The organism is Kytococcus sp. Marseille-QA3725 (assembly GCF_054950055.1).
Genome location: NZ_JBUCLA010000001.1, coordinates 1,192,541 through 1,305,736 on the forward strand (window position 1 = coordinate 1,192,541; position 113,196 = coordinate 1,305,736).

At 71.3% G+C, this 113,196-nt stretch carries 99 protein-coding genes, 1 tRNA gene and 6 pseudogenes (1 of these 106 running past the window's edge); 37 read left to right on the forward strand and 69 right to left on the reverse strand.

Features of this window, described 5'->3' with window-relative positions; all coding sequences use genetic code 11:
* The 3 genes in view from ACY8FT_RS05470 to ACY8FT_RS05480 are tightly spaced (each overlapping or abutting the next) and all read right to left on the reverse strand, a layout consistent with a single transcriptional unit that may run on beyond the window.
* A protein-coding gene (locus tag ACY8FT_RS05470; RefSeq protein WP_462417900.1) for a condensation domain-containing protein crosses the window boundary here: on the reverse strand, positions 1 to 1,046 show its 5' portion. 490 nt of this gene lie to the left of the window's left edge; 1,046 of the gene's 1,536 nt are visible here — the first part of the coding sequence; the start codon lies at positions 1,044 to 1,046; its stop codon lies beyond the left edge, outside the window.
* Positions 1,043 to 1,717, reverse strand: a complete 675-nt coding sequence (locus ACY8FT_RS05475; protein WP_462417901.1) for an alpha/beta fold hydrolase — start codon at positions 1,715 to 1,717, stop codon at positions 1,043 to 1,045. Before ACY8FT_RS05475 ends, ACY8FT_RS05470 begins: the two co-directional genes overlap by 4 nt.
* A complete protein-coding gene (locus ACY8FT_RS05480; RefSeq protein WP_462417902.1) occupies positions 1,714 to 2,742 on the reverse strand; it encodes a TauD/TfdA family dioxygenase in 1,029 nt (342 codons plus the stop codon). The genes ACY8FT_RS05475 and ACY8FT_RS05480 overlap by 4 nt, the downstream gene beginning before the upstream one ends.
* A gap of 193 nt (positions 2,743 to 2,935) precedes the next feature.
* On the opposite strand from ACY8FT_RS05480, the gene ACY8FT_RS05485 reads away from it, so the two are divergent.
* The 6 genes and pseudogenes from ACY8FT_RS05485 (at position 2,936) to ACY8FT_RS05510 (ending at position 8,933) form a co-directional block, all read left to right on the forward strand.
* Positions 2,936 to 4,315 carry a CoA transferase gene (locus tag ACY8FT_RS05485; RefSeq protein ID WP_462417903.1) on the forward strand — a complete coding sequence of 460 codons (1,380 nt, stop codon included), beginning with the start codon at positions 2,936 to 2,938 and terminating at the stop codon, positions 4,313 to 4,315.
* Between the two features lie 267 nt (positions 4,316 to 4,582).
* A complete protein-coding gene (locus tag ACY8FT_RS05490; RefSeq protein WP_462417904.1) occupies positions 4,583 to 5,584 on the forward strand; it encodes an IS481 family transposase in 1,002 nt (333 codons plus the stop codon).
* Positions 5,585 to 5,661: 77 nt separating this feature from the next.
* Positions 5,662 to 6,060, forward strand: coding sequence for an ArsR/SmtB family transcription factor (locus ACY8FT_RS05495; protein ID WP_462417905.1), 399 nt, complete (start codon positions 5,662 to 5,664; stop codon positions 6,058 to 6,060).
* Entirely contained in the window at positions 6,057 to 7,055 is a 999-nt protein-coding gene (locus ACY8FT_RS05500) for a permease (protein ID WP_462417906.1), read from the forward strand. The genes ACY8FT_RS05495 and ACY8FT_RS05500 overlap by 4 nt, the downstream gene beginning before the upstream one ends.
* A gap of 163 nt (positions 7,056 to 7,218) precedes the next feature.
* Positions 7,219 to 8,199: pseudogene (locus ACY8FT_RS05505) on the forward strand (IS481 family transposase); the annotation flags it as partial.
* Between the two features lie 251 nt (positions 8,200 to 8,450).
* Entirely contained in the window at positions 8,451 to 8,933 is a 483-nt protein-coding gene (locus ACY8FT_RS05510; protein ID WP_462417907.1) for a DUF488 domain-containing protein, read from the forward strand.
* On the opposite strand, the gene ACY8FT_RS05515 is transcribed toward ACY8FT_RS05510, so the two are convergent.
* Positions 8,921 to 9,733 carry a hypothetical protein gene (locus tag ACY8FT_RS05515; protein WP_462417908.1) on the reverse strand — a complete coding sequence of 271 codons (813 nt, stop codon included), beginning with the start codon at positions 9,731 to 9,733 and terminating at the stop codon, positions 8,921 to 8,923. The two genes, ACY8FT_RS05510 and ACY8FT_RS05515, sit on opposite strands and share 13 nt — an antisense overlap.
* 515 nt (positions 9,734 to 10,248) lie before the next feature.
* On the reverse strand, positions 10,249 to 10,527 hold the full coding sequence (locus ACY8FT_RS05520; RefSeq protein WP_462417909.1) for a hypothetical protein: 279 nt from the start codon (positions 10,525 to 10,527) through the stop codon (positions 10,249 to 10,251).
* A gap of 204 nt (positions 10,528 to 10,731) precedes the next feature.
* Between ACY8FT_RS05520 and ACY8FT_RS05525 the strand changes: the two genes are divergently transcribed.
* A complete protein-coding gene (locus tag ACY8FT_RS05525; RefSeq protein WP_462417910.1) occupies positions 10,732 to 12,009 on the forward strand; it encodes an ATP-binding protein in 1,278 nt (425 codons plus the stop codon).
* A 232-nt stretch (positions 12,010 to 12,241) separates the two neighbouring features.
* Here ACY8FT_RS05525 and ACY8FT_RS05530 read toward each other — a convergent pair whose 3' ends face one another.
* Entirely contained in the window at positions 12,242 to 12,793 is a 552-nt protein-coding gene (locus tag ACY8FT_RS05530; protein WP_462417911.1) for a hypothetical protein, read from the reverse strand.
* Between the two features lie 337 nt (positions 12,794 to 13,130).
* Here ACY8FT_RS05530 and ACY8FT_RS05535 point away from each other — a divergent pair, with 337 nt between their 5' ends.
* The 4 genes and pseudogenes from ACY8FT_RS05535 (at position 13,131) to ACY8FT_RS05550 (ending at position 17,239) form a co-directional block, all read left to right on the forward strand.
* Positions 13,131 to 13,928 (forward strand): 3-hydroxybutyrate dehydrogenase, encoded by a 798-nt coding sequence (locus tag ACY8FT_RS05535; protein WP_462417912.1) that lies wholly within the window; start codon positions 13,131 to 13,133, stop codon positions 13,926 to 13,928.
* A gap of 79 nt (positions 13,929 to 14,007) precedes the next feature.
* Positions 14,008 to 14,787, forward strand: a complete 780-nt coding sequence (gene yaaA / locus ACY8FT_RS05540; RefSeq protein ID WP_462417913.1) for a peroxide stress protein YaaA — start codon at positions 14,008 to 14,010, stop codon at positions 14,785 to 14,787.
* A gap of 256 nt (positions 14,788 to 15,043) precedes the next feature.
* On the forward strand, positions 15,044 to 15,622 hold the full coding sequence (locus ACY8FT_RS05545; RefSeq protein ID WP_462417914.1) for a TMEM165/GDT1 family protein: 579 nt from the start codon (positions 15,044 to 15,046) through the stop codon (positions 15,620 to 15,622).
* A 353-nt stretch (positions 15,623 to 15,975) separates the two neighbouring features.
* Positions 15,976 to 17,239, forward strand: a pseudogene (locus ACY8FT_RS05550) (IS3 family transposase).
* A gap of 79 nt (positions 17,240 to 17,318) precedes the next feature.
* On the opposite strand, the gene ACY8FT_RS05555 reads toward ACY8FT_RS05550, so the two are convergent.
* Positions 17,319 to 18,797 (reverse strand): aldehyde dehydrogenase family protein, encoded by a 1,479-nt coding sequence (locus ACY8FT_RS05555; RefSeq protein ID WP_462417915.1) that lies wholly within the window; start codon positions 18,795 to 18,797, stop codon positions 17,319 to 17,321.
* Between the two features lie 84 nt (positions 18,798 to 18,881).
* Positions 18,882 to 20,291 (reverse strand): GntP family permease, encoded by a 1,410-nt coding sequence (locus tag ACY8FT_RS05560; RefSeq protein ID WP_462417916.1) that lies wholly within the window; start codon positions 20,289 to 20,291, stop codon positions 18,882 to 18,884.
* A 112-nt stretch (positions 20,292 to 20,403) separates the two neighbouring features.
* Here ACY8FT_RS05560 and ACY8FT_RS05565 point away from each other — a divergent pair, with 112 nt between their 5' ends.
* Positions 20,404 to 21,579, forward strand: a complete 1,176-nt coding sequence (locus ACY8FT_RS05565) for a CaiB/BaiF CoA transferase family protein (protein ID WP_462417917.1) — start codon at positions 20,404 to 20,406, stop codon at positions 21,577 to 21,579.
* Positions 21,580 to 21,639: 60 nt separating this feature from the next.
* Here the strand turns inward: ACY8FT_RS05565 and ACY8FT_RS05570 are convergent, their stop codons facing one another.
* Entirely contained in the window at positions 21,640 to 21,840 is a 201-nt protein-coding gene (locus ACY8FT_RS05570) for a hypothetical protein (RefSeq protein WP_462417918.1), read from the reverse strand.
* 148 nt (positions 21,841 to 21,988) lie between these two features.
* On the opposite strand from ACY8FT_RS05570, the gene tdh reads away from it, so the two are divergent.
* Together tdh and ACY8FT_RS05580 are read left to right on the forward strand one after the other, a co-directional pair.
* Entirely contained in the window at positions 21,989 to 23,035 is a 1,047-nt protein-coding gene (gene tdh, locus ACY8FT_RS05575; protein ID WP_462417919.1) for an L-threonine 3-dehydrogenase, read from the forward strand.
* A gap of 6 nt (positions 23,036 to 23,041) precedes the next feature.
* Complete coding sequence (locus ACY8FT_RS05580) at positions 23,042 to 23,971, forward strand: exodeoxyribonuclease III (RefSeq protein WP_462417920.1); 930 nt, start codon at positions 23,042 to 23,044, stop codon at positions 23,969 to 23,971.
* Between the two features lie 155 nt (positions 23,972 to 24,126).
* Here ACY8FT_RS05580 and ACY8FT_RS05585 read toward each other — a convergent pair whose 3' ends face one another.
* Positions 24,127 to 25,563 (reverse strand): glyceraldehyde-3-phosphate dehydrogenase, encoded by a 1,437-nt coding sequence (locus ACY8FT_RS05585; protein ID WP_462417921.1) that lies wholly within the window; start codon positions 25,561 to 25,563, stop codon positions 24,127 to 24,129.
* 123 nt (positions 25,564 to 25,686) lie between these two features.
* Between ACY8FT_RS05585 and ACY8FT_RS05590 the strand changes: the two genes are divergently transcribed.
* The 5 genes from ACY8FT_RS05590 (at position 25,687) to ACY8FT_RS05610 (ending at position 30,877) form a co-directional block, all read left to right on the forward strand.
* Positions 25,687 to 26,007 carry a putative quinol monooxygenase gene (locus ACY8FT_RS05590; RefSeq protein WP_462417922.1) on the forward strand — a complete coding sequence of 107 codons (321 nt, stop codon included), beginning with the start codon at positions 25,687 to 25,689 and terminating at the stop codon, positions 26,005 to 26,007.
* Between the two features lie 196 nt (positions 26,008 to 26,203).
* Complete coding sequence (argF, locus tag ACY8FT_RS05595) at positions 26,204 to 27,133, forward strand: ornithine carbamoyltransferase (protein WP_462417923.1); 930 nt, start codon at positions 26,204 to 26,206, stop codon at positions 27,131 to 27,133.
* A 65-nt stretch (positions 27,134 to 27,198) separates the two neighbouring features.
* Complete coding sequence (gene argG / locus ACY8FT_RS05600) at positions 27,199 to 28,632, forward strand: argininosuccinate synthase (RefSeq protein WP_462417924.1); 1,434 nt, start codon at positions 27,199 to 27,201, stop codon at positions 28,630 to 28,632.
* A 140-nt stretch (positions 28,633 to 28,772) separates the two neighbouring features.
* A complete protein-coding gene (locus ACY8FT_RS05605; protein ID WP_462417925.1) occupies positions 28,773 to 29,969 on the forward strand; it encodes a glycine C-acetyltransferase in 1,197 nt (398 codons plus the stop codon).
* A gap of 38 nt (positions 29,970 to 30,007) precedes the next feature.
* Positions 30,008 to 30,877 (forward strand): PP2C family serine/threonine-protein phosphatase, encoded by an 870-nt coding sequence (locus tag ACY8FT_RS05610; RefSeq protein ID WP_462417926.1) that lies wholly within the window; start codon positions 30,008 to 30,010, stop codon positions 30,875 to 30,877.
* A 140-nt stretch (positions 30,878 to 31,017) separates the two neighbouring features.
* On the opposite strand, the gene ACY8FT_RS05615 is transcribed toward ACY8FT_RS05610, so the two are convergent.
* Positions 31,018 to 31,299 (reverse strand): DUF3618 domain-containing protein, encoded by a 282-nt coding sequence (locus ACY8FT_RS05615; RefSeq protein WP_462417927.1) that lies wholly within the window; start codon positions 31,297 to 31,299, stop codon positions 31,018 to 31,020.
* A 66-nt stretch (positions 31,300 to 31,365) separates the two neighbouring features.
* Between ACY8FT_RS05615 and ACY8FT_RS05620 the strand changes: the two genes are divergently transcribed.
* From ACY8FT_RS05620 to ACY8FT_RS05630, 3 genes are all read left to right on the forward strand, one after another.
* Positions 31,366 to 31,851 carry a peroxiredoxin gene (locus tag ACY8FT_RS05620; protein ID WP_462417928.1) on the forward strand — a complete coding sequence of 162 codons (486 nt, stop codon included), beginning with the start codon at positions 31,366 to 31,368 and terminating at the stop codon, positions 31,849 to 31,851.
* Between the two features lie 120 nt (positions 31,852 to 31,971).
* Positions 31,972 to 32,051, forward strand: a tRNA-Leu gene (locus ACY8FT_RS05625).
* A gap of 97 nt (positions 32,052 to 32,148) precedes the next feature.
* Positions 32,149 to 33,669, forward strand: coding sequence for an alanine/glycine:cation symporter family protein (locus ACY8FT_RS05630; RefSeq protein ID WP_462417929.1), 1,521 nt, complete (start codon positions 32,149 to 32,151; stop codon positions 33,667 to 33,669).
* Positions 33,670 to 33,815: 146 nt separating this feature from the next.
* On the opposite strand, the gene ACY8FT_RS05635 is transcribed toward ACY8FT_RS05630, so the two are convergent.
* The 7 genes from ACY8FT_RS05635 to ACY8FT_RS05665 form a co-directional block, all read right to left on the reverse strand.
* Positions 33,816 to 34,982, reverse strand: a complete 1,167-nt coding sequence (locus ACY8FT_RS05635; protein WP_462417930.1) for an aminotransferase class I/II-fold pyridoxal phosphate-dependent enzyme — start codon at positions 34,980 to 34,982, stop codon at positions 33,816 to 33,818.
* Positions 34,983 to 35,392: 410 nt separating this feature from the next.
* On the reverse strand, positions 35,393 to 36,070 hold the full coding sequence (locus ACY8FT_RS05640) for a non-canonical purine NTP pyrophosphatase (RefSeq protein ID WP_462417931.1): 678 nt from the start codon (positions 36,068 to 36,070) through the stop codon (positions 35,393 to 35,395).
* Complete coding sequence (rph, locus tag ACY8FT_RS05645; protein ID WP_462417932.1) at positions 36,070 to 36,903, reverse strand: ribonuclease PH; 834 nt, start codon at positions 36,901 to 36,903, stop codon at positions 36,070 to 36,072. The genes ACY8FT_RS05640 and rph overlap by 1 nt, the downstream gene beginning before the upstream one ends.
* A gap of 99 nt (positions 36,904 to 37,002) precedes the next feature.
* Entirely contained in the window at positions 37,003 to 38,022 is a 1,020-nt protein-coding gene (locus tag ACY8FT_RS05650; protein ID WP_462417933.1) for a YeiH family protein, read from the reverse strand.
* A complete protein-coding gene (locus ACY8FT_RS05655; RefSeq protein ID WP_462417934.1) occupies positions 38,022 to 38,819 on the reverse strand; it encodes an MBL fold metallo-hydrolase in 798 nt (265 codons plus the stop codon). Before ACY8FT_RS05655 ends, ACY8FT_RS05650 begins: the two co-directional genes overlap by 1 nt.
* The gene (gene murI, locus ACY8FT_RS05660) at positions 38,816 to 39,676 is read right to left on the reverse strand and encodes a glutamate racemase (protein ID WP_462417935.1); all 861 of its coding nucleotides are present in this window, start codon (positions 39,674 to 39,676) and stop codon (positions 38,816 to 38,818) included. The genes ACY8FT_RS05655 and murI overlap by 4 nt, the downstream gene beginning before the upstream one ends.
* A 106-nt stretch (positions 39,677 to 39,782) precedes the next feature.
* Positions 39,783 to 40,562 carry a fumarylacetoacetate hydrolase family protein gene (locus ACY8FT_RS05665; protein ID WP_462417936.1) on the reverse strand — a complete coding sequence of 260 codons (780 nt, stop codon included), beginning with the start codon at positions 40,560 to 40,562 and terminating at the stop codon, positions 39,783 to 39,785.
* A gap of 218 nt (positions 40,563 to 40,780) precedes the next feature.
* On the opposite strand from ACY8FT_RS05665, the gene ACY8FT_RS05670 reads away from it, so the two are divergent.
* The gene (locus ACY8FT_RS05670; protein WP_462417937.1) at positions 40,781 to 41,848 is read left to right on the forward strand and encodes a 3-methyladenine DNA glycosylase; all 1,068 of its coding nucleotides are present in this window, start codon (positions 40,781 to 40,783) and stop codon (positions 41,846 to 41,848) included.
* A 93-nt stretch (positions 41,849 to 41,941) separates the two neighbouring features.
* Here the strand turns inward: ACY8FT_RS05670 and ACY8FT_RS05675 are convergent, their stop codons facing one another.
* The 14 genes and pseudogenes from ACY8FT_RS05675 to mnmA all read right to left on the reverse strand — a co-directional run bounded on the left by ACY8FT_RS05675 (position 41,942) and on the right by mnmA (position 56,774).
* Positions 41,942 to 43,063, reverse strand: a complete 1,122-nt coding sequence (locus tag ACY8FT_RS05675) for a branched-chain amino acid aminotransferase (RefSeq protein WP_462417938.1) — start codon at positions 43,061 to 43,063, stop codon at positions 41,942 to 41,944.
* A 93-nt stretch (positions 43,064 to 43,156) separates the two neighbouring features.
* Positions 43,157 to 44,140 (reverse strand): ketol-acid reductoisomerase, encoded by a 984-nt coding sequence (locus ACY8FT_RS05680; protein ID WP_462417939.1) that lies wholly within the window; start codon positions 44,138 to 44,140, stop codon positions 43,157 to 43,159.
* On the reverse strand, positions 44,137 to 45,180 hold the full coding sequence (locus ACY8FT_RS05685) for a 2-hydroxyacid dehydrogenase (protein ID WP_462417940.1): 1,044 nt from the start codon (positions 45,178 to 45,180) through the stop codon (positions 44,137 to 44,139). The genes ACY8FT_RS05680 and ACY8FT_RS05685 overlap by 4 nt, the downstream gene beginning before the upstream one ends.
* A gap of 18 nt (positions 45,181 to 45,198) precedes the next feature.
* Complete coding sequence (locus ACY8FT_RS05690) at positions 45,199 to 45,672, reverse strand: SixA phosphatase family protein (protein ID WP_462417941.1); 474 nt, start codon at positions 45,670 to 45,672, stop codon at positions 45,199 to 45,201.
* Positions 45,672 to 46,682, reverse strand: a complete 1,011-nt coding sequence (locus ACY8FT_RS05695; protein WP_462417942.1) for a class F sortase — start codon at positions 46,680 to 46,682, stop codon at positions 45,672 to 45,674. Before ACY8FT_RS05695 ends, ACY8FT_RS05690 begins: the two co-directional genes overlap by 1 nt.
* A 59-nt stretch (positions 46,683 to 46,741) precedes the next feature.
* On the reverse strand, positions 46,742 to 48,304 hold the full coding sequence (gatB, locus tag ACY8FT_RS05700) for an Asp-tRNA(Asn)/Glu-tRNA(Gln) amidotransferase subunit GatB (RefSeq protein WP_462417943.1): 1,563 nt from the start codon (positions 48,302 to 48,304) through the stop codon (positions 46,742 to 46,744).
* Between the two features lie 2 nt (positions 48,305 to 48,306).
* Positions 48,307 to 49,965 carry an Asp-tRNA(Asn)/Glu-tRNA(Gln) amidotransferase subunit GatA gene (gene gatA / locus ACY8FT_RS05705; RefSeq protein ID WP_462417944.1) on the reverse strand — a complete coding sequence of 553 codons (1,659 nt, stop codon included), beginning with the start codon at positions 49,963 to 49,965 and terminating at the stop codon, positions 48,307 to 48,309.
* 8 nt (positions 49,966 to 49,973) lie between these two features.
* Positions 49,974 to 50,270, reverse strand: coding sequence for an Asp-tRNA(Asn)/Glu-tRNA(Gln) amidotransferase subunit GatC (gene gatC / locus ACY8FT_RS05710; RefSeq protein WP_462417945.1), 297 nt, complete (start codon positions 50,268 to 50,270; stop codon positions 49,974 to 49,976).
* Between the two features lie 59 nt (positions 50,271 to 50,329).
* Positions 50,330 to 50,911, reverse strand: a complete 582-nt coding sequence (locus ACY8FT_RS05715) for a P-loop NTPase family protein (protein ID WP_462417946.1) — start codon at positions 50,909 to 50,911, stop codon at positions 50,330 to 50,332.
* A gap of 89 nt (positions 50,912 to 51,000) precedes the next feature.
* On the reverse strand, positions 51,001 to 51,387 hold the full coding sequence (locus tag ACY8FT_RS05720) for a DUF488 domain-containing protein (protein WP_462417947.1): 387 nt from the start codon (positions 51,385 to 51,387) through the stop codon (positions 51,001 to 51,003).
* Positions 51,388 to 51,558: 171 nt separating this feature from the next.
* The gene (locus tag ACY8FT_RS05725; RefSeq protein ID WP_462417948.1) at positions 51,559 to 51,780 is read right to left on the reverse strand and encodes a glutaredoxin domain-containing protein; all 222 of its coding nucleotides are present in this window, start codon (positions 51,778 to 51,780) and stop codon (positions 51,559 to 51,561) included.
* 201 nt (positions 51,781 to 51,981) lie between these two features.
* Complete coding sequence (gene ligA / locus ACY8FT_RS05730) at positions 51,982 to 54,315, reverse strand: NAD-dependent DNA ligase LigA (RefSeq protein ID WP_462417949.1); 2,334 nt, start codon at positions 54,313 to 54,315, stop codon at positions 51,982 to 51,984.
* Between the two features lie 137 nt (positions 54,316 to 54,452).
* A pseudogene (locus ACY8FT_RS05735) lies at positions 54,453 to 55,586 on the reverse strand (aldehyde dehydrogenase family protein); the annotation flags it as partial.
* A gap of 9 nt (positions 55,587 to 55,595) precedes the next feature.
* Entirely contained in the window at positions 55,596 to 56,774 is a 1,179-nt protein-coding gene (gene mnmA / locus ACY8FT_RS05740; RefSeq protein ID WP_462418405.1) for a tRNA 2-thiouridine(34) synthase MnmA, read from the reverse strand.
* Between the two features lie 166 nt (positions 56,775 to 56,940).
* Here mnmA and ACY8FT_RS05745 point away from each other — a divergent pair, with 166 nt between their 5' ends.
* The gene (locus ACY8FT_RS05745) at positions 56,941 to 57,912 is read left to right on the forward strand and encodes an IS481 family transposase (RefSeq protein WP_462417950.1); all 972 of its coding nucleotides are present in this window, start codon (positions 56,941 to 56,943) and stop codon (positions 57,910 to 57,912) included.
* 13 nt (positions 57,913 to 57,925) lie between these two features.
* Here ACY8FT_RS05745 and ACY8FT_RS05750 read toward each other — a convergent pair whose 3' ends face one another.
* The 17 genes from ACY8FT_RS05750 to ACY8FT_RS05830 form a co-directional block, all read right to left on the reverse strand.
* Entirely contained in the window at positions 57,926 to 59,278 is a 1,353-nt protein-coding gene (locus ACY8FT_RS05750) for an HNH endonuclease signature motif containing protein (protein WP_462417951.1), read from the reverse strand.
* A gap of 306 nt (positions 59,279 to 59,584) precedes the next feature.
* The gene (locus ACY8FT_RS05755) at positions 59,585 to 60,838 is read right to left on the reverse strand and encodes a cysteine desulfurase family protein (RefSeq protein WP_462417952.1); all 1,254 of its coding nucleotides are present in this window, start codon (positions 60,836 to 60,838) and stop codon (positions 59,585 to 59,587) included.
* An 8-nt stretch (positions 60,839 to 60,846) separates the two neighbouring features.
* Entirely contained in the window at positions 60,847 to 61,617 is a 771-nt protein-coding gene (locus ACY8FT_RS05760) for a 1-(5-phosphoribosyl)-5-[(5-phosphoribosylamino)methylideneamino]imidazole-4-carboxamide isomerase (protein ID WP_462417953.1), read from the reverse strand.
* An 83-nt stretch (positions 61,618 to 61,700) separates the two neighbouring features.
* The gene (gene hisIE / locus ACY8FT_RS05765; protein ID WP_462417954.1) at positions 61,701 to 62,324 is read right to left on the reverse strand and encodes a bifunctional phosphoribosyl-AMP cyclohydrolase/phosphoribosyl-ATP diphosphatase HisIE; all 624 of its coding nucleotides are present in this window, start codon (positions 62,322 to 62,324) and stop codon (positions 61,701 to 61,703) included.
* Positions 62,321 to 63,127 carry an imidazole glycerol phosphate synthase subunit HisF gene (gene hisF / locus ACY8FT_RS05770; protein WP_462417955.1) on the reverse strand — a complete coding sequence of 269 codons (807 nt, stop codon included), beginning with the start codon at positions 63,125 to 63,127 and terminating at the stop codon, positions 62,321 to 62,323. The genes hisIE and hisF overlap by 4 nt, the downstream gene beginning before the upstream one ends.
* On the reverse strand, positions 63,124 to 63,963 hold the full coding sequence (locus ACY8FT_RS05775) for a 1-(5-phosphoribosyl)-5-[(5-phosphoribosylamino)methylideneamino]imidazole-4-carboxamide isomerase (protein WP_462417956.1): 840 nt from the start codon (positions 63,961 to 63,963) through the stop codon (positions 63,124 to 63,126). Before ACY8FT_RS05775 ends, hisF begins: the two co-directional genes overlap by 4 nt.
* Positions 63,960 to 64,688 carry an imidazole glycerol phosphate synthase subunit HisH gene (gene hisH / locus ACY8FT_RS05780; RefSeq protein ID WP_462417957.1) on the reverse strand — a complete coding sequence of 243 codons (729 nt, stop codon included), beginning with the start codon at positions 64,686 to 64,688 and terminating at the stop codon, positions 63,960 to 63,962. The genes ACY8FT_RS05775 and hisH overlap by 4 nt, the downstream gene beginning before the upstream one ends.
* On the reverse strand, positions 64,685 to 65,764 hold the full coding sequence (hisB, locus tag ACY8FT_RS05785) for a bifunctional histidinol-phosphatase/imidazoleglycerol-phosphate dehydratase HisB (protein ID WP_462417958.1): 1,080 nt from the start codon (positions 65,762 to 65,764) through the stop codon (positions 64,685 to 64,687). Before hisB ends, hisH begins: the two co-directional genes overlap by 4 nt.
* A complete protein-coding gene (locus tag ACY8FT_RS05790; protein ID WP_462417959.1) occupies positions 65,761 to 67,026 on the reverse strand; it encodes an aminotransferase class I/II-fold pyridoxal phosphate-dependent enzyme in 1,266 nt (421 codons plus the stop codon). The genes hisB and ACY8FT_RS05790 overlap by 4 nt, the downstream gene beginning before the upstream one ends.
* Positions 67,023 to 68,387, reverse strand: a complete 1,365-nt coding sequence (hisD, locus tag ACY8FT_RS05795; protein WP_462417960.1) for a histidinol dehydrogenase — start codon at positions 68,385 to 68,387, stop codon at positions 67,023 to 67,025. The genes ACY8FT_RS05790 and hisD overlap by 4 nt, the downstream gene beginning before the upstream one ends.
* Positions 68,387 to 69,304 carry an ATP phosphoribosyltransferase gene (gene hisG, locus ACY8FT_RS05800; RefSeq protein ID WP_462417961.1) on the reverse strand — a complete coding sequence of 306 codons (918 nt, stop codon included), beginning with the start codon at positions 69,302 to 69,304 and terminating at the stop codon, positions 68,387 to 68,389. Before hisG ends, hisD begins: the two co-directional genes overlap by 1 nt.
* Before the next feature lie 90 nt (positions 69,305 to 69,394).
* A complete protein-coding gene (locus ACY8FT_RS05805; protein WP_462417962.1) occupies positions 69,395 to 69,715 on the reverse strand; it encodes a YerC/YecD family TrpR-related protein in 321 nt (106 codons plus the stop codon).
* Positions 69,716 to 69,975: 260 nt separating this feature from the next.
* Complete coding sequence (gene hisS, locus ACY8FT_RS05810) at positions 69,976 to 71,391, reverse strand: histidine--tRNA ligase (RefSeq protein ID WP_462417963.1); 1,416 nt, start codon at positions 71,389 to 71,391, stop codon at positions 69,976 to 69,978.
* A gap of 473 nt (positions 71,392 to 71,864) precedes the next feature.
* Entirely contained in the window at positions 71,865 to 72,818 is a 954-nt protein-coding gene (locus ACY8FT_RS05815) for an electron transfer flavoprotein subunit alpha/FixB family protein (protein WP_462417964.1), read from the reverse strand.
* A 32-nt stretch (positions 72,819 to 72,850) separates the two neighbouring features.
* Positions 72,851 to 73,639, reverse strand: a complete 789-nt coding sequence (locus ACY8FT_RS05820) for an electron transfer flavoprotein subunit beta/FixA family protein (RefSeq protein WP_462417965.1) — start codon at positions 73,637 to 73,639, stop codon at positions 72,851 to 72,853.
* A 155-nt stretch (positions 73,640 to 73,794) separates the two neighbouring features.
* Positions 73,795 to 74,586, reverse strand: a complete 792-nt coding sequence (locus tag ACY8FT_RS05825) for an enoyl-CoA hydratase/isomerase family protein (protein ID WP_462417966.1) — start codon at positions 74,584 to 74,586, stop codon at positions 73,795 to 73,797.
* The gene (locus tag ACY8FT_RS05830) at positions 74,586 to 75,254 is read right to left on the reverse strand and encodes a hypothetical protein (RefSeq protein WP_462417967.1); all 669 of its coding nucleotides are present in this window, start codon (positions 75,252 to 75,254) and stop codon (positions 74,586 to 74,588) included. Before ACY8FT_RS05830 ends, ACY8FT_RS05825 begins: the two co-directional genes overlap by 1 nt.
* An 83-nt stretch (positions 75,255 to 75,337) precedes the next feature.
* On the opposite strand from ACY8FT_RS05830, the gene glgX reads away from it, so the two are divergent.
* Complete coding sequence (gene glgX / locus ACY8FT_RS05835) at positions 75,338 to 77,653, forward strand: glycogen debranching protein GlgX (protein WP_462417968.1); 2,316 nt, start codon at positions 75,338 to 75,340, stop codon at positions 77,651 to 77,653.
* On the opposite strand, the gene ACY8FT_RS05840 is transcribed toward glgX, so the two are convergent.
* Positions 77,628 to 78,014 carry a hypothetical protein gene (locus ACY8FT_RS05840; RefSeq protein WP_462418406.1) on the reverse strand — a complete coding sequence of 129 codons (387 nt, stop codon included), beginning with the start codon at positions 78,012 to 78,014 and terminating at the stop codon, positions 77,628 to 77,630. The genes glgX and ACY8FT_RS05840 overlap by 26 nt on opposite strands.
* Before the next feature lie 285 nt (positions 78,015 to 78,299).
* Positions 78,300 to 78,680, reverse strand: coding sequence for a hypothetical protein (locus tag ACY8FT_RS05845; RefSeq protein ID WP_462417969.1), 381 nt, complete (start codon positions 78,678 to 78,680; stop codon positions 78,300 to 78,302).
* A gap of 82 nt (positions 78,681 to 78,762) precedes the next feature.
* Between ACY8FT_RS05845 and ACY8FT_RS05850 the strand changes: the two genes are divergently transcribed.
* Genes ACY8FT_RS05850 through glgB form a run of 3 tightly spaced genes read left to right on the forward strand, consistent with a single transcriptional unit; the run spans position 78,763 to position 86,989 of the window.
* The gene (locus ACY8FT_RS05850) at positions 78,763 to 80,910 is read left to right on the forward strand and encodes a maltotransferase domain-containing protein (protein ID WP_462417970.1); all 2,148 of its coding nucleotides are present in this window, start codon (positions 78,763 to 78,765) and stop codon (positions 80,908 to 80,910) included.
* Positions 80,907 to 82,700, forward strand: a complete 1,794-nt coding sequence (treS, locus tag ACY8FT_RS05855; RefSeq protein WP_462417971.1) for a maltose alpha-D-glucosyltransferase — start codon at positions 80,907 to 80,909, stop codon at positions 82,698 to 82,700. The genes ACY8FT_RS05850 and treS overlap by 4 nt, the downstream gene beginning before the upstream one ends.
* A complete protein-coding gene (gene glgB / locus ACY8FT_RS05860; protein WP_462417972.1) occupies positions 82,697 to 86,989 on the forward strand; it encodes a 1,4-alpha-glucan branching protein GlgB in 4,293 nt (1,430 codons plus the stop codon). The genes treS and glgB overlap by 4 nt, the downstream gene beginning before the upstream one ends.
* Here glgB and ACY8FT_RS05865 read toward each other — a convergent pair.
* The 5 genes and pseudogenes from ACY8FT_RS05865 to ACY8FT_RS05885 all read right to left on the reverse strand — a co-directional run bounded on the left by ACY8FT_RS05865 (position 86,967) and on the right by ACY8FT_RS05885 (position 90,808).
* Positions 86,967 to 87,257, reverse strand: coding sequence for an HNH endonuclease signature motif containing protein (locus ACY8FT_RS05865; protein WP_462417973.1), 291 nt, complete (start codon positions 87,255 to 87,257; stop codon positions 86,967 to 86,969). The two genes, glgB and ACY8FT_RS05865, sit on opposite strands and share 23 nt — an antisense overlap.
* Positions 87,258 to 87,309: 52 nt before the next feature.
* A pseudogene (locus ACY8FT_RS05870) lies at positions 87,310 to 88,005 on the reverse strand (DUF222 domain-containing protein); the annotation flags it as partial.
* A gap of 199 nt (positions 88,006 to 88,204) precedes the next feature.
* The gene (locus ACY8FT_RS05875) at positions 88,205 to 89,224 is read right to left on the reverse strand and encodes a co-chaperone YbbN (protein WP_462417974.1); all 1,020 of its coding nucleotides are present in this window, start codon (positions 89,222 to 89,224) and stop codon (positions 88,205 to 88,207) included.
* Between the two features lie 58 nt (positions 89,225 to 89,282).
* Entirely contained in the window at positions 89,283 to 89,600 is a 318-nt protein-coding gene (locus tag ACY8FT_RS05880; RefSeq protein ID WP_462417975.1) for a thiamine-binding protein, read from the reverse strand.
* Positions 89,601 to 89,605: 5 nt separating this feature from the next.
* A complete protein-coding gene (locus ACY8FT_RS05885) occupies positions 89,606 to 90,808 on the reverse strand; it encodes an acetyl-CoA C-acetyltransferase (protein ID WP_462417976.1) in 1,203 nt (400 codons plus the stop codon).
* Between the two features lie 129 nt (positions 90,809 to 90,937).
* Here ACY8FT_RS05885 and mce point away from each other — a divergent pair, with 129 nt between their 5' ends.
* Together mce and ACY8FT_RS05895 are read left to right on the forward strand one after the other, a co-directional pair.
* Positions 90,938 to 91,378, forward strand: coding sequence for a methylmalonyl-CoA epimerase (mce, locus tag ACY8FT_RS05890; RefSeq protein ID WP_462417977.1), 441 nt, complete (start codon positions 90,938 to 90,940; stop codon positions 91,376 to 91,378).
* A 28-nt stretch (positions 91,379 to 91,406) separates the two neighbouring features.
* Positions 91,407 to 92,489 carry an AI-2E family transporter gene (locus tag ACY8FT_RS05895; RefSeq protein ID WP_462417978.1) on the forward strand — a complete coding sequence of 361 codons (1,083 nt, stop codon included), beginning with the start codon at positions 91,407 to 91,409 and terminating at the stop codon, positions 92,487 to 92,489.
* 56 nt (positions 92,490 to 92,545) lie between these two features.
* On the opposite strand, the gene ACY8FT_RS05900 is transcribed toward ACY8FT_RS05895, so the two are convergent.
* From ACY8FT_RS05900 to bioA, 5 genes are all read right to left on the reverse strand, one after another.
* Positions 92,546 to 94,216, reverse strand: a complete 1,671-nt coding sequence (locus ACY8FT_RS05900) for a ribonuclease J (RefSeq protein WP_462417979.1) — start codon at positions 94,214 to 94,216, stop codon at positions 92,546 to 92,548.
* 181 nt (positions 94,217 to 94,397) lie between these two features.
* Positions 94,398 to 95,507 carry a cytochrome P450 family protein gene (locus tag ACY8FT_RS05905; protein WP_462417980.1) on the reverse strand — a complete coding sequence of 370 codons (1,110 nt, stop codon included), beginning with the start codon at positions 95,505 to 95,507 and terminating at the stop codon, positions 94,398 to 94,400.
* A gap of 11 nt (positions 95,508 to 95,518) precedes the next feature.
* On the reverse strand, positions 95,519 to 96,244 hold the full coding sequence (gene bioD / locus ACY8FT_RS05910) for a dethiobiotin synthase (RefSeq protein ID WP_462417981.1): 726 nt from the start codon (positions 96,242 to 96,244) through the stop codon (positions 95,519 to 95,521).
* Complete coding sequence (locus ACY8FT_RS05915; RefSeq protein ID WP_462417982.1) at positions 96,241 to 97,452, reverse strand: 8-amino-7-oxononanoate synthase; 1,212 nt, start codon at positions 97,450 to 97,452, stop codon at positions 96,241 to 96,243. Before ACY8FT_RS05915 ends, bioD begins: the two co-directional genes overlap by 4 nt.
* Positions 97,449 to 98,831, reverse strand: coding sequence for an adenosylmethionine--8-amino-7-oxononanoate transaminase (bioA, locus tag ACY8FT_RS05920; RefSeq protein ID WP_462417983.1), 1,383 nt, complete (start codon positions 98,829 to 98,831; stop codon positions 97,449 to 97,451). The genes ACY8FT_RS05915 and bioA overlap by 4 nt, the downstream gene beginning before the upstream one ends.
* Before the next feature lie 114 nt (positions 98,832 to 98,945).
* Here bioA and ACY8FT_RS05925 point away from each other — a divergent pair, with 114 nt between their 5' ends.
* Both ACY8FT_RS05925 and ACY8FT_RS05930 read left to right on the forward strand, forming a co-directional pair.
* Positions 98,946 to 99,740 carry a thymidylate synthase gene (locus ACY8FT_RS05925; RefSeq protein ID WP_462417984.1) on the forward strand — a complete coding sequence of 265 codons (795 nt, stop codon included), beginning with the start codon at positions 98,946 to 98,948 and terminating at the stop codon, positions 99,738 to 99,740.
* Positions 99,741 to 99,782: 42 nt separating this feature from the next.
* Positions 99,783 to 100,808, forward strand: coding sequence for a dihydrofolate reductase (locus ACY8FT_RS05930; protein ID WP_462417985.1), 1,026 nt, complete (start codon positions 99,783 to 99,785; stop codon positions 100,806 to 100,808).
* A gap of 19 nt (positions 100,809 to 100,827) precedes the next feature.
* Here the strand turns inward: ACY8FT_RS05930 and ACY8FT_RS05935 are convergent, their stop codons facing one another.
* Positions 100,828 to 101,202: a PhzF family phenazine biosynthesis protein gene (locus ACY8FT_RS05935; protein WP_462417986.1), complete on the reverse strand. Its 375-nt coding sequence runs from the start codon at positions 101,200 to 101,202 to the stop codon at positions 100,828 to 100,830.
* Positions 101,203 to 101,252: 50 nt separating this feature from the next.
* Positions 101,253 to 101,498: pseudogene (locus ACY8FT_RS05940) on the reverse strand (PhzF family phenazine biosynthesis protein); the annotation flags it as partial.
* Positions 101,499 to 101,602: 104 nt separating this feature from the next.
* Here ACY8FT_RS05940 and ACY8FT_RS05945 point away from each other — a divergent pair.
* Together ACY8FT_RS05945 and ACY8FT_RS05950 are read left to right on the forward strand one after the other, a co-directional pair.
* Positions 101,603 to 103,036 (forward strand): selenium-binding protein SBP56-related protein, encoded by a 1,434-nt coding sequence (locus ACY8FT_RS05945; RefSeq protein ID WP_462417987.1) that lies wholly within the window; start codon positions 101,603 to 101,605, stop codon positions 103,034 to 103,036.
* The gene (locus ACY8FT_RS05950) at positions 103,036 to 103,752 is read left to right on the forward strand and encodes a hypothetical protein (RefSeq protein WP_462417988.1); all 717 of its coding nucleotides are present in this window, start codon (positions 103,036 to 103,038) and stop codon (positions 103,750 to 103,752) included. Before ACY8FT_RS05945 ends, ACY8FT_RS05950 begins: the two co-directional genes overlap by 1 nt.
* A 43-nt stretch (positions 103,753 to 103,795) precedes the next feature.
* Here ACY8FT_RS05950 and paaE read toward each other — a convergent pair whose 3' ends face one another.
* From paaE to paaA, 5 genes are all read right to left on the reverse strand, one after another.
* Complete coding sequence (gene paaE, locus ACY8FT_RS05955) at positions 103,796 to 104,911, reverse strand: 1,2-phenylacetyl-CoA epoxidase subunit PaaE (RefSeq protein ID WP_462417989.1); 1,116 nt, start codon at positions 104,909 to 104,911, stop codon at positions 103,796 to 103,798.
* Between the two features lie 85 nt (positions 104,912 to 104,996).
* A complete protein-coding gene (gene paaD, locus ACY8FT_RS05960) occupies positions 104,997 to 105,539 on the reverse strand; it encodes a 1,2-phenylacetyl-CoA epoxidase subunit PaaD (protein ID WP_462417990.1) in 543 nt (180 codons plus the stop codon).
* Positions 105,533 to 106,477 (reverse strand): 1,2-phenylacetyl-CoA epoxidase subunit PaaC, encoded by a 945-nt coding sequence (gene paaC, locus ACY8FT_RS05965; RefSeq protein ID WP_462417991.1) that lies wholly within the window; start codon positions 106,475 to 106,477, stop codon positions 105,533 to 105,535. Before paaC ends, paaD begins: the two co-directional genes overlap by 7 nt.
* On the reverse strand, positions 106,474 to 106,761 hold the full coding sequence (gene paaB / locus ACY8FT_RS05970; protein ID WP_462417992.1) for a 1,2-phenylacetyl-CoA epoxidase subunit PaaB: 288 nt from the start codon (positions 106,759 to 106,761) through the stop codon (positions 106,474 to 106,476). The genes paaC and paaB overlap by 4 nt, the downstream gene beginning before the upstream one ends.
* Positions 106,758 to 107,816: a 1,2-phenylacetyl-CoA epoxidase subunit PaaA gene (gene paaA / locus ACY8FT_RS05975; RefSeq protein ID WP_462417993.1), complete on the reverse strand. Its 1,059-nt coding sequence runs from the start codon at positions 107,814 to 107,816 to the stop codon at positions 106,758 to 106,760. Before paaA ends, paaB begins: the two co-directional genes overlap by 4 nt.
* A 63-nt stretch (positions 107,817 to 107,879) precedes the next feature.
* Between paaA and ACY8FT_RS05980 the strand changes: the two genes are divergently transcribed.
* The 3 genes from ACY8FT_RS05980 to ACY8FT_RS05990 all read left to right on the forward strand — a co-directional run bounded on the left by ACY8FT_RS05980 (position 107,880) and on the right by ACY8FT_RS05990 (position 111,710).
* On the forward strand, positions 107,880 to 109,088 hold the full coding sequence (locus tag ACY8FT_RS05980; protein WP_462417994.1) for a heparan-alpha-glucosaminide N-acetyltransferase domain-containing protein: 1,209 nt from the start codon (positions 107,880 to 107,882) through the stop codon (positions 109,086 to 109,088).
* Between the two features lie 148 nt (positions 109,089 to 109,236).
* Positions 109,237 to 111,489 carry a carbon starvation CstA family protein gene (locus ACY8FT_RS05985; protein ID WP_462417995.1) on the forward strand — a complete coding sequence of 751 codons (2,253 nt, stop codon included), beginning with the start codon at positions 109,237 to 109,239 and terminating at the stop codon, positions 111,487 to 111,489.
* Positions 111,490 to 111,491: 2 nt separating this feature from the next.
* A complete protein-coding gene (locus tag ACY8FT_RS05990; RefSeq protein ID WP_462417996.1) occupies positions 111,492 to 111,710 on the forward strand; it encodes a YbdD/YjiX family protein in 219 nt (72 codons plus the stop codon).
* 88 nt (positions 111,711 to 111,798) lie between these two features.
* Here the strand turns inward: ACY8FT_RS05990 and ACY8FT_RS05995 are convergent.
* Positions 111,799 to 113,062 (reverse strand): annotated as a pseudogene (locus tag ACY8FT_RS05995) (IS3 family transposase).
* Positions 113,063 to 113,196 lie beyond the last annotated feature (134 nt).

Consider the following 113,196-nt stretch of genomic DNA (forward strand, 5'->3'; position numbering starts at 1 on the left):
ATTCGCACCTCGTCACTGCCGCTGGTGACCGAGACCGCGCGGGCCAGCGCGGTCGTGGCCACAACGAACGGGGTGCGGCCAAGCCGGTCAAGCGCCTTCGCGGCTTCCGTTGGCAACTCATGCTGGATTGTGCGCGGGTGAGACAGGGTGGGGTTATTGAGGCGGCCGGGGATCTCCACGGGATAGTCTTCGTACCGTGCTGGCAGTCGTGGGCGCCAGTGCTCCGCAGCTCGCTGCAGTGCCTTCGGCAGGTTGGCGCGTTCTTGGGCTGCATACTCAAGCCAAGAACTGGCGGGGACCATTTCCGGCTTCTCTCCTCTTCGGCGAGATCCGTAACAGACCGCAAGGTCTTCCAGGATGACTCCGAGGGACCATCCGTCCGCTGTCCGGTGGTCGAAGGCGAGGCACAAGGTACTGAGCTGAGGGTCATGCCGGATCACGAGGGTCCGCCAACGTTTGTTCCCGTCGGCGGGGAAGGGTGTGCGGGCGAAGTTGTCGAGGTGAGCCCGCCACGGGGCGTCTGGTTCATCGTCAGTAAGCGGGAGCGTCTCCACTTCGAGTGAAGGAGAACAGTTCGTCCGCTCCATGATGTATTCGTCGTCCTCGTGGACAAATCGGACTCCGAGAGCATCGTGATGGTGTTGGACGTCGGCCAAGGCGGTCTTTAGCGCGGCGAGGTCCAACTCTCCGGTGAGCCGAAAGGCCACCTGGAATTGCAAGGCGGGGGCATCTGGGTCGAGGCGCTCCGAGCTAAGTGCCCACTGTTGAGCGTGCGTTGCCGGGACGTAGTCGAGCGCAGCGGCGGTTAACCAGTCCGTCTCCGGCGCGCCGGTGGGTTCGGTCAGAAACTGAGCTACGTCGCCCAGTTGCTCGCAGTCGAAGAAATCAGTGGGGTCAATCCGGATGCCGTGCTCCTGCTCGAACCTCGCGAGGATTCGGATGGCGTCCAAGCTCGAACCACCGATGTCAAGGAACGTGTCGTTTGCGGAGGGTATGGGGACCCCAACCACATCCGCGACGGTGCTGAGAAAGTCATCCAGGATCACTGTTCCTCCGTGAAGGGGGTTGTTCGAGCCAAGAAGTCCGCGATGATCTCGAGGGCGCGTGACTGTGGTCTAACGAGTGCCCTGTGATTCCCGGGAGCCACCACGACCTCCAAACCAGGCTCCTCCAGAGCCAGCCACGCCTCGCTCTCCGCCTGTTGAACGACGTGAGAGTTCCGACCCATGACCAACAGAGTGGGGATTCCGAGTCGGGCTGTCGCAATCAGTTGATGCGTGTAGTCGTAATGCCACAGGAGGTCGCTGGCCTCAGACCACGGCTCCGGCTCGCTCCTGTCTGGCTGTGCGCCGAATGCCTGATCCAGCACTACTAATGCCTTGACGCGGCGCGGACCTAGAATCAGGGCGTAGGCAGCACCGATCGAGCCGCCATAGGAGTAACCAACCACCGCATGCGCGGCCAAGTCCTGGTTCGTTGCCTGCACGTCACCCGCGAGATGTGCCGGTGACCAGCCGCGGTCGTCGGGGACAAGGCCGCTGCCGCGAAGCTTTGGGAGGCGCGCTGAGCCTCCTGGCGGAGTCACTGCGCGTGCCAGATCGGCCACATCACCGGGGGCGTCTCCGAAGCCGTGCAGAACCATGACGGTCGGCTGAACTCCCTCGGGTCCCAACGTCAGCTGCTCTCCGGATTCGGCCCCCACCGTAGAGGCCCTCATCCCTGACCTCGACGCACCGTGACGGGCGTTCCGATCAACTCGCGACGACCCTTAGGCCACACTCCTCCACGCACGACACCGGCGGCGGTGGCGCCGTACACAGGGGCGAAGTCAGCGGGCAGCTCGGGGCTTCGCTGCGTGCTGAGCCACAGGCGTAGGAGGAGCCTGTCCCCTCCGTGGAACGCAGACCGGCCATGCATGACCGCGTGGTTTTCGATCAGTTGCACCTGTCCGGGCTTCAGGTCCATCTCGTACACGACTTCGGGTCTCTTAAGAATCTGGTCGACCGCGTCCATTGCCCTGATCTGTTCCCCCGTCAGGCATGGCGCGTCGACGTGGCGCTGCGAAGACTCCACAAATCGGCGAATGTAGCGGGCCACGACCTTGCCGTGGAGCATGCTGAAGATCGGTAGCGTGGTCCACGGCGACTCTCCTGGCCCTTCTTCCCCGCGGCGGTCGTACGGATAAGGGCGCTCCAGAACCTTCAGGAGGTCGGGTTCTTCCACGGCTAGCACTGAACGGACCCGTGCGGCGGAAGCGATCCGACTTATTCCCCCTTGGGCGGCGTTGCGGACACACAGCAGAGCGATGACATCTGTGCGGTCGGAATGGAAGGCCAGTGCGGCCGAGGTCTTGTGACCGCGATGTGTCGGATTGGAGTGATCGGCGCCAAGGTCCTCCACCCGACCAATCATGGCGCCGTCGAAACTCTGTGGAACTGGCTGCCCGAGAGATCGAGCGAGGCGGCCCAGCCAGGCCTTCGCCCCCTCCTCATCGTCGACCGGAGCCCCGTGCAGGAGAGCCACGCCTGGGCCGTCGTAGATCATCGCGAGGATCTGCTCGGCGAAGTCCGCCATCGTGTGGTCGAACCCGTCGGTCTCGCGCGTGGCGTCGCGTGAAGTAGTCCCCGCATCGGGCGGCAGGCACCGCAAGGCGTCCGGAACCGTCCGGTTCCAAGCCTCGAGTCGAGACCCCAAATCAGTGGCACACCAAGCCAAATCGAGACTGTTCACACTCTCACCCAAGGCCTCTTGTCGGGTTTACCGCCATGAGGGTACCACATGCGTTGAGGCCCCGTGACTAGAAAGCGAGGCTCTTGCAGGAAGGCCGCTCGTCCAGTCGGTAAACTGGGAAACTACGCTCCGATGAGCGGATTTTCATCGATCTGTGCGGCCCCTCCCGAGATGAGGGCCTCGTCAGCTGGGGCATAATGAGCACATGATTCGAGTTGAGGGCGAAGAGCACCAGACACCACCTCTGGAGTTGTGGCGGTCCATCGCGAGCCTCTTGCCCTCACCTCCGCTCAACGTGCCCCGCACAGGGCCTCGGTGGTGGTGGGGTGGTCCGCTCGACGTCGAGGGGCTTGCTCTTGGCTCGGTCGAGGCCTTCGCCAAGGCTCTGGGTGCTCTCGACCCTTCGGCAGACTCGGCCAAGTTCGCGCTCGACGCGAGTGTGGTGGCCGCGTCCTTCGGGTCCTTCAGTCACCTCCGTATCGACGGCACTCCCTGCGTCGGGTTCGCGTCGTTGTCTGGCTTTCACCGCACCGCGGACGGCTGGGTTCGGTTGCACGCGAACTACCCCCATCATGAGCAGGCGCTCCTGGATGCCCTTGGCGTCCGCACGGCGGAGGGGGTACGCCAAGAACTAACACGTCGGACAAGCGCCGACATCGAAGCGGCGGTATACGCCCAGGGCGGACTGGCAGCAGAGGTGCGCAAACCGGATGAGTGGCTGGCTTCTCCCTCGGCAGCCGCCCTGAACGACACTGCGTGGATCGAGTGGGAAACAAGCGAAGGGGTGCCGATCCGACCGCACGTAGGAGGGGAGGGGCGCCGCCCGCTCGAGGGAGTCCGGGTGCTCGATCTAACACGGGTGATTGCCGGTCCGTCCGCGAGCCGACTGCTCGGTGCCCTTGGCGCTGATGTGCTGCGACTCGACCCACCGGACATCCCCGAGTTGTGGGACCACCACGTGGATACCGGATTCGATAAGCGCAGCGCGGTCGCCGACCTCAGGGACCGCACGACCCGTGAGCGGGCGCATTCGCTGTTGAATGAGGCCGATGCCGTCATGCTCGGCTACCGTTGGGAGGGACTGCAGCGCTTGGGGTTTGACGCCGTGTCGCTGCGCGAGAGGCATCCGCACCTCGCAGTCGTATCGCTCGACGCGTGGGGAACGAAGGGCCCGTATGCGGGCCAGCGCGGCTTCGACAGCATCGTGCAAGCAGCGACCGGGATTGCCCACCTCTATGGTCAGGGAGAGGGCGACGAGTGGAAGCCGGGGTCACTGCCGGTACAGGCACTCGACCATGCCACCGGCCTCGGCATGGGCGCGGCCCTGCTGGCTCTAATTCGAGTCCGCGCCCAGGGCCGGTCGGGTCACGCACACCTCTCTCTGGCCAGGACGGCCTTGGAGCTTCTGAAGGCTGCCCCACCCTCCGGACCGCCCGCCCCCCTCGAGAAGGTCGACCTGAGGCGATCAGTGAGCTCGTACGGGTCCCTCGAATTTGTCCCACCCCCGTTGACGATCGACGGCACACAGCTGGAGTTCACTTCAATGCCGCAGCGATACGGGACTTCAATGATGACTTGGCGCTAAGTCGTACGTCCTGGAAGCCCAGTTGTCGCCGAGTCAGTGGATACCAAGCCTTGAAGACCTCCTCTTTCGCGCAAAAAAGCACACGATCCACGGCGATATCGGGCCGGGCAACGGCGGTGTCGACGAGCAACTCACGTTCGATGTGGGGCATCACTAGGTGTTGTGGGTCATGACGTTGTTGACGCTGGGGTGGGCATGAGGGAACGGGCCCCTGCCGTCACGATGGGTGGTGTCTAAGCAACCGCCGCGATGTCAGGAGACCCGTCCGTGACCCACCGTAACGCCCCACTGACCCCTGAGGGACGCCGCCGAGCCGTGCAGCAGGTCCTGGGCGGTGACCGCCCGGTCTCCCACGTCGCCGCCGAGTTCCGGATCTCCCGGGCGACCCTGTCCAAGTGGGTCAACCGCTACCGGCGCGAGGGCCCCAGCGGACTGCAGGACGTCTCCAGCGCCCCAGCGAACCGGCCCACGCGCCTGCCCGCATGGGTGATCGAGCTCATCGAGTCCTGGCGGCGTGAGCACAAGTGGACCGCCCGGCGCATCACCCACGAGCTCCTACACACCCACGGGTACCGGTGCGCGGTGCGGACGGTCACCCGGTGGCTGGACCGCCTGGGCCTGAACCGGCTGCGCGACATCACCCCCGCCGGGGACACCCTGCGCGCACCGGGCAGGATCACCGCCCGGTACCCCGGCCACATGGTCCACATGGACGTCAAGAAGATCGGCCGGCTGCGCGATGGCGGCGGGTGGTGGGCCCACGGCCGCGGCTCGGCCCAGGACCGGGCCAGGCACCCGACCCGGGTGGGATACACCTACCTGCACTCCATGGGCGATGGGTTCTCCCGCCTGGCCTACGCCGAGGTCCTGGACGACCAGACCGCCGCGACCACGATCGGGTTCTTCCACCGCGCCCGCGTGTTCTTCGCCAGCCACGGCATCACCCGGATCACCCGGCTGGTCACCGACAACGGGCCGAACTACACCGCGAGGTCCTTCACCCGCACCACGCGCGCGTTCATCGCCCGCCACCAGCGGATCCGCCCCTACACGCCCCGTCACAACGGGAAGGTCGAGCGGTACCAGCGGCTCCTGGCCGATGAGTGTCTCTACGCCCGCCCGTACGCCAGCGAGAGCGACCGGTCCCGCGCGATCACCATCTGGGTGAACCACTACAACTACCATCGGCCACATACCGCCTGTCATGACCAACCCCCGGCCACCCGCACCCCGAAGCGTGTCAACAACGTCATGACCAACTACATCTAGGTGTACTGACCGGGGACGTTGATCGATAGACAAGTGTCCACTTGTCACACAGAGAAGCGCTTGTCTGTCGTGTGGGTATGACAGTTTCACTGGATGTTGCCCTGCTGCGCACGGACCTGTCGGTGCGGGACCACGCGCGGATGCTTGCTCCGTTGCTGAAGCCTTTGTCAGACGAGAACAGACTGATGATCGTGCTGACGCTTGCGGCGGGGGCGTGCTCGAACAAGCAGTTGCAGGAGGCCACCGGGTTGAGCCAGGCGCTGGTGAGTCACCATGTGGCAGCCTTGCGGGAAGCGCAGCTGATCAGTGTGCGGGCCGAGGGCCGGTCCAACATCTACGAGCTGTGTTGTGAGCAGTTGGCGGCGCCGGTGCAGTGGCTCGCTCACTTGGCGACTCTCACTCCAGAGGGACAGAAGGCGTGCTGCACTGCCCCAGCAGGGGAGGGTCAGGCATCGACTGAGGGTGCTGCGCGGTGATTCATGCGGTACAGACCTTCGGGTTGATCCTGGTCGAGTTGCTCGTCCTGTTCTCGCTGATTTCGGTTCTCGTTGCGCTGGTGAACCGGCGGTTCGGGCCGGATCGGATCCAGAGCTGGATGGCCGATGGGCGCCTTCCCGGCCCGGTCAAAGGGCTACTGCTGGGGGCGATCACGCCGTTCTGTTCCTGTTCGACGCTGCCGGTGCTGGCTGGGATGTTGAAGTCGGGGGTGGCGTTCCGGACGTCGATGACCTTCCTGATCTCGTCACCGCTGCTGGATCCCATCATCGTGGCCGGGGTGGTGCTGCTGTTCGGCTGGCGTATCGCGTTGGTCTACACGGTGGTCACCGCCGCTTGGTCACTGCTCGCCCCCCTCGTATGGGAACGACTCGGTATGGCCAGCCAGCTCAAGCGAGTCAAGGTCGTCGGCGACGACAGCACCCCCCACCCCTGGGCAGGCCTGCGCAACGAGATCCGGCCCGCACTCGGCGAGGCCTGGTCGGATCTACGACCGCTGCTCGTCCCGATGGTGCTGGGCGTCTCGGTCGGTGCCTGTATCTACGGTTTCGTACCTCAGGACCAACTCGCCGCGGTCGCTGGCGACGACAAGCCATGGGCCGTGCCGTTGGCCGCCGTCCTTGGCGTTCCGCTCTACGTGCGTATCGGGACGATGCTGCCCATCGGCTTGGCCCTCAGCTCGACCGGCATGGGGCTAGGTGCAGTGTTCGCGCTGATGATCGGCGGCGCCGGAGCCTCGATCCCCGAGATCTCGATGCTCACCGCCTTGTTCAAGCCCCGACTGGTCGTCACCTTCGTGGTCACTGTCATCGGCACGGCCATCGCCGCTGGCTACCTCATCCCACTGATCGCCTCACCCAACCACCACATTCCCAACCACACGAGGAGAACAAACAACCATGGGACTCAAGGACCTCTTCACCGCACGCAAGCAGGAAAGCAGTTGCTGCGGAGCCCAGATCGTGCCCGACGATGACAACCAGCCCCAGAGCGAGCAGGGAACGCCCACCGAGACGGCTGTTTCTTCAGCGCCGAACAGCGAGGACACGGACGGCAACTGACAAACCGAATCGATGGGGCTGCACCACAGGGTGTGGCCCCATCACCGTCTCCACCCGCTCGTCACCAGGAAGACCACCATGCCCCACGCCAACGCCGCCCTCACACCGCGTCACCGCTTGAAGGTCGCCCAACTCGTCGTCGACGACAGATGGCCGATCAGCGAGGTTGCCGCCCGCTTCCAGGTCTCTTGGCCCACCGTGAAGCGCTGGGCGGACCGCTACCGAGCGGGCGAGTCCATGCAGGACCGCTCTTCTCGACCGCACCACTCACCGAACAAGACCAGCCCGAAGGTCACTCGCCGCTGTATCCAGCTGCGGCTACGACTCCGAGAAGGACCCGTGCAGTTGGCATGTCGGCTGGGGATCGCGCCGTCGACGGTCCACCGGATCCTGACCGACGCCCACCTGAACCGGCTGTCGCATGTGGACCGCGCCACGGGGGAACCGGTGCGCCGTTACGAGCACGACCATCCCGGCGCGATGCTCCACGTCGACGTCAAGAAGCTCGGCAACATCCCCGACGGCGGAGGCTGGCGCTACGTCGGACGCCGCCAGGGCGAGAAGAACCGGGCAGCTACACCAGGCAAGCTCAGGAGCAAGTACTCCGACCCGTTGATGGGCAAGGCCTACGTCCACACCGTCATCGACGACCACTCCCGCGTCGCCTACGCCGAGATCCACGACGACGAAACAGCCCACACCGCCACCGCGGTCCTGGTGAGGGCCGTCGAGTGGTTCAACGCCCGCGGGGTGACCGTCGAGCGGGTTCTGTCGGACAACGGCGGGGCATATCGCTCACACCTGTGGCGCGACACCTGCGCCGAGCTCGGTATCAGGCACAAACGGACCAGGCCGTATCGCCCTCAGACCAACGGCAAGATCGAGCGCTTCCACCGCACCCTGGCCGACGGCTGGGCATACGCCCGCTGCTACACCTCCGAGACGGAGCGGCGCGGCGAACTCGACGGATGGCTGCACTACTACAACCATCACCGGCCCCACACGGCCTGCGGGAACCAGCCGCCCTTCTCACGATTGACCAACGTCTCCGGTCAGTACCACCTGCCACCCGTGAATGAAGAAGTACCGATGCAGTCCCACGCCACTACTTCAGCCCACGAGCCGACGGCTGCCGCGCCCCCACGCCAGACTCTCCTCCGCCCCCCGCACGCACCATGGCCAGCGTCTGCAGGGCGGGCCACAACGCCCACGCACCGTTCCATCCGACGACCCCAGTTCAACCTGGCGGGCCGCGACCTCGTCGGCGAGGCGCCCGGAGTGGCGTGGGGCTTGGCTGTCATACTTCGGCCATGCCTCTAGTGATCGAACGACAGCGGCACGCTGCCCTCCAGGACCGGGTGTCCACCGGTCGGAGGGAGACGGGCGTGGTGTCGGTGGGGTACGAGGGCGTCACAGCCCAGGAACTCATCAACGCGCTGGTGGCTGAGGGCGTCTCGTGGGTGGTTGACGTGCGGCTCAACCCGATCAGCCGGAAGCCGGGACTGTCGAAGACGAAGCTGGGTCTGGGTCTACAGGACGTGGGGATCGGGTACACCCACCTGCGCTCCCTGGGGAACCCGAAGTGGAACCGCGAGCCATTCTGGTCGGATGATCCTGAGCCCGGCCGTCAAGAGTTTCGGCAGATCATGCAGGGTGAGGACCAGCAACGGGACCTGCACTGGTTGTCCTCAATTGCCTCGGAGCATCTGGTGGCGTTGCTGTGCTTCGAGGCTGATCTGTGCCGATGCCACAGGGCCGTGGTGATGGAGGAGCTCCTGGCTCAGGCTGGGTAGTAGTTGCCGAGCACGTGGAAGACGTGCCGGCGCTTGGCCTGGTTGCCCACGTAGAACGCCAACTCACGCTTGGCGGTCATCTCGTCGTACCAGCGCGTCTGGATCGCGGCCCGCGCCTCGCTGTCCGTCAGGTGGCCCAGGTGTCGTTGGTGGGCTGTGAACTCCCAGTCGATGAGTGACTGCTTGTGGCCTTTGCAGGTGGTCTCGTGGCATTGCCAGTGGTAGTGGCCTTGGTAGCGGGGGGCCTCGAGTGGGGTCATGTCGCGCCCGCCGAAGAGGTCGAGCTGAGTCCTGTACTGCTCGATCTTGCGTTCCTCGTCGTCGCTCCATCCGGGGTGGTCGGTGACGACTAGTTTCCCGACGTCGCGGGGCCGGATGAGCGCTAGGGATGGCGCGTGGGGGTCCTTGTCCCGGTTCCGCCGGAAGATGCTGCACATGGAGTCCTCGACCATGGGGTCAAGCAGCGGGCGGCGGCGGGACCAGGGCGGGAGGTGGTCTACCGACCGGGTGGGCGACTTGGGGTTCCAGGACTCCAGTCGGGTGTCCGACCGCGCTGGCTGAGCCTCGAGCTCAACGACGTCGTACTTGCGGAACTGCTCGGTGCTTGGCAACTCGCGGAAGTTGATCGGGTAGAGACGCACCCAAGAGGTGGACCCCGGCTTGATCTCCAGGCCGGCCACGCACACGGTTTCTCCGGCCTTCTCCGATGGGTTGGGTGCAGCCTTCACCGTGATGCACAGCCGCATCGTCCGTTGGTGCCGGTCGGTGGTATCCGGGCCCAGGCCGGCGAACAGGCTCACGGGGTCACTCCTTCGTCGTCTTGGTGCTAGGCGAGGCGCTCGGTCTGAAACATGCCCCGCCTGGTGCGGGCGGCCAGCTGGTCGGGGTTGTCGAGCCCAGCCTGGTTGGCTGCTACGAGTGCTTGGCGGTGATTCACTCCTTTGGCGTCCCCCGTCACTTGGGAATTGCAGGAGCCTGACGCGGGCTGGGTCTGCGGGGTCCAGGAACTATCCGTAACCGCGCTGAGCCAGCTGATCGTGTGCGGGCCGAGCGCATGAACCAAGGTGCCTCCTCAGGTCGTGTTTCCCGTCCCCCGCGGATCCCCCTGGGCGGCGCCACACACCGGCTGAGGTCCGGGCAACAAGGAAATGCTCACAGGGCGACGTTATGCCACAAGCCCACCTACCACTGGGAGGCGGCCCGGAGCGTCACCCCCAGGCGCGCAGAGACACTCCCTGCTCCGAGTCAGGGCCTCACTACGGCACGGACCCCATGGGGCCGGCGCGCAGGTTCTCGACGTGCTGGGCGTCGTCGCTCATGCGATGGGCTCGGTGGTGGCCATGAGCACCTCGTCGTAGATGCTGCGGTCGATGAGTCCTTCATGCTTGGCGTAGAGGACTTCCTGGAAGCTGCCGGGGACGCTGGGCTCGACTTCGTTCCAGGGGTCGATCTCCGGCTCCGGGGTGTAGTGCCAGCGGGTGAGCTGGTCGACGAGGGAGTCCCGGGTGATGTAGCCGGCGGCGTAGCGCTGGCAGAGTTCGTAGGGGCTGGCCGCGTCGAAGCCCTCCCGGGGCGCGGTGGTGTTCTCGATCATGCCCACCATCATGCGCCCCCACCGACAACCACACCCCGCTCCCAGCACCGTGAAGTTCCATGCCGGCCGCACGGGGGGTGAAGTGGCCGGCGCCCTCCCGAACTCCTGACCGAGCTCTCTGCCCGGGGGGCGCGTTGCCCAACTGACCAACGAGGCGCACTGATAACTTTATCAGTCAGGGCCCGTCGGGATAAAGTTACCCTCATGCGCACGGCAACGAACTGCCCCTTCAGCCCCGGCTCCGATACTGTCCCGCAGATCTGGGCCGGCCGCACGACCGAGCTCTCCGACTGGCACGATCACCTCCGGCCAAGGCGACTCGCCGGCGTAACCGAACGCTCGCGAACCGTGCTGGGGGAAGCCGGTCTCGGAAAGTCCGTACTCGTCCGCCGCATCGCCCAGGAGGCGGAGCAAGAGGGCGCCTGGGTCACCAGGCAGTTGCGCATCCCCCGGGGCGCCGACCCCATCAAGCTACTGGCGACAGCCCTGCTGGAACTTGCCGACAAAGCACACTTGGCGACTAGTCGAGAAAGGCGCATCAAAGACCTTTTGGGTCGGGTGGATCAGATTGCCGTTGCCGGTTGGTCCCTCACGCTGAGGGACTCCCCAGGGCTAGACCCACACGTAGCACTCACCCAGCTGCTTATCGAAGTCGGCCGCGCAGCGCGAGAGCGCAAGGACACGATGGTCCTAATTCACCTAGATGAAATCCAGAACGTCACTGACGACGACGTTCTCTCCCAACTCCTAATCGCGCTCGGCGATGCCCTTAGTCACACAGAACGAATTACAGTCCCCGGCGGTGGAATGCTAGATGTGTTTCTGCCAATTGCCGTCTATCTTACAGGCCTTCCTGACTTCGAGGACAAGGCCGCAGCACGCACCGGTGCCACCTTCGCCCGCCGCTTCGGCACCACGATCCTCACTCCCATCAGCGATGACGACCTGCGCTTGGCCTTGTCTGAATTCATCGAGGATGGATGGCTGGTAACGGACGCTCAGGGAAACCCTGGTCGAGTTCATATGACAGCTGCCGCCCGCGAGGCACTTATTGCCTGTTGCTGCGGTGAGCCTTTCTTGTTTCAACTCGCCGGATCCCGAGCCTGGAGTGCCGGCACTGGGGCAACTATCACCCTTGACGACATCGAGCGCGGCTGGGAGACAGCGAAATCTGAGGCAATTTCCCACGTCGAACGCATCCTTGACCGCCTTCCGGCACGGGAGCGGGAGTTCGTCGATGCCATGGCCGCACTCCCGGCAGGCGAGCGGCAACTGACGGTAATTGCTAATGCTATGGGTCTATCAAAGGGGTCGGCGGCTGGCCCCACCTCCCAGCGACTCGACCGAGTGCGCGGCATCATTCAGCGAGGCAAGCCCTACTCGTTCCGGCATCGCGCCGTGGAGGCCTATCTGACCAGCGACTGGCCGGATGTCGACCTCGATCCGCAAACGGGCAAGGACCGGACCAGGGTATCCCGATAGCCACCCCACGCGGCGCACCATAGGGCGGGCGCACGCCTCCATTGGACCACCATGTCGGAGCGATCCTGACTGCCGGGCGCAGAGCAGTGGTGCTTCACGCCAACCCCTTGAGTCGCCCCACCATCATGGGGACCCCCACCGACAACGACGCCCCGCCCCCAGCCTCATGGGAAACCCAGACCGGTCGCATGGGAAGCGAGTGACCGACGCCCCGAATCCCGGTCAGAGACCCCTACTCCTGAGCGGGTTCTGCAATTTCGACACATGGCCTGTCCGGGATCGCCACGTGCAGCCGCTCGCCACCGGGCAGCGCGGCGTCGACGAAGGGCGAGCTGAGGTCCAGCCGGCGACCGCTGCTCTTGAGCATGCGCTCCACGAGGTCCTGCACCTGCTGGTCGGTGAGCAGCACGGGCGTGAGCTCGGACCGCCCGCCCCGGGCAACGAAGACGTGGGACGGGCTGTTCACCCAGATCTCCTCGACCTCCGGGTCGTCCAGGTACTGCTGCAGCTCCCCGAGACCGCTCACGGCATCGGTGATCCGGCGCCGGACTCCGTCGACGTCGGTGAGGAGGGCGGCCCGCCCCGTGCCCGCGGCCTGCTCGTGGGCCTCGAGCACCTCGTCGATGACACCGCGCACCGCCTCGGCATCGGTGTCCGGATCGAGCTCACGACGCCGGACGATGTCCCGCACGCGGTCCTCGAGGAGCCGCTCGGTGGCCCGGTCGTCACGCAGGAGCGAGCGGACAGCTCCCCCGACCACGGACGTGCTCTCACGACCTGCCACGGACACGGCGACTCCCCCGAACGGACGACTGCGACACCGGCAAGGTAGGGGCCCGCTCGGATGGCGCGGGTCCGGCCGTCCACAGGCCCGACCCCGGGTGCTGGACAAGTCCTGACGCGATGGTCATCACCCGTTCACCCATCGGTGGACGATTCGTGCTGGGCCCCACGAGGACTGGCCACGAAATGCGAGGTGCCGGTCCCTGGTGCGCGGGTTCCGTCCGAACCGCTTGACCAAGTGCAGGCCAGACGTTCAGCCCCCGGCCCCCTGATGCACCCCGGCCGGCCAGCACCCCGTCATCTGCCGGACGCCCGGGCCTCGTGCCTAGACTCCCGGGATGACGGCGACCGCTCCCACGCCCCGCTCCGCCACGTCCGTCGACCTCTCCGGCAAGCGCGCTCTGGTCACCGGTGGCGCCGGTGGACTGGGCTCCGGCATCGGCACGGCCCTGGCCGGCGCCGGCGCGCACGTGGTGCTCGCCGACGTCGACGGCGACGGGCTCGGCCCTGTGGTCGGCGAGATCGAGGCCGCCGGCGGCTCCGCCGAGGCCTGGGAGCTGGACCTCTCGGACTCCGCCGCCCTGGCCGAGCTGACCCTGGACGCCGACGTGCTGGTGAACAACGCCGGCATCCAGCACGTGCAGCCGGTCCACGAGTTCGACGTGGCGAAGTGGGAACTCATCCAGAAGCTCATGCTCACCGCGCCGTTCCTGCTGATCCGGGCTGCCCTGCCGCACATGTACGAGGCCGGCTGGGGGCGGATCATCAACATCTCCAGCGCCCACGGCATCCGGGCCAGTGAGTACAAGAGCGCCTACGTCTCGGCCAAGCACGGTCTGGAGGGCCTGTCCAAGGTGACCGCCCTGGAGGGCGCGCCGCACGGGGTGACGAGCAACTGCATCAACCCCGGCTACGTGTGGACCCCGCTGGTGGAACAGCAGATCAAGGACCAGGCAGCCAGCCACGGCATGAGTGAGGACGAGGTGGCCGAGAGGGTGCTGCTCAAGAAGCAGGCCCTCAAGGAGTTCGCGTCCGTGGAGGCCATCGCCGATGCGGCCCTGTTCCTCTGCGGGCCGAACTCGTCGTCGATGACGGGGGCGAACCTCGTCATCGACGGCGGCTGGACCGCCCAGTGAGGTCCTGACCCGTCGACGGCCACCCCGACCGACCGGACCCCGGGGACCACGGCGGCCCGGCTGGGATACGGTCCGGGGCGTGCTGGCCCTGCTCTCCCCCGCGAAGTCCCTCGACCTCGACTCCCCGCTGCCCACGCGGAAGCACACCCAGCCGCGACTGCTTGAGCACGCCGAGCAGCTGGTGGAGGTGATGCGCACGAAGTCGCCGGAGGACCTCTCGGCACTGATGGGCATCTCCGCCGAGCTGGGGCAGCTGAACGCCGAGCGCTACGCGGACTTCCACACCCCGTTCACCCGCGAAAACGCCCGCCCGGCCGTGTTCACCTTCGCCGGGGACGTCTACCAGGGGCTGGACGCCGGCTCCCGCTTCGACACCCGCGACCTGACCGAGGCGCAGAAGACCGTGCGCATCCTCTCGGGGCTGTACGGGGTGCTGCGCCCGCTGGACCTGATGCAGCCCTACCGCCTGGAGATGGGCACCCGGCTGGAGACCGACCGCGGCAAGAGCCTGGTGGCCTGGTGGGGCGACGCCATCACCGACCAGGTGGTTGCCGACCTCGCCGGCTCCCCCGGCCCGGAGGTGATCGTCGACCTGGCTTCGCAGGAGTACTCGCAGGCGGTGGACTTCCGGCGGCTCGGCGTGCGGGTGGTGACCCCGCGCTTCGAGGACCGCTCCCCCCAGGGCGAGTGGAAGGTGATCTCCTTCCACGCCAAGCGGGCGCGCGGCGAGATGGCCGGGTGGATGGTGCAGCAGCGGGTCCGCAGCGTGAAGGCGCTGACGCGCTTCGACGGCGCCGGGTACGCGTACGCCCCCGACGTGTCGGCCCCCGACGAGCCGGTCTTCCGTCGCGAGGCCTGAGGCCGCTGGGGCTGCACGTGGCGGGCCACCGGGCTTGCTACCCTTGCCCCACCGAAAGGGAGTAGTCCCCAACACCTGCGTCGACAGACTGGCCAGCACGATCGGCCCGGCGCAGGCGGCCACCACCGGTGGCGGACGAGACTTTCGACCGAGATGCACACCCTTCCCCTGCTGTGGGACCCACGACGTGTGCCCGGTCGAAGGCGTCCACGGACTCTGAGTCCCCGCCCGAGACCGGGCGGAAAGAGACCCCCTGATGGAAGCCTTCCTGCTGAGCACCGCGGTGATCTTCGTCGCCGAGCTCGGTGACAAGAGCCAGCTCATGGCCATGACCTTCGCGGCGCGCTACAAGGCCCGTGACGTGCTCATCGGCATCACCGTGGCCACCGCGATCGTCCACCTGGCCAGCGTGGCCATCGGGTACTGGATCGGCGACGCCTTCGCGAACTACCAGCACTGGATCGCGATCGCCGCCGGTATCGCCTTCCTCGGCTTCGCCCTGTGGACCCTGCGCGGTGACGAGCTGACCGAGGAGGAGGCCGACAAGGCCCGCCACGCCACCGGCGCCGCGATCATGGCCGTCGGTGTCGCCTTCTTCCTGGCCGAGCTCGGCGACAAGACGATGCTCGCCACCATCACCCTGGCCACGCGCGAGGGCTGGCTGGGCACCTGGATCGGCAGCACGCTCGGCATGGTCGCGGCCGACGCACTGGCCATCGTCGTCGGTGCCGTCCTGGGCAAGAAGCTGCCCGAGAAGGTCATCACCTACAGCGCGGCCGCGCTGTTCGCGCTCTTCGGCCTAATCCTCATCACCGAGGGCCTCGGCTGGTTCTGAGCCCCGGGGGGCTTGCCGGGCGTCCCCCCCTTCTCGGTCCGCCGCTCGCGCGGATGAGGCGGCCCGCCCCGCAGATGTGCGTCCGCGTTCCAGATGTCCGACCCCAGCGGCACGGTTCTGGAACGTAGACGCACATCTGCGGCTTCCGCCGAACCCTGGGGCGCACGGGCGCGGCTCTGGGGCATGCACGGCACGGCCCGGGCCACTCGACGACGGAGCCCCCGTCGACCGGCTTGAACTGCTCCCCGGGAGTTGGACTGAGAAATCAGTTCCGACTCCCGGGGAGTTCGTGATGGAGGCCAAGAGTTCGTTGTCATCGCAGGAGCGGTTGACGGCCGTAGAGTTCTTCGAGTCTGGTTGGGGCTCTCGCGCCGTGGCCACGCGGCTGGGCAAGAGCCGCTGGGCGGTGCGAAGTCTCTACCGACGCTGGAAACTGTCAGGCCGAGGAGCGTTGGTGGAGCCACCGAAGAAGTCCTACCCGTTCGAGGTCAAGCTTGAGGCCGCCCAGCGCTACCTGGCCGGTGAATCCAAGGTGGCACTGGCCGGCGAGTTCGGGGTGCCCTCACCGCCCCTGATCGCGACCTGGGCCAGAGTCCTGAAAGCCGAGGGGCCTGACGGGCTGCGCCCCAGACCCAGGGGCCGCCCGGCCAGGCCTTCGGAGCCGGTCTCGGAGCTCGAGGCGTTGCGCCGGGAGAACCAGCGCTTGCGGGCGCAGAACGCCTACCTGGGAAAATTGCAGGCCTTGATGGAGCAGCAACGTCGGCCAAGGTGAAGGCCGTCGTTTCCCTCAAGGCGCAGCACCGTCTGGGTGACCTGCTGGCCGCGGCCGGTCTGGCGCGCTCGACGTTCTTCTACCACCAGGCACGCCTCTTGGAGCCGGACCCGCAGGCCGAGCTGAAGACCGCGATCACCGAGGTGTTCACGGCCAGTCGCAAGCGTTTCGGGCACCGCCGGGTCTGGGCGCAACTACGCGCCGACGGGTGGGTCGTTTCCCGCAAGACGGTGTGGAAGCTGATGCGCGAGCTCGATCTGCGCTGCCCGATCCGCAGGCGCCGGTTCCGGTCCTACCGGGGTACCACCAGTCGCACCGCGCCCAACGTGCTGGACCGTGACTTCACCGTCACCGGGCCGAACCAGAAGTGGGTCACCGACGTCACCGAGTTCCACATCGGCCCGGACAAGGTGTTCCTCTCAGCGGTGATGGACCTGTTCGACCGACAGGTCATCGGCGCCACCATCGGTCCTTCCCCGACCCTGACGCTGACGAACTCCTCCCTGCAGCAGGCCCTGACCACCTTGGAACCGGGCCAGCACCCGATCGTGCACTCCGACCAGGGATTCCAGTACCAGCACGCCACCTGGCAGGAATTACTCGCACGGGTCGGTGCGACCGCGTCGATGTCCCGCAAGGGCAACTGCCTGGACAACGCCGTCATCGAGAGCTTCTTCGGTCACCTCAAGGACGAGTTGTACTGCGACACGTCCTTCACCACACCCACCCAGCTCACGACGGCCCTGCGGGACTACCTGGCCTGGTTCAACCACGACCGCCCCCACAGCAGCAACGAGGGCCTGGCCCCGGTGCAGTACCGGAACCAGACCCTCGCTGCCGCGTGAGACCCCGTACGCTCAAACCAGTCCAACTTCAGGGGGACAGTTCAGGTCCGCCGGGGGCTCCGTGCCAGCCGAGGCCGCGTCAGCCGAGCTTCACGTTGATCTGCTTGATCTGGGTGAAGCCCTCGAGCATGCCCTCCAGCGAGGCCTCGCGGCCCACGCCGGACTCCTTCATGCCGCCGTAGGACTGCCCGGGGATCTGCCCGCCGCCCTGGTTGACCTGCACCCAGCCGGAGTCGATGCGCTGGGCGGTGCCCAGGGCGTCGTCGAGGTTCTTGCTGAACACGTATGCCGCCAGGCCGTAGTGGGAGTCGTTGGCCATCTCCACGACCTCGTCCACGTCCTTCCACGTGAGGATGCTCAGCAGCGGACCGAAGACCTCCTCACGCGCCACGTGCCAGGACGGGTCCACCTGGCTGATGATGATCGGCGCGTGGAAGAAGCCCGGCTCGCCGACCTGCAGGTCCTCACGGCCGTCGTACTCGACCTTCACGCCGTCCTCGGCCAGCGCCTCGTCGATGAAGCCCTGCACCCGGTCGTACTGCTTGGCGTTGATGATGCAGCCGATGTCGCTGCCCTCGTCGCGCGGGTCGCCGACCTTCATGCCCTTGGTGCGTTCCACCATCTTGGCGATGAACTCCTCGGCGATGTCCTCGTGCAGGAACACGCGGGAGCCGGTGGTGCACGACTGGGACTGGCGCGCGAAGCGGGTGGCCAGCATGACCTGGTCGACGACCTCGTCGGTGCAGGAGTCCGGGAAGACGATGCACGGCGACTTCCCGCCGAGCTCCAGCGACAGGTGCGCCATGCGGCCCGCGGCCTTGCCACCGACCATCTTGCCCACCGGCGAGGACCCGGTGAAGGACACCTTGTCCACACCCGGGTGGGTCACCAGCGCCTCACCGATCTCCGCGCCGTACCCGGTGACGACGTTCAGCACGCCGTCCGGGAGGTGCTCCGCGCAGATCTCGGCCATCCGCAGGATGGTCAGCGGGGCGTCCTCGGCGGCCTTGAGCACGATGGTGTTGCCGGCGGCCAGCGCGGCCGGGGTCTTGAACGCCGCGATGAGCAGCGGGGAGTTCCACGGCAGGATGCCGGCCACCACGCCCAGCGGCACGCGCTGGGTGTACTGCAGGCTGCCGTCGCCACCGGGCAGCGTGACGCCCTTGACCTCACCGGCGACACCGGCGAAGTAGCGGAACAGCGCCACCAGCGTGCCGGCCTCGGGGCGGGCCTGCGTGCGGATCGCGTTGCCCGTGTCCAGGGCAGTCAGCTGCGCGAGCTCCTCGCTGGCCGCCTCGAGGGCGTCGGCGCACTTCATGAGCGCCTTCTGCCGTTCGGCGAAGGGCAGCGCGGCCCACGCAGGGAAGGCGGCCCGGGCGGCCTCGATGGCACGGTCGGCGTCCTCCTGGCCGGCTCGCGGGGTGGTCGCGATGGTCACGTTCCGGTCGATGGGGGTGATCACGTCGACGGTCTCGCCGCCGGCGGCGTCGACCCACTCCCCACCGATGAGCATCTTGTACGGGGTGGCCTCGATCGTGGAGAGGTCCTGCAGGGTCATCCGTCGCCTCCTGGTCCACGGTGCGGGCAGCCTGCCCGTACCGCTCGGATTGGTTGTGATCTGCGTCGCAGCCTAGTCCGTGGCTCAGAACGAGCCGACGGCGCTTCCCAGTGCCAGCACGACCGCCAGCGCCACCAGCGGGATGACCACGCAGGTCATGCCGATGTGCTTGTACGCCTGGCGGTGCGTCAGCCCCGTCACGGCCAGGATGGTGATGACGGCGCCGTTGTGGGGCAGGGCGTCGAAACCACCGGCGGCCAGGGTGGCCACGCGGTGCATGAACTCCGGGTCGATGCCGGCCTCGAGCGCCCGCTTCATGTACTCCTCGCCGAATGCCTCCATGGCGATGGCCAGGCCGCCGGAGGCCGAGCCCGTGATGCCGGCGACGATGTTGGTGGAGACCGCCATCGAGACCGCCGGGTTGGGCGACACCCCGAACACCGCGTCACGGATCACCGCGAAGGCCGGCAGGGCCGCGATCACGGCGCCGTAGCCCACCTCGGATGCGGTGTTCATGATCGGCAGGAAGGCGCTGGACGCACCGGCGTTCAGCAGCTTCTGCCGCTCCTGCAGGCGGCCCCAGTTCAGGGCCAGCACGAGGAGGCAGGCCACGATGAGGGACAGGATGATCGCCCAGTTGCCGCCCACCTCGTCGATGGACGTCCCGCCGAAGCGCTCCTCGGCCAGGTAGCCGAAGTCCATGGCCGGGAAGACCACGCGCACGAGCACCAGGTTGAGGGCGATGACCACGACGATCGGCAGGATCGCGACCCAGAAGGGGGTCTCGCGGGGGACGACGACCTCGTCGTCCTCCCCCAGGCCACGCAGCGTGGAGCCCTGCATCAGCGGACCGTTGTCGTAGCCCTCGCCACGTGCCCGGGACTGGCGCACGCACCAGTTCAGGTAGGCCACGCCGCCGGCGAAGATGATGACGGCGGCGATCATGCCGAGGCCCGGCGCTGCGAAGGCGTCGGTCTTGAAGTACGGCGCCGGGACGGCGTTCTGGATCTGCGGGGTGCCCGGCAGCGCGCCCGTGGCGAACGAGAAGGACCCCATGGCGATGGCCGCCGGTGCGAAGCGCTTGGGGATGCCGGCCTCGGTGAAGAGCTCCCGCGCGATCGGCCAGATGGCGAAGACGACCACGAAGGCCGTCACGCCGCCGTAGGCGAGGATGCCGCAGGCCGCCACCACGGCGAGGATCGCGTGGCGCTCCCCCACCTTGTCGACGATCCAGCGGGCGATCGAGTAGGCCGAGCCCGAGTCGTTCATGAGCTTGCCGAACAGCGCACCCAGCAGGAACAGCGGGAAGTACTTGATGACGAAGCCGCCCATCGCGGGCATGAAGACCTCGGTGTAGGTGCCGAGCAGCGGCACCCCGGCGAAGATGGCGGCCACCAGGGCGGTGAGCGGTGCGAGCAGCACCAGGCTCCAGCCCCGGAAGGCGAGGTAGATGAGCAGCGCCAGGGACAGCACCACTCCGATCAGACCGAGCACGGTGGCACCTCCGGGGATCGGGTGTGGGAGGGGCGGCCCGGTTGCGGGATCGCGGGCCGTAGTGTGAGACGCGACACCCTAGACCCCTTTCGACACGCAGGAGGAACCACCCATGAGCGGCGCGCTGCAGGGCATCACCGTCATCGACCTGACCCGGGCGCTGGCCGGACCCCACGCCGGCCAGATGCTCGGCGACCAGGGCGCGCGCGTCATCAAGGTGGAGACCCCCGGCACCGGCGACGACACCCGTTCCTGGGGACCGCCGTTCGTCGGGGGTGAGGAGCACGTCAGCACCTACTACCTCTCGTGCAATCGCAACAAGGAGTCGATCGCCCTGAACCTCAAGGACGAGGCCGACAAGGCCGTCCTGGAGGCGATGGTGCGCAAGGCCGACGTGCTCATGGAGAACTTCCGCACCGGCGTGATGGACCGCCTCGGCTTCTCGATGGAGCGCCTGCTGGAGCTGAACCCGCGGCTGGTGGTGCTGAGCATCAGCGGTTTCGGCCACGACGGCCCCGAGGGTGGTCGACCCGGCTACGACCAGATCGCCCAGGGCGAGGCCGGCCTCATGAGCCTGACCGGCTCCGGCCCCGAGGACCCGCAGCGCGTGGGTACCCCGATCGGTGACCTGCTGGCCGGCATCCACGGTGCCTACGGCGTGATGATGGCCCTGTTCGAGCGGGAGCAGACCGGCCGCGGCCAGGTGGTGCGCACCTCCCTGTTGGCCAGCCTCGTGGGCGTGCACGCCTTCCAGGGCACTCGCTGGACCGTCGGCGGCGAGGTGCCCGCCGCGCAGGGCAACCACCACCCGAGCATCACCCCCTACGGTCTGTTCCGCTGCGCCGACGGCGCCGTGCAGATCTCCTGCGGCAACGAGAACCTCTGGAAGAAGCTCTGCGCCGAGTTCGGCCTGGACCCCGAGGCTGAGGGCATGGCGACCAACGCCGAGCGCAACGCGAACCGCCCGGCCGTCATCCAGGCCGTGGAGGCTGCCTTCGCCGAGTACACCGGTGAGGAGCTGCTGAAGCGTCTGGGCGCGGCCGGCGTGCCCAGCGGCAAGGTCCGCACGCTCGACGAGGTGTACGAGTGGGAGCAGACGAAGTCGCAGGGTCTGATCGCCAACGTGGAGCACCCTGTGCTCGGCACCATCGACCTGCCGGGACCCCCGCTGCGCTTCTTCGACGTGGCCGAGGGTGCACAGGTGGAGACCACGCGCACCACGCACACCGCTCCCCCGGCGCTGGACGCCGACGCCGAGGCGATCCGCGCCTGGGCGCTGGAGGACTGAGCGCGACCCTCTGGATGCTGACAGAACGGCCCCTTCCCGTGGTGGGAAGGGGCCGTTCTGTCAGTTCTGGCCGGCAGCGACCCGCTGAGCGGCCTGGCTGCCGGTGAGCACGCCGGCGGCGCCGAAGCAGCACAGCGTCACGATGAGCAGTCCCTGCGACAACGCGTAGGGCACCTCGAGGACGCCGATGACCGAGACGAGCAGCGCCAGGACCACCACCACGCTCAGGACGATGGTCAGGACGCGGAACGTGAAGCGCATGAGCCCCCTCGCGGTCGTTTGGTGTGGCGCGATCCCAGCGACCTGCCGGCCTCGGCCACCGGCCCATCAGCACGTGGGGGCGTCCCGAACCAGCCGTCGCCCGTGATGGGATGGAGGACGCCCGCCCCGACCCCACCAGGAGGCCCCCATGCGCGCACTGGCCAAGACGAAGCCCGGCCCCGGGCTGGAGCTCATCGACGCCCCGGAACCCACCACCGGCCCCGGCGAGGTGAAGATCCGCGTGGAGCGCGCCGGCCTGTGCGGCACGGACCTGCACCTGGAGGGCTGGGACGAGTGGGCCGAGGGCGCCATGAACCTGCCGCAGGTGATCGGGCACGAGTTCTACGGCGAGGTCGTCGAGCTGGGTGACGGGGTGGAGTCCCGCGGTGACCTGAAGGTCGGCGACAAGGTCTCCGGTGAGGGCCACATCGTGTGCGGCGTGTGCCGCAACTGCCGCGCCGGTGCCCGCCACCTGTGCCGCAACACCGTCGGCGTGGGCGTGAACCGCGACGGCGCGTTCGCCGACTACGTGGTCATCCCCGCCGAGAACGCGTGGGTGCAGCCCGACTGGGTGGACGCCGACCTGGGCGCCCTGTTCGACCCGCTGGGCAACGCGGTGCACACCACGCTGAAGTTCCCGCTGGCCGCCGAGGACGTGCTCGTCACCGGCTCGGGCCCCATCGGCGTGATGGCGGTGGCCGTGGCCCAGGCCGTGGGTGCCCGCTACGTGGTGGCCACCGACATCAGCGACGAGCGTCTGGAGATCGCGAAGGCCGCCGGCGCCGACCGCGTCGTGAACGTCTCCGACCACCGGATCCGGGAGGTGTTCGACGAGCTCGGCATGAAGGAGGGCTTCGACGTCTGCCTGGAGATGTCCGGCTTCGGCTCGGCCGTGCAGGAGGCCATCGGCTCCATGAACCACGGCGGCCGCATCGCCATGCTGGGCCTGCCCGGCAAGGGCTACGAGGTGGACTGGGGCAAGGTCATCACCCACATGCTCACCCTGCAGGGCATCTACGGACGCGAGATGTTCGAGACCTGGTACAAGATGACCCAGCTGCTGCAGGACAACGAGCAGCTGGTGACCGCGGTGCGCAGCGTGGTGACGCACAAGTTCGCCGCCGAGGACTGGCAGGAGGCCTTCGAGACCGCACGCTCCGGCAAGTGCGGCAAGGTCCTGCTGGACTGGAGCTGATCGACGGTGACGACGCGCATCGCGAGCTTCAACGTCAACGGCATCCGGGCCTGCCAGAAGCGCGGTTTCGAGGGCTGGCTCTCCCGGCGGCAGCCCGACGTGGTGGCCCTGCAGGAGGTCCGCTGCCCGGTGAACCTGCTGCCCGAGGGTGTGTTCGGCGACCACCACCTGACCTACGACCCGGGTGACCGGGCAGGGCGCAACGGCGTCGCGCTGCTGACCCGGGAGGCCCCGGTGGCTGTCCGCACCTTCGGAGCCCCGGTGCTGCGCCGCGCCCCCGGCGAGGACCACGTGGAGCTCACCGAGCCCGACGACTCCCCCACGCTACCGCGGGAGCTCAAGGAGTTCGCCGGTGAGGGGCGCTACGTCGAGGTGGACCTGGCCGACGCACCGCTGACGGTCGCCTCGCTCTACCTGCCCAAGGGCGGGCTGCCGGCCGACCTGCAGGAGAAGATGGCCGGTCGCATGCGCGAGGAGCCCGACGGCGGTGCGAAGTTCGAGCGCAAGATGCGCTTCCTGGCCGGCTTCGCCAAGCAGATCGACCGGTCCCGGAAGGCCGCGAAGGCCGCGGGGCGCGAGTTCCTGGTGATGGGCGACTTCAACGTGGCCCATTCCGAGCAGGACATCAAGAACTGGCGCGGCAACAAGAACTCCGAGGGCTTCCTGCCCCCGGAGCGCGAGTGGTTCAGCTCGATCCTGTCGCCGCGGACGCTCGTGGACGTGGTGCGTTCCCAGCACCCGGACACCGACGGCCCATACGCCTGGTGGTCGTGGATGGGTCAGGCCTTCGAGCGGGACACCGGGTGGCGCATCGACTACCACCTGGCCACGCCCGGCCTGGCCCGCGCCGCGGTGAGTTCCAGCGTGGACAAGGAGCCCAGCCGCGCCGAGCGGCTGTCCGACCACGCCCCCGTGGTGGTCGAGTACGACCTCTGAGCGGGTCCGTCTGCCCCGGCACGGTCACGTCTGGGGCGCGCCCACCGGGGACAACGGAGGGGGCCGGTCACCGTGACGGTGACCGGCCCCCTCTCGTCTCGTGGTGCGCGCCGCGCCCGGACGGCGCAACGGGGTTCGGGCGCTCGCGGCAGGCGTCAGGCCTTCGGGAACTCCGGGGCCGCGACGCCGGTCATGCGCTCGACCATGCGCACCACCTGGCAGGAGTAGCCGTACTCGTTGTCGTACCAGACGTAGACGACGACGCGCTCGTCGCCACCGGCGATGGTGGCGCGGCCGTCCACGGTGCCGGCGTGGGTGTCGCCGACCAGGTCGGTGGACACGATCTCCGGGTGGTCCACGTAGCCGATCGCGTCGGCCAGCGGGCCGGAGGTGGAGGCCTTCTCCAGCAGCGCGTTCAGGGTGTCGCGGTCCACCGCCTTGCCGAGGGTCAGGTTCAGCACGGCCATGGACACGTCCGGGGTGGGGACGCGGATGGCGTTGCCCGAGAGCTTGCCGTGCAGCTCCGGCAGGGCCTTGGAGACGGCCTTGGCGGCGCCGGTCTCGGTGAGGACCATGTTCATGGCGGCGGCACGACCACGGCGGTCGGCCTTGTGGTAGTTGTCCATGAGGTTCTGGTCGTTGGTGTAGGCGTGGATGGTCTCCACGTGACCGCCGACGATGCCGTACTCGTCCTGCAGCACCTTGAGCACCGGGGTGATGGCGTTGGTGGTGCAGGAGGCGGCAGAGACGATCTCGGCGTCGCCGATCATCTCGTCGTTCACACCGGTGACGACGTTGACCATGTCGCCCTTGCCCGGGGCGGTCAGGACGACGCGCTTGACGCCCTTGGCCTGCAGGTGCTGCGACAGGCCCTCGGCGTCGCGCCACACACCGGTGTTGTCGATGACGACCGCATCGGTGATGCCGTGGGCGGTGTAGTCGACCTCGGACGGCGAGGAGGCGTAGATCATCTTCACGGCGGTGCCGTTGAGGTGCAGCACCTCATTGGCCTCGTCGAGCTCGACGGTGCCGTCGAACTGCCCGTGCACGGAGTCGCTGGCGAAGATGTCGGCGCGCTTGACCAGGTCGTTGGCGGCCTTGCCCTTGCGGACGACGACGGCGCGCAGCTGCAAGCCGGTGCCGTGGTCCTGGGCCACCAGGATGCGGGCCAGCAGTCGGCCGATGCGGCCGAAGCCGTAGAGCACCACGTCCTGGGTCTTCTTCTCGGCGCCCGCCTGACCGGCGACCTCGGCGAGCTGCTCGCGCAGGAAGCCCTCCAGGTCACTGGAGCCGGAGTCCTTGTAGGCCTTCTGCAGACCGGCGACGTCCAGGGCGGCGGCACCGGGCTCCAGGGCCTCGACGACCTGCAGCATCGCCAGGGTCTCGGTGACCTCCAGCGCCTGGCCGGAGCGGCCGGCCTCGGCGTGCGCGACCAAGATGTCGTTGGCGCTCTGGCGGGCGATCGGACGACCGTTCACCCGGGCCTCGACGCCGTTCGTGCGGGCGAGGCGCCCGGCAACGGGGACCAGGTCCTCCGCCGCGGCCTCACGGGTGGCCCAGTTCTCCTGGTGCTCGGCTGCGCTGTTCGTCACGTCGTGTCCCGTCCTTCGTGGTGCGAGGTGTGGTCCGGCCCTCGGCGCGTCCCGGGGCCGGTGTGATCCTACCGACACCTCGACGTTCCGATCCGTGGCCCGACGCGGCGGGACAATGGGTTCATGATCCTGATCAACGTGAAGATGCCCATCAAGCCCGAACACGCCGACGACTGGCCCGAGATCAGCCGCCCGTTCACCGAGGCGACGCGCGCCGAGGAGGGGAACCTCTGGTTCGAGTGGTCCCGCAGCGTGGAGGACCCGAACACCTACGTGCTCATCGAGGCGTTCACCGACGAGGGCGCCGAGCCGCACGTGAAGTCCGAGCACTTCAAGCGGATGCAGGAGGAGTTCCCGCAGTACCTCACCGCCACCCCGCAGATCGTCTCCGAGCAGGTGGACGCCGAGGGCTGGGGCCCGATGGGTGAGCTCCAGGTCGACTGACCGAGCCACCTCCGCCCTCCCTTCCCCCCATTTGGCCCCCTGATGCGCTCCTTTCGTGGCGACACGCCGCGAGATCACGCGACCTGCGTGCATCAGGGGGCCAAATCGGCATGAGGGGGTGAGCCCGGGATGAGGGGGCCGAGGGGCCAGTGGCCCGACGTGAATGTTCTTGTTGAAGTATGTATGCTCATTCGGCATGACCCGCCACTTCCTCCGCGACGACGACCTGACCCCGGCCGAGCAGGCCGAGGTGCTGGCCCTCGCCGCCCGTCTCAAGGCAGACCCGTACGGCCCCAAGCCGCTGGCAGGACCGGTCACCGTGGCCACGATCTACGACCGACCCACGCTGCGCACCCAGCTGTCCTTCGCGGCCGGCGTCGCGGAGCTGGGTGGGCACGAGTTCGCCATCGACGCCGGACTGGCCGCGGCTGGCACCCGTGAGTCGATCCCGGACGTCGCCCGGGTGATCGGCCGCCAGGCCGGTGCCCTCGCCTGGCGCACCCCCAGCCAGGCCGACGTCGAGGAGATGGCACGCTATGCCGGCGTCCCGGTCATCAACGCCCTGACCGACGACTTCCACCCCTGCCAGCTGCTCGCCGACCTGCAGACGATCGCCGAGCACCTGGGCGAGCTGCCCGGCCGGACCGTCGCCTTCCTGGGTGACGCCGCGTGCAACATGGGCAACTCGTGGGTGCTCGCCGGGGCGACGGCCGGCATCCACGTGCGCCTCAGCGGCCCGGACGGCTACCAGCCCGATGCCGAGGTGGTGGCACGCGGACGCGCCATCGCCGAGGAGACCGGCGGCTCGGTGACCCTCGTCGACGACCCGGTCGAGTGCGTGACCGACATCGACGTCGTCATCACCGACACCTGGGTGTCCATGGGCAAGGAGGAGGAGAAGGAGCAGCGCATCGCGACCTTCGGGCCGTGGGCGCTCACCCCCGAGCTCCTCGCCCACGCCGCGGACCACGCCATCGTCATGCACTGCCTGCCCGCCTACCGCGGGGTGGAGATCGCCACCGAGGTGATCGACGGCCCGCAGAGCGTCGTGTGGGACGAGGCCGAGAACCGTCGCCACGTGCAGAAGGCGATCCTCACGTGGCTGTGGGAGCGTCGAGCGGACTGAGCCCCGCCTCCGCACACCCCACAGCACCCGAGACCCACTGACCCGACAGCACCAGGAGTTCACCCATGAGCAAGGTCCTGACCAACCTCCCCACCGGCGAGCGCGTCGGCATCGCCTTCTCCGGCGGCCTCGACACCTCCGTGGCCGTCGCGTGGATGCGCGAGAAGGGCGCCGTGCCGTGCACCTACACCGCGGACCTCGGCCAGTACGACGAGGACGACATCGAGGGCGTCCCCGGCCGGGCGATGCAGTACGGCGCCGAGCTGGCCCGCCACGTGGACTGCCGCGCGGCCCTGGTGGAGGAGGGCTTCGCCGCCATCGCCTGCGGTGCCTTCCACATCCGCTCCGGCGGCCGCACCTACTTCAACACCACCCCCATCGGCCGGGCGGTGACCGGCACCCTGCTGGTGCGTGCCATGCAGGAGGACGGGGTGGACATCTGGGGCGATGGCTCCACCTTCAAGGGCAACGACATCGAGCGGTTCTACCGCTACGGGCTCATGACCAACCCGAACCTGCGGATCTACAAGCCGTGGCTGGACCCGGACTTCGTCTCCGAGCTGGGCGGCCGCGCCGAGATGAGCCAGTGGCTCACCGAGCGCGACCTGCCCTACCGCGACTCCCAGGAGAAGGCCTACTCCACCGACGCGAACATCTGGGGCGCCACCCACGAGGCGAAGACCCTGGAGCACCTGGACGTGTCGCTGGAGACGGTCGAGCCGATCATGGGCGTGAAGTTCTGGGACCCCGAGGTCGCGATCGAGACCGAGGACGTGACCGTGCGCTTCGAGGGCGGTCGCCCGGTGGCGATCGACGGTCAGCGGCTGGACCCGGTGGACCTGGTGCTCAAGGCCAACGAGATCGGTGGCCGCCACGGGCTGGGCATGAGCGACCAGATCGAGAACCGCATCATCGAGGCGAAGTCGCGAGGCATCTACGAGGCGCCGGGCATGGCGCTGCTGTGGCTGGCCTACGAGCGGCTGCTCAACGCGGTGCACAACGAGGACACGATCGCGCAGTACCACGCCGACGGCCGCCGGCTGGGCCGGCTGATGTACGAGGGCCGGTGGCTCGACCCGCAGGCGCTCATGATGCGCGAGGCCCTGCAGCGCTGGGTGGCCTCGCTGGTGACCGGTGAGGTGACGGTGCGGCTGCGCCGCGGTGAGGACTACACGATCCTCGACACCCGTGGCGAGAACTTCTCCTACCACCCGGACAAGCTCTCCATGGAGCGCACCGAGAACGCCGCCTTCGGCCCGCTGGACCGCATCGGCCAGCTGACCATGCGCAACCTGGACATCGCCGACTCGCGCTCGATGCTGGAGATGTACGCCACGCAGCCCCACGACGAGGGTCACGTGGTGGTGCAGCAGGGCAACCTGCTGGGCACCCTGGAGGCCGGCGGCGGGCAGCGCATCGCGAGCAATCCGGCGCTGAAGAACCTCGACGAGGAGGACGACGCCCTCGACGCGGCGGCGATGGAGTACGGCGCCGACTGACGCCGACCTCCGGTCGGGAGAGCACGAGGGGGCGGGCACCCGTGGGGGTGTCCGCCCCCTCGTGCTGGGGCCGGCCGGCGGCGGGCCGATCCGCTCCACCGCTGACCGAGCGGGCATCCGCGCCTGACACACTGGCGCCCATGTACGCGTTCAAGGACCAGCTGACCTCCGAGCTCACCGAGATCAAGGACGCCGGCCTGTGGAAGGACGAGCGCGAGCTCACCTCCCCGCAGTCCGCGCACGTGACCACCAAGAAGGCCGAGGCGCTGAACTTCTGCGCGAACAACTACCTCGGCCTGGCCGACGACGAGGAGGTCGAGGCGGCGGCCCGCGAGGCGCTGGACGAGTGGGGCTTCGGCATGGCCTCCGTGCGCTTCATCTGCGGCACCCAGACGCTGCACACCGAGCTCGAGCAGCGGATCGCCCGCTTCGTCGGCTGCGACGAGGCCATCCTTTACGCCTCCTGCTTCGACGCCAACGGCGGTCTCTTCGAGGTGCTGTTCGGCAAGGAGGACGCGATCGTCTCCGACGCGCTGAACCACGCGAGCATCATCGACGGCGTGCGGCTGTCCAAGGCGATGCGCTACCGCTACGCCAACCGCGACATGGACGACCTGCGCACCCAGCTGCAGGCCGCGAAGGACGCCGGGGCGCGCCGCACCGTCATCGTGACCGACGGCGTCTTCTCGATGGACGGCTACTACGCCCCGCTGCCGGAGATCTGCGACATGGCCGAGGAGTTCGGCGCCATGGTGGTGGTCGACGACTCCCACGCCACCGGCTTCACCGGCGCCAAGGGCCGCGGCACCCCGGAGAAGTTCGACGTGCTGGACCGCGTGGACATCGTCACCGGCACCTTCGGCAAGGCCCTGGGCGGTGCCTCCGGTGGCTTCGTCGCCGGCCCGGCCGAGGTCGTGGCCCTGCTCAAGCAGCGTTCGCGCCCGTACCTGTTCAGCAACGCCGTCGCGCCGAGCACCGCGGCCGGCTCGCTGAAGGCCCTGGAGCTGGTGGAGTCCTCCGACGAGCTGCGCGCCCAGCTGGAGCGCAACGCGAAGCTCTTCCGCGAGCTCATGTCCGAGGCGGGCTTCGACCTGCTCGAGGGCAGCCACCCGATCATCCCGGTGATGTTCCCCGGCGAGGACGGCGCCCGCCAGGCCGGCCGCATCGCCGAGGAGATGCTGGAGCGCGGCGTCTACGTCATCCCGTTCAGCTACCCGGTCGTCCCCAGGGGTGAGGCCCGCATCCGCGTGCAGCTGTCCGCGGCCCACTCCGAGGAGGACGTCCGCGCCTGCGTCAAGGCCTTCGTGGACTCCCGCGAGGCCGTCGGCGCCGCCTGACCTGCTCGACGACGCACACCACGAGGACGAGGACGACGATGGGTATCGACCCCCGCATGCTGGCCACCGCCTCCCCGGAGGTGGGCCCCGGCACCGGCGCCCCGCTGGAGCCCGGCGAGATGATCCGCTGGGCGGCGCACACGGAGATCACCTGCCAGGACGCCGCTGGGTACCGGCCGTACTACTACGCCGGTGAGCGGGCGGGCGCGGCCGCGCTGTCCGACGGCGCCGGCGTCGGCCCCGAGCTGCGTCCGGGCTGCGAGCACGAGGTGGACTGGTTCAGCGAGCAGCTGGTCACGGCCGTGCTCGACCGACTGGTGCCCCGCGACGCGCTGGGGCCCGTGGTCGGTCAGCCACCGTCGTTGCGGGAGGTCGTGGCCGACGCCCTCGACACCGTGAGCGGTGCCCACCCGCAGTGCGACGCCGACCGCGGTCCGTGGGCGACGCTCGCGGTCACCCGGGCGCTCGGTGACCGGCTGGAGTACTTCGTGCTGAGTGACTCGAGCCTGGTGGTGCGCTTCACCGACGGGCAGGTGCTGCAGGTGCTCGACGGTCGGCTGGACGAGCTGACCGGCGGGTGGAGCGGCCAGGAGCCCTCCCCCGCCCAGCGGATGAACCGGCGTGACGGCTGGTGGAGCGCCCGCGCGGACGCCCGGGCCGCCACCGAGGGGCTCGTGGGCTCCTTCGACCTCGACGACGTGGAGGCCGCCTGGCTCGCCTCCGACGGGGCGACGCGTCCCATCGAGATGTTCGGGACCCACGACGCCGTCACCTGGACCGAGGCCGTGGAGCGCGACCCGTGGGCCCTGGCCCACGGCATCCGCACCCACGAGACGGAGCAGGCCGAGGAGCTGCGGGAGCGCGGCTCGAAGGTGCACGACGACATCGCCATCCTGCGCGTGGTGTGACGCGGCACGGCAGGGGCCCCGGGTTCCCTTCTGGAACCCGGGGCCCCTGCCGTGCGGAGGCCTGAGGTGTCGGTCGGACAGACGCAGGGAGACCCCGGGACCAGAACGGTTCCGGGGTCTCCCTGCGTCAGGCGCGTGCGTCAGCCCTTGTGGAACAGGCGGCGCAGCAGGCCGAGGGTGAAGGTGGCGGCACCGGCGCCACCCATCCCCTTGGCGATGAGGTCGCCACGGAGCTGACCGTCGCGGTCGTACATGGTGTCGTTGAACTTGATCTTCGCGTCCTCCTGGGCCCGGCGCGCGAGCTCCTTCGGGTGGGCGCGGTAGACCAGCTCATCGACGTCGCCCGCAAGGCGAAGGCGGGAGGCGTCGATGTCGCGGGAGATCTGATCGACGGAACGGGTGTCCTTGGGCTGCTTGGCCACGTGATTGCCTTTCCTCGGGAAACTCCCTGAAACCCTAACCCAGAACCGACTCGAAGGAGATGTGTCATGCCCCGCCTGGAGCCCGGCGACGCCGCCCCCGACTTCACCCTGGACAGCAGCGAGGGAGGCACCGTCTCCCTGTCCGACCTGCGCGGTCGCAAGGTGGTCGTCTTCGTCTACCCCGCGGCCTCGACCCCGGGGTGCACCACCGAGGCCTGCGACTTCCGCGACAACGCCGACGCCCTGGCCGAGGCCGGGTACGCCGTCTACGGCCTGAGCAAGGACTCCGTCGAGAAGAACCGGAGGTTCGCCGAGAAGCACGATCTCGGCTACCCGCTGCTGTGCGACCCGGAGCTGGACACCCTCAAGGCCTACGGCGCCTACGGGGAGAAGAAGAACTACGGCAAGGTCACCCAGGGCGTCATCCGCAGCACCTTCGTCATCGACGAGCAGGGCGTCATCGAGCACGCCCGCTACAACGTGCGCGCCAAGGGTCACGTGGCCAGCCTGGGCAAGAACGAGCTGAAGCTGCCGCTGACGAGCGCCGTCTGAGGCAGTGGCCCGGCTCGGGGCGCGCTCCTGCCAGGACGCGCGCTCCGAGCGACAAGGCTCCGGCGCACGGTGCACCGAAGGACTCGGTGGGCGGCCACCTCGGTGCACAATGTGCGCCACGCGCGAGTGGTGGAACTGGCAGACACGCACGGTTTAGGTCCGTGTGCTCCGGCGTGCGGGTTCGAGTCCCGCCTCGCGCACGACGTGGTGCGGCAACCGTCAGGACGCATCACGAACGGCGCGCCGACATCGTGAGGGGTCTACTCTCGATCCCCTCCCGACCGAAAGGCGCCACCGATGGAGACCTTCCTGACCCGGGCGAACGAGTGGATCTGGTCCACTCCCATGATCTTCCTGATCCTCGCCCTCGGCGCGGGGCACACCCTCTTCCTGGTCCTGCCGCAGCTGCGCCGGTTCCCGGACATGATCGTGGCCCTCAAGGAGGGTGGCGACTCCAAGCGGGGCCTCTCCTCGTTCCAGTCCTTCGCGATCTCCTTGGGTGGCCGTGTCGGCGTCGGCAACATCGCCGGTGTCGCCACGGCCATCCACTTCGGTGGCCCCGGAGCCGTCTTCTGGATGTGGGTGACCGCCTTCCTGGGGGCCACCGTCGCCATCGCCGAGAGCTCCCTCGCGCAGGTGTGGAAGCGCGAGGTCGACGGTGAGTACCGCGGCGGGCCGGCGTACTACATCGAGCAGGGGCTGGGCTGGAAGTGGCTGGCGGTGCTCTACGCGGTGGGCACGATCTTCGCCACCACCATCACCGGCCCCTCGATCCAGTCGTTCAACATCTCCGACTCCGCCCAGGCCGCCTTCTCGGTGCCGATGTGGGTCAGCGGCGCGCTGGTCGCGACGCTGTTCTGCCTGGTCACCTTCGGGGGCATGCACCGCCTCGGCCGGGTGACCGAGCTGATCGTCCCGTTCATGGCCGCCGCGTACGTGCTGGTGGGCCTGGCGATGATGGTGATCCGCGCCGAGGACGTCCCGGCCATGTTCGGCCTGATCTTCCGCAGCGCCTTCGGCGGCGAGGCGATGTTCGGCGGCATGCTCGGCGCCGTCATCATGTGGGGCGTCAAGCGCGCCATCTACTCCTCCGAGGTCGGCACCGGGTCCGCGGCTCAGGCCTCGGCCGCGGCGGAGGTCTCGCACCCGGTCAAGCAGGGCCTGGCCCAGGGCTTCTCCGCCTACGTGGACACCCTGGCCGTCTGCACCATCACCGCCCTGATGATCCTGCTGACGAAGAGCTACAACGTGGCCGACCCGAGCGGGAAGCTGCTCGTGGAGAACATGCCCGGCCAGGAGCCGGGTGCCAACTACACGCAGGCGGCGATCGACGGCGTCTTCCCCGGCTTCGGTGCCGCGTTCGTCGCCATCGCGATGTTCTTCTTCGCGTTCACCACGCTGCTCTCGTTCGGCTTCTACGCCGAGACCAACGTCGAGTACCTCATGAAGGACCATAAGTGGCAGCCGCTGGTCGTCTCGCTGGCACGGGTCGTGCTCGCCGCGTCGATCGTGCTCGGGGCGCTGCGCAGCTCCGACGTCGCGTGGGCGCTGGCCGACCTGGGGCTCGGCTTCTACACCTGGGTCAACCTGGTGGCTCTGGTGTTCCTCAGCCCGGTGGTGATCAAGGTGTTCCGCGACTACGACCGCCAGCGCAAGGCCGGTCTCGACCCGGTGTTCGACCCGCGCGAGGTCGGCATCGACAACGCGCCGGTGTGGGCCGGGGTGCGAGCCCGGTACGCACGGGAGGCGGGCGCTTCGGGCTGCCCGGACGCACCGACGGCGGGTACCGACAGCTCGGCGGGTGCCCACCGGGCCTGAGCTCTCGAGCGCCGTCGGGTCCACGGCGCAGACCGGTGCCAGCCCGACGGCCACCCGGTGACGCACCGGGTGCGGCCGGCGCCGGGGGGCGTTCGAGGGTCGGGCGTGCTCCGTCACCGCGGGTGCCCGGTGCCCCCCCGTGGTGCTCACCGCTGCCGGTCCGCCCAGGCCTTCAGCCGGCGCACGCCCTCGGCGATGACGTCCTCGGTCTTGCAGAACCCGAAGCGCACGTAGCTGGGTGCGTGGTCCGGGTCGGTGCAGAAGGCCTGCACGGGCACGCCCACCACGCCGGCCTCGTCGGGGATGGCCCGGCACCAGGCCAGGGCGTCGGTCACGCCGAGCGGTGCGGCATCCGCGATGACGAAGTACCCCGCCGGCGGGGTCTCGCAGGTGAAGCCCACCTCGCGCAGACCGTCGACGAGGAGGTCGCGGCGGCGCTGGTGGGTGGCGCCCAGGTCGGTGAAGACGGCATCGGGCAGGGCCAGGCCCTTCGCGATCGCGGGCTGCAGCGGGGTGCCGACGCCGAAGGTGGTGAACTGCTTGACCTTGGCCACGGCGTCGACCAGCGGCTGCGGGCCGTGCACCCAGCCGACCTTCCACCCGGTGACGGCGAAGGTCTTGCCGGCCGAGCTGACGGTGAGGGTGCGGTCGGCGCACTCGGGCACCATCGCCGGGCCCAGGTGGGAGCCACCGTCGTAGACCAGGTGCTCGTAGACCTCGTCGGAGAGGATCACGGCGTCGTGCTGCTGCGCCAGGCGACCGACGGCGGCCAGCTCGTCGCGTGTGAACTGCTTGCCGGTGGGGTTGTGCGGGGTGTTGAGCACGACCATGGCGGTGTCGGGGCCCATCACCTGCTCCAGTGCGTCCAGGTCGAGCTCCAGCCCCGGCACGGCCAGCGGCACGGAGCGGACCACTCCCCCGGCCAGCGCGACGGCGGCGGCGTAGGAGTCGTAGGCCGGCTCGATGACCACGACCTCCTCGCCGGGCTCCACCAGCGCCAGGATCGATGCGGTGAGCGCCTCGGTGGCGCCGACGGTCACCAGCACCTGGGCCGGGTCCACCGTCAGGCCGTGGAAACGCTTCTGATGGGCGGCGATCGCCTCGCGGAGCTCGGGGACGCCGAGGAAGGGCGGGTACTGGTTGCAGCCCTCGAGCATCGCCTCGTGGGCCCACTCGATGAGCTGCGGCGGGGTGCCGGAGTCCGGCGCGCCCTGGCCGAGGTTCACCGCGTCGGCCGCGACGGCACGCTGGGTCATCTCGGCGAAGATCGACGTGCCGAAGGGCTGCATGCGGGCGACGAGAGGCGAGTTCATGCACTCCAGCCTCGCACGAGGGCCCTGCGAGGTCAGCAGTCGGTCGTGGACGCGTGCCACGCCTCGGGCGTCCTCGCGGCGGGTCCTCCCCGTGGACGGAGGTCACGAGCCCACCAGTGCACCTAGCGTGCGTCCACCCGCGTCGACCGCGCGCCTGCTCCGAGGACGACCATGCTCACCACCCTCACCCGCCGCAGGCCCTGCTGATGGCTGCCACCGGGTTCGGTCTCTTGTTGACGTATCTCCCGGGAGCCACGGCCGTGCTGTGTCCGGTGCTCGCCATCGGCCGACGTGCCCAGTGGACCCACCCCGACGGGGACCCCGTCACCGACACCCCCTGAGGAACGGCCACGCAATGGCGTGGCCCCGTGACCCGTCCGGCGACGGGTCACGGGGCCGTGTGCGTGCGCTCAGCCCCGCTGGGCCAGCCGCTCCGCGAGCGCCCGGGTGGCCCTGCCGCGGTGGCTCACGCGGTTCTTCACCTCCGCGGGCAGCTCGGCACTGCTCACCGGGCCCCGGATGGGCGTGAACCGCGCCTCGGCCAGCTCACCGGACTCGACGGCGAAGACGGGGTCGTAGCCGAACCCGTTCTCCCCCTGCGGCTCGCGCAGGATGGAGCCGTGCATCTCCCCGCGCTCGGTCAGCTCGGTGCCGTCGGGGTCCACGTAGCTCATGACGCACGCGAAGTGCGCCGCGCGGGCGCCGTCGGGCACGTCGGCCAACTGGGCCAGCAGGAGGGCGTTGTTGTCGGCGTCCTTGTCGGCACCGGCGCCCCGGCCGCCGGAGTCCACCAGCCCACCGGACCAGCGGGCGGAGAAGATCCCCGGCGCCCCGCCCAGCACGTCGACGCAGAGGCCGGAGTCGTCGGCGATGGCCGGCAACCCCGTCAGCTCGCAGGCCGCCCGGGCCTTGAGCAGCGAGTTCGCCTCGAAGCTGGTGCCGTCCTCCACCACGTCCGGGGCGTCCGGCGCGACGTCGGCGAGGGTCACGACCTCGACCTCCCCCGGCAGCGCCTCGGCGAGGATGCGCTGCAGCTCGGGCACCTTGCCCCGGTTGCGGGTGGCCAGGACGATGCGGCGCGCGGCCATCAGGCGCCCGCCCCGCCCTGCTCGGCACCGCCGGTCAGCTGCTCGTCCGGGGCCACCACCAGGCACTCCCCGGTGTCGGCGCGCAGCGACTCGGTCTGGGCGGCGGCCAGCGTCGCGCACCCACCCTCGGCCAGGTCGAGCAGCTGGTTGAGCATGGCGCGGTCGAAGGTCTGCCCCTCGGCGGTGCCCTGCACCTCCACGAGGTCGCCGGCGCCGGTCATCACGACGTTCATGTCCGCTCCGGCGGTGGAGTCCTCCGGGTAGTCCAGGTCGAGCACCGGCCGACCGTCGACGATGCCGACGCTGATGGCCTGCACCGAGTCACGCAGCACCTGCGCACCGGCCGGGATGTCCCCCGAGGCCTTCCCGGCGGCCACCGCGTCGGACAGGGCGATCCACGCCCCCGTGATGGCGGCGGTGCGGGTGCCGCCGTCGGCCTGCAGCACGTCGCAGTCGATGACGATGGTGTTCTCCCCCAGCTCGGACGTGTCGACCGCGGCTCGCAGCGCACGACCCAGCAGGCGCGAGATCTCCTGCGTGCGGCCCTTCACCTTGCCCTTGACGGACTCACGGTCGCTTCGGGTGTGGGTGGCCGCCGGCAGCATCGCGTACTCACCGGTGACCCAGCCGGTGCCCTGCCCCCGGAGCCAGCGCGGCACGTCCGGCTGGAAGGACGCGGCGCACAGCACCCGGGTGCGACCGAACTCGATGAGCACCGAGCCGGCGGCGTGGTCCAGCCAGCCACGGGTGATGCGCACCTGGCGCAGGTGGTCGGGGGCACGGCCGTCGTGGCGGGCGGTGAAGTCCGGGGTGGTGGGGTTCGCGTCAGTCATGGGCCCGAGCCTACGGGCGCAGCGGGTTCCGAACCGGCGCGGCTTCGTCCCACCCCTCCCGGCGCAGCGCTGGCCGGGCGGCCAGGTGGTGCGGGTCGCTCAGGCGAGCAGGGCCCCGCCCAGGCCGATCGCCCCGACCACGGCGGTGGTGATGCCGGCCAGGGCGAAGGGCGCACCGCCGACGGTCCGCAGCCGCTCCCAGCGCACCCCGGTACCGAGGGCCCACATGGCCCCGGCCAGCAGCAGGGTCTGCAGCAGCTTGACGGCGTCGAGCAGATCCGCCGGCATGGGCACCCAGGTGCGCACGAGCACCATCGCCAGGAAGGCGACGACGAAGAAGGGGACGACCGGGGGCAGCGTCACGTCACCTGCGTCGTCGGCGGGCCCGGCCCCGGCGGCCCGCAGCTCGCGACGGCGCAGGACGGCCAGACCCACCATCACCGGGGCGAGCAGGACCACGCGCGCGAGCTTGGCCACGACGGCGACCGCCAGCGCCGTGCCGCCCACGATGCCGCCGACGGCCACCACCTGGGCCACCTCGTGCACCGAGAGCCCCGCCCACAGCCCGGTGGTCCGGGCGTCCAGCCCCATGACGGAGGACAGCACCAGGACGACGGGGATCATCAGCGTGCCGAACAGCACGACCAGGGCGAGGGCGACGGCGACGTCCTCCTCCTCGGCCTCGAGCACCCCGTCGGCTGCCGCGACCGCCGCGGCACCGCAGATGGAGAAGCCCGACCCGACGAGCAGGGCGAGCACCGGTCGCACCCCGAGCGCGCGCCCCACAAGGACGGACGTGGCGAGCCCGCCGGCGACGACCAGTACCACCGCGGCCACCACCCGCCATCCCAGACCCAGGATGGTGGTCAGCGAGACCTGCAGGCCCAGGAGCACGATGCCGGCGCGCAGCATCGTCTTGCTGCCCTTGCCGAGCCCGGGGCCCCAGGAGGCCGGGAAGGTGGCCACGTTGCCCACGAGGATGCCGAGCAGGATGGCCACGAGCAGCGGGCTCACGGCGGGAACCGCGGCTCCCACCAGGTGGGCGAGCCCCATCGAGAGCAGGCCGGCGGCCAGGCAGGCCAGGACGCCGGGCAGCCGTCCGTGGGACGCCGTCGCCATCAGACCTCCACGGGGAGACGGTCTGCCGGGGCCACCTCCAGCACCAGGCCGGCGTGGGCCATGACCAGCGGCCCGGACCAGACGGCCCGCGCCTCGGCGAACGAGACGTCGGGGTCGTTCCACGGCGGGATGTGCGTGAGCACCAGGCGTCCCACTCCCCCGGCGCGCTCGGCGGCCAGAGCGGCCCGACGGCCCGAGAGGTGCACGCCCTCGGCGGTGTCCCGACCCTCCACGAAGGCGGAGTCGGCGAGGACGAGGTCGGCATCGGCCAGCAGGTGGTCGAGGACGGGCGAGTCGTCGGTGTCGCCGGTGTAGGCCAGCACCTGTCCGCCGGCCTCGATGCGCATGCCGTAGGCGTCACAAGGGTGGTTGACCCGCACGAAGGTGACGGTGAAGGGACCCACGCGGACGGTCGTGCCGTCGGCGGCCGGGCGGTAGTCGAAGGTGGTGCGCAGGGTCTCGCCCTCGTGGACGCCGTACACGCCGTCCATGTGGGAGGCCAGCCCGGCCGGACCGTGCACGACGATGCGCTCCCGGTGCGACCGGTGCGGGTCGTACTTGTGCATGACGTAGAGGCCGCACAGGTCGACCACGTGGTCCGGGTGCAGGTGGCTGATCAGGTAGGCGTCGACGGCCGTCGGGTCGGTGGCGCGCTGCAGCGCCCCGAGGGAGCCGTTTCCCATGTCCAGAACGATGCGCCAGGTGCGCCCGTCCTCCTCGTGCTCCACCAGGTAGCTGGAGGCCGGGGAGTCCGGGCCGGCGAACGACCCGGAGCAGCCGACGACGCGGACCCTCATGCGATCTCCCCCTCGGGTGCGACCGTCGGCAGGGCGCCGGTGGCCGGCACGTCGGTGCTCACCGGCAGCCGGCGGGTGTTCATCAGACTGACCTCCGGCCCCAGGAACCGACGCGCGAGCTCGCCGAAGTGGGCCGGGTCGCCGGTGGTCAGGAACTCGTGGGTGGGTTCACCGCCCTCGGGGGCCAGGTCGTCGCGCTCGGCGAGGATGCGCAGCAGGTCGGCCGCTGTCTCCTCGGCCGAGGAGACCAGGGAGACCTCGGGGCCCATCTCGTAGGCCAGGACACCGCGCAGGAGCGGGTAGTGCGTGCAGCCCATGATGAGCGTGTCGACACCGGCGTCCTTGAGCGGCTGCAGGTACTCGGTGGCCGCCTCGAACACGGCCGGCCCGGTGACCGTGCCGGACTCGACGAACTCCACGAAGCGCGGGCACGGCTGGGAGTGCAGGCGCACCGTCGGGACGGCCGCGAACGCGTCGCGGTAGGCGCCCGAGGTGTGCGTGGCCTGGGTGCTGATGACACCGACGCGACCCGAGCGGGTGATGCCCGCGGCGCGGCGGGCAGCCGGGCGGATCACCTCGATGACCGGAACGTCGTAGCGCTCGCGGGCGTCGTGCAGGACGGCGGCGGAGGCCGAGTTGCAGGCGATGACCAAAGCCTTGACGCCGCGCTCCATCAGGGCGTCCAGGGAGTCCAGGGCGAGCCGGCGGACCTCGGCGATCGGCCGCGGCCCGTAGGGCGCGTGGAGGGTGTCACCGAGGTAGATGGTCGACTCGTGGGGCAGGTGGTCGATGACGGCGCGAGCCACCGTGAGCCCCCCGAGGCCGGAGTCGAAGATGCCGATGGGAGCCGTGGACATGCGCTTCAGGGTACGTCGCGCAGCCCCCCGGAAGGCCCCGGACGGGGGTCTGGTGCATCACAATCCGGTGACGGTTGCCGGGGCGGCGGCGCGGCCCCGGCGGGGATCAGTCCTCGGCGGACACGAAGGGGTTGGACAGCCGCCCGATCCCCTGGATGGAGACCTCCACCCGCTGCCCGGCGCGGACGAGTCCCACACCGGCCGGTGTGCCGGTGAGGATCACGTCGCCCGGCAGCAGCGTGAACGCCTTGGAGACGTGGGAAACGATCGCCGGGACGTCGAAGACCATGTCCGCGGTGCGGCCGTCCTGCACGACCTCGCCGTCCAGGCGGGTGCGGACCACCAGGTCGGCGGTGTCGAGCTCGGTCTCGATCCACGGGCCCAGCGGGCAGAAGGTGTCCATCCCCTTGGCGCGGGCCCACTGGCCGTCGGACTCCTGCAGATCACGCGCGGTGACGTCGTTGGCGCAGGTGTAGCCGAAGACCACCGAGCGGGCGTCCTCCGGGGTGACGTCCTTGCACATGCGGCCGATGACCACGGCCAGCTCGCCCTCGTAGGAGATGCGCTCGCTGAGCGCGGGCATCATCACCGGGTCGCCGGGGCCGCAGACGGCGGTGTTGGGCATGAGGAAGAGACCCGGCTCGGCATCGACCTCGCTGCCCATCTCGGCGGCGTGATCGGCGTAGTTGCGGCGCACGCCCACCACCTTGGAGCGCGGGATGACCGGGGCCAGCAGGCGCACGTCCTCGGTGACGAAGGTCTTGCCCGTGAGCTCGATGGAGGTGTAGAGCGGGTCGCCGGTGATCTCGGCGATCTTGGCCCCCTCGCCGTCCATCAGGCCGTAGCGGGGCTCGTCGGAGTCGTCGGTGAACCGGCAGATGCGCATGGGCGGGAGTCTACGAGCGGGATCCCGGCCGGATGCACGGCGCGCCCCGGCGTGCACGTTCAGGGGGCGTTCCGGGGCGCTGGCCGGGGGCGCTGACCGACGCATCGGGCCCGTCGAAGTCTGGGCCCTCGGGTGCGAGCGGGGGTGCAGCTGCACGAGTGAGCGGGCACCCGGCGCCGTGGTGGGGCCCTGCGTCCCGGCTCCTAGACTCTGCGCCGATGTGTCCCGCCCCTGAGAGTTCCACCGCCGACCGGGCACGCACGGCCCCCGCGCCCCCTGCTCCGGCACAGCCGCACCACCCCACCGACGGAGCAGGACAGCGCAACCACCCTGCCGACGATCCTGCGGAGACGACGCCCGCCGCTGGCCCACCGGCCGACGCGACCACCTGGTTGCCGCGACCTGTCTGGGAGGCGCGCGAGGCCGCCCACCAGGAGCGCGTCGACGTCATCGCCGGACCGCACCTGGAGCGTCGGCGACGCGGGGAGAAGCACCCGGTCGAGGACTTCCTGTGGGTGTACTACCGCTGGCGTCCGGCGGAGATCAGGCGCTGGAACCCCGGCATCGGTGTGGCCCTGCTGGACGCCGACGAGCGGGCCGGGTGGAAGGACCACCGGCTGCTGGACACCCCCGAGGGGCCGGCCGTCACGGTGGACACCGCGGCATTCATGGCCCGGCGCGGGGACGCGGTGCGGCGCTGGCACGGCATCCTCGAGGCGACGGCGAACCGCCCGGCGCGCTTCGGCTGCTTCGGCCTGCACGAGTGGGCGATGGTCCACGGCCTCGATGCCGGCGACCGACGTCACCAGGGCGTCCCGCTGCGGCTGGGGCAGGAGGGCACCGACGCGGTGACCGAGTCGCACACGATCGCGTGCAGCCACTTCGACGCGTTCCGGTTCTTCACCGACTCGGCCCGCGACCTGAACACCCTCTCCCCCGGCCCGCGCGACCGGGAGGCCTTCGAGCAGCCCGGCTGCCTGCACGCCACGATGGACCTCTACAAGGTGGCGGCCACGCTCGGCCCGCTGGTACCCGGTGAGGTGCTGGTGGACTGTCTGGAGCTCGCCCGCGACGTCCGCGAGCTGGACATGCGTGCCTCGCCCTACGACCTGCTCGCTTGGGGCTACGACCCCGTCCGCATCGAGACGGCCGTGGGCAAGGCGCAGTATGTGGCCGCCCAGCGCGGCTTCAGCGAGCGGGGCAACGCGCTGCGGCGGCGGCTCCTGGGAGTCACCGGCGCAGCCCTCCGGGTCTGCCCCCCTCTCGCAGGCAATGTGGCCCCCTGATGCTCCCGAGTTGTCGGGATTCCCGGCGTGTCGCGCCAGGAAGGACACATCAGGAGGCCAATCGGGAAGCGGCCCTTTGGAGGGGGGCAGGCCTCAGGCGAGGCGGTGCAGCCAGCCCTTCGTGTCCTCGGCGCGGCCGTACTGGATGTCGGTGAGCGTCCGACGCAGCTTCATGGTCACCGGGAAGGACTCGTCGAGGTCCTCCGAGCGACCCTCCCCGCCGACGGTCCAGGTCTTCTCCTGCGTGCGGAACGAGCCGACGGGGGTGATGACCGCGGCCGTGCCACAGGCCAGCACCTCGCTGATGGTGCCGTCGGCCACACCGGCGGTCACCTCGTCGATGCTGATGGGGCGCTCCTGCACGTCGTGGCCCAGGTCGCGACCGAGCTCGACCAGCGACATGCGCGTGACGCCCTCGAGGATGGTTCCGCTGGTGGGCGGGGTGACGATCGAGCCGTCCTTGAAGACGAAGAACAGGTTCATGCCACCCAGCTCCTCGACCCACTTCTCCTCGCGGTCGTCGAGGAACATGACCTGCGCACAGCCCTGCTCGGCGGCCTCCACCTGGGCAGCCATGGACGCGGCGTAGTTGCCACCGCACTTGGCGAAGCCGGTGCCGCCGAAGCCCGCGCGGTGGTAGTTCCTGGAGACCCAGATGTCCACCGGCTTCACACCGGACGGGAAGTACGGGCCGGCCGGCGAGGCGATGACGTAGAACTGCCCCGCCTTGGCCGGGCGCACCCCGAGGAAGGCCTCGGTACCGATCTGGAAGGGACGCAGGTACAGGGAGGTCTCCGAGCCGTCCTCGGCCTCCGGCACCCAGTCGGCGTCGATCTGCACGACCTGGCGGATGGCCTCGAGGAAGACGTCCTCGGGCACCTCCGGCAGAGCCAGACGGCGGGCGCTGCGGCGGAAGCGCTCGGCGTTCTTCTCCGGGCGGAAGGTCCAGATGCTGCCGTCGGCGTGACGGTAGGCCTTCATGCCCTCGAAGATCTCCTGGGCGTAGTGCAGCACGCAGGCGGCCGGGTCCAGCGCGATGGGGCCGTACTCGACGACGCGGCCGTTGTGCCAGCCGTCACCCTCGGCGTAGTCCACCACGGCCATGTGGTCGGTGAAGTGGACGCCGAAGCCGGGGTCCTCCAGCACCTTCTGACGGTCGGCCTCCGAGGCCGGGGACTCGCTCGGCGCGACGACGAAGTCGGTCTGGGGAACCATGGGTGCTCCTCGATGCAGGGGACGTGACAAACAGGACCCGACGGCCCGTGACGGACCACCGGGGTGACCCAGCACACAGGGTCAGGGCTGAGGCTACCGGGAGCCCCCGAAGGCCTCACCGAGGCGTGCGTGCCGGGCCGCCGCGGCCGCGTCGTCCTCGGGTGGGACCGTCCGCCGGCTGCGCGACCTGGGGGCCGGTCCGGTCAGCCCGGTCAGGGTCTGCCGCTGTGCCTCTGCGGACGACGGCCGGGCCCCCTCGGCGGACAGACGGTCCCACTCGCTGCGCAGGCGGTGCAGCACCGCGAGGTCGGCCACCACCGGGTCGAAGCCCTCGCTCACCAGCGCGTCGCGACCGGCTGCCAGGACGGCCTCGAGCAACGGGGTGACCCGGGTGTCGGCGAAGTCGGCCGCCGCTGCCCAGTCGAGGGCGTCCACGCCGATGGCCGCGGCGCGCGTGGCACCCACCACGTCGGCGTACGCCACGGCCAGGCGCTGGGCGTGGTCGCCCCGGGCGTCCGGCGGCTCGGGCGTGCGCGACGACGACAGCTGCAGCGCGAGGTCGTGCCCCGCTGCCCGCCCCCGGGCGACGACGGCGACCACGGCCGGGGCACCGCGTCCGTCGACGTACGCACGGCGCGTGGCCGCGGGCTCCCCGAGCACCTCCACCAGCAGGATCACGCCGCGGTGCCGGATGCCGGACCCCCGCAGCGCCCGGCCGGCGGCGGCGCTGGTGAGCACGACGATCTGCTCCGGGGCGACCACCGGTGCCACCCGCTCGAGGTGGTGCTCCCCCAGCACGACGACCTCGCTGTCGGCGACCGCATCGGCCACGGGCAGGGTGAAGAACCCCTCCGAGGAGGCGGCGTCGTGCTCGGGGCCACCGGGCTCCGCACCCACCCGGACGTCCACGCCCGAGTCCCGCAGGTTCTGTGCGTGCAGCTCGGCCGTGGCGTCGAAGCCGATGATCGCGACCTCCCGGTCGGCGATGACCGAGCGGTCGGCGTCCCACGGTCCCCACCACGCAGTGGACCCCCCGCTCCCCGGGGTGGCCGGGTGTGCGGGACGGTCGGTGCTCATGCCTGACCCTCGGGGGTGCGCACGACGTTCTCCAGGGCCTCGCCATCGGCCAGGCGCTGCAGCTGGGCACCGATGAGGCGCATCTGGCGGTCCTCCATGCCGGCGGTCGCGCTCGCCACGTGCGGGGTCAGGAAGACGCCCGGTGTGGTGAACAGGGGGTGGCCCTCCGGCAGCGGCTCGGGGGCGGTGACGTCGACCGCGGCACGCAGGTGCCCCGAGCCGGCGGCCTCCACCAGCGCGTCGGTGTCCACCACCGGACCGCGTGCGACGTTCACCAACACGGAGCCCTGCGGCATGAGGGCCATCTCCTCACGCCCGATGAGCCCCTTGGTCTCCGCCGTCAGCGGCGTGATGAGGATGACCACGTCGAAGTCCGGGAGCAGCTGGTGCAGCTCCTCGACGGCGTGGACCGCGCACACGTTCTCGTCCCCGGGGCGCGCGCTGGTGGCCATGGCCTCGACGTGGGCTCCGAAGGCCGCGGCACGCCGGGCGATCGCCTTCCCGATGGCGCCGTAGCCGACGACCAGCACCCGCGCCTCGTGCAGTGAGGTCTGTCGGGCCCGCCACTCCGGTGTGGTGCGCTTCTCCCAGACCCCCGCCACCTGGGCGTCGCGCAGGGTCTCCAGCGAGCGCAGGGCCACGAGGGTGAGGGCCAGCGCGTGGTCGGCCGTCGACTCCTCGTGGACGCCCTTGGCGTTGCAGATGCCGACCGTCGCCGGCAGGCGCTTGTCCAGGTGGTCGTAGCCGGCGCTCAGGGCCCAGGTCCAGCGCAGGTGCGGCTGGCCCGCCAGCTCGGCGACCGCGTCGGGGGTCATGGCGAACTGTGGCGGCACGGCGGCCACCAGCGGGCGCTCCGGGTCGTCCTGGCGGGGCGAGGTCCCGTCCCAGTGCTCGAGGTGGACGGTGTGGCGGGCCCCCTCGACACGTGCCTCGGCCCCGCCCAGGGCCTCCACCCAGTGCGGCAGGGGCACCGCGAGGGTCACCTCCTGCTGGTCGGGGTCGAGCAGGTTGACGTCGGTGTTCAGGCGCTCAGGAGACACAGCGCACACCGTAGTCGTTCAGCCGCGCAGCGTCCCGCATCCCTCGTGCAGGTCCGCCCACGTGGTGCCCGTGGACAGCTCGACGACCCCCACCTGCCCGGTGGCCCACCCGGCCGGGTGGTGGCCGGTCAGGTGGGCGACCAGGGCCGGAACCCCCGGGGCGTGGCCGACGAGCAGGAGCCGCTCGACCTCGTCCGGTGCGTCCGCGAGGGCCTGGAGCAGGTCGGGCACGCCGGCCTCGTAGACCTGCGGAGCGGGCCACACCGCCTCCGCGGGCACCATGGGCAGCTCGCCGGCCATCTCTTGCCAGGTCTGCGTGGTGCGCACCGCGTCGGAGTGCAGGACCAGGTCCGTACCGCCCCAGCGTCCAGCGAGCTCCCGCCCGGCACGGCGGGCCTCGGCCCGGCCGGTCCCGGTGAGCTCACGCTCCCGGTCGGTCGGGGCGCTGGGCACGGCCTCCCCGTGCCGCACGAGGGCGAGCTCGCGCGGCATCAGGCGGGGGACGCCAGGACCAGCACGTTGACCGCGGAGTGACCGTCGCTGCGCGGGGTGTCCGGGTCACAGGTCACCAGCGCCAGTTTGGGCGTGCTGGACTCGCCCCAGACGCGGGAGTCGCGCGAGAGGTCGACCTTGTCGATGTGCTCGACGACCTCGACCTTCCACTCGATCTCCTTGCCGCCGGCATCGGTGGTGGTGAGCGTCTCCCCCTTCTTCACCTCGGGCAGGTGGTAGAAGACGTCCGGCGGACCGTAGGTGACGTGACCGGCGATGACGCTGATGCCGTTCTCCCCCGGCTTGGGGGTCTTGCCGTACCAGCCGGTGACACCGGGCGGCGGGTTGAGCGTCCCCTTCGAGGTCAGGCCCACCTCGGAGACGGACTCCTTGAAGTCGATACCGGGGATCTCCAGCGTCGCCGGCTTGGAGACCGGCTTGTCGTCCTTCGGCTTCTCCGTCGGCTCCTGGGTGGGCTTCTCGGTTGAGGGCTCCGGCGCCGGCGCGGGCGTCTTCTTCCGCGACGGCGAAGGCTCGGGCGCCTCCGAGGAACGGCCGGGCTCCTCTGTCGCCTCGGACGTCGACGGCCGGGGCTCGGAGGTCGAGGGGGCGGGCTCCGAGGTGGTCGGCTCGGGGCTCGGCGCCTCGGAGGATGCCTTCCCGGAAGAGCCGCCGTCCCGGGTGGGGCTCTGCGAACCGGAGGACTCGTCGTCCGAGCTCGCGGAGGTGGGCGCGGGCTCCGAGGAGGTGGGGGTACCGGACGAGGCGTCGTCCGACGACTCCTCGGACCCCGAGCTCGACGGGGAGTCCGACGCGCTCGGTGCGTCGTCCGAGGACGACGCACCGCCCCCCGACGGGTCGGCCGGCGAGGAGGCCGAGATCACCGGGGAGTGCTCCTCCTCCGGGATCTCGCCACCGCCGAACCATCCGGTCAGGGACGCCGCCACCACGGCGCCCCCGGCACCCACGAGACCGACACCTGCCAGCGTCTGGGCCGTCTTCTTCTCCATGTTTGGTTCCCTGATCCGTCGTCCACGAACGTGTTCGACCGACTATGACGCCCCGGGGTTCAGCCGGCAACCGACTCCAGGATGAGCTCCCGGACGCGTGCCGCGTCGGCCTGGCCCTTCATGGCCTTCATGACCTGACCGATCAGGGCGCCGGCCGCCTGCTCCTTGCCACCGCGGATCTTTTCCACGATGTCGGGATTCGCGGCGATCACGTCGTCCACGGCCGACTGCAGCGCACCGTCGTCGGACACCATCGCCAGACCACGGGCGTCCGCGACCTCGGTCGGAGAGCCCTCACCGGCGAGCACGCCGTCCAGGACCTGCCGGGCCATCGAGTCGTTGAGCCGGCCCTCAGTGACCATGCCGTCGAGCTCGGCCACCGCAGCGGGGGTCAGACCCAGCTCGGCACCGTGCTCCTCGACGGACTGACCGGCGTCGTTCGCACGACGGGCGACCTCACCGGTCCACCACTTGCGAGCGCCGGCCGGGCTGGCACCGGCGGCGATGGTGGCCTCGATGAGGTCGACCGCGCCGGCGTTGAGGACGTCACGCATCTCCAGGTCGGAGAAGCCCCACTCCCCCTGCAGACGGGCACGGCGCTTGGCCGGCATCTCCGGCAAGGACTCGCGCAGGGTCTCCACGACGTCGCGCTCCGGGGCGACCGGCACGAGGTCCGGCTCCGGGAAGTAGCGGTAGTCGTCGGCATCGGACTTCGGGCGACCGGAGGTCGTGATGCCGGTGTCCTCGTGCCAGTGACGGGTCTCCTGCAGGACCGAGCCGCCCGCACCGAGCACTGCGGCGTGCCGGGTGACCTCGTAGCGGACGGCGCGCTCGATGCTGCGCAGCGAGTTGACGTTCTTGGTCTCGGTGCGGGTGCCCAGCGGGACCTGCGCCTGCTCGTCGTTGACCTGGCCGAGCACGTGCTCGGAACCGGCCTTGGGACGCAGCGAGACGTTCGCGTCGCAGCGGACGTTGCCCTGCTCCATGCGCACGTGGCTGACGTCCAGGGCCTTGAGCAGGTCGCGCAGGGTGGAGACGTAGGCGCGGGCGACCTCACCGACCCGGTCACCGGCGCCGAGGACGGGCCGGGTGACGATCTCGATGAGCGGGATGCCTGCACGGTTGAAGTCCACCAGCGAGTGCGTGGCGCCCTGGATGCGACCGGTCGCGCCACCGACGTGGGTGGACTTGCCGGTGTCCTCCTCCATGTGGGCGCGCTCGATCTCCACCCGGAAGACCTCGCCATCGTCGAGCGTGACGTCCAGGTAGCCGTCGTGGGCGATCGGCTCGTCGTACTGCGAGGTCTGGAAGTTCTTCGGCATGTCCGGGTAGAAGTAGTTCTTCCGGGCGAAGCGCGAGTACTCGGCGATCTCGCAGTTGAGCGCCAGGCCGATGCGGACGGCCGACTCCACCGCGGCGGAGTTCACGACCGGCAGCGCACCGGGCAGACCCAGGCAGACCGGGCAGACCTGGGTGTTGGGCTCGGCGCCGAATTCGGTCGGGCACGGGCAGAACATCTTGGTGTTCGTGTTCAGCTCGACGTGCACCTCGAGCCCGATGACCGGGTCGAAGTCCGCCATTGCCTTCTCGAACGGGACGACCTTGTCGGTGGTGCTCGCCATGCTCAGGCCTCCAGGTTCTGGTCGGGGGTGGCGGTGGTGCCGTCGACGCCGGTGGCCACGCTGTGGGCGGCACCCGGGACCGCGTCGGGCACCGCGGGGACGAGGCGGCGCACCGGCTCACGGCCGGCCGCGGTGTCGCTGGCCTCGATGAGGGCCTCCAGCGCCGCACCGACGCGGTACATGCGCTCGTCCTCGTTGGCCGGGGCGATCACCTGCAGACCGGCCGGCAGGCCGTCCTCGGCGGCCAGCCCCATCGGCAGGCCCAGGGCGCAGTTGCCGGCGAGGTTCACCGGGATGGTGGCGATGTCGTTGAGGTACATCGCCAGCGGGTCGTCGACCTTCTCCCCCAGTGGGAAGGCAGTGGTCGGTGCGGTCGGCGAGAGCAGCACGTCGCACTGCTCGAACGCGGCCTCGAAGTCGCGCTGGATCAGGGTGCGCACGCGCTGGGCCTTGCCGTAGTAGGCGTCGTAGTAGCCCGAGGAGAGCGCGTAGGTGCCCAGGATGACGCGGCGCTTGACCTCGTCACCGAAGCCGGCGTCGCGGGAGGCGGCCATGACCTGCTCGGCGCTCGGGGCGTCCACGCCCTCGGGGCCGACGCGCAGGCCGTAACGCATGGCCTCGTAGCGGGCCAGGTTGGAGGAGGCCTCGCTCGGCAGGATGAGGTAGTAGGCGGCCATGCCCAGGTCGAACGAGGGGCAGGAGACCTCGACGATCTCCGCACCGGCCTCGCGCAGCTGGGAGATGCGCTGCTCGAAGAGCTCCGTGATCCCGGCCTGGTAGCCGTCCACCTCGGTGAGCTCCTTGACCACGCCGACGCGCAGACCCTTCAGGGTCTCGGCGCCGTCGCCGGCAGCGCCCGAGGCGGCGGCCTCGGTGGCGGCGGGCGCCGGGGCGTCGATGCTGGTGGAGTCCTGCGGGTCGTGCCCGCCGATCACCTCGTGGAGGGCGGCGGCATCGGCGATGGTGCGGGCGCACGGGCCGATCTGGTCCAGCGACGAGGCCAGGGCGATGATGCCGTGGCGCGAGACGCCGCCGTAGGTGGGCTTGGCGCCGACGGAGCCGGTGACCGCGGCGGGCTGGCGGATGGAGCCACCGGTGTCCGAGCCGATCGCCAGCGGGGCCAGGTGGCCGGCGACGGCGGCCGACGAGCCACCGCCGGAGCCGCCGGGGATGCGGGTGACGTCCCACGGGTTGCGGGTGGGGCCGAAGGCGGAGTGCTCGGTGGAGGAGCCCATGGCGAACTCGTCCATGTTCGTCTTGCCGAGGATCGGCAGCCGGGCCTCGCGCAGGCGGCGCACGACGGTCGCGTCGTAGGGCGGGACGAAGTCCGCGAGCATCCGCGAGCCGGCAGTGGTCACCAGGCCCTGCGTGCAGGCGATGTCCTTGACCGCGACCGGCACACCGGCCAGCGGGTGCAGCTCCTCACCGGCGGCGCGGGCGGCGTCGACCTCGCGAGCGGTGGCCAGGGCGCCCTCGGCGTCGACCTGGAGGAAGGCGTGCAGGACGCCGTCGACCGCCGCGATGCGGTCGAGGTGGGCCTGCACGAGCTGCTCGGAGGTGAACTCACCGGCGCGCAGGCCCTCGGCCATCTCCAGGGCGGTCTTCGCGACCAGCGGGTCGAGCGCGTCGACGGCGCTGGTGTCACGGGTGGGGTTCGTCATCGGGTCGCTCACTCCTCGTCCAGGATGCGGGGCACGCCGAAGCGGCCCTCCTCGGCCAGCGGGGCGTTCGCCAGGGCCTGCTCCTGCGTCAGCCCGGGGCGCACCTCGTCAGGGCGCATCACGTTGGTCATCGGGATGGGGTGGGACATGGCGGGCACGTCGTCGGAGGCGCCGTCGCTGATCTGCGCCACCCACTCGACGATCTGGTCGAGCTGGCCGGCGAGGCGGTCGAGCTCACCGTCCTCGAGGTGGATGCGCGCGAGGCTGGCGACGTGCGCGACGTCATCGCGGGAGAGAGCGGACATGGGGCGCAGTCTACGGATGGGCGCGGGCAGCCTGAGCGGTGGCTGCGGGGGGGCGCGGCTCAGCCCTTCGCCGGGCGTGAGGCCGCCTCCCGGCAGGGGCCGCCCAGCCAAGCGTCCACCTCGCCCCGGCTGCGCAGTCGCACGACGGGCAGCTCCGGACGGGCTGCACGGGCGGCCTCGACGCGGCCGGGGACCTTGCCGTGCGTGGACCAGGCCCAGCGGACGATGTGCTCGGGGTCCGTGAGCACGTGACGTAGCGGCCCCTCGACGTTGCCGTTCCAGAGCTCCTCGCGGCGCACCCGTCGACGGACCGTCCGGGCGACGACCTGCCGCATGACCACGTGACGGGGCAGGTCCAGCCACACCACGAGGTCCGCTCGCCGCGGCAGCAGGTCCCCCAGCACGTGGGTGTACTGCCACTCGGTGACCCAGCCGTCCTGCCCGGTGAACTGCTCGACCTCGGCCGAGAAGGTGGGGCGCGGTGTCCAGTCGGGGCCGTGGAAGAGGGCGTCGATCTCGACGTGGTGCATGCCCAGGGTGTGGGCCAGATGGGCGGCCAGGGTGGTCTTGCCCGAGCCGGAGGTGCCGATGACGATCACCCGGCGAGGGCGACGGGGCAGGCGGTCGCGCGGTCCCAGCACCGGCCGGGGCGCACGGAGCAGGCCGGCGGGGCCGAGCTTCCCCCGGGGCGCCGGCTCAGGGCCCGCCCCGCAGGCCCCCGGACCAGCGCTCACAACTTCTGCCGCAGCACCTTGGCGAGGACCTCGGCGTGGTTGTGCTCGGTGTCCTTCGCGGCGAAGAGCAGGGTGACGACGTCGACCTTGCGGACCTCGTGGGCGAGTTCCTTGAGCGCCTCGGCGGCCTCGCCCTGCTCGAGCTCGTCGCGGTAGCGCTCGGAGAACTCCTCGAAGCGCTCGGCACGCTCGTCACCCTCCACGGAGTGGAACCACTTGCGCAGGTCGTCCGAGGGCGTGACCTCCTTGGGCCACAGGTCGTACGGCAGGTCCTCCTTGCGCACGCCGCGGGGCCACAGGCGGTCGACGAGGGCGACCAGGCCCTGGGTGCCGTCGGGATCCTCGACGTGGTCGTGCACGCGGCGGGTGCGGACGCTGGTCATGGACTCTCCTCCTCTCGGCCTCCCGCAATTTGACCACCTGATGCGGTCACCTCGCGCGGGTCCTCGGCGTGTCGCGACAACTTGGTCACCTGATGCCCCCCCGAATCGCCAAGGGGCGGGGCCGGGCACCAGGGGCCGGGGTTAAGGGCGGAGCCGGGGGACGGGACGCCCTCAGAGGCGCGCTGCCACCGTCTCCGGGTCGGGGTTGGTGTACGGCTCGCCGTCCAGGACCACGGTCGGCACGGTCTCGTTGCCGCCGTTCACCGAGCGCACGAAGGCCGCAGCCTCCCGGTCCTGCCAGATGTTCACCCAGCGCGCACCCTCGCGCCGGCGCCCCAGGTGTCGTCGCAGACGGGCGCAGTACATGCACCCGGGGTGCCAGTAGACGACCACCTTCTGCTCCCCCCGGCGGGAGCGCGACCACGTCGGCGTGCCGCTCGGAACGTCCCCGCCACCACGGGGAGGACCACCACGCGGCACCGCCGAAGAAGAGCGCGCCCAGCACGGCGAGCCACGGATGCCCACCGGCCACGGCAGTCCACACCGCCCACGCGCCCGCGATGACCTGCAGGACCCAGACCCAGCGCCCCATCGTCAGGCGTCCTCGACCTCGCCCTCGTCCTCCGGGGTGACGCCCTCTACGCGGCCGGTGGCGAGCAGCTCGGCGAACTGCTCCTCGTCGAGCATCGGCAGCCCGAGGTCCTCGGCCTTCGTCGCCTTCGAGCCCGCATTGGCACCGACGACGACGTAGTCGGTCTTCTTGGACACCGACCCCGACGCCTTGCCGCCGCGGGTGAGGATCGCCTCCTTGGACTCGTCACGCGACCAGCCCTCGAGCGACCCGGTGACCACGACGGTCAGCCCCTCCAGGGTGCGCTCGACGGACTCGTCGCGCTCGTCAGCCATCCGCACCCCGGCAGCGGCCCAGCGTTCCACGATGTCGCGGTGCCAGCCGTTGTCCTCGCCGCCGAACCACTCGGTGACGGCCTCGGCGATGGTGGGCCCCACACCCTCGACAGCGGCGAGCTCCTCGGTGGACGCCTCCCGGATCGCCTCGACCGAGGCGAAGTGGGCCGCCAGCGCCCGGGCCGCGGTGGGCCCGACGTGGCGGATGGACAGGGCCACGAGCACCCGCCAGAGCGGCTGCTCCTTGACCTGCTCGAGGTTCTGCAGCAGCCGCACACCCACTGCCGAGAGCACCCGCCCGTCGCGCACTCCCCCGGGCGGCAGGGTGCCCTCGGGGTCACCCTCCTCGGCCGCGGTGGCCTCGGCCTTCTTCGCCGCCCGTGTGTAGAGCTCGGTGCGCAGGAGGTCCTGGGCGGTCAGGTCGAAGACGCCGGACTCGTCGGTGAGCACCCCGGCATCCAGCAGCGAGCCGGCCCCCTCCCAGCCGAGGGACTCGATGTCGAAGGCACCCCGCCCGGCCAGGGAGAAGAGCCGCTCGTGCAGCTGGCTGGCGCAGGAGCGGGAGTTCGGGCAGCGGATGTCCTTGTCGCCCTCCTTGGCCGGAGCGAGCTCGGTGCCGCAGGAGGGGCAGTGCGTGGGCATGACGAAGGCGGTCTCGCTGCCGTCCCGCTGCTCGGCCACCGGTCCGAGGATCTCGGGGATCACGTCGCCGGCCTTGCGCAGCACGACCGTGTCGCCGATGAGCACGCCCTTGCGCTTCACCTCGTGGGCGTTGTGCAGCGTGGCCATCGCGACGGTCGACCCAGCAACGGTCACCGGCTCCATCACGCCGAAGGGGGTGACGCGTCCGGTGCGCCCGACGTTCACCTGGATGTCCAGGAGCTTCGTGGTCACCTCCTGCGGCGGGTACTTCCACGCCGTCGCCCAGCGCGGAGCCCGCGAGGTGGCCCCGAGCTGACGTTGGACGGCCACCTCGTCGATCTTGACGACCACGCCGTCGAGCTCGTGCTCGGCGCTCTCACGGTGGGAGCCCCAGTACTCGATGTAGTCGGTGATCTCGGCCAGCGTCTCGACCACCCGTCCGTGCGTCGTGACCGGCAGACCCCAGCCCGCGAGCACCTCGTAGGCCTGCGACTGGCGGGTGATGTCGAAGCCCTTTCGGGCGCCGATGCCGTGGACGATCATCCGCAGCGGCCGAGAGGCGGTCACCCGAGGGTCCTTCTGCCGCAGCGACCCGGCAGCGGCGTTGCGCGGGTTGGCGAAGGCGGGCTTGCCGGCCTCCACCTGACGGGCGTTGAGCTCGGCGAACTCCTCGATGGGCAGGAACACCTCACCGCGCACCTCGACCAGCGGGGGGATCTCGGCGGTGGCCGTGCGGTCGTCGTCCGCGTCGTCGGGGCGCTGCAGTCGGTGCGGCACCCCCTCGATGGTGCGCACGTTGAGGGTGATGTCCTCGCCGGTGCGCCCGTCGCCACGGGTCGCGGCACGCACGAGGTGGCCGTCCTCGTAGGTGAGGCTGACGGCCAGACCGTCGATCTTCAGCTCGCACAGGTAGTGCAGGTCCGCCGTGCCCGCGTCGGTGCGGGAGCGCTCGAACCAGGCGGCGAGCTCGTCGGCGGAGAAGACGTTGTCCAGGCTGAGCATCCGCTCGGCGTGGTCGACCGCGTCGAAGCCGGTCTCGAAGACCGGTGCGCCGACCTCCTGCGTGGGACTGTCGGGCACGCGGAGGCCCGGGTGCTCCTCCTCCAGCTGCTCCAGCTCGCGGAACAGGGCGTCGAAGTCGGCATCCGGGATGGTCGGGCGCCCCAGGTAGTAGGCGAAGCGGTGCTCGCGGACCTGCCGGGCGAGCTCGTCCCAGCGGTGGCGGGTCGCCTCGTCGAGGACGTCGCTCGTCCCCTCGATGGCCCCACCGGCGTGCTCGCCGTCGCGCGCTGCTGCGGGGGCCTCGCCCACCGCGGGATCGGCCGGTGCCTTGGCGGTGTGGGGGTCCTGGTCGCTGGGGCTGCTCTGCGAGGGGCTCACGCCACCATCCTGCCGCAGGACAGCGACGACCTCCCGGCCCGGGGAGGGGCGGGAGGCCGTCGGTGCGCGAAGCGCAAGAGCGGCCGGGGCGGCGCGCGGTCGGGCGATGGGTGCGGCTGCACTCGCGCCAGGACGAGTCAGCGCGCGGCCACGCGCACCAACTTGTGGTTGGCGAACTCCTCCACGCCGAAGGAGGCGAGCTCACGGCCGAAGCCCGAGTTCTTCACGCCGCCGAAGGGCAGCGCCGGCATCGTCGTGCCGTGCTCGTTGACGTAGGCCATGCCGACCTCGAGGCGGTCGGCCACCTCGGCACCGCGCTCCGGGTCGCTGGTCCACACCGAACCGGAAAGGCCGTAGGCGGAGTCGTTGGCCTGCGCGAGCGCGTCGTCGAGCTCGTCGTAGGGGTAGACCATCGCGACCGGGCCGAAGAGCTCCTCGGACCAGGCACGCATCTCGGGAGTGATGCCGGTGAGCACGGTCGGCTGCACGAAGGCACCCATGCCGTCGAGGGCCTCGCCGCCGGTGTGGACGGTTGCGCCCTTGTCCACCGCGTCACGGATCTGCTCCAGCAGTCCCTCACGGGCCTGGGCGGAGGACAGCGGGCCGATGTGGGTGCCCTCCTCGCGCGGGTCGCCGACGACCTGCTTCTCGACACCGGCGGTCAGCTCCCGCACGAACTCGTCGAAGGAGGCCCACGGCACGAACATGCGCTTGGGCGAGTTGCAGGCCTGACCGCAGTTGCTCATGCGGGCCCCGGCGGCCGTCTTGGCGACCGAGGGGATGTCGGCGTCGTCCAGCACGACCATCGCGTCGGAGCCACCCAGCTCCAGCACCGCCTTCTTGAGGTGCTTGCCGGCCTGCTCGGCCACGGCTGTGCCGGCGCGCTCGCTGCCGGTCAGGGAGACGCCGCGCACCCGCGGGTCGGAGATGATCGTGGCCGCCTGCTCGTTGGAGACGCGCAGGTTGGCGTAGACACCCTCGGGCAGCCCGGCGGCGTGGAAGATCTCCTCCATGAGCTCGGCGGACCCGGCACAGATCTGGGCGTGCTTCAGAAGCACCGTGTTGCCCAGCAGGATGTTCGGTCCGGCGAACCGGGCGACCTGGTAGTAGGGGTAGTTCCACGGCATGATCCCCAGCAGCGCGCCGATGGGCTCGGTCCGCAGGACGGAGCGCTCGGCGCCCTCGGCCTGGTCGAGCTCACGGTCCGCGAGCAGCTGCTCGGCGTTCGTGGCGCACCACTCGTAGATGGAGGCGGCGAGCTCGACCTCACCGGCGACCCGTCAGAGTGCACCCATCGGCACGTCAGGAGCCCGCGGGGCGACCGGCTGCGGCTCCTGCGAGCGCTCCGTGGCGGTGATGGTCGCCGAGCCCACCACGCGGGTGCCGTCGTAGAGCACCACGGACTGGCCGGGCGCCACGCCGCGCACCATCTCCTGCAGGTGCACGGTGATGCCGGACGCGTCGCGCGCTGTCCCCTGCCTCGACGGCCCGACGACGACCCGGGCGGGGTACTCGGTGCCGTGGGCCCGGATCTGTGCCCCGACGTCCAGCTCCCCCTCAGGGGCCGGGCCGCACCAGCGGACGTGGTCGGCGTGGACGAGGTCGACCCCGAGCATCTCCTTCGGCCCGACGACGACCTGGTTGGTCGCCGGGTCCGTGCGCAGGACGTAGCGAGGGGCCCCGTCGGCCGCGGGATCCCGGAGGGCCAGGCCCTTGCGCTGCCCGACCGTGAAGCCGTGTGCTCCCCGGTGCGCACCGAGGACCCGGCCGTCGACGTCGACGATGTCACCGCTGCGCTCCCCGAGCCGCTCGGCGAGGTAGGCACGGGTGTCGCCGTCGGTTATGAAGCAGATGTCGTGCGAGTCCGGCTTCCTGGCCACCGAGAAGCCACGTTCGGCCGCCTCGTCCCGGACCTGCTCCTTGGTGCTCCCCCCGAGCGGGAAGAACGAGCGGGCCAGCTGGTCGGCGTCCAGCACACCCAGCACATAGCTCTGGTCCTTGGCCGGGTCCACGGCACGGTGCAGCTCCCGCACGGCCACGGAGTCCGGCGTCCCACCCGGACGCTCCACGATGCGGGCGTAGTGCCCGGTGGCCACTGCGTCGAACCCGAGGGCCACCGCCTTGTCGAGCAGCGCGGCGAACTTGATGGACTCGTTGCACCGCAGGCAGGGGTTGGGGGTCCGACCGGCCTCGTACTCGGCGACGAAGTCCTCGATGACGTCCTGGCGGAAGCGCTCGGCCATGTCCCAGACGTAGAACGGAATACCGAGTCGGTCGGCCACCCGACGGGCGTCCCCCGCGTCCTCGAGGGTGCAGCAGCCCCGCGAGCTCTCCCGCAGGGTCTCCGCGGACTGGCTCAGGGCGAGGTGCACACCGACCACGTCGTAGCCGGCGTCGAGCATCCGGGCAGCCGCGACCGCCGAGTCGACCCCACCGCTCATCGCGGCCACGACACGCAGGCGCGTCGACTCCCCAGCTGCTGGGGCCGTGTGTGGGTTCTCCATGAGGTCCCCGATTCTAGGTGTTCTCGGCCAGGAGGTTGGTAGCAGTGGTAGGGGCTTGGACGTGGGAGAACCTCCGGCTGGGATGTGGCTTGTCTAGGGCCCACAACCAGCGGAGGTTCTCGTGTCCCACGGTAGTGCCCGTCTGACTGTCCATGGCAGGCGGTTGATCGTTCAGCGGTACCAGGCAGGGTGGAAACAGGCTCATATCGCCGCGGCGATGGGTGTCTCTCGCAAGACCGTGGCGACGTGGATCGCCCGGTATGCCGCCGAGGGTGAGGCCGGGTTGCTCACACGGTCCTCCCGGCCGCACTCGATGCCGCGGCGTACGGCCCCGCACATCGAGACCGAGGTGGTGGCGGCCCGGGCGCGTCACCGGGTCGGGCAGGACGTCCTGGCGGCCCGGGTCGGTGTCCCAGCGCGCACGATCAACCGGATCCTGCACCGTCACGGTGTGGCCCTGCTGCGGGACTGCGACCCGTTGACCGGACAGGTCATCCGGGCATCGAAGGCCACCACGGTCCGCTACGAGCGGGACCGTCCCGGTGAGCTGGTCCACGTGGACGTGAAGAAGATCGGGAAGATCCCCGACGGTGGTGGGTGGCGGGCCCGTGGGCGGGCGGCCACCCAGGTGGCGAAGTGTCGGCGGGGCCCGGTGGGGTACGACTACGTGCACTCGATGGTCGATGACCATTCCCGGTTGGCCTACAGCGAGATCCACGACGACGAGAAGGCCACCACCTGCGCGGGATTCCTCGCCCGGGCCGCGGCCTACTTCGCCGCCCACGGGATCGGCACGATCGAGCGGGTGATGAGCGACAACGCGCTGGCCTACCGCAAGAGCACGGTCTTCGCCCAAGCGGTGGCCGTCCTGGGGGCCCGGCAGGTCTTCATCCGCCCGCACTGCCCGTGGCAGAACGGGAAAGTCGAACGCTTCAACCGGACCCTGGCAAGCGAGTGGGCCTACCGACAGGTCTTCACCAGCAACCAGGCCCGCCGCGAGGCGCTTGCACCCTGGCTGGAGCACTACAACACTGACCGCGGCCACAGCGCCCTGGGAGGACTCCCACCCACCAGCCGACTGTCACCAACCTGATGGCCGAGAACACCTAGGTGCCGAGCTCGGGCGGTCCGGCCCCTTCGCGCTCCTCCTCGTGCCAGTGCCATCGGCCGTCGGCGAAGGTCCCGGTCAGTCCGTCCCGGTGCACGACGGTGTGGTGCCGCTCGCAGAGCAGGGCCAGGTTGTCCACGTCGGTCGGCCCACCGTCCGCCCAGTGCACGACGTGGTGTGCGTGGCACCACCCCGGTGGTCGATCACATCCCGGGAAGGTGCACCCACCGTCCCGCAGGGCCAGGAAGCCTCGCTGAGCACCGGTGGCGTTCCGGTCGGCACGTCCGATCTCCAAGGGCGCACCGTCCGAGCCGAGCACGGCCGGCACCACACGGGCGTCACACGCGGCCTGTCGCAGTTGCGTCGGCGTCAGCACCGTCCCGTCGAAGGCCGACCCGTGCGCTGTGGGACCGGCATCGCGCGCCGGGCCAGGCAGCCCCCGGCCCCACCCGGCGCGGCGCACACCACCGACCCCACGCCGCGCGAGCTCGTCCTGCAGCGTCCGGTGGTCCAGGGTCACCAGCAGGGTGGTCGCGCCGGCGAGGCCGCAGCCCCCTGCCGTGGCCCGTGCGTCGGCGGCCTGCGCCCGCTCCACGAGCTCCAGGAGCGCATCCGCCCGACGGCGACCCGGGGTCCGTGGATCTCGGATCGATCGCCCCTGCTCGTCCTGGCCCCGGGCCGGGGCGGACAGGCCCTCCAGCGCGGTGCGGAGGCGCGCGGCGTCCGGCTGGTTGAGGTCCACCTGGAAGCGCACCAGACCGGTCGGCAGCTGCCGTTCGGTGAGCGTGGAGCACTCCTTGGCGCGCTCGTCCTCCCGGTCCAGGGTGTCCTCCCCGAAGCGCGCCATCACCTGGCGCGTGAGCTGTCGCAGGGCCCGGCTCGTCGCCCGGCCCCGTCCGGACGCGTTGAGTTTCTCGGCGTGCTGCAGGTAGTAGCCCAGGACCTGCTCCCGCTCGGCCCCGGGAAGCACCGGCAGCACGGTGAGGGACTCCTTGAGGAGGGTGTGGGCCACCCCCACCGACACCCCACCACCCCAGACCGCATCCGCGAGCGGCTCCGTGCCCGGTTCGAGCGTCGCCTCGGCGACGGTGGCGACCGCGTGCGCCCGTCCGGGCTCCGCGATGCCGGCCCGCTCCCGCACCCCCGCGGTCGTTCCGGCGCACCGGGACCCCTGGACCACGCCTCGGTCCACGGCCTCCGCCGTCACACCGGTCATCGCCGCCTCGACCACCCGCAACAGGCTGCCGAGGACCTCGACGACCGGCGCGAGCTCCGCCGAGCCCAGCTGCCAGAGATCGGGGCGAACCCGGTCCAGCTGTCGTGTCAGCGAGGCCGCCTGATCGAAGATCACCGTGGCGTGTGCTGCCTCCGCGACGGCCCCGGGCGTTCCACCCGTCGTGCGGTCGCCACCTCCGACATCCCACAACGCGGACATCGCGTCACCCCCCCCCCCCCCCCCCCCCGTTCGCTCACCCCGAGCGGGCCCACGACGCCCGCTAAGTCGGTTCCCCAACCGATACCTTCATGATACACAGACCCTTGCTGCACTGCAACACGTGTTCCACATCTGTGGGTGCTGCCTCAAGGAGACCGGGGCACGCATGTGCGGCCGCTCGACGCGAGGGCGTCGCAGGAGAGCGCGGGGTTCGAGCCCAGATCACACGCGGGCGGCCGCCCGAGCCCGCTCGACGACCTCGGGCAGCACCTGCAGGGCCCGCTCACCGTCGGCCGCGGTCGAGCTCCACCCCCACGAGAACCGCAGCCCCGAGCCGGCCTCCTCCGCGCTGCGCCCCATGGCCTCCAGCACGTGGCTGGGTCGGTTCACCCCGGCCGAGCAGGCCGACCCCGCCGACACGGCCACTCCGGCGGCGTCGAGGAGGAACAGGAGGTCCTCGCTGCGGCAGCCGTCGAAGGTCACGTGCGCGATGTGGTCCAACCGGTGCGCACCGCTGCCGGTCACCCGGGCCCCCACCCCGAGATCCAGCACGCCCGCTTCGAACTCCTCCCGCAGGGCACGGATGCGAGCGGCCTCGCCGCCACGGACACCGGGCACCCCGGCCCGACGCCCCTCCACCGCACAACGGACGGCGGCCGCGAACCCGACCACCTGCGCCACCGGCACCGTGCCGGACCGGACGCGCCGCTCCTGCCCGCCTCCGAAGGTGGCCGGCTCCAACCCGACCCCCCGGCGTGCGACGAGCGCACCGATCCCCTGCGGGCCACCCACCTTGTGCCCCGCGAGGGACAGCAGGTCGGCCCCGCAGCCCGCCACGTCCAGCTCCGTGTGCCCGAGCACCTGGACCGCATCGGCGTGCACGCTGCACCCCCGCTCCCGCGCCACCTGCGCCAGCGCCGGCAGGTCCTGCAGCACACCCGTCTCGTTGTTGCCCCAGACGATGCTGGCGAGCGCGGCCGGCCCGACCTCGTCGCCCTCGGCTCCGTGCCCGGCACGTCCCCCGACCCCGTCCCCATCCTCGCCCTCCGTCCCGGGTCCATCGAGCGCCGCCGCGAGCGCCGAGGCGGTGAGCACCCCGTCGCCGTCGACCTCCGCCCAGGACACGGGCACCCCGGCGATCCGGTTCAGCCGCGCGACGGCCTCGGTCACGGCGGCGTGCTCGGTACGCGTGGTGACCACCGGCGCCCCCGGCCGTCCGACGGCCTCGTGACCGCCCAGCACCGCGAGGTTGTCCGCCTCGGTGCCACCGCTGGTGAAGATCACCTCGCTCGGGTGCGCACCGATGAGGGCGGCCACCTCCTCACGGGCCTCCTCGACCCGTCGCCGGGCCTCCCGCCCGACCGCGTGCAGCGCCGACGGGTTGCCCGGCAGTCCCGCGACCGAGGCCATCGCCTCGGTGACCTCCGGCCGCTGCGGCGAGCTCGCGGCGTGGTCCAGGTAGACGACCTCGTCCATCGGCCGGCTCAGCCGCGCGCCGCGGCCAGCACGTCCGCCAGGTCCAGCACCCCGTCCATGAGCACCTTGCCCAGCAGCACCCCGGAGCACCCGCTGCGTGCCAGGTCCCGCACGTCGTCCAGCGAGCGCACACCACCACCGGCCTGCACCTGCAGGTCCTCCGCGCGGGAGAGCACCTCGCCCAGGAACTCGAGCCCCGGGCCCTGCAGCATCGACTCCCGGCTGATGTCGGTGGCCAGCACGTGCTGGAGCCCCGCTGCCCGGTGGATGTCGAGCAGCTCCTCCAGCGGCAGCCCCGCGTTGGTGGTGCGGCCACCCGTGGCCAGCCGCCACTCCTGCCGCCCGTCGGCCCCCTCGTGCAGCCGGGCGTCCAGCGCGACCGTCACCCGGTCCGGACCGAACTCACGGATCCAGCCGCTCACCATCTCCGGGCGGTTGGCCGCGAGTGACCCGACGACCACTCGCTCAGCACCGGCTGCGAGGACGGCGTCGACGTCACCGTGGGAACGCACTCCCCCGCCGACCTGCAGCCGCAGACCGGTGGCCTCGCGCACCTGCCGGATGATCTCGTCGTCGTTCCACCCACCGTGCTCCAGGGCGTCCAGGTCCACCAGGTGCAGCCACTGGGCACCGGCCGCGGCGTACCGCTGCGCGTGCTCCAACGGAGTGCCGTCGTACCGCGTGATGCGGTCGAAGTCCCCCTGCTCCAACCCGACGACCTCGCCCTCGAGCAGGTGCAGCACCGGGTAGCAGGTCAAGCCGTCGTCACGTGCCGTCATGGAGCCTCCTTCGCCAGGCACCGGATGGTGCCGATCCCACGGTGCCACGCACGGCCCCGGTCGCAGTGATCGGGGTCGGTGCGTCAGCCGCGGCGTGCCCGCAGCACGGCCTCGACCTGGGCCAGCGACAGCCCACGGTCCTGCAGCAGGACGAGCAGGTGGTAGACGAGGTCGGCCGACTCGCCGAGCAGCTCCTCGTCCCCCTGCGCCACGCCGGCGAGCGCGACCTCGACGCCCTCCTCACCGACCTTCTGGGCGATCCGGCGTGTGCCGTCCTCGAACAGGCGCGTCGTGTACGAGCCCTCGGGGCGGCTCGCGTGGCGCTCCGCGATCGTCCGCGCGAGGTGGCCGATCTCGCTGGCCGGCGGGGCGTCGTCGAAGCAGCTGGCCGATCCGGTGTGGCAGGTCGGTCCGGCAGGGCGGACGGTCACGAGCAAAGCGTCCCGGTCGCAGTCGGTGCGCAGGTCCACCAGCTCCAGGGTGTTGCCCGAGGTCTCCCCCTTGACCCACCGCTCGTTGCGGGACCGCGACCAGAAGGTCACCCGCCCGGTCTCCTGCGTGGCGGTCACGGCGCCCCGGTCCATCCAACCCAGCATCAGGACCGCGAGGGTGGCGGCGTCCTGCACCACCGCCGGCACCAGATCCCGCTCCTCACCCTCGCCCCGGCCACCCGGGGTGAAGTCCAGCTCCTGCACGTCCAGCCTCATCGCCGCACCTCCACGCCGGCCTCGGCCAGCTCGTCCTTCACCTGGTCGATCGTCAGGGTGCCCGAGTGGAAGACGCTGGCGGCCAACGCCGCGTCCACGTCCGCCTCCCGGAACACCCGCACGAAGTCCTGCACGCTCCCCGCCCCGCCGGAGGCCACCAGGGGCACCGGGCACACCTGCCGCACCGCGGCGAGCTGCTCGACGTCGTAGCCGGTCCGCACGCCGTCGGAGCCCATGCAGTTCAGCACCACCTCACCGGCGCCCCGATCGGCGACCTCGGTCACCCAGTCGAGCGTCGAGCGCCCGGCCTGCCGCATCGCCTGCGGGTCACCGGTGTGCGAGCGCACCCGCCAGATGCCGTCCTCGTCGCGCAGCGAGTCGATGCCGACCACCACGCACTGCACGCCGAACTCGTCGGCGAGCTCCCCCACCAGCTCCGGCCGCTCCAGGGCCGGGGTGTTCACCGACACCTTGTCCGCCCCCGCGTGCAGCACCGCCCGGGCCTCGCCCACGGAGCGGATGCCGCCGGCGACCGAGAACGGGATGTCGATGAGCCGGGCCACGCGCGTGACCCACTCGCGGTCCACCGACCGACCGGCCGGGCTCGCGCTGATGTCGTAGAAGACCAGCTCGTCGGCTCCGGCCTCGGCATAGCGCTCGGCGAGCTCCTCGATGCCGCCGGCGTCCACGTGGTCGGTGAAGCGCACGCCCTTGACCACGCGCCCGTCGCGGACGTCGAGGCAGGGCACGATGCGTCGCGCCAGCCGCGTGGGGGCCTCGGGGACGTTCGTCGGCGTCGTCATCGGACCAGCTCCTTCAGTTCTGCCAGCTCGATCGTTCCCTCCAGCAGGGAACGGCCGAGCACCGCGCCGGCACAACCCCGCGCCCGAACGGCCTCGACGTCGGCCACGTCCCGGATGCCGCCGCTGGCCTGGACGTCCAGCCCCGGCGCGAGCCCGCGCAGGTGGTCGTACAGGGCCAGCCCGGGACCGGTCATCATGCCGTCGCGGCTGATGTCGGTGGCCAGCACGTGCCGCAGCCCGGCAGCCGAGTAGCCCTGCAGCAGGGCCGCGAGGTCCACGCCGGAGTCCTGCGTCCAGCCGCGGGTCGGCAGCTCCCAGCGGGCGCCCTCTCCCTCATCACCGGTCGTCCGCGTGCCGACCTGCCGAGCGTCCAGTGCGACGGTCAGCCGCTCGGGCCCGAGCTCGGGGACCCAGTCGCGCACGTCCTCGGGCCGGGTGACGGCCAGCGAGCCGACCACCACGCGCGTCGCGCCGGCCCCCAGCATCGCCTCGACGTCCTCCCGCGAGCGCACACCACCACCGGTCTGCACGCGCAGGCCCGTCTCGGCCACGATGCGCTGCACGAGCCCGGCCAGCGTCCAACCACCGGTGCGCGCGGCGTCCAGGTCCACCAGGTGCAGCCACTGCGCACCGGCCGCGGCGTACCGACCGGCCTGCTCGACCGGGTCGAGGGCGTAGCTCGTCTGCTGGTCGTAGTCGCCCTGGCGCAGGCGGACCACCTGTCCCTCGCGGATGTCGAGCGCGGGGTAGCAGGTGAAACCCCCGGCCGGGCCCCGGTCAGCGGCAGCCGCCTCGCGGGAAGGGACACGGCGGGTGGTCTCGTCACGGGCGGTCACGAGGCACCTCCGGGCAGGACGCCGCAGAACGCGGCGAGGAGTCGGGACCCGAGCGCACCGGAGCGCTCGGGATGGAACTGCATGCCGGTCACGTTCCCTCGCTGCACGATGCTGGTGAACGGCTGGCCGTGGGTGGTGGTCGCGAGGCTGTGCTCACCCACCGGGGCGGCCCAGGAGTGCACGTAGTACGCGCGCGGCTCAACGCCGTCGGCCCAGGCCTCCCGCAGCACGCGGGCCACCGGACCGGAGGAGTCCTCGGCGAACGCGGGGCCCGACTCCAGCACGTTCCAGCCCATGTGCGGCACCCGCACCCCGCCGGCGGGCAGCTGCCGCACCACTCCCGGGACGAGCCCGAGGCACTCGACGGCCTCGTCGGTGGAGCGGCCACCCTGCCCCTCGGTGGAGGCCTCGTGGAGCAGCTGCATGCCCAGGCAGACGCCGAGCACCGGCTGCTCGAGCCCACGCAGCACGTCCACCAGGTCGAGCTCGTGCAGGCGGCGCATCGCGGCACCGGCCGCACCCACACCGGGCAGGATCACGCGGTCGGCCTGACGGATCCGGCCGACGTCCGCGGTCAGCGGGGCGTCGATGCCCCAGCGCTCCAGCGCGAAGCGCACCGAGGCGATGTTGGCGCCCCCGGCGTCGACGAGCACCACGTCGGGCGCCGTACCGGGCGGCATGTCACCGGGCCCCGTGGCACCGGTCCCCACGCCGCCGGCCGTCACAGCATCCCCTTGGTGCTCGGCAGGCCCTGGCCGGTGCGCGCGACGGACTGGCGCAGCGCCCGGGCCACGGCCTTGAAGCCGACCTCAACCCGGTGGTGGTCGTTCTCGGCCTCGACGGTCAGGTGCAGCGTCATGCCCGCGGCCTCGCACAGCGAGCGCCAGAAGTGCTCGACCATCTCGGTGGGCAGGTCGCCCACCATCTCGCGGGAGAACGGGCAGTCGAAGACCAGGTATGGCCGGCCGGAGAAGTCGATGGCCGCCGTGGCCCGGGACTCGTCCATGGGCAGGGTGAAGCCGTAGCGCCCGATGCCGTGCTTGGTGCCCAGCGCCTCGCGCAGCGCCTGCCCGATGGCCAGGCCGGTGTCCTCCACGGTGTGGTGCTCGTCGATGTGCAGGTCGCCCTCGCAGCGCACCTGCAGAGCGAAGCCGCCGTGCTTGCCGAGCTGGTCGAGCATGTGGTCGAAGAAGCCCAGTCCTGTGGAGACCTGCGCGGGGGCCGGGTCGTCCAGGTCGACCGCCACCTCGATGCGGGTCTCGGCCGTGTTGCGGGTGACGGACGCTCGGCGTGGGGCGTCGACGAGGTCGTGCGCGATCGCCGGCCAGGTCCAGGTGCCGCCGAGCTCTTCCTCGGTCGCCAGCTGGTAGGCGGGCACACCGAGAGCGCGGGCGAACTGCACGTCGGTGTCGCGGTCGCCGACCACCGCCGAGCGCTCCCAGTCGATGCCGCGGTCCTTGAGCAGGTGCGTCACCAACCCGGTACCGGGCTTGCGGGTCGGCGCATGGTCCTCCGGGAGGGAGCCGTCGATCAGCACCTCGGCGAAGCGGACGCCCTGGCTCTCGAGCACCTGCATCACCAGGCCGTGGGCGCCGTCGAAGTCCTCCTGCGGGAAGGAGGCGGTGCCCAGGCCGTCCTGGTTGGACACCATGACCAGCCGGTAGCCGGCCTCCTGTAGGCGCAGCAGCGCGGGCACCACGCCCTCGACGAAGCGCACCTTGGCCAGCGCGTCGACCTGGTGGTCCTCGGGCTCGGTGATGATCGTGCCGTCACGGTCGACGAGCAGCAGCGGGGTGCTCACAGCGCCTCCTGGGGAGTCGTGGGGTCGGATGGGGCGGGCGCTGCGAGCGCGGCGTCGGGAGCGAGGACGCGCAGCACCCGGTCGTTCTGCTCGGGAGTGCCGACGGTGATGCGGACGCCGTCGCGCAGGCCGGGGTGCCTGGCGAGCGAGCGGACGACGACCCCGGTGCCCTCGAGCTCCTGCAGCACGGCCTCCGGGTCCTCGCAGCGGAGGGTCACGAAGTTCGCCTCACCGGCCAGTACCGCACGGATCGTCGGGCCGAGGTGGCCCTCCCGACCCGCCGTCGCGGCCAGGGCTGCGGCGACGCGCTCCCGCTCGACCACGGTCCGTTGCACCTGCTCGGTGGTCCGGCGCACGGCCTCGGGGGACGTGGCCTCCAGCGCCAGGCGGACGGCCGGCACGGCCAGCGGGTAGGGCGCTTGCACCCGGCCGAGGGCGGTCACGAGCGGGGCCCGACCGAGGACCGCACCGATGCGCGCACCGGCCAGTCCGTGGGCCTTGCTCAGGGTGCGCAGCACGACGACGCTCTCGTGCTCGGCGAGGAGCACAGAGGCGGAGTCGCGCCCGGTGAAGTCGGCGTAGGCCTCGTCCACCACGAGCAGGGCCCGGCCACGCAGCGCCTCGGCCACGCGGGCCAGCTCCTCGGTCGGGACGGTCTGACCGGTGGGGTTGCCCGGCGAGGCGAGGAAGACCAGGTCGGCCCTGCTGCGCTCCGCTGCCGCGAGGACCTCGTCGACGTCCACGGCCCAGTGCTCGCGACGGGAAGACCCGTCCTCCTCGGCCAGTGGCCCGGCGGAGGGATCACCGGGCTCGACGGCCACCTCCCGCACGACCTGCGGGACGGCCACCGTCTCGGCGCCGTGCAGACGCGCGACCACCCCGTACATGCCGAAGGTCGGCGGCGTCACGACGACGCTCCCCCGCCCCGGCGGGCAGCAGCCACGCACCAGCAGGTCGATGGCCTCGTCGCTGCCCCGGGTGACGAGCAGCTCCTCGGGGCGCACGCCCCACAGGGCGGCCAGACGCTCACGCAGCTCCGCCGGCTGCGGGTCCGGGTAGCGGCGCGAGGACCCGTCGGGATCACCCGGGTTGGCCACGGCGGACTCGTTGGCGTTGAGCCACACGCGCTCGGCCGGCGTCGTGGCGCCCTCGGCCTCCCCCTCGACCTGGGGAGCAGGACCGCTGGTTCGCGCGCTGGAGTAGCCGGCGAAATCGGCCAGGTCCGCACGCAGGTAGGGCATCGGCAGCGCCTCGTCGCTCATGCGCGCACCCCGTCCTTCGGGTCGGTGCCGGTCGTGGTGACGTCGTCGGCCCCACCGGCCTCCCCCGGCTTCCCGCCGCGGCGGGTGACGGCCCGCGCGTGGGCCTCCAGCCCCTCGGCCCGGGCCAGCCGCACGGCCGTGACCCCGGTGGTGCGCAGGGCGGCGGGACTGGCCTCCTGCACGGTGATCGAGAGCTGGAAGCTGGCCAGGTTCACCCCACCGGTCCAGCGGGCGGCGCCGGAGGTGGGCAGCACGTGGTTGGTGCCGGAGCAGTAGTCCCCGAGCGACTCCGGCGTGTGGTCGCCGAGGAAGACCGAGCCGGCCGCGGTGACCCGCTCCAGCAGGGCCCGCGGCTCCCGGACGGCCAGGATGAGGTGCTCCGGCGCATAGGCGTTGGAGACCTCCATCGCCTGCTCGAGGTCCGGCACGAGCACCAGCCGGGAGGCCTTCAGCGCCCCTGCGACGATCGCGGCCCGCGGCAACTCGGCCGACTGCACCTCGAGCTCACCGGCCACCTGCTCCAGCAGCTGCCGGTCGTCGGAGACGCAGACCACCTGCGAGTCCGGGCCGTGCTCGGCCTGGCTGAGCAGGTCGGCGGCCACCCACACCGGGTTCGCCCCGGCGTCGGCGACGACGAGCTGCTCGCTGGGGCCGGCCGGCAGGTCGATGCCAGGGCCTCCCTGCATGCCGGCCACCTGGCGCTTGGCCTCGGTGACGAAGCCGTTGCCGGGACCGAAGACCTTGTCGCAGGGGCCGACGGGGCCGGCGCCGAAGGCCATGGCACCGACCGCCTGGGCGCCACCCACCACCGCGATGCGGCGGATCCCGACCTCCGCGCACGCCGCGACGACCAGCGGGTCGGCGGTGCCCTCACGGTTCGGCGGGGTGCAGACGACGACCTCCGGGCAGCCGGCCAGCACGGCGGGTACCCCGAGCATGAGGGCCGTCGAGGGCAGCGGCGCCGACCCCGCCGGCACGTACAGCCCCACGCTGCGCACCGGGCGCACGATCCGCTCGCAGCGCACCTGCTCGTCGCCCTCGCCCACGCCGTAGGGAGTGAGCCCACCGCCGGCGTGGAATGCCCGGATGTTCTCGGCCGCCTCGGCGATGGCGCGGCGGGCCCAGGGGTCCACCGCGGCGACGGCCGCGTCGATCTCGGCGTCGGTGAGCAGCAACCTGTCGCGCTCGATGCCGTCGAAGCGCCGGGTGAACGCGGCGACCGCTGCCTCCCCATCGCGGCGCACGGCCTCGAGCACGTCGGCCACGGCGCGGGACACCTCCTCGCCGACCACCTGGGCCGGGCGCTGCAGCGCCTCGGTGCGGGCGGCGGCGTCCAGGGTCGACCAGTCCAGGACGCGCATCAGACCAGCATCCCCTCGACCGGCAGGACCACGACGCCGCGCGCCCCGGCCTGCTTGATCTCCTCGAGCATCCCCCAGGTGACGGTGCCGTGGCACAGGGCCTGCACCGCGAAGGTGCTCGTGGAAGCCGTCGGGTCGGCCGGGTCGACCGTGGGCACGACGGTGGGCTCCTCGGCATCGGGCAGCAGGTCCAGCACGGTCGTCAGGCGGTCGGCGGGCACCCGGGCCGAGACGACCTTGCTGTCGGCCACGCGCTGCACGCCGTCGAGTCGCCGCAGCAGCACCTCGGCCAGGGCGGCGCGCTCCCCCTCCAGCGGGGCACGGCGGGCGGCGAGGACGGCTTCGGTCTGCAGCACGGTCGTCACCGGCTGCAGGGCGTTGGCCCGCAGCGTGGCGCCGGAGGACACGAGGTCGCAGACGACGTCGGCCTGCCCCAGGCTCGGTGCGATCTCGACCGACCCGCTCAGGGTGACGACGGCGGCCGAGACGCCCTGCTCCTCGAGCCAGGCACGGGTGAGGGCCGGGTAGCTGGTGGCCACGCGCAGACCCTCGAGCTGCCCGGGGCCGGTCCAGGTCCACTCGGTGGGGACACCGATGTCCAGCGAGCACCCGCCGAACCCGAGCTCGCGGATCTCCTCCAGGCCCTGCTCGGGGTGGGTGAGGACGGTCTCGGCCAGCACGTTGCGGCCCAGGATGCCGAGGTCGGCCACCCCGTCGGCCAGCAGGCCGGGGATGTCGTCGTCGCGCACCAGCAACAGGTCGATGGGCAGCCCCTCGCCGAAGCAGAAGAGGCGGTCGCGGCTCTCGCGCCAGGTCAGGCCGCAGGCGGTCAGCAACTCACGGGCCGGGTCGCCGAGACGGCCCGACTTCTGGATGGCGACGCGCAGCCGGTCGCGCTGGGGATCGAGCGGGGACATGCAGGAACTCCTCACCCGCGGGCGGCGGGAACGGGGACGCGGTGGTCCGGGGAGGGGCGGTGGCCCGTGGGGGTACGGGATCCGCGGCGTTCAGGCGGAGGCGAGCCCGTCCAGATGTCGCAGGGCGGTGCGGTACCCGCCGGAGCCGTCCTCGAGGCAGCGGGCGACACGGCCGACGGTGGTGACCGAGACGCCGGTCTCCTGGTGGATCGCGCGATAGCTGCGCCCGTCGGCGAGCAGCGGGACCACGGCCCAGCGGTCGGCGAGCGCCTCGATCTCGGACGGGGTGCACAGGTCCGTCAGGAGGGCGTCGATGTCGGCCGGGTCGTTCATGGCGGCCAGCACGGCGGTGAGCTGCTCGCGCGAGTCGCCCACGACCTGCCGGGCCTGGGTGGCGGTGCGTCGCTTCACGGCTCTCCTCGGGGTCCTGTGGGCGATCTGCGGATGCGGCGATGGCGCTGCTGGCTGTATCCGCTTGTATCAACGCGCTAATACGTTAACACGCTGTGACAAGTGAGCCGAATCGGCTCCTGCGGACACACGGCGCGCACCCCGCCCATGTCCAGCGCCGCACCCGACAGCGAACGGCCGTGGGCCCCGCACAGGTGCTGTGCGGGGCCCACGGCCGGGTGCGGGGCGATCGGCTGACGACCACCGGTGACGGCTCCGGGTCAACCCTCCCGGAGCGCCTCGGGCTGCGCGAGCTCGACCCGCAGCGCGCGGGCCATCTCCCCGCGCTCGACCTCGAACTGATCACCGCGCACGAGGTCCTTGACGGTGACAACGCCCTTCTCGACCTCCTGCGCCCCCAGCACCGCGACGAAACGGATGCCGGCACGGTCGGCGTGCTTGAACTGCTTGGCGAGCTTGGCCGGCTCGAGGACGTTCTCGACCGTCAACCCTGCGGTGCGCAGCTCGGCGGCCAGACCGAGCGCCTGCGGCAGCAGCTCCTCGTCGAGCAGCGGGACGAGCACCTGCACGGTCGACGGCTCGTCCTCGACCATGCCGTTCTCCATGAGCTGCCAGAACAGGCGCGACAGTCCGATGGACATGCCCACCCCCGGCAGCGACGACTTCGTGTACTGCCCGGCGAGGTTCTCGTAGCGGCCACCGGAGCAGATCGACCCGAGCTCGGGGCTCTCGTCGAGGAAGGTCTCGTAGACCGTGCCGGTGTAGTAGTCGAGCCCGCGGGCGATCGCGAAGTTCACGCAGTAGTCCGCCTCAGGCACACCCAGGTGGTGCAGCATCTCGAGCACCTCGCGCAGCTCGGCCACACCCGCGTCGAGCTCCTCGTCCCGTCCCTCGAGGCCCTGCAGCGCCGCCAGCGCCTCGTCGTGGGAGGTCGTGCGCGTGGTGACGAAGGTCGTGAGCTGCTCGACGGCCTCGGCGGGCAGGCCGAAGCGCTCCCCCGTCAGCTCCTCGGCCAGCCACTCGACGCCGCGCTTGTCGATCTTGTCGACCTCGCGCAGCACGGCGGCCTGCAGCTCGTCGGCCACCCCGATGCTGCGCAGGAAGCCCCGCAGCAGGCGGCGGTTGTTCAGGTGGATCGTGAACGGGCCGAAGTCCAGCTCCGCGAAGATCGCGTGCATGGTGGCCGGCGGCTCGGCGTCGTGTCGCACCGAGAGCGAGTCCTTGCCGATGATGTCGACGTCGCACTGCACGAACTCCCGGAAGCGACCCCGCTGCGGGCGCTCACCGCGGTAGACGCGCTGCATCTGGTAGCGGCGGAAGGGGAAGGTCAGCTGCCCCTCGTGCTGGGCGACGTACCGGGCCAGCGGCACGGTCAGGTCGAAGCGCAGCGCGAGGTCGGGCAGCGCGTCCTCGACGTCGGCCTCGCGGGCCGCCTCGCGGAAGTTGTTCAGCCCACCGGTGGACTGCACGAAGTAGACCTGCTTCTCGGTCTCCCCACCGGACTTCGTGAGCAGCACGTCGGTGCGCTCGAAGGCGGGGGTCTCCAGCGGCAGGAAGCCACCGGCTTCGAAATGACGCCGGATCACGTCGCTGATCCGGTTGAACGCGACCTGCTGCCGGGGCAGGAGCTCGAGCGTTCCCTGGGCGGGTCGGGGCGTGGTGATCGCTGGGGCCATGCCCCGAGTCTAGTTCCGCACGCACCGCGGGCCCCGGCCACCGTGCTGGTGGTCGGGGCCCGTGGCGCCCTGCCGACGGGTGGGGCGCTCCCCCCCCGCCGACGACGGCCGTCAGCCCTGCGCGGCGGCGGTCAGGAAGTAGACGGTCTTGCCGGTGTCCTGAGCGGTCTGCGTCGTGTCGGTCATGCCTCCACCCTCCTCCTGACCACCGGGGGTCCGGCAAGCGGGAGAGTGACAGGGGGCAAACGGGCCGGACCGGACCCGACACCCTCCGGGCCGGCGCTCGACCACCCGGCGAAGCGGCCGGTCAGCGGATCGGCGCGTCGGTGGATGGCCGACCCACGACGAGAACAGCACCGGTGCGCAGTTCGTCTGTCGAACTGCGCACCGGTGCTGCGTTCGTGCCCGCGGGGCCGGCGGATGACCGATGACGGGCACCACGGCGCCGAGCCGACCGGCTCAGCGCCCCGGGATCACTTGGAGCCCTGGACCTTCTCGGTCGCCTGCGGGAGGACGTCGAAGAGGTCACCGACGACTCCGAAGTCCACCATCGAGAAGATCGGCGCCTCCTCGTCCTTGTTGACCGCGACGATCGTCTTGGAGGTCTGCATGCCGGCACGGTGCTGGATGGCGCCGGAGATGCCGGCCGCCACGTACAGCTGCGGGGAGACCGTGACACCGGTCTGACCGACCTGGCTGGAGTGCGGGTACCAGCCGGCGTCCACCGCGGCGCGCGAGGCACCCACGGCGGCCCCCAGGGAGTCCGCGAAACCCTCGACCGGGTCGAAGTCACCACCGGTGCCGCGGCCACCGGAGACCACGATGGCGGCCTCGGTGAGCGCCGGGCGGCCGGAGGCCTGCTTCGGCTCGCTGCTCACGATCTTGGCGCCCTTGGCCACGTCGGAGAACTCGACCTCGACGACCTCGTCGGCCGCGGCGCCCTGGGCCGGCTCGGCGCTCACCGAGTTCGGCTTCAGGGTCACGACGGCCACGCCCTTGGCGACGTGGGCCGTGGTGGTCCAGCCACCGGCGAACACGGACTTGGTGACGGCGATGCCGCCCTCACCCGGCTGGACGTCGACGGCGTCGGTGATGATGCCCGAGGCGGTCATGACGGCCAGCCGGCCGGCGACCTCCTTGCCCTCCGGGGTGGACGGCAGGATCACGGCGGCCGCACCGGTGCGCTGCACCAGCTGCGCGAGGGCCTCGGCGGTCGGGCCGACGAGGTACTCGTCGAACTCGCCCGCCTCGAGGCGGTAGACCTTCTCCGCGCCACCGGAGGCCAGGGCCTCCTTGGCGGCGTCGAAGCCGCTGCCCACGAACACCGCGGAGGGCTCGCCCACGCGACGTGCGGCGGTCAGCATCTCGGCGGTCGTCTTGCGGACGTCGCCCTCGACGTGGTCGACCAGAACCAGAACTTCACTCATCGTCTACTCCTGTGGAAAGTCGTCGGGGCGGCTCAGATGAACTTGCGCTGGGCCAGGAACTCGGCGAGCTTCGTGCCGCCGTCGCCCTCGTCGGTGACGATCTCGCCGGCCTCGCGCGGCGGGCGCTTCGTGGCGTCGTCGACCTGCGCCCACGCGTTGCCGTGGCCCACCAGGGAGGGGTCGACACCCAGGTCGGCCAGCGACCAGGTCTCGACGGTCTTCTTCTTGGCGGCCATGATCCCCTTGAAGCTCGGGTAGCGCGGCTCGTTGATCTGGTCGGTCACGGAGACCACGGCCGGGAGGGTCGCCTCGACGGTCTGGGTGGCCTCGGCGGTGTCGCGCTTGATCGTGACGGTGCCGCCGGTCCCGCCGGAGCACTCGACGGAGTTGGCCAGGGTCACCATCGGGACGCCCAGCAGTTCGGCGACCATCGCGGGCACGACACCCATGGTGCCGTCGGTGGAGCTCATGCCGAACAGGACGAGGTCGACCTCGTCGACCTTCTTCACGGCCTCGGCCAGCACCAGCGCGGTGGAGAGCGCGTCGGACCCGGCGAGGGCCTCGTCGGTGACGTGCACGCCGTCGGTGGCACCCATCTGGAGGGACTTCTTCACGGCCTCCTCGGCGTCGGCCGGACCCATCGTCAGGACGGTCACCCGTCCGTCGCCGCTCGCCTCGGTGATCTTGAGGGCCTCCTCCACCGCGTACTCGTCGAGCTCGGACAGCAGGCCGTCCGTGCTGCGGTCGGTCAGGGAGTCGTCGCCGAAGGATCGATCACCCTGGGCGTCCGGGACGTGCTTCACGCACACGACGATGTTCATCGATCGCCTCTCTCATGACTTGTGCTGCCGGACCGCCGCGCGGGCGACCCGGTGGATGACGGGGAGGGCGCCCCGCAACACGGGGCGCCCTCCTAGTGTCGCACGTCACGTCCCGCGGTCCGCGGGGCGCCGTGCCGGCCGTCGGCCGGGAACGGTCAGCGGCCGACGAACTTCGCCTTGCCGGGACCGTTCTCGACGAACGAGTCCATGCCGAGCTGACGGTCCTCGGTCGCGAACAGGCCGGCGAACGCGATGCGCTCGAGCTCCAGGCCGGTGGTCAGGTCGACCTCGATGCCGCGGTCGATCGACTCCTTGGCGGCGCGCAGCGCGATCGCCGGGCCGCCGACGTACTGGGCCATGCGCTTGCGGGCGGCCTCGTAGACCTCCTCGGCGGGCACGACCTCGTCGGCCAGGCCGATGCGCTCGGCCTCGGCGGCGTCCACGTGGCGGCCGGAGAAGATGAGGTCCTTCGCCTTCGCGGTGCCGATGAGGCGCGGCAGGCGCTGGGTGCCACCGGCACCGGGGATGACGCCCAGCAGGATCTCCGGCTGGCCGAGCTTCGCGTTGTCGGCCACGACGCGGAAGTCGCAGGCCAGCGCGAGCTCGCAGCCACCACCGAGCGCGTAGCCGGTGATCGCGGCGACGGTCGGCTTCGGGATCTCGGCCACGGCGGTCAGGCAGGCCTGGAGCTTCGCGGCGCGGTCGAGCATGTCCGCGTAGCTCATCTGCTGCATCTCCTTGATGTCCGCGCCGGCGGCGAACACCTTCTCGCCGCCGTAGACGATCACCGCGGCGACGTCGGGGTGCTCCGCGGCCTGACGGGCCACGATGCCGATCTCGTCCTGCAGCTGGGTGCTCAGGGCGTTCATCTTCGGACGGTCCAGGCGGATGGTGCCGATGCCGTCGGCCACCTCCAGCCGCACGAACTCACAGGTCTGCTCGGTCATCAGCGGGTCTCCTCGTCGTTGGCGCCCAGGTTCAGGGAGAAGGATGACGCACCGCCACGCTGGCCCTGCTGGGGCGTCCCCTGGCCCCCCTGCTGGGGAGCGGACTGGCCGCCGGTGGGCTGGCCCTCCTGGCGGCCCTGCGCGCCGGGGCTCACCGGACCCGGGGCACCGATCGCCGCGGAGGTGGCGTGCTGCACGCCGTCCTTGGTCACGTTCTCGTGCCACACCTGGACGGCCTGCATGATCATGTTCACCGTCAGCTGCAGGCGCGGGCTGGGGCTCTCCCCCTTGAGCAGGATGTGCTCGCCGGAGACCACCAGCGTGGTGCCGACGATGCCCATCTTCACCACGTTGGCGCCGAGCGTGACGTCGTTGGTGTTGTTGAGCCAGCGGTCGACCTCCTGCGGGATGTCGGAGCCGATCTGCCACTGGCCGAAGACGCGCATGATGTCCACGTCGCCCTCGGTGATGCGGACGAACATGGTCTGGCCCTGCACCTCGAAGCCGACGTCGCCGTCACCGTCGATCCTGGGGTTCATGCCGTCGCTCTCCAGGAGGGTCACCACCTGGTCGCGCAGACCGGCACCGGAGGAGCTGGGGTTCCCGGAGGAGGTGCCTCCGGAGTCGTCGCCGGAGGGGAAGCTCGGGAGCTGGGTCGGATCAGTCATGTGACCAACGTACCTGTCGTGATCCGCGCCACGACACCGCCACCGGGACACGTGCGACGGGCCGTCCTCCGTACTCTGGGGCCATGCCGATCCACCACGGATTCTCGCCGGACATCCCTCCTCGTCTCGGACTGCGTCGCGTGCCCGAGGGGGCCGCAGCCGACCCGGGGGCGCAGGACGTCGTGGAGGTCGCCGTCGTCGCCCGGGGGGCGACCGCCGTGTGGCTCTGCCTGCGCGAGGACGACGGGGGTGAGCGGCAGGTGCCGCTGCGGCACCGTGTGCACGGCATCTGGTTCGACCAGGTGCCGGACGTGCCCGCCGGCACCCCCTACGGCTTCCGTGCCGACGGTCCGTGGGAGCCGACGCGTGGACAGCGGTACAACCCCGAGAAGCGGCTGCTCGACCCCTTCGGCACGGTGCTCGACGGCACCGTCACGGCGGGGCCCGAGATCTTCGCCCACGCGGTGGACGACCAGCTGGCGCCGGTGGACGGTGGCGACGTGCGCTCGACGGTGGACACCGGCGACGCCATCCCGTGGAACCTGGTGCCCGACGACCGGGCGGAGGGACGCGATTTCGACTGGGGCGACGACTCCCCGCCGCGAGTGCCGTGGCGGGACACCCTCGTCGCCGAGGGCCACGTCCACGGCCTGACCGCCGCCCACCCGGAGGTGCCCGAGGAGCTGCGGGGCACCTACGCAGGACTGGCCCAGCCCCCGGTGCTGGAGCACCTCGCGTCGCTGGGCGTCACCGCGGTGGAGCTGCTGCCCGTCCACGCCAAGGCCGACGAGCAGCACCTGATGCGGCGCGGGGCGCAGAACTACTGGGGGTACAACGCACTCTCCTGGTTCGCCCCGCACCCCGGCTACGCGGCCACCGACGACCCGCTGGAGGTGGCCGACGAGTTCCGCGGCATGGTGCGGGCGATGCACGAGGCGGGGCTCGAGGTGATCCTCGACGTCGTCTACAACCACACCGCCGAGGAGTCCGCCGCCGGTGGCCCGACCTACTCCTGGCGCGGACTGGACGCCCCGCTCTACTACCGGCTGGACGACGTGGGCCGGGACGTGGACCACACGGGCTGCCAGAACACTGTGGACACGAACCACCCGGAGACGATCCGCCTCGTGCTGGACTCACTGCGCCACTGGGTGGAGGAGTTCCACGTCGACGGCTTCCGCTTCGACCTCGCGTCCGCGCTGGGCCGCGACGCTGCCGGGGCGTGGTCCCGCAAGCACCCGCTGCTGCTGGCCCTGCGCACCGATCCCGTGCTCTCGAGGGTGAAACTCATCGCCGAGCCGTGGGACATCTCCCCCGGGGGCTGGCAGACCGGGTCGTACCCCCCGCCGATGGCCGAGTGGAACGACCGCTTCCGCGACGCCACGCGGTCGTTCTGGTTGAACGGCGACGTGGGGGTGAGCGAGATGGCCACCCGGCTGTCCGGCTCCTCGGACCTGTTCGACCACCACGGGCGGCTGCCCACCTCGTCGGTCAACTTCGTGACCGCCCACGACGGGTTCACGCTGCACGACCTGACCGCCTACGACCACAAGCACAACGAGGAGAACGGCGAGGACAACCGGGACGGCAACGACAACAACCGCTCCTGGAACCACGGGGTGGAGGGGCCCACCCCGGACACCCCGGAGGGCCGTGCCGTCGCCGCCGCCCGCCGGCGCAGCATGCGCAACCTGCTGGCCACCACCCTGCTGGCCACCGGCACCCCGATGATCACCGCCGGCGACGAGTTCGGCCGCACCCAGAACGGCAACAACAACCTCTACACGCTCACCGACGCGAACCGGGACCAGGCGGCGCTGGACTGGGACTGGGACCAGTGGCAGTCCGACCTGGTCGAGACCACGCGCCGCCTGGTGGAGCTGCGCCGCCGCTTCCACGCGATCGGGCACCACACCTTCTTCGAGCCCTACACGGCACGGGACACGAGTCGGGCCACCGGGCACGACGGCGGGCAGCACCCCGACGACGTCACCGCCTGGACGCCGAGTGCCGCCTGGTACACCGCGGCGGGCAACGCCCTCGCGGACACCGACTGGGGCGACCGGACCTCCCGCACCCTGCAGATGGTGCTGGTGCCCGACGACGCCCCGGCACCGGTGATCACCCGGACCGAGCGCGAGGACGCCGCGGAGGACCTGGACCGGGACGGCGCCGCGGACGGTCTGCCGGAGGCCCGCACGGCCGTCGTCGTGGCCCTCCACGCCGGTGGGCCCGGTGAGGTCGTCGTGCCCACCGTCGACGGCTGGCCGCGGGCACGGCTCGAGTGGAGCTCGGCCTGGGAGCACCCCGACTACCCGGCGGACGACGCCGACCCGCAGCCGGGTGAGGCGCTGCCCGTCGACGGGCCGACCGTCATCGTGTGGAGTCTGCACCCCTGAGCAGCCACCACAGGCCGATCGCCGGGAGGACCAGCGGCACGAAGCCGTACTGACGGCCGAAGTCCGACCACACGGTCTCGTCCGGGAAGAGCACCGGGTCGAGCATGCTCAGGGCACCGACCGCCAGGACGCCCACCATCTCGACGGAGACCGCCACCAGCGCGATGCGTCGACCGCCTGCGCCACCGCGCACCATCGCCACGGTGGCGACCAGGTAGATGAGCGCCGCGACGGTCGACAGCAGGTAGGCCAGCGGCGCACGGTCGAAGTACGAGACCAGCTGGAGCACCGACCGGCCGGTGGCCGCGAGCGCCAGGACGGCGTAGGCCGCGACGAGGACGCGGCCGAACCCGCGGCTCATGGGGTTGGCCCGCGACGGGTCGGCTGCCGTCGCGGACCCGCTCTCCCCGGGACGGGTGCTGCGGGCCTCGTGCTCGTCGACGGGGTGGTGGGACGTGCTCATGCGGGGAACTCCTCGGAGGGGACGGGGCTGCGGGGCGGAGCTGCGGGGGGGCGACCGGGACGGGCGGGGAGCGGCCGGTGCGCGTGGTGCCCGGGCGTCGGTCGGGTGCACCAGGTCGCCGCGCGGGGCGGCCGATCAGCGAGTCAGTCGGTCAGCTGGCCGGGCATACAGCTGGCCAGGCACTCAGTGGGTCAGGACCGCTGGGAGCTGGTACCAGATCGCGATGATCCGCTGCGCCATGACCAGCAGGGCCAGACCCGCCAGGAAGAGCACGCCCATGCCCCACCGGGTGTCTCGCTCGGCGACCGACCACAGGAAGGCGACCGGCAGCAGGGCGGCCATGCCGAACAGGTAGGCGCCGAACTCCCAGGCGGGGATGTCGTACTCGGTGGTCAGCGCCATCACCAGGCCCACCGCCAGCTGCACCAGCAGCACGAGCCCGACCAACCCGGTGACCCCCAGGACGAAGTTGTCGACGGGACGGTTGATGAGCACGTAGACGAGGGACACGACGCACAGCAGCCCGATGGTCAGGAAGAGCGTCACGGTGAGGGCGGGGATCACGCCGGGGATTCTATGACCGGGGCCTCCCACGGCCCGGAACGCCCCTCGCCGGGCGGGGAGCCGATCCCATAGGGTCGCAGGCGTGAACGCCTCCGCCGCCTCGTTCCCCCGCGCAGGACAGAGCCCGATCGGGCGCATCCCCGTCATCGACGTGCAGCCCACCGTGGACGGTGGGCGGTTCCCCTCCAAGAGCGTGGTCGACGAGAGCGTCACCGTCACGGCCACCGTCTTCCGCGAGGGGCACGACGCGGTCTCCGCGACCGCCCTGCTCACCTCGCCGGAGGGGGTCGAGCACCGGTGGTCGATGACCTGTCTGAATCCCGGGCTGGACCACTGGGCGACGGCCGTCCACGCCCCCTCGCCGGGTGTGTGGTCCCTGCAGGTCGAGGGGTGGAGCGACCCGGTCGGCACCTGGCGCCACGCGGCGACGGTGAAGATCGAGGCCGGCGTGGACACCGATCTGATGCTCGCCGAGGGCGTGCTCGTGCTCCAGCGGGCGGCCGAGGCCGTGCGCTCGGGGGCCAGCGTCGCGGTCTGCGGGGTCGGTGAGCCGAGCCTCACGCGGGAGCAGGCGGCTGCGGTCTTGAGCACCGCGGCAGACCGGCTGGGCGACTCGCGGCTCGGTCCCACCGAGCGCCTGGCCGCGGCGACGAACCCGTCGGTCACCGAGGCACTGGCGTGCTACCCGCTGCGGGAGCTCGTCTCCCCCTCCCCCGCGACGGCGCTGTGGGTCGAGCGGGAGCTCGCGCTCGCCGGTGCCTGGTACGAGTTCTTCCCCCGCTCCGAGGGTGCCCGGCAGGACCCGGTGACCGGCCGATGGACCAGCGGCACCTTCGCGACGGCCGCAGAGCGCCTGCCCGCGGTGGCGGAGATGGGCTTCGACGTCGTCTACCTGACCCCGGTCCACCCCATCGGCAGCACCTTCCGCAAGGGGCCGAACAACACCCTTGACGCGGGCGAGGAGGATCCCGGCTCCCCGTACGCGATCGGTGGCCCGGAGGGTGGCCACGACGCCCTGCACCCGGAGCTCGGGGACTGGGAGGACTTCGACGGCTTCGTCGCGCGGGCGCGAGAGCTGGGCCTCGAGGTGGCGCTCGACCTGGCCCTGCAGTGCTCCCCCGACCACCCGTGGGTGACCGAGCACCCGGAGTGGTTCACGCAGCGGGCCGACGGGACGATCGCCTACGCGGAGAACCCACCCAAGAAGTACCAGGACATCTACCCGCTGAACTTCGACGACGACCCGCAGGGCATCGCCGCCGAGATCCGCCGCGTGATCCAGGTGTGGCTGGACCACGGGGTGCGGCTCTTCCGCGTCGACAACCCGCACACCAAGCCGGTCGAGTTCTGGCAGTGGCTCATCGCCGACGTGGCCCGGGAGCACCCGGAGACCGTCTGGCTGGCCGAGGCGTTCACCAGGCCGGCGATGATGCACACCCTGGCCAAGGTGGGCTTCCAGCAGTCGTACACCTACTACGCGTGGCGCCACACCAAGGAGGAGCTCACGGAGTACTGCCGGGAGCTCGCCGGCCCGGCCGCGGCCTACATGCGCCCGAGCTTCTGGCCGACGACGCACGACATCCTGACCCCGTTCATGCAGAACGGGGGTGCGCACGCCCACCGCCTGCGGGCAGCGCTGGCGGCCACCCTGGTGCCCACCTACGGCATCTACGCCGGGTACGAGCACTGCGAGTCGGTGCCGCGGCCGGGCGCCGAGGAGCACGTCGACAACGAGAAGTACCAGTACGTGGACCGCCGGTGGGACCTGGACCCCGGCCCCGCGGGCTGGGAGGGGCTGACCGACGACGCCCGGGAGGCCCTGGTCGAGGCGCGCGAGGCCGCCGGGGTGGCCGACCGGCCCGACCTGTCGGGCTTCCTCGCCCTGGTGAACCGCTTCCGGGCCGATCACCCGGCCCTGCGGACCCTGCGGTCCCTGCACTTCCACGAGACCGACCACCACGAGGTCATCGCCTACTCCAAGCGCCGACGCGTGACGGACGAGGCGGGCCGCAACACCGACGACCTGGTGCTGGTGGTGGCCAATCTCAACCCCCACACGACCGTCGAGGCCACGGTGCGCTGGGACCTGACGGCCCTGGGGCTCGAGTCGGGCAGCGGCTTCACCGCCCACGACGTGGTGACCGACGAGACCTGGCAGTGGGGCGACGCGGTGTACGTGCGCCTCGGTGTCGACGCCGAGCCGATCCACCTCGTGGAGGTGGTCCGATGAGTCCCTTCTCCCCCATGGACCTGCACCAGCCGGGCCTGCGGCACGACCCGCACTGGTACCGCACCGCGGTCTTCTACGAGGTGCTCACCCGGGCCTTCGACGACACGACCGCGTCGGGATCGGGTGACTTCAGCGGGCTCATCCGGCGGCTGGACTACCTGCAGTGGCTCGGCATCGACTGCCTCTGGCTGCCGCCCTTCTACGCCTCCCCGCTGCGCGACGGCGGCTACGACATCGCCGACTACACGGCGGTGCTGCCGGAGTTCGGGACCCTGCCGGAGTTCACCGAGCTGGTGAGCCAGGCGCACGCCCGGGGCATCCGCATCATCACCGACCTGGTGATGAACCACACCAGCGACGCGCACCCGTGGTTCCAGGCGTCGCGCTCGGACCCCGAGGGCGAGTACGGCGACTTCTACGTGTGGTCCGACGACGACACGAAGTACTCCGAGGCACGGATCATCTTCGTGGACACCGAGGAGTCCAACTGGAGCTTCGACCCGGTGCGCCGGCAGTTCTACTGGCACCGTTTCTTCTCCCACCAGCCGGACCTGAACTGGGAGAACCCGGCGGTGCGCGAGGCGATGTTCGACGTCGTGCGCTTCTGGCTGGACCTCGGGATCGACGGGTTCCGGCTGGACGCGGTTCCCTATCTCATCGAGACCGAGGGCACGAACTGCGAGAACGACCCGGCCACCCACGAGATCCTCGCCGACCTGCGGGAGATGGTGGACCGCGAGTACCCGGGACGCATCCTGCTGGCCGAGGCCAACCAGATGCCCGACGAGGTGGTGGACTACTTCGGCACCCCGGAGCGCCCGGAGTGCCAGATGTGCTTCCACTTCCCGGTGATGCCGCGGCTCTTCTACGCGCTGCGCGAGGAGAAGGCCGCCCCGATCACCGACGTGCTGGCCGAGACGCCGGAGATCCCGGTGGGTGGTCAGTGGGGCACCTTCCTGCGCAACCACGACGAGCTGACGCTGGAGATGGTCTCGACCTCCGAGCGCGCCGCGATGTACGGCTGGTACGCCCCGGACCCGCGCATGCGGGCGAACGTCGGCATCCGACGACGGCTGGCGCCGCTGCTGGACAACGCACGCTCGGAGCTCGAGCTCGTCAACGCGATGCTGCTTTCCCTGCCCGGCTCACCCTGCCTGTACTACGGCGACGAGATCGGGATGGGCGACAACATCTGGCTCGACGACCGGGACGCCGTCCGCACCCCGATGCAGTGGACGCCGGACCGCAACGCGGGCTTCTCCACCGCCGACCCGGGCAAGCTGTACCTGCCGGTGATCCAGTCGCTGGCGTACAACCACAGCGCCGTGAACGTCGAGTCGCAGATGGCCCAGGGCCACTCGCTGCTCAACTGGACCCGCGGCATGCTGGCCCTGCGCAAGCAGCACAGCGTGTTCGGGCTCGGTGACTTCACCGCGGTGGAGGCCGACAACCCGGCCGTGCTGGCGTTCACCCGCTGGGTCGACCCGCGCACCCTCGTCGAGGACACCCACGTGGTGGGTGAGAACGAGGTGCTGTGCGTCATGAATCTCTCCACCCGCCCGCAGGGCGTCCGCCTGCACCTGGGCGCCGACCACGCGGACAGCTCGCTCGTCGACCTGTTCGGCGGCCGGGGCTTCCCGGAGGCCGACGAGCACGGCAGCCTCCACCTCACCCTCGGCTCGCACCAGTTCTTCTGGTTCGGCCTGCGGCGGGAGCCCGATGATCCCGACCATGGGCCCGGGCTGCACCCGATCACCGCACACGACACCCCCAGGGAGCACACAGCATGACGACGAGCCTGAAGCACCTGCTCGAGGAGTGGATCCCCCAGCAGCGGTGGTTCACCGGCAAGGGCCACCAGCCCCGGCTGCAGCGCATCGGCACCATCCGCATGGGGGACGTGGTGGACCCGGGCGGTGCGACCGTCGCCCTGTCCACCGTCTACGTGGCCGACCGGGCGACCGAGCCGGCGACGATCTACCAGGTGCCGCTGACGGTGCACCCGGACTCCACCGACGGGAAGGCCTCGCAGCTGCCGGGGCGGCTCGGGCGGGTGCACCTCGCGTCGATGGGGCTGTCGGACGACCCCGCGGCCGTCGGCACCGTGCACGACGCGGCGCACGACCCCGCCTACGCCGCGGCGATCATGGCGATGGCCCACCGCGAGTCCACCTACGGCGAGGGTGCCTCGCAGATGAAGGGGACCCAGCTCAAGGCACGCCGGCCGCACAAGCCGCCGTACATCGTGACCGGGTCGCGGGTGCTGGCCACGGAGCAGTCGAACACCTCGATCATCGTCACCACGCTGGGCGGTCGGCCCAACGCACCGCACCGGGAGACCGCGATCATCAAGCTGTTCCGCGTGGTGCAGCCGGGTGCCAACCCTGACGTGGAGCTGCAGCTCGAGCTCGCGCGGCGGGGGTCGAAGAGCATCCCCACCCCCATCGGGGCGGTCGAGGGCACCTGGCCCGACCCGGACACCGGCAGCGAGACCCGGGGGCACCTGGCCTTCGCGAGCGAGTACCTGGGTGACGTGAAGGACGCCTGGCAGGTGGCCCTGAAGGCTGCGCGCAAGGGCAAGAAGTTCGTGAAGCCGGCCCGGCGGCTGGGTGAGTGCGTCGCCCGGGTGCACGCCGAGCTCTCGCAGGCCCTGGGCACGGTCCCCGTGGACCACGTGCATCGGGACGAGCTCACCGACCGGCTGCGCAGCCGGCTGGAGCAGGCCATGGCGCAGGCCCCGGAGCTGGCGCCGCTGCGCGAGGAGGCCACCGCGCGCATCGAAGCGCTGGAGGCCCTCGACTGGCCGCTGCTGCAGCGGGTGCACGGTGACCTGCACCTGGGGCAGGTGCTCGACGTGCCCGACCGCGGCTGGGTGGTGCTGGACTTCGAGGGTGAGCCCCAGCGGCCGGTGGCCGAGCGGCGTGCCCCGGACCTGCCGCTGCGTGATCTGGCGGGGATGCTCCGGTCGTTCGACTACGTCGCCGGGGCACTGACCCGGGACACCACGGACCCCGAGGAGGTGGCGGACCTCGACCGGTGGGCCGAGCGGGCCCGGGGTGCCTTCCTCGAGGGGTACGAGTCGGTGGCCGGCGAGGAATCGACTGGTCCCCGTGCCCTGCGCGAGGCGCTCGAGGTGGACAAGGCCTTCTACGAGGTGGTCTACGAGCAGCGCAACCGTCCGGGCTGGGCGAACATCCCGACCCGTGCCCTGGAGCGGATGCTGGGCGTGCAGCTCGGTGTGGCGGCCGCCCCGGCAGGTGAGGGCTCCACGGAGGACGCCGACACCAGCGGAGCCCTGGGGGCTGAGGGTGCTGCCGGTGCTACGGGTGCAGAGGGCGCCGCAGGTGACGAGGGTGCCGAGGGCGCTGCCGGTACCGGTGCCCCGGGTACTGCCGGGGGTGCCGGTGGCGCCGAGGACCACGCGGCGCGGCACGACGCGGGTGCCGGCTCCGGTCACGCGAGTCGCACGGGTCACACCGGCCACGACGCCGCCTCGGGCCCCGGCGAGGCGCCCGGCCACCCGACGTCGGCCCACGACGGTGCCTCCGGTGGCACCCCCGAGGACGGGAAGGCGTCCGGTCACGACGAAGCACCCGGTGCTCCCGGCTCCGGCGACACGTCCGACCGGGACGGCACGCCCGATTCCCCCTCGGCAGCCGCGTCGCCCACCGACACCTCCCGGTCCACCGGTGAGGTCCGCTCCCCGGGTACCTCCAGCGCCCCGGGGGCCCCGAGTGCCCCCGGCGTCCCCGGTGACTCCGACGAACGGCCCCGGGTGGACGACGGCCGCCCCCGCGGTGGGTCGACCCGCTTCGCGTTCGGGCAGTCGGACACGGAGGACCGGGGCCCTGCCCACATCAGCCGCGAGGTGGCCCGTCGGATCGTCGAGGGCCGCTCGCACGACCCCCACGCGCTCCTGGGTCTGCACTCGGTGGACGACGGGGTGGTCATCCGTGCGCTGCGGCCCGGGGCCCGCCGAGTGCTGGCCCTGCTGCCCGACGGCTCGCAGCACGAGCTCGAGCACCTCGAGGAGGGCATCTTCGGGGCCCACCTGCCGGGAGTGGCGCCGACGGACTACCGCCTCGAGGTGATGTGGCCCATGCCGGACGTCGCCACGGCCCACCGCGGGGGTCAGATGGCACAGCCCAGGACCGAGGACGACGGCTATCGGCACCTGCCGAGCATCGGGGAGATGGACCTCCACCTCATTGGTGAAGGGCGCCACGAGCGGCTCTGGAGCGTGCTGGGTGCCCGGGTGCAGGAGCACGAGGGGCCCATGGGAACCACCAGCGGTGTGAGCTTCACCGTCTGGGCGCCGAATGCCCGCGGGGTGCGCGTGGTCGGTGACTTCAACCACTGGGACGGCACCGGTCACCCGATGCGCAGCCTCGGCAGCAGCGGGGTGTGGGAGCTGTTCGTGCCCGGCATCGCCGCCGGTGAGCGGTACAAGTTCCAGATCACCACCGCCGAGGGCGGCACGGTGACGAAGGCCGACCCGATGGCCCGGCGCGCGGAGGTGCCGCCGCACACGGCCTCCGTCGTGGACGACAGCTGGGCCTCGGAGTTCGCGTGGACCGACACGGACTGGATGACCCGCCGCGAGGAGCGTGACCCGCAGACGCAGCCGATGTCGGTGTACGAGGTGCACCTCGGCTCCTGGCGCAAGGGACTGAGCTACACCGAGCTCGCCGACGAGCTGGTGGACCACGTGCGGTCCATGGGCTTCACCCACGTGGAGCTGCTGCCCGTGGCCGAGCACCCCTACGCGCCCAGCTGGGGCTACCAGGTCACGGGGTACTACGCGCCCACCTCGCGCTTCGGGTCGCCGGACGAGCTGCGTCACCTCGTCGACGCCCTGCACGCCGCGGACATCGGGGTGATCCTCGACTGGGTCCCCGGGCACTTCCCGAAGGACGAGTGGGCCCTGGCGCGCTTCGACGGGCAGCCGCTCTACGAGCACCCGGACCCGCGCCGCGGTGACCACCCCGACTGGGGCACCCACGTGTTCGACTTCGGTCGGCACGAGGTGCGCAACTTCCTGGTGGCCAACGTCCTGTACTGGATGGAGGAGTTCCACATCGACGGCATCCGCGTCGACGCGGTCGCCTCGATGCTCTACCTGGACTACTCCCGCACGGACGGTCAGTGGGCCCCGAACCAGTACGGCGGCCGGGAGAACCTGGAGGCCGTGCAGCTCCTGCAGGAGACCAACGCGACGGCGCACCGGCTTTTCCCGGGTGTCGTGACGGTGGCCGAGGAGTCGACCGCCTGGCCGGGGGTCACCGCCCCCACGCACGCCGGTGGTCTCGGCTTCTCGATGAAGTGGAACATGGGCTGGATGCACGACTCGCTGGAGTACGTGTCCAAGGACCCGGTGCACCGCCAGTACCACCACCACGACCTCACCTTCTCGATGGTCTACGCGTTCTCCGAGCGCTACGTGCTGCCCATCAGCCACGACGAGGTCGTGCACGGCAAGGGCTCGCTGGTCACGAAGATGCCCGGCGACACCTGGCAGAAGTACGCCGGCGTACGGGCCTACCTCGCGTTCATGTGGGCGCACCCGGGCAAGAAGCTGCTCTTCATGGGTTCCGAGCTCGGGGTGCCGAGGGAGTGGTCCGAGGGCGCCTCGCTGGACTTCGACATCGAGGACGACCCGCTGCGCAGCGGGGTCCGCAAGGCGGTGCAGGACCTCAACGCCCGGTACGGGGAGCTCCCCGCCCTCTGGCAGGTGGACCACGAGCCGGCGGGCTTCCGCTGGATCGACTCCGAGAACGCCGCCGGCAACGTCATCAGCTTCCTGCGCTTCGGGGAGCAGCCCGAGCAGCAGGGCGGCACCGTCGCGGTGGTCGTGAACTTCTCCGGTGGCCCCCACGAGGAGTTCCGGATCGGGCTCCCGCACACCGGACGCTGGCGGGAGCTGCTGAACACCGACGCCACCGAGTACGGCGGGTCGGGCGTCGGCAACCTCGGTGAGGTCCACGCCGAGGACGTCCCGTGGGACGGGCAGCCCGCCTCGGCGGTCGTCCGGGTGCCCCCGCTGGGGGCCGTCTGGTTCACCCCGGACCTGGAGGGCTGAGCCCAGCGTCCAGCGGTTCCGGAGGGTCGCTGGCGTCGTGCCAGACCCAGCGGCCCCCGTCGCGGTTGGCCGTCAGCCGCTCCCGGTGCACGACGGTGTGGTGCCGCTGGCAGAGCAGCGCGAGGTTGGCCAGGTCGGTCGCTCCCCCGTCCGCCCAGTGCCTGATGTGGTGCGCGTGGCACCACCCCGTTGACCGTCGTCGCGTGGCTCGTGGGCCCGGCGTCCTCCACCGGACCGGCGAGACCACGCCCCCAGCCGACCCGGTCACCGTCCGGCGACCGCTCCTGCAGCCGCCGGGCCAGGGTCTCGTGGTCCATCGTCACGATGAGGGTCGTGGACCCGGCCAGACCACAGCCGGCGGCCCGGCCCGTCTCGTCCGCTGCCTGGGCACGTTCGACGATCTCCAGCAGGGCGTCGGCACGGCGACGCCCCGGGCTCCGCGGGTCACGACGGGGCACGCCCGCCTCGTCGACCTCCTTGCGCGGTGCCGACAGGCCGTCGACCGCTGCCCGCAGACGCGCGGCGTCCGGCTGGTTGAGGTCCACCTGGAAGCGCACCAGCCCGGTGGGCAGGGTCCGTTCGGTGAGGGACGAGCACTCCTTGGCCAGATCGTCCCGGTCGTCCAGACGATCCCCACCGAAACGGGCCTGGACCTCACGGGACAGCTGCAGCAGGTCCCGGCTCGTGGTGCGCTGACCCAGCGTGTGCAGCCCAGCCGCGTGGCCAAGGAAGTAGCCCAGCACCTGGGCACGATCGGCCCCGGGCAGCAGCGGGAGGTTGCGGTCGGACTCCCGCAGCATGGTGTACCCCGCGGACACCGGGACGGAGCCTTCCCAGACGGCGTCCGCGAGGGGCACCGTGCCGGGTTCGCAGAGCGCCTCGGCCACCTGCGCCAGGGCGTGGGCGCGCCCGGGCTCGGTGATGCCCGCCTGCTCACGCACCCAGGCCGTGGACCCCGCAGACCGGGAGGCGTTCACGACTCCGCGCTCGTGGGCCTCCGCGGTGACGCCCGTCATGGCGGCCTCGGTGGCCCGCACCAGCTCCCCCAGCAGGCCGACGGCCGGAGCCAGGTCGTCCGATCCCACGCGCCACAGGAGACCACGGACCGCTCGCAGGTCGGCGGAGACGCCGGCGATGCGCTCGAACAGCTCCACCGGATCAGGTACCTGCGCCCTGCTCCCCTCCACCCCTGTGCCGGGCCGGACCGGACGCCCCTCAGAACAGTGCGCTCATGAGGCGACTGCGCGCCGTGCGCACCCGCGGGTCGGCCGAGCCGACCATCTCGAACAGCTCCAGCAGCCGCTCCCGGGCCGCGGTGCGGTCCTCGTCCGCGGTCACCTTCACCGTGTCGACGAGGCGGTCGAACGCGTCCTCCACGTGACCACCGAGCATGTCCAGGTCAGCCGCCTGCAGCTGCACCTCGACGTTCGCCGGCTCCGCGGCCGCCTGCTCGCGGACGGCCGTCGCGTCCAGCGCTCCGGCACGCTGCAGCAGCACCACCTGCTGCCGGCCCAGCCGGGCCTCCTCGTCGGTCGGCTCCTCGGCCAGACGGGCGTCGAACGCCTCGACGGCACGGTCGAAGTCGCCGGAGTCGATGGCGGTGTACGCCTCCTCCAGGCGCGGCGAGAGCGGCTCCTCCTGGGGAGCCTCCTGCGCCGTCGCCGCCTGCTCCGGCCCGTCGCCGGACACCGAGCCGGACACACCCGGCATCGCCCGGCCGGTCACGCCGTTCTGCGCGGCGGCCGAGAGCAGGTTCTGCATGACTGCCTGCACCTCGTCCTCGGGCTGCGCGCCGCCGTAGAGCGGCATCGGCTGCCCGTGCATGACCGCGATGGTCATGACCTCCGGCAGCCGCGGCATCTGGAAGGCCTCGAGCATCTCCGGGTGGGCGGCCACGTTCGCGGTGGCCAGCCGGTAGGCACCCTCGTGGGAGACGGCGACGCGCTCCATCATCTGCACGTACTCCAGCGCCCCGGGGATCTCCGGGCTCCACAGCACGAGCACGGCCGGCACGGTCGCCGAGTCCTGCAGCACCGCAGCGAAGGTGTCCAGGTCAACCGCGACGACGGTGGCCCGCGGGTCACCGGCCGGGACCGCCGACGAGGGGTCGCCCCCGGGGGCGGGCGCACCTCCGGCGGCCTGGCCACCGGAGGTCGCGGCCTGCACCTGCTGCTGCTTGAGGCCGGTCAGGTCGACCGCGCCGTGCAGGCCGCGGGGCATGGGCTGGGAGGTCATGCTTCCTCCTGGGAGGGATGGGGATCGGACGGGGCCCGTGGGCCCGATTGCCTCAACCTTACGAGGCGTCCGTCGATCCCTCTGCGAGGTGCTGCTCGACCCTCTGCACCTTCGCGTCCAACTGACCGGTCCACCCGGGCCGGACGTCCGCCTTGAGCACCAGCGACACCCGCGGCGACTCCGCCGCGAGGGTGTCCACGCACTCCTTGACGACCGCCATGCACTCGTCCCACTCCCCCTCGAGGGTGGTGAACATCGAGTCCGTGCGGTTGGGCAGACCGGAGGCCCGGACGATGCCCACCGCCCGGGCCACGGCCTCGCTCACGCCGCCGTCGGGGTCCTCCGAGGACGGGGCGATGCTGAAGGCGACCAGCACGTCGTTCAGGCCTTCGGCACGCGCACGACCAGGGCGTCACCCTGACCGCCACCACCGCAGAGGGCGGCCACGCCGACGCCACCACCGCGGCGCTTCAGCTCCAGCGCCAGGGTGTGCACCAGGCGTGCACCGGACATGCCGATCGGGTGACCCAGCGCGATCGCACCGCCGTTGACGTTCACCTTGTCCTCGCTGACGCCCAGCTCCTTGGCGCTGGCGATGCCGACGGCGGCGAAGGCCTCGTTGATCTCGAACAGGTCCACGTCCTCGACCGACAGGCCCTCCTTGGCCAGCGCGGCGCGGATGGCGTTGGCCGGCTGCAGCTGCAGGCTGGAGTCCGGGCCGGAGACGACGCCGTGGGCACCGATCTCGGCGATCCAGTCCAGGCCCTGCGCCTCGGCCTCGGACTTCTTCATGACGACCACGGCGCAGGCACCGTCGGAGATCTGCGAGGCCGAGCCGGCGGTGATGGTGCCGTCCTTGCGGAAGGCCGGACGCAGCCTGCCCAGGGACTCGGTGGTGGTGTCCGGGCGGATGCCCTCGTCGACGGTCACCTCGATCGGGTCGCCCTTGCGCTGCGGCACGCTCACCGGGGCGATCTCCTCGCCGAAGATCCCCTTCTCGGTGGCCTGCGCGGCGCGCTGGTGGGAGCGGGCGGCGAAGGCGTCCTGCTCCTCGCGGCTCAGCTCACCGCCGCGGTCCTCGTTGTTGGCCGACTCGGTGAGGCCGCCCATCGCCTGGTCGGTGAAGGCGTCCCACAGGCCGTCGAGGTCCATGTGGTCCTTGAGGGTCACGTCGCCGTACTTGAAGCCGCCACGGGACTTCGGCAGCAGGTGCGGGGCGTTCGTCATCGACTCCTGGCCACCGGCCACGACGCAGTCGAACTCGCCGGCACGGATGGTCTGGTCGGCCAGCGCGATGGCGTCCAGGCCGGACAGGCAGACCTTGTTGATGGTCAGCGCCGGCACGTCCATGGAGACGCCGCCCTTGACGGCCGCCTGGCGGGCCGGGATCTGACCGGCACCGGCGGTCAGGACCTGCCCCATGATCACGTAGTCGACCTTCTCAGGCGAGACCTTGCCGCGCTCCAGGGCCGCCTTGATGGCCACGCCGCCCAGCTCGGCGCCGGAGAGGCTGCCCAGGGCACCCTGCATGCGCCCCATCGGGGTGCGGGCGCCGGAGACGATGACGGTGGTGTTGTCGGACATGCTTCCTCCACGGGTTGGGCCGGGGCGCCGGTCGGTCTGCACGGCGGTCGCCGTCGTGCAGCGTAACCCGGATGTGACCGGAGACACTCCCGGTCCCCCGTCCCCGAGGCCGGCGACTACTGTGTGGCCATGCAGTCGACGCCGCAGCCCGGGACCCTGTTCACCGCCATCGACCACGTCGGTCTGGCCGTCTCCGACCTCGACGAGGCCATCGCCTTCCACCGTGACGTGCTGGGCATGGAGCTCGCCCACACCGAGGAGAACCCGGAGCAGGGTGTCCGCGAGGCGATGATGCGCATCGGCGACTCGCACATCCAGCTGCTGGCACCGCTGACGCCGGACTCGACCATCGCGAAGTTCCTGGACTCCAAGGGCCCGGGCATGCAGCAGGTGGCCTACCGCGTCGAGGACATCGAGGCCGTCTCGACCACCCTGCGCCAGCGCGGCCTGCGTCTGCTGTACGAGGCCCCCCGTCGCGGCACCAGCAACAGCCGGGTGAACTTCATCCACCCGAAGGACGCCGGCGGCGTGCTGGTCGAGCTGGTCGAGCCGGCCGCCGACTCCCACTGAGCCGGGACGCCGCCGTCCCCTCCGGCCCATGAGCACCCGCACCCCGGACGTGCCCCCGAAGCCCCGTGCCCGCCTGCTGGAGCACGGGGCCTTCGGTCTGGGCTTCGTCACGACCCTCGGGGTGCTCACGGCGCTGGGCGTGGCCGTGGCCGCCCGGCACCTGACCTTCGTCATCACGCTGGTCATCGTGCCGGTCTTCCTCGCGCTGACGCTCAACCCGGTGGTCGAGCAGCTGATGCGGCGGGGCCTGCGGCGCTCCGGCGCGGTGACCGTGGTGTTCCTCTGGCTGCTGGTGGCGTTCACCGGCATCGGGGCGCTGGTCATCCCGCCGATCGTCGACGAGTCGACCGCGCTGTTCTACGACGCGCCCACCTACACGCAGGCCTTCCTGGAGCAGGAGTGGATCCAGCAGGCCGACCAGGACTTCCAACTGACCGACCGCTTCCAGAACGAGCTCCAGAAGCGGGTGAACTCCGGTGAGCTCACCGGCCAGCTGACCGGCGGGGTCCTCGGCCTGGGACGGGTGCTGGCCACCGGTGCCTTCGGCGCGTTCACGGTGCTGGTCCTGACGCTCTACCTGCTGGCCACCCTCCCCCAGGTGAAGCGGGCGGGCTACCGGCTGGTCCCGGCCTCCCGGCGCGAGCGCTTCCAGCAGCTGGCCGAGGAGATCATGCGCCGGGTGGGCGGGTACGCCGCCGGCCAGTTCGCGGTGGCCACCATCAACGGCGTGTGCAGCTGGGTCGTGATGACCGTGCTCGGCATCCCGTACGCCGCCGTGCTGGCTGTGCTGGTCGGCTTCCTCGGGCTCATCCCGCTGGTCGGTGCCACGATCGGCGCCGTGGTGGTGGCTCTGATCGCGCTGAGCCAGTCCGTGCAGACGGCCCTGATCGTGTGCGCCTACTACCTGATCTACCAGCAGGTCGAGAACTACGTGATCGTCCCGAACATCATGAAGCGCACCGTCTCGGTACCCGGGGCCGTCACGGTGGTGGCCGCGCTGATCGGCGGCACCCTCGGCGGGATGCTGGGCGCTCTGCTGGCCATCCCGACCGCGGCCGGGCTGCTGCTCATCTACGAGGAGGTCCTGGTCCCCCGCCAGGCCAGGCGCTGAGGGGCGCTCGGGACACACGAAGGGCCCCGCCGCAGCGGGGCCCTTCGTGACGGGGATCAGGCGTTGATGACCACCGGGATGATCATCGGGCGACGCTTCAGCTTGCCGCCGATGTAGCCGCCCATCGCGCGGCGAACGACCTGCTGCAGCTGGTGCACGTCGGTGGTGCCCTTCAGGCGGGCCTCCTCCAGGGCCTGCTCCACCTTCGGCACGGCGCGCTGCAGGATCTTCTCGCCCTCGGAGACGCCGCGGGCGTGCACGTCCGGGCCGGACAGGATCTTGCCGGTCTCCGGGTCGCGCACCACGACGATGGACACGAAGCCCTCGTCGCGCAGGATGCGGCGGTCCTTGAGCAGCTCCTCGTCGGAGGTGCCGACGTTGCCGCCGTCCACGTACACGTGCGCCGCCGGGACCTGGCCGACGATCTTCGCCTGCCCGTCCACGAGGTCGACGACGACGCCGTCCTCGGCCACGACGACGTTCTCGTCCGGGATGCCGGTCTGCTTGGCAAGCTCCGCGTTGGCCAGCAGGTGGCGCCACTCGCCGTGGATCGGCATGACGTTCTTCGGCTGCACGATGTTGTAGGTGTACAGCAGCTCACCGGCACTGGCGTGGCCGGAGACGTGCACCATCGCGTTGCCCTTGTGCACCACGTTGGCACCGAGCTTCATGAGGCCGTTGATGACCTTGTAGACCGACTTCTCGTTGCCGGGGATGAGCGAGCTGGCCAGGAGGACGGTGTCGCCCTCCTCCACCTCGATCTGGTGGTCCTGGTTGGCCATGCGGCTCAGCGCGGCCATCGGCTCGCCCTGCGACCCGGTGCAGATGAGCACCACCTGGTGCGGGGGCAGCTTGGCCAGCTTCCGCACGTCCACCAGCACGTTGTCCGGCACGTCGAGGTAGCCCAGGTCCGAGGCGATGCCCATGTTGCGGATCATCGAGCGACCGACGAACGCCACCTTGCGCCCGGTCGATGCCGCGGCGTCGAGCACCTGCTGCACACGGTGCACGTGGGAGCTGAAGCAGGCGGCGATGATGCGTCGGTCGGACTTGGCGAAGACCCGCTCGATGGCCGGGGCGATGTTGCGCTCGGGGGTGGTGAAGCCGGGCACGTCCGCGTTGGTCGAGTCGGTGAGGAAGAGGTCCACGCCCTCCTCACCCAGTCGGGCGAAGGCCCGCAGGTCGGTGATGCGACCGTCCAGCGGCAGCTGGTCCATCTTGAAGTCACCGGTGAGCAGCAGCGTGCCGCCGGGGGTGTGCACGAACACCGCGAGGGCGTCCGGGATGGAGTGGTTCACCGCGACGAACTCGCACTCGAACTTGCCGAAGTTCTCGATGTCGTCCTCGCGCACGGTCAGGGTGCGCGGGGTGATCTTGTGCTCCTTGCACTTCGCCTCGATCAGCGCGAGCGTCAGCTTGGAGCCGACGACCGGGATGTCGGGCTTGTTCTTGAGCAGGTAGGGCACGGCGCCGATGTGGTCCTCGTGGCCGTGGGTGAGCACCAGGGCGACGACGTCGTCCCACCGGTCGTCCAGGTACTGGAAGTCCGGGAGGATCAGGTCGACGCCGGGCTGCTGCGCGTCGTCGGGGAAGAGCACACCGCAGTCGACGATCAGCAGCTTGCCGCCGTACTCGATCACGGTCATGTTGCGCCCGACCTCGCCCAGTCCGCCGAGGGCGACGACGCGGACGCCGTTCTTCGGCAGCTTGGGGGGCTCGGTCAGCATCGCGCGAGGTGTCATGTGGTTCCTTCGTCCGGGGTCGTGTGGTCAATCGTTCGTGGGTGCCCGCCACCGGTCATCGATGCCGTGGCTCGTGGGCAGGGAAACTCTGGGGCGCGTCGGGCCGGGACCCGGCCGGTGTCTCTGGGACCGCGCACGGCACCCACGGTACTCGGAACCGCAGGGGTCAACCGCGCCGGGGCGCGCCGACCCGGACCGCACCGGGCGCCGCGAAGGAGAAGAGGTCCACCGGTGGCGCCTCACCGCGCAGCTCGACCGCAGCGAGGACGGCACCCACGGCCGCCACGACCTCCTCGGCCTCCGCGCGGGCCAGGGGCGCGCCCAGACAGCGGTGTGCTCCGACCCCGAAGGCGAAGGCCCCCGGGCGCCCGACCCCGGTGAGCTCGACGGCCACCGTCTCCCCGGCCGCGACCTTCACCCCCTCGTCCTCCGGGCCCAGACGCGCGTCGGTGGCGGCACGACGCCTCCACCGCGGCACGGACGAGTGGTGCGCGAGCGCCTCCTCGACCACCTGCCGCGGGCTGGCCGAGAGGCGGGCCCACTCCTGCGGGTCGCCTGCGGCCCGGTGCAGGATGCCGGCGAGCAGCCAGCGGGTCGTCTCGTGCCCGGCCACGAGGGTGAAGAAGGCCGCCGAGGCGACGACCCGGTCGTCTGGAGTCGCCTCGGCCAAGCGGGGCAGGAGTCCGTCCTGCTGTGGTCTCTCCTGGTTCGCCCCACCCCGGTGCGACGCTGCCCGCACCGCCCGCAGCTCGGCGCGGATGGCCGCGTACAGCTCCGCGCAGTGCGCTGCCAGCTCGACCTGCCGCTCGTCGGTGGACGTCCCCCAGAAGAGCTCCAGGGCCGGGGCGGCGCTCGTGCGCAGCAGCTCGACCGGGATCCGCGGCCCCACCCCGAGCATCTCCACCATCACGGCCAGCGGCAGCTCCCCGGGGCCGGTGGTCGCCAGGTCCACCTCCCCGTCGCGATCCAGCAGGTCACGGGCCCGCAGCGCTCCTTGCTGGGCGAGCTCGGCGATGCGGGGCCGCCACCGTCGCACCGCCGCGGCGTCCATGAGCGGGGCCACCGCGGCCCGCAGACGCGGGTGGTCGGGCCCGTCGTTGTTGGCCAGCGCCGGCGGCAGCGCGAAGCCCACCCGGGCCAGCACCCGCAGCGCCGCGGGGCACAGGCGGCGGTGGGCCACCATCGCCCCGGCGGGGCTCCACGTGCCCGGGTCGAGCAGGACGGCGGTGCCGAGGCCCGGATCGACGGCGGTGGGCACGCCGTCGTGCAGGCGCACCGGGCACCGGCTCACGGTAGACGCACCCACTCCCGGGCTCCCTGACGGAAGGCGACCGGGTCGAGCGCACCGGCCCCTGCGGGCACCTCCCCCAGCACCGGCCGACCGGTCACCCGGGGCAGGTCCCGGCGGTTGCACCGCTCGGCCAGGTCCGGGTCGGTCGACGCGGCCCCGACGACGAGGCCGGCCACGGGCAGGTCCCCGAGCGCCTCGACGGTGAGCGCGGCGTGGTTGAGCGTGCCGAGCCCGGCCCGCGCCACGACGACGGTCTCGACCGCGACGCCACCGACGTCGGCGCCGGCCTCGACATCGGCCTCGACGAGCTGCCGCACGAGATCACGCAGGGTGCCGCCCTCCGCATCGGCCTCCACCAGCAGCCCACCGGCCCCCTCGACCACCACCAGGTCGTTCCCCGGGTCGGCTGCGAGCGCCACCACCCGGGCGACGTGCTCGGCCACGGTCGGCGCAGTCACCCCGGCCCGGCGCGCCGCGGTCGCCGGGGCCAACGGCTCGGGCAGGCGGACGCCCTCGGAGACCTCCAGCTCGGACGGGTCCCCCAGGAGGCACTGCACGGTCTGCACGTCCCCCTCCTCCCCGGGGGCGACACCGGTCTGGGTCGCCTTGTGCAGGTGCACCCGCAGGCCGGCGTCGAGGGCCCGTGAGACGAGCGCAGCGGTCACCACCGTCTTGCCGACCTCGGTGTCCGTCCCGGTCACCACCAGCACGCGCGCGCTCATGCCTCTCCTCCTGTCGATGTGCCCACGGGGTCCTGCTGCTCCACGGGCTCCCGGTGCTCCGCGGGGTCCTGCGCCGCACCCGGCAGCGAGGCGAGCACCGCCTCCGCGCGGGCGAGCGCGTCGTCGTCCAGGCCGGCCGATGCGGTGACCCGCAACCGGGAGACCCCGTCGGGCACCGACGGCGGCCGGAAGCAGCCGACCGCCACACCGTCCCGGGCGCACTGCGCCTGCCAGGCCAGGGCCGTGGCGGGGTCCGGTGCCTCGCGGGCGATGACGGCACCCGGCCGCCGGTCCGCCGCCGCACCGGGTCCGGCCACCACCCCCAGCGCCGAGGTGAGACGGGCACGGACGGTGTGCAGCCGCTCCACCCGCTCCGGCTCGGCACGCAGCACCCCCAGTGCCGCCCGGGCCGCCCCCACCGAGGCCGGCGCGAGCGCCGTGTCGTAGATGAACGGGCGGGCCGTGGCCGCCAGGTGCTCGATGACCGCCGGGGCACCGAGGACGGCCCCGCCCTGGCTACCCAGGGCCTTGGAGAGGGTCACGACCTGCACCACATCCGGGTCATCGGCCAGACCCGCCCCGGCGGTGGAGCCACGGCCGGCGCCGGTGACGCCGAGTCCGTGGGCCTCGTCCACCAGCAGCAGTGCACCGGCCCCGCGGCAGACCTCCGCGAGCCCGGCGAGGTCGGTGGTCTCCCCCGTGACCGAGTCGACGGACTCCACGGCCACCATCGCCCGCGGCTCGGTGCGCTCCGCCAGGGCCGTGCGCACGGCCTCGAGGTCGCCGTGGGGCACCATCTCCACCCGGCCACGGCACAGGCGCAGCGCGTCGTGCAGGGAGGCGTGCACCCGGGCGTCAGCCACCATCAGGGTCCCCCGGTCCGCGAGCGCGGTGACGGCGGCGAGGTTGGCGAGGTACCCACTGGAGAGCACCAGTCCCCGCTCGGTGCCGCACCAGTCGGCGAGCTCGGTCTCCAACGCCGCGTGGGCCGGGGTCGTGCCGCTCACCAGGCGGGAGGCGGTGGCACCCGCCCCGTGCTCGGCCAGCGCCTCCCGGGCACCGGCGAGGACGCGCTCGTCCCGCGCCAGCCCCAGGTAGTCGTTGCCGGCCAGGTCGATCATGCGCGGGTCGCGAACCCGTGGGCGCCTGGTCAGCCCTCGCCGCTCGCGCACCGCCGCCGCCCGCTGCAGGTGCTCCGACCAGCTCACCGGCCGACCGCCTCGGCGACGGCGGCCACCATCCCGTCGGCGATGGTGGCGACCTCCTCGGGCGTGGCGACGTACGGCGGCATCGTGTAGACGAGCGGCCCGAAGGGGCGCACCCACACGTCGTGGGCCAGCGCGGCCTCGGTGACGATCGGCAGGTCGACCGGGGCGGCCGCCTCGAGGACGCCGACCGCGCCGAGCACTCGCACGTCGCGGATTCCGGGCAGGTCCAGGGCCGGTGCGAGGTGCTCGCGCAGCGTCGCCCCGACGGCGGGCACCTGCGTCCGCCACGTGCCGCGGCCGATGATGTCGAGACTCGCGTTCGCCGCGGCGCAGGCCAGCGGGTTGCCCATGAAGGTGGGGCCGTGCATGAGCGCCCCGGTGGCGTCGACGGCCTCGGCGACCTCGTCGGTGGCCAGGACCGCCGCGAGGGTGAGGTAGCCGCCGGTGAGCGCCTTGCCGACGCAGAGCACGTCGGGCACCACCGGGCCCGCGACCGGGTCGACGGCCTCGGCGTGGTCGGCGCCGAAGAGCGTTCCGGTGCGCCCGAAGGCGGTGGCGATCTCGTCGAACACCAGCACCAGGTCGTGCTCGTCGGCGATCTGCCGGAGCACGTGGAGGGCGCGTGGGTCGTAGGCCCGCATCCCACCGGCGCCCTGCAGGACCGGCTCGACGACGATGCCGGCCAGCTCGTGCGCGTGCTCGGCAGCCAGCCGACGGGTCTCCTCGGCCCAGGCAGCGAGCTCGGCACCGGCGGCCTCGGCCGGGTCAGTGCCACTCACGGGCTCGGCGGCGTCCCGGCCCGCCGCCAGCGAGGTCTCCCGCCACAGCGGCGGGCGCGGGGCGAAGACGTGCTCGGTGAGCGTGCCGCGGAACATCCCGTGCATGCCGTTGTCGGGGTCGCACACGCCCATCGGCGCCAGGGTGTCGCCGTGGTACCCACCGGCCACGGTGAGCATCCGGTTCCGCCCGGTGCGACCCCGACCGAGCTGCACCTGGGCGCAGACCTTCAGGGCCACCTCCACCGAGACCGAGCCGGAGTCGGCCAGGAACACGTGGCGCAGAGCGTCGGGGGCCATGTCGACCAGCCGCTCGGCGAGCTCGACGGCCGGGGCGTGCGTCAGGCCGCCGAACATCACGTGGCTGAACCGGTCCACCTGGGCGTGCAGCGCGGCGTCGAGCTCCGGGTGCCGGTAGCCGTGGACCATGCACCACCAGGAGGCCATCGCATCGAGGGGCCGTGTGCCGTCGGCCAGGTGGATCCGGCAGCCCTCGGCGCCGACGACCTCGCGGGGCGGGACGGCCCCGGAACGCACGGAGTACGGGTGCCAGAGCACCCGGGTGTCACGGAGGGCGACGTCGGAGGTGGTGGGGTGAGTCACAGGCGATGACCCTAGTCCTCGCTGTGGGCGCCCTGCGGCCCGGTCACAGCCAGGGGTTCACGAGGTCGACCCCGCCCGTCACCACCCCGCCCGCGACGGGGGACAATCTGCCCCATGCGCCAGTACCTCGACCTGCTGACCGACGTCCTGGAGAACGGCACGCCCACCGACGACCGCACGGGCGTGGGCACGCTGGCCGTGTTCGGTCGGCAGACCCGGTTCGACCTGCGGGAGGGCTTCCCGCTGCTGACGACCAAGCGGGTGTACCGCAAGGGCGTGGTCGGCGAGCTGCTGTGGTTCCTGCGCGGCGACACGAACGTGCGCTGGCTGCAGGAGCGGGACATCCACATCTGGGACGAGTGGGCCGACTCCGACGGCGAGCTCGGACCGGTCTACGGGGCGCAGTGGCGCTCCTGGCCGGCACCCGACGGCGACAGCATCGACCAGATCGCGAAGGTCGTCGAGGCGATCCGAGCCAACCCCGCCTCGCGCCGCCACGTCGTGAGTGCCTGGAACCCGGCCGAGGTGGACGAGATGGCCCTGCCGCCGTGCCACACGATGTTCCAGTTCCACGTCGCGCAGGGGCGCCTGAGCTGCCAGCTGTACCAGCGCAGCGCCGACGTCTTCCTGGGCGTGCCCTTCAACATCGCGTCCTACGCGCTCCTGACCCACATGGTGGCCCACGTGACCGACCTGGAGGTCGGCGACTTCGTGCACACCTTCGGCGACCTGCACCTGTACGCCAACCACGTCGAGCAGGCCCGCGAGCAGCTCGTGCGCGAGCCGCGCCCGCTCCCCCGGCTGGAGCTCAACCCGCAGGTCCGACAGCTCGACGCCTTCGACCTGGACGACGTGACCTTCCACGGCTACGACCCGCACCCGGCCATCAAGGCCCCCATCGCGGTCTGAGCGATCACTCCTCGCCGCGCCGGCACCTGCGAGACTCATCCCATGCCCTCCCCGCGCTTCCAGGTCGTCCCGTCCTCCTACGTCGTCATGCTGCGCGACGGCGCCTCCGGACCCGAGGTGCTGCTGCAGCTGCGCCGCGGCACCGGGTACATGGACGGCTGGTGGGCGTGCGGGGCCGCCGGGCACGTGGAGGCCGGTGAGTCGATGCTGCAGACCGCCGCCCGCGAAGCCCGTGAGGAGCTCGGCATCGAGATCGCAGAGGAGGAGCTGCAGCCGCTGACCTCACTGCACCGCCACATCGCGATCTCCTCCCCGCTGGAGGAGCGCCTGGACTTCTTCGTGCTCGCACGCGACTGGTCCGGCGAGCCACGGCTGATGGAGGCCGACAAGGCCGTCGACCTGCGCTGGTGGCCGCTGGCGGACCTGCCGGAGCGCACCGTCCCCCACGAGGCACAAGCGCTGGGGCTGCTGGACGGCAGCGGCGAGGCGGCGCACTCCCCCACGAGCACCGCATCCCTGGACCTGTCGGCCGTGCCCGCGATGACCACCCGTGGCTTCGAGCAATCCCTCACCCTGGTCGTCGCCGTCGGAGAGAACCGCGCCATCGGCCGGGACGGGCAGCTGCCCTGGCACCTGCCTGGCGACCTCAAGCACTTCAAGGACACCACCCTCGGCGGCGCGATGATCATGGGCCGGCGGACCTTCGAGTCCATCGGCCGTCCGCTGCCGGGGCGCACCACCATCGTCATGACCCGCGACACCGACTGGCTGCCCGGCGGGCCGATCGACCCCTGCGAGCGCGAGGCCGGCCCCCGGTTCCCGCAGGTGCTCGTGGCCCGTTCCTGGGCCGAGGCGCTGCTCATGGCCGGTGACGGTGAGGTGTTCGTCCTCGGCGGCGAGGGCGTATTCCGTGAGGCCCTCCCCCACGCCGGCCGACTCGTCATCACGGAGGTGCGGCAGTCCCCGCAGGACGCCGACACCTTCTTCCCCGAGATCGGGCCGGAGTGGCGGGAGACCTCCCGCCGCCCGGGTGAGGGCTTCGACATCGTGGAGTACCGCCGGGGCTGAGTCGGCGCAGCCCACCCCATCAGTCCGTCCGCAGCTCCCCGGTCACCCGGGTGACGCAGCGGCCACCGATCCAGACGTCCTGACCGTCGTCGTGGACCTCGATGCGCCCTGCCCGCCCCACCCGGCTCCCCTGGGCCGCGACGTAGCGCTCGGGCACCCGCCCGCGTTCCCGCATCCACTGCGCGACCGAGGCGTTGAGGCTGCCGGTGACCGCGTCCTCGTGCACCTGCGTGAGGGCGCGCACCTCGTAGGCGACACCCGCGGCGGGGTCCTGCTCCAGACCGACGAGCCCCGCCCGCAGACCGGTACCGACGAGTGAACCTCGCACGGCGCGGACCGCGTCGGCGCCCTCGAGCTCCACCAGGGCCCACTGCGGCCCGTTGCTGCCCCGCACTCCTGCACGACCACGTGCGCATCCTGCGGCACACCCCCGGCCGCCAGCCACGCGTGCGCCGCACCCAGCGTGGGGTGCCCGGCGAAGGGGTACTCGACCTCCGGCGTGAGGATGCGGACCCGGTAGTCCGCCGCGGGATCGGTGGGATCCAACAGGAAGGCCGTCTCGGAGAACTGCGTCCACCGGGCGATGGCACGCAGCTGCTCGTCCCGCAGCCCGTCGGCGCCGTGCACCACGGCCAGTCCGTTGCCCGTCAAGGGCCCGGTGCAGAAGACGTCGACCTCGCTGAAGCGCATCCCGTCAGGCTCGCACGCCCTGGTGCCGCAGATCACAGCGGCCGGATGCCGAAGCACTCACCCCGACATGTAACACTTACTTTCCGAATCAATCATCCCTCAGCATGTTGGAGAGCGCAGTGCCCAAGACCTCGTGGAAGCCCGACGACAGCCTCTACCCCTCCCCCGCGATGGCTGCCGAGGCGCCCGCCGAGAAGCTCGCGTACGTGGCCACCTTCCAGTTCGACGGCGCCGAGCAGGCCGACGCCCTGGCGGTGGTCGACGTCGACCCCGAGAGCGCCGAGTACGGCAAGGTCGTCGGCTGGGGCGAGATGCCGCACATCGGCGACGAGCTGCACCACCACGGGTGGAACGCGTGCTCCACCGCCCTGTGCCCGGCCAACCCGCACCCCCACGTGGAGCGCCGCTACCTGATCCTCATGGGTCTGCGCTCGAACCGCATCTACTTCGTCGACGTGAAGGAGGACCCGCGCAACCCGCGGATCGCCCACACGATCGAGCCGGAGGAGTACACCGCCAAGACCGGGTACTCCCGCCCACACACCGTCCACTGCGGACCCGAGGGCCTCTACGTCACCAACCTGGGCTCGGCCGACGGCGACGAGGGCCCCGGCGGCATCGCGCTGCTGGACCACGACACCTTCGAGGTGATCGGCCCGTGGGAGAAGGACCGCGGCGAGCAGTACCTGGCCTACGACTTCTGGTGGCACATCAACCACGACGTCATGATCACCAGCGAGTGGGGCACCCCGCGCCAGGTGGAGAACGGCGTGGTGGCCGAGGACCTCGTGGGCGGCAAGTACGGCCACAAGCTGCACTTCTGGGACATGCGCAGCCGCAAGAACATCCAGACCTTCGACTTCGGCGCCGAGAACCAGATGGCCCTGGAGCTGCGCCCGGCGCACGACCCGGACCAGCAGTACGGCTTCATCGGCATCTGCATCAACAACCAGGACCTCTCGGCCTCCATCTGGGCTTGGCAGCGCGAGGGAGACCGGTTCGAGGTGACGAAGGTCTACGAGATCCCGGCCGAGCCGGTGGACGACCCGTCCGTGCTGCCCGACCTGCTCAAGCCCTTCGGCGCCGTCCCGCCGCTGGTGACCGACATCGACCTCTCGGTGGACGACCGCTTCCTCTACGTCTCGTGCATGGGCACCGGTCAGGCCATCCAGCTCGACGTCTCCGACCCGATGAACCCGGTGAAGGTCGGTGAGATCCGCCTCGGCGGCATCGCCACCCGCGCGGCCCACCCGGCGGCCCCGGACGAGCCGTTGCGCGGCGCCCCGCAGATGGTGGAGATCAGCCGCGACGGCAAGCGCGTCTACTGGACCAACAGCCTCTACGGCGCCTGGGACGACGACTTCTACCCCGAGGGCGTCGGCTCCTGGATGGCCAAGGCGGACATCGACACCGAGAACGGCGGCATGGTGCTCGACGAGCGCTTCTTCCCTCACGGTGAGGACTTCCGCGGCAACCGGGTGCACCAGACCCGTCTGCAGGGTGGGGACGCCTCCAGTGACTCCTACTGCTTCAGCTGATGACGGGCGCCTCCCCGATGCAGGGGACTCCCCTGCCCACCCACGGCGGGCACGAGCACGCGAGCGGCCAGCTCGACCTCGGCGACTGGCTGGCCAGCGCCGGGCTGGGGGCCTTCCACGGGCTCAACCCCGGCATGGGGTGGCTGTTCGCGGTCTCCTACGGCCTGCAGCAGAAGAGCCGGCGGGCGCTCCTGGGCGCCATCGTCCCGATCGCTCTGGGGCACGAGCTCTCGGTGCTGCCCACGGCCCTGGTGGTGGCGCTATTCGCCGGGGCCGTCTCCCACGCGGTGGCCCTGGCCGTGGTGGCCGTGGCCCTGCTGGTCTTCGGTGTCTACCTGCTGGGCCGGCGCCGGCACTTCCGCTGGGTGGGCATGCGCCTGTCCTTCTGGGAGCTCACCTGGTGGTCGTTCCTGATGTCCACGACCACGGGAGCCGGACTGATGCTCGCTCCCGTGGTGGTGGGGGCCAACGCGCCCGATGCCGACGGGCTGACGCTCGCCCTGGGCAGCGCGATGTGGCAGGCGGCCCTGCTGGCCCTGGTGCACGCGCTGGCGATGGCGGCGGTCTCGGCAGTCATGGCGCTGGCGGTGTACGAGGTGCTCGGGCTGAAGGTGCTGCGCAGTCACTGGGTGAACCTGGACCGGCTGTGGGCCTGGACCTTCGTCCTGGCCGGCGTGATCGTCGCGATCACCTGGGGCGTCGCACTCCTGCGCTGAGCTCCCGAACGCGCCGCTGGCGCCCGGCTCGGACGCCCGCGGATCAGACGTCGAAGTCGATCTCCACGGCGTCGGTCACCGGGTGGCTCTGGCAGGCCAGGACGAAGCCGGCCTCCACCTCGTCGGGCTCGAGGGCGTAGTTGCGGTCCATCCGCACCTCGCCCTCGAGCACCTTGGCCCGGCAGGTGCCGCAGACGCCGCCGGTGCAGGAGAAGGGCGCGTCCGGCCGCTCGCGCAGCGTGGCGTTCAGGATCGTCTCGCCGTCCTTGCTCGGCATCGGAACCTCGCCCCGACGACCGTCCAGCGAGACGGTCACCACGGCCTCCGGCGGGGCGGAGGTGTCCACCGGCTCCGGCGCGGACTGCGGCGGCGCGTCGTCGACGTGGAAGACCTCGTGGTGCACGACCTCCTCGTCGACCCCACGCTCCCCGAGCAGCTCCCGGGCGTCCTCGACCATGCCGAAGGGGCCGCACAGGTACCAATGGTCCACCGAGTCGACGCCCACGAGGGCGTCCAGGATCTGCTCCAGCCGCGCCTTGTCGAGGCGACCGTTGAACAGCTCCACCTCCTGCGGCTCGCGGGAGAGCACGTTGATCAGCTGAAACCGGCCGGGGTACAGGTTCTTGTAGTCGGCCAGCTCCTCCAGGAACATGATCGAGTCCGTGCGCCGGTTGCCGAAGAGCAGGGTGGCCCGCGAGTTCGGCTCCTCCTCCAGCAGCGTCCCCAGCAGGGACATCACCGGCGTGATGCCGGAGCCCGCCGCGACGGCCACGTGGTGGCGCACCGCCTCGGGCTGCGAGGGGTTCACGAAGGTCCCCATCGGGGTCATCACCTGCAGCTCGTCCCCCACCTGCGCGCCGTCGACCAGCCAGTTGCTCATGACGCCCCCGGGCACCCGGGAGACGGCCACGCGCACCTGCCGGTCACGCAGCGCCCGGGAGCGCGGCAGGCAGATCGAGTACGAGCGCCGCACGTCCTCCCCGTCGATCTCCGCGCGCAGGGTGAGGTGCTGCCCCGGCTCGAACACGAACTCCGAGGCGAGCTCCTCGGGCACGTCGAAGGTGATCGCGGCCGAGGAGTCCGTCAGCTGCTCCACCTGGGCCACCCGCAGCGGGTGGAAGGTCGCGCGGCGGCGGGTGGGGGCGTTCAGGGGGCTCATCTCTCTCCTGGTCTCGCGTTGTCTCGGCACCCCGGTCTCCGGGGCGGTGCGGCCGCCGGGCCGCGGTGGTGCAGGGGCGGTGCTGTCAGAGGGGCTTGAACTCGTCGAACGGCTCCCGGCAGGCGCGGCAGCGGCGCAGCGCCTTGCAGGCGGTGGAGCCGAAGCGGGCGAGCTCCTCGGTGTCTCTCGACCCGCAGGCGGGGCAGGCGACCTGCCGCACCTGCAGCCGCAGGCCGACCGGACCCACCCCGCCGTCGTCGGGTCGCTGTGCAGGCCCCGGGGGCGCGATGCCGAAGGCGCGCAACTTCTCGCGGCCCGCCTCGGTCATCCAGTCCGTGGTCCACGGCGGATCGAGCTGCCGGTGGACGACCGGCTCCCAGCCGCGCAGCGCGATCGCGCGGGCGGCCTGCCCCTCCATGACCTCCATGGCGGGGCAGCCGGAGTAGGTCGGGGTCATGGTGACCGTCACGGTCCCGGCCTCCTCGTCGGCCTCGACCGAGCGCAGCACGCCCAGGTCCGCCAGCGTGATGACGGGGATCTCCGGGTCCGGGATCGCCTCCAGCGCCGCGAGGACCTCCTCGCGCGCAGCGCGCGAGGAGCCGGGAGCGGCGCCGGAGGCAGTCACCACGACGCGCCGGGGTGGGCGCGCGCGACCGACTGCATCTCGGCCAGCAGGTAGCCCAGGTGCTCGGAGTGGATGCCGGTGCGACCACCGGCGGCGTACCACCGGCCGGCCTCGGGACGCTCCAGGGTGGCGCGGCGCAGCACACCGGTCACGAGGTCCTCGACGGCCTCGCGGACGCTGCTCGGCAGCACCCCCAGACCGCGCTCGGCCGCCGCGGTGGTGACGGGGTCGTCCTCGAACAGTTCGGCCACGTACGGCTCGACGGCCTCCAGCGCGGCCTTCGTGCGGCGGGTGGACTCCTCCGTGCCGTCGCCGAGGCGGATCACCCACTGGGCCGCGTGGTCGCGGTGGTACTCGACCTCCTTGAGCGCCTTGCGGGAGGCAGCCACCCCGGTGGCGTCCGCACCCTCCAGGCACACGAGGGCCGCGTGGGTCTCGCACTGCACCGCCGCGAACCACAGGAGCCGCACCATCTCGTGGCCGAAGTCGCCCCGGGGCTGCTCCGCCAGCCAGCGGTTGCGGAACTCGCGCTCCTCGCGGAAGTAGGCGAGGTCGTCCTCGGCCAGCTCCTGCACGCCCGGCAGCAGGGCGGGATCCAGCTCACCGACCCGGGTGTAGAGGGTGCGGGCCTGACCCACGAGGTCCAGGGCGACGTTGCCCAGGGCCATGTCCTCCTCGATCTGCGGGGCACGGCTGATCCACTCCCCCAGCCGGTGCGCGTAGACCAGGGCGTCGTCGGCCAGGCCCAGCAGGTAGCGCGCGGAGAGCTGCTCGTCGGTCATCGAGGCCGCGTCACCGGCCGCGTCCCAAGGGGCGGGCGCACGCCCGACCGTCTCCGGGGTGGTGGGCACCGGGGCGCCGGGCTCGGCCTCGAAGCGCTGCGGCTCCTTCGGGGCGGTGCCGGGAGTGGCCTCGGTCGTCGTGGTGTCCTCGCCGCTCACAGGTACTCCACGTCCTCGGGCACGTCGTAGAAGGTCGGGTGCCGGTACACCTTGTCGGCCGCCGGGTCGAAGAAACTGTCGCGCTCGTCGGGGCTGTTGGCCGTGATGTCCTCGGCCTTCACCACCCACACGGACACGCCCTCGCCCCGGCGGGTGTACACGTCCCGCCCGTTGCGCAGCGCCATCTCGGCGTCGGGCGCGTGCAGCGACCCGACGTGCGTGTGGTTGAGCCCGCGCTTGGCACGGACGAAGACCTCCCACAGGGGCCAGGCCTGCTCGCTCATGCGGCCACCTCCTCGTTGTCACGGGCCTGCTTGGCCGCGTGGGCCGTCGCGGCCTCACGCACCCAGGCGCCCTCCTCGTGCGCCCGCACCCGGTGCGCGATGCGCGGTGCGTTCATGGGCCCGTTGCCCTTGACGACCTGCCAGAACTCGTCCCAGTCGATCTCGCCGAAGTCCCAGTGACCGCGCTCGGCGTTCCAGCGCAGGTCGGCGTCGGGCAGGGTCAGCCCCAGCTTCTGCGCCTGCGGGACGGTCATGTCGATGAACTTCTGCCGCAGGTCGTCGTTGCTGAAGCGCTTGATGCCCCAGGCCATCGACTGCTCGGTGTGCCCCCCGGAGGCGGCCTCGCCGGTGTCCGGCGGGCCGAACATCATGAGCGCCGGCCACCAGGTGCGGTTCACCGCGTCCTGAGCCATCTCCTTCTGCTCTTCGGTGCCCTGCATGAGCGCCCAGAGGATCTCGAACCCCTGGCGCTGGTGAAAGGACTCCTCCTTGCACACCCGCACCATCGCGCGACCGTAGGGACCGTAGGAGCAGCGGCACAGCGGCACCTGGTTCATGATCGCGGCGCCGTCCACGAGCCAGCCGATCGCACCGGCGTCCGCCCAGGTGAGCGTCGGGTAGTTGAAGATCGAGGAGTACTTCTGCCGGCCGCTGTGCAGGCGGTCCAGCATCTCGTCGCGCCCCATGCCGAGCGTCTCGGCGGCCGAGTAGAGGTACAGGCCGTGACCGGCCTCGTCCTGCACCTTGGCCATGAGGATCGCCTTGCGGCGCAGGCTGGGCGCGCGCGTGATCCAGTTGCCCTCCGGCTGCATGCCGATGATCTCGCTGTGCGCGTGCTGGGCGATCTGCCGGATCAGGGTGTCGCGGTACTCCTGCGGCATGTCGTCGCGCGGCTCGATGCGCTTGTCCGCGGCGATGAGCTCGTCGAAGTATGCGGCGTCCCCCTCACCGCGGTCCATCTCCCCGGCGGAGTGCGCCTCCAGCGCGTCCGAGTACTCGCTGGTCTCGGCGGCGTTCAGGGGCTCGTCCGGGACGTCGAAGTCATTGCCGTACATGAACTCATTATCGAGCACCGCGTGTGACGGAGCAAACACCCACCCACCTGAGAGGATCACCGCATGTCCGCCGCCGTCCTCTCCTGCGCCGATTCCGCACCGACGCACCGAGGTCGGCGACGCCGCCCGAGACTGCGGGGCATCGACCTCGCGCGCACGGCGGCGATCGTGGGCATGGTCGGGGCCCACCTGAACGTGCGGCCCGTCGAGGACCCCTGGGGGGACCCCGGGTGGATCGTCATCGGCCGGGCCTCGGCCCTGTTCGCGGTGCTCGCGGGGCTGTCCATCGCCCTGGTCACCGGCCGGGAGACGCCGCTGCGCGGTGATTCCCTGCGGGACGCCCGCATCAGCCTCGCGGTCCGGGCCATGCTCATCTACCTCATCGGGCTGCTGCTGACCACGCTGGAGTCCGGCATCGCCGTGATCCTCCCCGCCTACGGGGCCATGTTCCTGCTCGCCGTCGGCCTGGTCCACGTCCGCGTCCGCACGCTGGCGGCGTGGGCGGTCGGCTGGGCGCTGGTCGCGCCGTGGGTCGGCTCCCCGCTGCGGGCCTGGGTCGCCGACCCGAGCAGCAGCATCCACTCCCTGCCCGACCACGGTGGGTGGCTGGCCACGACCGAGCAGCTCCTGCTCAGCGGGTACTACCCCATCGTCTTCTGGTTCGGCTACTTCCTGGCGGGCATGACGATCGGCCGCCTGGACCTGACGCGCTTCGGCGTGCAGCGGGCGCTGACCCTGGGCGGCATCGCGCTGGCCACCGGCACCTGGCTCGTCAGCCGCGCGATCACGGCGGTGCCCGCGGTGCAGGAGCGCATGCTGGCCACCTGGCACGGCGAGCCCGTCGCGGACTTCACGACGATGGACCTGCAGGCCCGCCACGGGCTGCACGGCCAAGCACCGTCGGACTGGGTGTGGCAGTTCACCCTGTACCCGCACGGCTCCACGATGTTCGACCTGCTGCACTCGGTCGGCACCTCCGCGGCGGTCATCGGGGCCGGCCTGGCGGTCGTCTCCCTCTGGCCGCGGGTGCGGCTCCTCTGGGAGCTCGTCGGCGCGATCGGGATGATGAGCCTGACCGCGTACACGATCCACATCGTCGTGCGCACCTGGTACAACGCGTCGGGCGACTACGGCGTCGAGGTCTTCCTGATCCACCTGGCCGCCATGGTCGTGGTGGCCGTCCCCCTGTGGGCACTCGGCTGGCGGGGCCCCCTCGAGGCCTTCGTCTCACGCACCTGTCGGGGCATCACCCGGGTCGTCACCCGCCCCTGAGGCGCCTCCTCGCCCGGTGCGCTCCAAGGGCCCGCCGTGCGGTCGGGCCCCGAGGTCACGGAACAGTCACGACGGCGCGGAGGTCCCCCTGCGCCGCGTGCACCGGGCGTACTTTCGCCGGACACCCACCCGTCCGACAGGAGCACCGATGTCAGCGCCGCCGCAGGAACGCCGCATCACCACCGACCCCGCACGGCCACCGGTCGCGATCGAGGCGCCCCACACCGTCAGCACCCGCGAGAAGCTCGTCTTCGGCGTGCTCGGTCTGGCCGGCGCGGTCGCCTGGTGGATGATCGCGATCGCCCGCGGTGAGAGCGTCAATGCCGTCTGGTTCGTCATCGCCGCCGTGGCGAGCTATCTCATCGCCTACCGCTTCTACGCGCGGCTCATCGAGTACAAGGTCGTCAGGCCGCGCGACGACCTCGCGACGCCGGCCGAGCTGTACGACAACGGCCAGGACTTCATGCCCACCGACCGGCGCGTGCTGTTCGGCCACCACTTCGCCGCCATCGCCGGTGCCGGCCCGCTGGTCGGCCCCATCCTCGCGGCGCAGATGGGCTACCTGCCGGGCACCCTGTGGATCATCTTCGGCGTGGTCTTCGCCGGCGCGGTGCAGGACTACCTCGTGCTGGCCCTCTCCACCCGGCGCCGGGGGCGCTCGCTGGGGCAGATGGCCCGCGACGAGCTCGGCCCGATCGGCGGTTGGGCCGCGATCGTCGGCGTGCTGACGATCATGATCATCCTCATCGCGGTGCTCGGCATCGTGATCATCGGTGCCCTCGCCGAGAGCCCGTGGGGTGTGTTCTCACTGGCACTCACCGTGCCGATCGCCCTGTTCATGGGCATCTACCTGCGCTTCCTGCGCCCCGGCCGGGTGACCGAGGTGTCGGTCATCGGGGTCGGCCTGCTGCTGCTGGCGATCATCGCCGGCGGCATGGTCGCCGACACCAGCTGGGGTGCCGAGACCTTCACCCTGACCCCGCTGGCCCTCTCCTGGTGGCTCATCGCCTACGGCTTCGCCGCCTCGGTGCTGCCGGTGTGGCTGCTGCTCGCGCCCCGTGACTACCTGTCGACCTTCATGAAGGTCGGCACCATCGTGCTGCTGGCCATCGGCATCCTCATCGCCGCACCGGCCGTGCAGTTCCCGGCCCTGAGCGACTTCGGCCGTGACGGCACCGGTCCGGTCTTCGCCGGCAACCTGTTCCCCTTCCTGTTCATCACCATCGCCTGCGGTGCCCTGTCCGGCTTCCACGCACTGGTCTCCTCCGGCACCACCCCGAAGCTGCTGGAGAAGGAGGGGCAGGCCCGCCTGATCGGCTACGGGTCGATGCTCACCGAGTCGTTCGTCGCGATCATGGCGCTCGTGGCGGCGGTGACCCTGGACCAGCACGTCTACTTCGCCATGAACGCCCCGGCCGGTCTGACCGGTGGGGAGGCCGAGAGCGCGGCCACCTACGTCAACGGCCTCGGCCTGGGCGGTGAGCCCACGAGCGCGCAGGAGCTCACCAAGGCGGCCACGGACGTCGGCGAGGAGTCGATCGTCAGCCGCACCGGCGGCGCCCCGACGCTCGCCTTCGGCATGAGCGAGGTGCTCCACCAGCTCGGTGGTGGGGAGAGCATGAAGTCCTTCTGGTACCACTTCGCGATCATGTTCGAGGCCCTGTTCATCCTCACCACGGTGGACGCCGGCACCCGTGTCTGCCGCTTCATGGTCAGCGACACCCTCGGCAACATCCCGGGTCTGGGCCGCTTCAAGGACCCCTCCTGGCGCGTCGGCGCCTGGCTGTGCTCCGCCCTCGTGGTGGCCGGCTGGGGCTCGATCCTGGTCATGGGCGTCACCGATCCGCTGGGCGGCATCAACACGCTCTTCCCGCTGTTCGGCATCGCCAACCAGCTGCTGGCGGCCATCGCCCTGGCCGTCGTCACGACGATCGTCGTCAAGAAGGGCCTCGTGAAGTGGGCCTGGATCCCCGGCATCCCGCTGGTGTTCGACCTCGTCATCACCATGACGGCCTCCTGGCAGAAGGTCTTCCACAGCAACCCGAAGATCGGCTACTGGGCACAGCACCAGGCCTGCAAGGACTTCCGGGCCACCGGTGAGGGTGCCTGCGGCACCGCCACGACGCCCGAGGCGGTGGACGCGGTGGTCCGCAACACCTTCATCCAGGGCACGCTGTCGATCGTGTTCGCCCTGCTGGTGGCGGTGGTGGTCATCGCCTCGCTGGTGGTCTGCCTCAAGGCGGTCCGCGCCGGCAGCCTGCCGACCAGCGAGGACGAGCCGGTCCCCTCCCGCACCTTCGCCCCGCGGGGCTTCTTCGCCACCCCGGCGGAGAAGGCCGTGCTGGCCGAGTGGGAGGCCGCCGGCCTGGCACCCGGTGGCACGCCGGGACGGGGTCACTGACCGTGGCCGCGCCCGACACCGCTCCCCCTGCGCCCGCCTGGCGCAGGGGGCTGCGCTTCGCCCGCTGGTACGTCGCCTCGCTGATGGGTGACAACCACTACGAGCAGTACGTGGCGCGACTGCGGCGCGACCACCCCGGCTGCCCGGTGCCCACCGAGAAGGAGTACTGGCGTCGCCGGATGGACGCCCAGGACAGCAACCCGCAGGGTCGCTGCTGCTGAGTACCTCCCCCTCAGGAGACCACCACGAAGGCCCCCACCCGCAGTGAACTGTCCCCCTGAAGTTGGACTGGTTTGAGCGTACGGGGTCTCACGCGGCAGCGAGGGTCTGGTTCCGGTACTGCACCGGGGCCAGGCCCTCGTTGCTGCTGTGGGGGCGGTCGTGGTTGAACCAGGCCAGGTAGTCCCGCAGGGCCGTCGTGAGCTGGGTGGGTGTGGTGAAGGACGTGTCGCAGTACAACTCGTCCTTGAGGTGACCGAAGAAGCTCTCGATGACGGCGTTGTCCAGGCAGTTGCCCTTGCGGGACATCGACGCGGTCGCACCGACCCGTGCGAGTAATTCCTGCCAGGTGGCGTGCTGGTACTGGAATCCCTGGTCGGAGTGCACGATCGGGTGCTGGCCCGGTTCCAAGGTGGTCAGGGCCTGCTGCAGGGAGGAGTTCGTCAGCGTCAGGGTCGGGGAAGGGCCGATGGTGGCGCCGATGACCTGTCGGTCGAACAGGTCCATCACCGCTGAGAGGAACACCTTGTCCGGGCCGATGTGGAACTCGGTGACGTCGGTGACCCACTTCTGGTTCGGCCCGGTGACGGTGAAGTCACGGTCCAGCACGTTGGGCGCGGTGCGACTGGTGGTACCCCGGTAGGACCGGAACCGGCGCCTGCGGATCGGGCAGCGCAGATCGAGCTCGCGCATCAGCTTCCACACCGTCTTGCGGGAAACGACCCACCCGTCGGCGCGTAGTTGCGCCCAGACCCGGCGGTGCCCGAAACGCTTGCGACTGGCCGTGAACACCTCGGTGATCGCGGTCTTCAGCTCGGCCTGCGGGTCCGGCTCCAAGAGGCGTGCCTGGTGGTAGAAGAACGTCGAGCGCGCCAGACCGGCCGCGGCCAGCAGGTCACCCAGACGGTGCTGCGCCTTGAGGGAAACGACGGCCTTCACCTTGGCCGACGTTGCTGCTCCATCAAGGCCTGCAATTTTCCCAGGTAGGCGTTCTGCGCCCGCAAGCGCTGGTTCTCCCGGCGCAACGCCTCGAGCTCCGAGACCGGCTCCGAAGGCCTGGCCGGGCGGCCCCTGGGTCTGGGGCGCAGCCCGTCAGGCCCCTCGGCTTTCAGGACTCTGGCCCAGGTCGCGATCAGGGGCGGTGAGGGCACCCCGAACTCGCCGGCCAGTGCCACCTTGGATTCACCGGCCAGGTAGCGCTGGGCGGCCTCAAGCTTGACCTCGAACGGGTAGGACTTCTTCGGTGGCTCCACCAACGCTCCTCGGCCTGACAGTTTCCAGCGTCGGTAGAGACTTCGCACCGCCCAGCGGCTCTTGCCCAGCCGCGTGGCCACGGCGCGAGAGCCCCAACCAGACTCGAAGAACTCTACGGCCGTCAACCGCTCCTGCGATGACAACGAACTCTTGGCCTCCATCACGAACTCCCCGGGAGTCGGAACTGATTTCTCAGTCCAACTCCCGGGGAGCAGTTCAGAACCGGTGGGGGCC

What these genes read in the sequence shown, in the direction of transcription:
- ACY8FT_RS05475 (WP_462417901.1), bottom strand. Translation starts at nt 1,717, where the DNA reads ATGAGGGCCTCTACGGTGGGGGCCGAATCCGGAGAGCAGCTGACGTTG.
- ACY8FT_RS05485 (WP_462417903.1), top strand. Translation starts at nt 2,936, where the DNA reads ATGATTCGAGTTGAGGGCGAAGAGCACCAGACACCACCTCTGGAGTTG.
- ACY8FT_RS05495 (WP_462417905.1), top strand. Translation starts at nt 5,662, where the DNA reads ATGACAGTTTCACTGGATGTTGCCCTGCTGCGCACGGACCTGTCGGTG.
- ACY8FT_RS05510 (WP_462417907.1), top strand. Translation starts at nt 8,451, where the DNA reads ATGCCTCTAGTGATCGAACGACAGCGGCACGCTGCCCTCCAGGACCGG.
- ACY8FT_RS05520 (WP_462417909.1), bottom strand. Translation starts at nt 10,527, where the DNA reads ATGATCGAGAACACCACCGCGCCCCGGGAGGGCTTCGACGCGGCCAGC.
- ACY8FT_RS05525 (WP_462417910.1), top strand. Translation starts at nt 10,732, where the DNA reads ATGCGCACGGCAACGAACTGCCCCTTCAGCCCCGGCTCCGATACTGTC.
- ACY8FT_RS05535 (WP_462417912.1), top strand. Translation starts at nt 13,131, where the DNA reads ATGACGGCGACCGCTCCCACGCCCCGCTCCGCCACGTCCGTCGACCTC.
- ACY8FT_RS05545 (WP_462417914.1), top strand. Translation starts at nt 15,044, where the DNA reads ATGGAAGCCTTCCTGCTGAGCACCGCGGTGATCTTCGTCGCCGAGCTC.
- ACY8FT_RS05555 (WP_462417915.1), bottom strand. Translation starts at nt 18,797, where the DNA reads ATGACCCTGCAGGACCTCTCCACGATCGAGGCCACCCCGTACAAGATG.
- ACY8FT_RS05565 (WP_462417917.1), top strand. Translation starts at nt 20,404, where the DNA reads ATGAGCGGCGCGCTGCAGGGCATCACCGTCATCGACCTGACCCGGGCG.
- ACY8FT_RS05570 (WP_462417918.1), bottom strand. Translation starts at nt 21,840, where the DNA reads ATGCGCTTCACGTTCCGCGTCCTGACCATCGTCCTGAGCGTGGTGGTG.
- tdh (WP_462417919.1), top strand. Translation starts at nt 21,989, where the DNA reads ATGCGCGCACTGGCCAAGACGAAGCCCGGCCCCGGGCTGGAGCTCATC.
- ACY8FT_RS05590 (WP_462417922.1), top strand. Translation starts at nt 25,687, where the DNA reads ATGATCCTGATCAACGTGAAGATGCCCATCAAGCCCGAACACGCCGAC.
- argF (WP_462417923.1), top strand. Translation starts at nt 26,204, where the DNA reads ATGACCCGCCACTTCCTCCGCGACGACGACCTGACCCCGGCCGAGCAG.
- argG (WP_462417924.1), top strand. Translation starts at nt 27,199, where the DNA reads ATGAGCAAGGTCCTGACCAACCTCCCCACCGGCGAGCGCGTCGGCATC.
- ACY8FT_RS05605 (WP_462417925.1), top strand. Translation starts at nt 28,773, where the DNA reads ATGTACGCGTTCAAGGACCAGCTGACCTCCGAGCTCACCGAGATCAAG.
- ACY8FT_RS05610 (WP_462417926.1), top strand. Translation starts at nt 30,008, where the DNA reads ATGGGTATCGACCCCCGCATGCTGGCCACCGCCTCCCCGGAGGTGGGC.
- ACY8FT_RS05620 (WP_462417928.1), top strand. Translation starts at nt 31,366, where the DNA reads ATGCCCCGCCTGGAGCCCGGCGACGCCGCCCCCGACTTCACCCTGGAC.
- ACY8FT_RS05630 (WP_462417929.1), top strand. Translation starts at nt 32,149, where the DNA reads ATGGAGACCTTCCTGACCCGGGCGAACGAGTGGATCTGGTCCACTCCC.
- ACY8FT_RS05635 (WP_462417930.1), bottom strand. Translation starts at nt 34,982, where the DNA reads ATGAACTCGCCTCTCGTCGCCCGCATGCAGCCCTTCGGCACGTCGATC.
- ACY8FT_RS05640 (WP_462417931.1), bottom strand. Translation starts at nt 36,070, where the DNA reads ATGGCCGCGCGCCGCATCGTCCTGGCCACCCGCAACCGGGGCAAGGTG.
- rph (WP_462417932.1), bottom strand. Translation starts at nt 36,903, where the DNA reads ATGACTGACGCGAACCCCACCACCCCGGACTTCACCGCCCGCCACGAC.
- ACY8FT_RS05650 (WP_462417933.1), bottom strand. Translation starts at nt 38,022, where the DNA reads ATGGCGACGGCGTCCCACGGACGGCTGCCCGGCGTCCTGGCCTGCCTG.
- ACY8FT_RS05655 (WP_462417934.1), bottom strand. Translation starts at nt 38,819, where the DNA reads ATGAGGGTCCGCGTCGTCGGCTGCTCCGGGTCGTTCGCCGGCCCGGAC.
- murI (WP_462417935.1), bottom strand. Translation starts at nt 39,676, where the DNA reads ATGTCCACGGCTCCCATCGGCATCTTCGACTCCGGCCTCGGGGGGCTC.
- ACY8FT_RS05665 (WP_462417936.1), bottom strand. Translation starts at nt 40,562, where the DNA reads ATGCGCATCTGCCGGTTCACCGACGACTCCGACGAGCCCCGCTACGGC.
- ACY8FT_RS05670 (WP_462417937.1), top strand. Translation starts at nt 40,781, where the DNA reads ATGTGTCCCGCCCCTGAGAGTTCCACCGCCGACCGGGCACGCACGGCC.
- ACY8FT_RS05675 (WP_462417938.1), bottom strand. Translation starts at nt 43,063, where the DNA reads ATGGTTCCCCAGACCGACTTCGTCGTCGCGCCGAGCGAGTCCCCGGCC.
- ACY8FT_RS05680 (WP_462417939.1), bottom strand. Translation starts at nt 44,140, where the DNA reads ATGAGCACCGACCGTCCCGCACACCCGGCCACCCCGGGGAGCGGGGGG.
- ACY8FT_RS05690 (WP_462417941.1), bottom strand. Translation starts at nt 45,672, where the DNA reads ATGCCGCGCGAGCTCGCCCTCGTGCGGCACGGGGAGGCCGTGCCCAGC.
- ACY8FT_RS05695 (WP_462417942.1), bottom strand. Translation starts at nt 46,682, where the DNA reads ATGGAGAAGAAGACGGCCCAGACGCTGGCAGGTGTCGGTCTCGTGGGT.
- gatB (WP_462417943.1), bottom strand. Translation starts at nt 48,304, where the DNA reads ATGGCGAGCACCACCGACAAGGTCGTCCCGTTCGAGAAGGCAATGGCG.
- gatA (WP_462417944.1), bottom strand. Translation starts at nt 49,965, where the DNA reads ATGACGAACCCCACCCGTGACACCAGCGCCGTCGACGCGCTCGACCCG.
- gatC (WP_462417945.1), bottom strand. Translation starts at nt 50,270, where the DNA reads ATGTCCGCTCTCTCCCGCGATGACGTCGCGCACGTCGCCAGCCTCGCG.
- ACY8FT_RS05720 (WP_462417947.1), bottom strand. Translation starts at nt 51,387, where the DNA reads ATGACCAGCGTCCGCACCCGCCGCGTGCACGACCACGTCGAGGATCCC.
- ACY8FT_RS05755 (WP_462417952.1), bottom strand. Translation starts at nt 60,838, where the DNA reads ATGGACGAGGTCGTCTACCTGGACCACGCCGCGAGCTCGCCGCAGCGG.
- ACY8FT_RS05760 (WP_462417953.1), bottom strand. Translation starts at nt 61,617, where the DNA reads ATGACGGCACGTGACGACGGCTTGACCTGCTACCCGGTGCTGCACCTG.
- hisIE (WP_462417954.1), bottom strand. Translation starts at nt 62,324, where the DNA reads ATGAGGCTGGACGTGCAGGAGCTGGACTTCACCCCGGGTGGCCGGGGC.
- hisF (WP_462417955.1), bottom strand. Translation starts at nt 63,127, where the DNA reads ATGACGACGCCGACGAACGTCCCCGAGGCCCCCACGCGGCTGGCGCGA.
- ACY8FT_RS05790 (WP_462417959.1), bottom strand. Translation starts at nt 67,026, where the DNA reads ATGAGCGACGAGGCGCTGCCGATGCCCTACCTGCGTGCGGACCTGGCC.
- hisD (WP_462417960.1), bottom strand. Translation starts at nt 68,387, where the DNA reads ATGCGCGTCCTGGACTGGTCGACCCTGGACGCCGCCGCCCGCACCGAG.
- hisG (WP_462417961.1), bottom strand. Translation starts at nt 69,304, where the DNA reads ATGTCCCCGCTCGATCCCCAGCGCGACCGGCTGCGCGTCGCCATCCAG.
- hisS (WP_462417963.1), bottom strand. Translation starts at nt 71,391, where the DNA reads ATGGCCCCAGCGATCACCACGCCCCGACCCGCCCAGGGAACGCTCGAG.
- ACY8FT_RS05815 (WP_462417964.1), bottom strand. Translation starts at nt 72,818, where the DNA reads ATGAGTGAAGTTCTGGTTCTGGTCGACCACGTCGAGGGCGACGTCCGC.
- ACY8FT_RS05820 (WP_462417965.1), bottom strand. Translation starts at nt 73,639, where the DNA reads ATGAACATCGTCGTGTGCGTGAAGCACGTCCCGGACGCCCAGGGTGAT.
- ACY8FT_RS05825 (WP_462417966.1), bottom strand. Translation starts at nt 74,586, where the DNA reads ATGACCGAGCAGACCTGTGAGTTCGTGCGGCTGGAGGTGGCCGACGGC.
- ACY8FT_RS05830 (WP_462417967.1), bottom strand. Translation starts at nt 75,254, where the DNA reads ATGACTGATCCGACCCAGCTCCCGAGCTTCCCCTCCGGCGACGACTCC.
- glgX (WP_462417968.1), top strand. Translation starts at nt 75,338, where the DNA reads ATGCCGATCCACCACGGATTCTCGCCGGACATCCCTCCTCGTCTCGGA.
- ACY8FT_RS05840 (WP_462418406.1), bottom strand. Translation starts at nt 78,014, where the DNA reads ATGAGCCGCGGGTTCGGCCGCGTCCTCGTCGCGGCCTACGCCGTCCTG.
- treS (WP_462417971.1), top strand. Translation starts at nt 80,907, where the DNA reads ATGAGTCCCTTCTCCCCCATGGACCTGCACCAGCCGGGCCTGCGGCAC.
- glgB (WP_462417972.1), top strand. Translation starts at nt 82,697, where the DNA reads ATGACGACGAGCCTGAAGCACCTGCTCGAGGAGTGGATCCCCCAGCAG.
- ACY8FT_RS05875 (WP_462417974.1), bottom strand. Translation starts at nt 89,224, where the DNA reads ATGACCTCCCAGCCCATGCCCCGCGGCCTGCACGGCGCGGTCGACCTG.
- ACY8FT_RS05885 (WP_462417976.1), bottom strand. Translation starts at nt 90,808, where the DNA reads ATGTCCGACAACACCACCGTCATCGTCTCCGGCGCCCGCACCCCGATG.
- mce (WP_462417977.1), top strand. Translation starts at nt 90,938, where the DNA reads ATGCAGTCGACGCCGCAGCCCGGGACCCTGTTCACCGCCATCGACCAC.
- ACY8FT_RS05895 (WP_462417978.1), top strand. Translation starts at nt 91,407, where the DNA reads ATGAGCACCCGCACCCCGGACGTGCCCCCGAAGCCCCGTGCCCGCCTG.
- ACY8FT_RS05900 (WP_462417979.1), bottom strand. Translation starts at nt 94,216, where the DNA reads ATGCTGACCGAGCCCCCCAAGCTGCCGAAGAACGGCGTCCGCGTCGTC.
- bioD (WP_462417981.1), bottom strand. Translation starts at nt 96,244, where the DNA reads ATGAGCGCGCGCGTGCTGGTGGTGACCGGGACGGACACCGAGGTCGGC.
- ACY8FT_RS05925 (WP_462417984.1), top strand. Translation starts at nt 98,946, where the DNA reads ATGCGCCAGTACCTCGACCTGCTGACCGACGTCCTGGAGAACGGCACG.
- ACY8FT_RS05930 (WP_462417985.1), top strand. Translation starts at nt 99,783, where the DNA reads ATGCCCTCCCCGCGCTTCCAGGTCGTCCCGTCCTCCTACGTCGTCATG.
- ACY8FT_RS05945 (WP_462417987.1), top strand. Translation starts at nt 101,603, where the DNA reads ATGTTGGAGAGCGCAGTGCCCAAGACCTCGTGGAAGCCCGACGACAGC.
- ACY8FT_RS05950 (WP_462417988.1), top strand. Translation starts at nt 103,036, where the DNA reads ATGACGGGCGCCTCCCCGATGCAGGGGACTCCCCTGCCCACCCACGGC.
- paaE (WP_462417989.1), bottom strand. Translation starts at nt 104,911, where the DNA reads ATGAGCCCCCTGAACGCCCCCACCCGCCGCCGCGCGACCTTCCACCCG.
- paaB (WP_462417992.1), bottom strand. Translation starts at nt 106,761, where the DNA reads ATGAGCGAGCAGGCCTGGCCCCTGTGGGAGGTCTTCGTCCGTGCCAAG.
- paaA (WP_462417993.1), bottom strand. Translation starts at nt 107,816, where the DNA reads ATGTACGGCAATGACTTCGACGTCCCGGACGAGCCCCTGAACGCCGCC.
- ACY8FT_RS05980 (WP_462417994.1), top strand. Translation starts at nt 107,880, where the DNA reads ATGTCCGCCGCCGTCCTCTCCTGCGCCGATTCCGCACCGACGCACCGA.
- ACY8FT_RS05985 (WP_462417995.1), top strand. Translation starts at nt 109,237, where the DNA reads ATGTCAGCGCCGCCGCAGGAACGCCGCATCACCACCGACCCCGCACGG.